Raw genomic sequence first — 115,343 nt, forward strand, 5'->3', positions numbered from 1 at the left:
AAGAAGAAATACAGGCGATGGGTTCTGAATATGCTCAAGGTCACTATACTAGCTTCAACTATTTCCAAAGCGTAGACACCCCAGAAAATAAAGCTTTCGTCGAACAGTTTAAAGCAAAATTTGGCGATAATCGAGTCACTAATGGGGTAATGGAAGCTGCATACATTCAAACCTTCTTCATGGCACAGGCTATGGCAGACGTACTCAAGAAAAAAGGAGAAATAAATACCCAAACTTTGAGAGAAGCTACTAGAACGCAGGAATTTAATGCACCTCAAGGTTTAGTTAAAGTCGATCCCGAAAACTTTCACACCTATCTCTATTCGCGGATTGGTAAGTGGAACGCCGAGGGACAAGCGGATATTGTCTTTTCTACACCCTCAGCAGTCAAACCAATTCCTTGGAGTCAAGTTCTTTATAAAGGTCGTGAGTGCGTTCATCCAACTCCTGACGATCGCAGTAACTCAACTAAAGAGACAGGAAAAGAGTTAGGAGTTAAGTATTTAGAAAAATCTTAGAACAGTATCGTAGGGTGGGCGTGGTCATCAACTACAGCAGAAAAAGATTCTTTAGATAATGCCCACCATCGCAATCAGTAATTAATAATTAGTAATCAGTAATTATGTATTCGCTTTATTATTTGGCGCAAGAAGCCGCAACTCAAGAACCGACTGGAGCATTCAGCTTGGTTGCTTTGGGCAATCAGCTAGTTAATGGGATTGGTATTGTCGGAATTCTATTGCTGACTGGATTGGGTTTGGCAATTACCTTTGGGGTGATGCGAATCATTAACCTCGCACACGGTGAATTTATCATGCTGGGGGCTTATGTCACTTTCATGATGCAGGATGCTTTTGGCATGGACTTACTGCTGACTATTCCCTTCTCTTTTCTAATTACTGGAGCAATTGGGGCGTTGGTAGAGCTTACTATTATCAGGCGATTATATGGTCGTCCTTTAGAAACTCTGCTGGCTACCTGGGGATTAAGTATTGTCTTGCAGGGGATAATTAAGCTGATTTTTACCGCCCAGCTAAAGTATGTAAAATCTCCACCCTATATCTCTGGTAATTTAACCTTGCTCAAAGATGCTCAAGGTTCTCCTGCGATCGCAATTTCCTATTATCGACTATTTATTGTGGTTGTAGCGATCGCCTTACTGGTTTTAACAGGCTATTTGCTCAATAAAACCGATTTGGGTCGGCAGGTAAGAGCAGTAACTCAAAACCGAGAAATGGCAAAGTGTTTGGGGGTAAATACTAGCTTGGTAGATATGATAACCTTTGCCTATGGTTGTGGTCTAGCGGGCGTGGCGGGAACGGTTATTTCTTCGCTTAAAAGTGTTTCTCCGCCTATGGGACAAGATTACTTAATCGATGCCTGGATGACGGTGGTAACGGGAGGAGTAGATAAGTTAGTTGGTGTTCTAGCTGGTGCTTTTGTGATCGGCGAATCTAGTTCAGGTATTGCTTATCTACTTAACGATCCTACAGCCAGGGTAATCGTCCTCGCAGCAGTGATCATTCTTATTCGCTATAAGCCTGAAGGTCTATTTACCATTCAAAAACGCGGGTGAATCAATTAACAATTAACAATTAACAATTAACAATTAATTAGTAATCAGTAATCATGGCAGAGTCAACTATTGGTATTGCAACGCGATCGCGAACTCCCACAAGGTTAGCTATTATTACAGCGATCTGCTTTTTGGTTATGGCAGTTTTGCCTTTAATTGTCGGTGATTTTCAGGTATCTTTGCTATCAAAACTATTGCTATATGGTGCATTAGCTATCTCTCTAGATTTAGTCTGGGGATTTACTGGGATTCTTAGTTTTGCTCATGGGGTATTTTTTACCCTGGGGGGTTATGCCATGGCGTATTACCTCAAGCTAAATCTTTCCGCCTCAGCTAATACCTACGGGGGAAATTTACCAGATTTTATGGTCTGGAATGGCTTAAAGGAATTACCCTGGTTTATCGCGCCTTTAAAGTATTTCCCTATAGCTGCCCTTGCTATGGTCTTAGTCCCTGCGGCGTTTGCTTATCTAATCGGCTGGTTTATCTTTCGCTCTAAGGTAAGCGGTGTTTATATCACAATTATTACTTTGGCTATATCCTCAGCCTTAACCACCTTTTTTATCAGTCAACAGGCATATACAGGCGGGACGAACGGCATTACTGATGTATCCAAACTTAGCGTTTTTGGCACAGATATTCCCCTGAGTGGCATTTATTGGATGATTTTGCTGTTTACTACCTTTGTGTTGGTGGGTAGCTGGTGGCTGACTCAATCTAACTTTGGTTTAATCTTGCGCTCAATTCAAGAGAACGAAAATCGTATCTCCTATTTGGGCTATGACGTAGCTAGCTTCAAGATCTTTATCTGGACACTTTCTGCTGGTATTGCTGGTATTGCAGGGGGTTTATTTGTTCCTCTCAATCGCTTTATTTCTCCTGTTTATCTGGCAGTGGCTTTTGGGACGCAGGTAGTTATCTGGGTAGCTATTGGTGGCAGGGGTACTTTAGTTGGACCTTTGATCGCTGCCATTCTTTTAGGTCAAATTCAAAATTCTGCCGAACAAGTTACTCAAGACTGGCAATTGTTTGTAGGGATATTGCTATTGATTGTCGTATTATTTATTCCTGATGGATTGGTAGGTTCTGTTACAAAATTGTTCAATAAGAAGAAGGTATAACGTAGGTAATTATTCATTAAATGTATTGGTCAATTATCTTCATGTTTGGACGAGTTAACCGCTAATAGTAAAAACTAATTATGGAACCCATCTTATCAGTCAAAAATTTGCAGGTAGTCTTTTCTGGTTTTAAAGCCTTGAAAGGAGTAAATTTAGAAGTAGGCGATCGCGAAATTGTGACGATCATTGGTCCTAACGGTGCAGGTAAAAGCACTCTTTTGGATGCGATCGTTTGCAAGTCTCCTGTAGCAGAAGGAAATGTTTATTTTCAAGGTAAAGACATCACCAATAAAAATCCCTATGAAATTGCCAAAATGGGTATCGGGCGAAAATTTCAAAACCCCAACGTTTATAATGAATTAACCGTATTTGAAAACATTTTATTGGCATTAAAAGGCAAGCGAGGAATTGTTAGTGCGATAACTGCCAAATTGACTTCGGGTAAGAAAGATAAAATTATCGATGTACTCGATCGCATCGGTTTATTGAATTACGCTAGCGAAACAGTCGGCTCATTATCTCACGGTCAAAAACAGTGGGTAGAAATTGGCATGGTAATCGCTCAAGAACCTAGTTTAGTATTATTAGATGAACCCACTGCCGGAATGACCCCCGAAGAAACCCACGCCACGGGAGAAATAATCAAAACTTTGGCACAAAATTATGCTGTAGTTGCGATCGAACATGATATGGAATTTGTTAAACAAATCGCTGAAAGAATTATCGTACTGCATCAAGGCGCAAAGTTAGCCGAAGGTACTGTACAAGAAATTCAAAACAATTCCCAAGTAATTGAAGTTTATTTAGGAAGGGAAAAAATCGATGTCGCTGCTTGAACTCAACAATCTTACCGCTGGCTATGGGCAAACTCCCGTGTTGTTCAATATTGACATGACTATCAATAAAGGAGATATGGTCGGTCTTTTAGGACGTAATGGTGTGGGCAAAACTACGCTCTTACGCAGCATTATTGGCTTAAATAAATTAACTAAAGGCAGCCTTTCTTTTGATAATAAAGATATTACCAAAGCACCTACCTATAAGCGATCGCGTTACGGTATTGCCTACATTCCCCAAGGAAGAGAAATTATTCCCTATCTTTCTGTACTAGATAATCTTAAGTTGGGCTTTAGTGCTAGTGGCAAAAGCAGCAAAAGAATCCCCTCCGAGATCTTTGAATTTTTCCCGATGCTTAAAGAACATTTACCCCGTCAAGGAGGATTACTTAGTGGTGGACAACAACAGCAGTTAGCCATTGCCAGAGGCTTAATGTGCAATCCTAAAATTATGCTTTTGGACGAACCCACCGAAGGAATTCAACCCTCTATTGTGCAGGAAATTGAGGATACCTTAAGAAGAATCAACCGTGAAAAAGGCATTACCGTAATTGTCGTCGAACAGAAGATTGACTTTATCCGCCAGTTAGCCCAAAGATTTTTTATTATGGACAAAGGCGCGATCGTTGCTAGAGGAACAACCCCTGAATTGTCGGATTCTTTAGTGCATCGATATCTTACTGTTTAATTATGAACATCATCATCGCGATGATGGCAAAATTACCATTTTTGCCGAAGAAAGTCAGGAGTTTTATCGGTTTTCAGTAGCAGATGATGGGATGGGAATTGCTGCTGAACATCAAGAGAAAGTCTTTACTATTTTTCACACTATCGCCTCAAAAACTACTTAGATTGGTACACAATAAGCAAACTGCAAACCGTCTTTTAAGAGGTACAATGTTGGGTCATGCCGATCGTCCTAACTGGTTGGCTGAAAAAGTTATCTATGATTTAGAACGCGATCGCTTGTAGTCAGGCGATCGCTTTGAATTACCAGAAAATACCTACATGAAGTTTAAAGTTGCAACTAAAACTAATAAATATTAATCGAAATCACGTATTTCTCTGTATAGCTTAAGGCAAATAGGCGGGAACGCTATCTATATCAGTTATTGGACTAGATATATGGTAGCCACACCCCAAAGTCTGAATGAGTTTGTTAATTATCGCTTGCAATACATTTCAGGTAAAGAACGAAGTCAAGCGCAGCTATTTTTAGATAGATTTTTTCAGGCTTTTGGACATCAGGGTGCGTTACAGGCTGGCGCAGAATACGAAGTTGCCATAAAAAAGGGAAGTAAGAAAGGTAAAACAGGCTTTGCCGATCTAGTTTGGAAACCTCGTGTCTTAATTGAGATGAAGACGCAAGGGGAAGACTTAGGTAAACATTATCGTCAGGCTTTTAATTATTGGACAAGAATTGTTCCTAATCGTCCACGCTACGTAATGCTGTGCAACTTTGATCAGTTTTGGATTTACGATTTCGATAATCAAGTTGATGAACCTGTTGATGTTATCGAACTTCTGAAATTACCAGAAAGAGCATCTGCTTTTGGCTTTATGGGGTTGGAAGAGAAAAATTCCATCTTCCAAAATAATCAGGTAGAGGTAACTAAAGAAACTGCCCGTAAAATGGGCGAACTGTGCGAAATCCTCAAGCAAAGAGGTAAAAGAGAAGGTTTTGATACTTTAGCTGCTCAAAGATTGGTTTTACAGTGTGTCTTAGCCATGTTCGCCGAAGATCGTGGCTTGCTTCCTCAAGATATGTTTATTAGCTGCATTCAAGATTGTCTTAAAGGCAAAAGTTCCTATGATGTTTTGGGTGGTTTATTTCAAGAAATGAATCGACCAGGAATTGCCCCTGCTGGTCAATACAAGGGAGTAGACTATTTTAATGGTGGTTTATTTGCCACAATTCACCCGATTGAATTAACTAAAGAAGAATTAAACTATCTCGATGCAGCAGCGCGAGAAGACTGGAAACAGATTCGCCCTGCCATCTTTGGCAATATTTTTGAAGGTACTGCTAATCAAAAAGAACGTCATGCTCATGGGATGCACTTCACTTCCGAAGCCGACATCATGAAAATTGTGAAGCCAACGATTAGCAATTATTGGGAAGCCAAGATAGAAGCTGCTAATACTATTGCCGAACTAAATTCTTTACAGTTAGAACTACAAAATTATCGCGTACTAGACCCTGCTTGTGGTTCAGGAAATTTTTTATATCTGGCGTATCAAGAGTTAAAAGAAATCGAAAAGTCCCTACTAGATAAAATATCTGACCGCCGTAGATCCGAAACTGGTAAACAACAAACACAAATAGGATTAGTTACCCCGTTGCAGTTTTACGGGATGGATATCAATCCCTTTGCGGTGGAGTTGGCGAAAGTGACTTTAACTATTGCTAAAAAAGTTGCGATCGATAAATTAAGTTTAACCGAAAGAGAATTACCCCTCGATACTTTGGATAATAATATTGTCTGCCAAGATGCTTTATTTACTTCTTGGGTAAAAGCGGATGCAATTATCGGCAATCCTCCATTTTTAGGCGGGAAAAATATAAGAAGAGATTTGGGAGATGAATATGTAGAGAAAGTTTTTAAACAGTTTCCTAATGTAAAAGATGTCGATTTTTGTAGTTATTGGTTTCGGTTGGCACACGATAATATCTGTAGGGGCGATTCGCGAATCGCCCTTACATCGGAAACCGCCCTTACCCCAGCAGGAAGAGTTGGTCTAGTCGGCACAAATTCCATCAGTCAGGGAAAAAGCCGTAAAGCAACATTAGATTATGTAACCAATGAAGGTGGACATATACACGAAGCAATTTCGACTCAACCTTGGTCGGGTGAAGCCAAAGTTCATGTCAGTATTGTTAACTGGAGTTTTGTACAACCTAAGCGATATTTTCTAGATGATCGAGAAGTTAATTTTATTAATTCTTCTTTGCAACCACACATTGATGTGTCTAGTGCAAAAACTTTACAAGCAAATAAAAATAAATGCTTCCAAGGTGTAATTCCTGTTGGCAAAGATTTTATTGTTACTGAAGAACAAGTTAAAGAATGGATTGCCAAGGATAGTAAAAATGAGCAGGTTTTGAAATTATTTTCAATGGGTTCTAATCTGGCTCAAAATGTTAATGGAAAGCCTGACAGATGGATTATTGATTTTAGCAATATGGATCTAGAAAACGCTAATGATTATAAATTGCCTTTAGAACATCTAAAAATTTATGTAAAACCAGAAAGGCAGAAAAATAGAGAAGCCGTAATGAGAGAAAAATGGTGGCGATACAAAAGAACAAATGAAGCAATGAGAAAAGCGATCGCACCGCTATCTTATTATTTTACAGTACCAAGAGTTTCTAAGTGGGCTGTCTTTCTTCCCGCACCTCTTAACTGGCTACCAGGAGATAAATCAGTAGTTGTTGCTTCTGAAGATTATTATGTTTTAGGTATTCTTTTATCCAATGTTCATCGTCTTTGGATGGAAGCAAAAAAATCAACTTTAAAAGCAGATATCGCTTATACGCATCAGACTTGTTTTGAAACCTTTCCTTTCCCACAAACTCCCTGTAAGGGCGAACGGCCGTTCGCCCCTACGGATAATATAATTCAACAAATCCGCGCTAAAACTCTTGAACTCCATGAATATAGAACGCAACAGATGGAAAAGAAACAATGGGGTATTACTAAACTTTATAATGAATACTTTCACGAACCAGCCAGCAAACTTTATCAGCTACATCAACAGTTAGATAAGTTAGTTATGCAGGCTTATAACTTTAAAGCTGACGATAACATCCTGGAAAAACTTTTAGAGTTAAATCTTGAATTAGCTGAAAAAGAAAAGCAAGGAAAAATAGTTATTGGTGCGGAGTCTCTTTTTGTAAACAAAATTGATTAAAGTCTGATTTTTATATTTAAATTCAATTTTTAATTAGTTTGACTATTTTTGTTCCAGCATACTTTTGCTGCGATCGCCGTCCGAATCTTTCAGATGAATTTATCAACGATTTTGCTCAACGTCTCAAGCTTGAATTTATTCCTGATGGCAAAGGAGATAGAGTTAAAACTTTTGCACCAGAAGATGTATTTGCTTATATGTATGCGGTTTTTCATTCTCCAACTTATCGCGATCGCTATAGTGAATTTCTAAAAACAGATTTTCCGCGTCTTCCCTTAACTAGCCAACCTAAATTATTTAAAAAGTTATGCGACTTGGGAGATAGGCTAATCGAATTGCACTTAATGGAAAAACATGGCGAAGAGATTACTAGCTATCCTGTAGAAGGCGATAATGTCGTGGATAAAGTTCGTTACGGTCTCCCCCAAGCCCCTTTTAAAAAGGGGGAGAAGAAAGCGGAGTTAGGCAAAGTTTGGATTAATAAAACCCAGTATTTTGATGGCGTATCGCCAGAAGTTTGGGATTTCTATATTGGAGGCTATCAAGTTTGTGATAAATGGCTCAAAGATCGTAAAGGCAGAACTTTAAGCTACGAGGATTTGATTCACTATCAAAATACTGTCTCGGCAATTTCTGAAACTATCAAGCTAATGGAGAGTATCAATCAAACTATTGAGCAATTTGGTGGCTTTCCTATAATATAAATCAGTTTAAAATTCTCCAAAATAATTATTTGTCATTATTGTTTGCAGATTGACTAAATTATCATCAGGAATAGGAAACTCTTGTTGCATTGCTTTGACTGATTTTTGATACCAATCTGAACAATATTGATGCACATTCTTCGATGCACCCTTACTAATGTCACTAGAGAACAATTCGGGCGGTCAACAGCGTGAATTTATTTCACGCTTACGCCCTCACAAAATTACTAATGCAGCCAGCGATCGCGAGTTAATTTTGATTTGGCTTGGGGGCAAATCGGATGGCGACCAATTTCAATCACTATAAAATCTATAAGTTGAAATTAAAAAGCGGTTTTTTTGGTAGTACATTTATAATTGATGCCTTGAAACTCTAATTACGCCCTAAGCTTAACTATCGCTTGCTCGCTAAGATAAAAGACAATACTCTAATCGTTTAGTCATCATAATGCTAACAACACAAGTCAACCCATATCTTGATGGTAATTTTGCACCAGTACATCAAGAAATCACTTCAGACACACTGGAAATAATTGGAGAACTACCGCCCTCTTTGTCAGGGATGTTCCTGCGTAATGGTCCTAACCCCCAATTCTCACCTATCGGTCAGTATCATTGGTTTGACGGGGATGGCATGATACATGGCGTTCGGATTCACAATGGACAAGCCAGCTATCAAAACCGTTATGTACGTACTAAAGGATGGCAGATTGAACATGAGGCAGGTAAAGCAATCTGGAGTGGTTTATTAGAACCTCCACAAATGGATAATCCTTATGGTCCTACTAAAAATGCGGCTAATACGGCCTTAGTCTGGCACGCTGGAACCATGTTGGCAACGTGGGAGGGAGGTGCGCCTCATGCTATAGATATTCCAACACTAGATACCTTTGGCGAGTATACCTATGATGGCAAGTTGGCATCTTCTTTTACTGCACATCCCAAGATAGACCCGATGACGGGAGAAATGATGTTTTTTGGTTACTCTTTTGCTCCACCTTACCTACAATATGGAGTGGTTTCTTCTACAGGGGAACTATTGCAAACAGTACCCATTGAGCTACCGATGGCAGTAATGATGCACGATTTTGCGATTACGGAAAACTATACTATTTTTATGGATCTACCCCTAACTTTTAGCCAATCAAGAATGCAACGGGGAGAACTACCATTAATGTTTGAAAGTGAGAAGCCCAGCCGCTTTGGGATCGTAAACCGCCACGGTGACAACAGCAATATTCGTTGGTTTGAAACTCCTGCTTGCTATGTTTTTCACACTTTAAATGCTTACGAAGAGGGAGATGAAGTAGTGTTGATAGCTTGTCGCATGGATTCTACTAACGTGTTGATGTCTCAAGATTCAGCATCCGCTCCATCGAATAGTATTCCAAGATTACATCAATGGCGTTTTAACCTTAATACTGGAACTACCAGTGAAACTATGCTCGATGATGTAGCCACAGATTTCCCCCGTGTAAATGAAAACTTTTTAGGAAGACAAACCCGATACGGCTATGCAGGTAGGATGGTAGAGGGTTCTATGCCTTTGTTTGATGGAATCGTCAAGTATGACTTGAAATCTAACAAGTCCCAGACTCATAAATTAGGAGCGGGACGTTACGGTGGCGAAGCGGTGTTTGCACCACGCCCAGATGGTCAAGATGAGGATGATGGTTGGTTGATTACTTTTGTCCGCGATCGCACTGAAGAAACCTCAGAACTAGTGGTTATAAATGCCCAAGATGTTACCTCCGAACCAGTAGCAAGGGTGTTAATTCCACAGCGTGTACCCTACGGTTTTCATGGTGCTTGGATTAGCGAAGCACAGCTCAACGCTTAAGAAGGGGAATTAAGAATTATTGACCTCTCATTTTGTTCGAGAGTCTTTACTCTTTCTTAATTAAATGAAACAGCTTCCGCACCGACTCGTTTTGCCTAATCTCAATCTCAGTTGACTGCTCAATAGTGCGATCGCGTTTATCTTCCATACCTAATATCTGATTTGTAGTACCCTGCCCAAACTTATAGCCAATCCTCATTACTTCTCTTTGCTATTCTAAAGTTTCTAAGTTTGATGTGAGTAGTTTGAGTTGGCGTTGGGCAGCTTGGTAATCGAAGAGAAGACTTAATACTTCATCTTTAATCTTTAGTTTCTCCTCTTCTTGCTGCCTTTCAAACTCTGCCTTAGCTGCCAACAAGTCTATAATTGTGATTTCCAGCTCGGCGATCGCTCGTCAAGAATATTGTTACATAACTTGACAAAGTATTAATACTTAGCTATATTGATTACATAGACAAAAGAGACACATTATTTTTTACCTCGTTTCTAAGTCTGGTTCTAGAAATAGAACACCAATATATATACACACGCAATCATAAAACAAATGACAACCACTCTACAACAAACCCAAACCCAGAATAGCTGGGAAAGGTTCTGTCAGTGGATCACCAGCACCAACAACCGCATTTATGTCGGTTGGTTCGGCGTCTTGATGATTCCTACACTACTTGCAGCAACAACCTGTTTCCTAATCGCCTTCGTCGCAGCACCACCAGTAGACATCGATGGTATCAGAGAGCCTGTAGCAGGTTCCTTGCTTTACGGAAACAACATAATTTCTGGTGCAGTAGTACCTAGTTCTAACGCCATTGGACTTCACTTCTACCCAATTTGGGAAGCAGCCTCACTTGACGAGTGGCTGTATAACGGTGGACCATACCAACTGATTGTCTTTCACTTCCTAATCGGCGTATTCTCATACCTCGGTCGTCAGTGGGAACTATCATTCCGTTTAGGAATGCGTCCTTGGATATGTGTAGCCTACTCAGCACCAGTATCAGCAGCCACAGCAGTATTTCTAATCTATCCACTAGGACAAGGAAGCTTCAGTGATGGAATGCCTCTTGGTATCTCTGGAACATTCAACTTCATGTTGGTATTCCAAGCAGAACACAATATTCTGATGCACCCCTTCCATATGTTAGGAGTAGCAGGAGTATTCGGTGGAGCATTATTCTCTGCCATGCACGGTTCACTAGTAACATCGTCCTTAGTACGTGAAACAACTGAAACCGAATCACAAAACTACGGATACAAATTCGGACAAGAAGAAGAAACATACAACATCGTCGCAGCCCACGGCTACTTCGGTCGTCTAATCTTCCAATACGCATCCTTTAACAACTCCAGAGCCTTGCACTTCTTCTTAGGAGCATGGCCAGTGATTGGAATCTGGTTAACAGCAATGGGAATATCCACCATGGCGTTCAACCTAAATGGATTCAACTTCAACCAGTCGGTAATGGATTCACAAGGACGTGTAGTCAACACTTGGGCAGACATCTTAAACCGAGCTAACCTGGGTTTTGAGGTAATGCACGAACGTAACGCTCACAACTTCCCGCTTGATTTAGCAAGTGGCGCTCGAGCTCCTGTAGCATTAACTGCACCTGCAATTAACGGGTAATAATAAAATAGAGTTAGATAACTCTCAAAGAATTTAGTAAAAAGCGTTCTCGCCTTGATAAAGTAACGAGAACGCTTTTTGCTTTCAAGAATACTCAGCTATAAATATAAAGTTCATCTCCTAGAATTATCATCATGTTTTTAATCTGTTTACTGTTAATCGGTTTGATCGCGAGCGCAACTGTTACCGATACTGAACTTTCTACTGTTGAGCTTGCAGAATTTATCCCTGTTCATGTTCGCCTAGACAAGGCAGACAGCTTGAGAAAGTTTGGCTAAGACTGTATTACCTCAATCTCAACTGTCCCTACTGCATACTGTTCTCTCACTTATGGCGATTGCACTATCCAAACTACAATAACTAAACTTCAAACTACTCCCACTCAAAACAGCAGTAGTTATCTGATTAGGTTCAATAGGTATCTTGACATCTTCTGGGAAATCTACCGTTAGTTCTCCGTTTGAATAGATGTCTGCATCTTTATCAGCCTGCTGTAGTTCTTGTAGAGGCTGTACGGCACTTTCATCATTGAAACTAAGATTTATTATTTTAGTCTTGGCAGCTTCGTCTACTTCAATAGTCACTTTTCTTGTAATTATCTGCTCGCCAGTCTTATAGAACCCATTTGAGATCTAATTGAAGGCAAGTCTTTTGAGTGAAAGTCGAATAAAACAAAGATTAATTTTAGCGTTAGCATGACTCAAGGTGCGTTCAAAATTCTTAACTAGACTTTTACATCTTTCCATCCAAGCATTAGATCTTTCTATGACCCATCGAGTTTTAACTGGTACAAACCCTGATTTTCCCTCTGCTTTCTTTTGGGACTTTGATGGCTTGGGAGATAACTCAAATTTGATCTTGGTCATTATGGCAGGATAAATCTTGATTAGCTCTGTGGTCAATTTATCTGGATGATATCCGTTGTCGAGAAGAATAGTTATTTTGGGAATGTTGACTGGTTTAGATTTGAAATAATCAATGTTGTTTTTCAACATCTCTAACAATCCAGCATCGTCAGATAAACTAGCACGAGTACAATGAGTAAAGAAGCGGATGCGACCCCGCGCCGCCGACAGGCGCAAGGGAAGGCGCACCAAGCGGGGAAATCCCAAAGTATCTACCGCCAGATGTCTTTTAATGCCCAAGCGTGGATTTATAAAAGCAAAATCCTTTACTCTCAATGCTTGCATTACAGGTATTTTGACGAGCGACCCCCGCGCATGGTTCAACAGTTTGCTCGCCCTCGACAACCAAGGGGTACTCCCCGCAGGTACCTCAACGGGGGTTCCCCCCGCAACGCAACTGTCTCACCGCGCCGCCGAAAGGCGCAAGGGAAGGCGCGAGTTTGACTGCCTGAGAGTCAATCATTATTAGAGTTGTCCATTTGGTTTTTTTTTGGCTTTTTCTCGCACTTTGCTGTGCAATATCATCATAATTTCCTCAATTACTCCTTGCTCTCGCCATTGTTTATAATGCCAAAAGACTGTTGAATATGGCGGTAAGTCTTTGGGTAAATCACACTCCTCTGCATCCATTTTTTAGCTGATAGAAAATCCCGTCTAGAATTTCTCTTTTACTCCATGTCGGCGGTTTGGTTTTCTTTTTCTTCGGTAGCAGGGGTTCGATAATTTCCCACTCCTTATCCGTTAAGCTGCTTGAATAAGTCATCCTATTTGATCTTCTTTTTTATAAAGATACCAAATGGGTTCTATAGTAGTGAAGCAAGACCTAATAAACAAAAAGCCATAGAATTTTTTACCAAAGCTATCAAGATTGAGCCAAAATCTGCGGAGGCTTATAAAAGTCGAGGTTCTGCCTATCAAGATCTCAAAAATTATTCAAAGGCGATCGCCGATCAGAATAAAGCAATTAAAATTGAGCCAAAACCTGGATATTATTTTGATCTTGCTTTACTTTACAGAGATGACTTAAAAGATTACCAATCTGCACTCTCGACTTTTACCAGAGCCATTGCTGTTTACCCCGATTCTGGTTTTTACGATCTTCGTGCTAGCGTATATGTAGCAATGAAGGATTATCAGAAAGCGATCGCTGACTACACTAAAGCCATCAAAAATAGCCCTGAATCGAACAGTTACTTAGGTCGGGGTCAAGCGTATTTTTTCTTGGAAAACTACAAATTAGCCATAGCTGATTTTACTAAAGCGATTAAACTCTTTCCCGAATATACTGATGCTTACTACAATCGAGGTCTTACTCATACTTTTTTAGAAGACTATCCAGCAGCAATTAAGGATCTCACCAAAGCCATTGAAATCTGCAATAAAGATGAATCTGAAAATTGCACTGAGTATCAACCTACATATACACAACTTTATTTTGAGCGTAGTGCTAATTACTTTAGTTTAGAACAATATCCTCAAGCACTTGCTGACTTGAATAAAGTTATTTCATTTGAGCCTAAAAATGCTGATGCATATACCCTGCGTGGTATGACTTACAAAAGTCTAAAAGGCGATCAACAAGCCCAAGAAAATTGGCAAACCGCAGCCAAACTTTATAAACAACAAGGAAAATTACAATCAATGCTCAAAACTGCTCAAACAGAAGCGCAAATAAGTAAAAAACAGGGAAGGATAGAAGATTATCAAATGATTCAACAAGTTATAGAAGTATTTAAGCAATTTTAATAAACTGCTATTTGTCTAACCGAGCGATTAGCGATACATACCAAGAGGAAAAAAGTAAATACTATGGTTTGCTTGAAACGTGATGTTAACCTTGTCCAAGAAATTTGGATGGTTTTAAGCTGACGACTATGCCCAAAACAACTCGACAATTGCTCCAGAACATCTAATGCTGGGAATTTTAGACTTAGGTAAAGATGTTGCTGTTGAATTATTATGAGATTTAGCAGTAGACACAGAAGCATTTCGTTCGCATCTAATCGAAGCACTATACGGAAAATGAACTCTGACTTATTCAACGAGTTTTAAGAAATGTCTATCACGTTTACACGTAACTATGATGTGGGAGAATTTAAAGAAAAGCGATGAGTCAGTACCTATACCCATCTCTACAAATGACACGATAATCAATTAAGCAAACGTAGGGTTGTGCCGAATCAAACTCATAAACTCCTGGCGGGTTTTGGCATCATCAGCGAATATACCTCTGACTGCAAAGAGTAGAAGTCCAAAGGTTAAATTAAACAGTAACGGAAGTAGCCAAACAGTTACTTAGCTGTTGGTGGAGTTTATCGGTATCTAAATGACGACCAATAAAGACTAACTGGTTAACAGGAGGAGTAGACCAAGGTTCGGACTTGATATCGTTGCGCTGTCCGCACAGTTGGAAGATGTGACGTAATTGGCTTCCTGCAAACCAAACAATTCCTTTAGCACGAAATACTTCTAGGGGAAGTCCATCGTTTAAAAACTTGTTAAATTTATAGACATCAAAGGGTTTATCGCTTTGAAAGGACATAGAAATAAAACCATCGGCTTCTAGGTGATGGGAATGATGGTGATGTTTGTGGTCTTCTTCTGCAATGTAATTATCTGTCAACACCTCGATTGGGTATGCCGAGGAAACCTCGGCACCCCTCTCGGTCACAGTTAAACCCACATCTAAGATTAACGGTAGGGGTACTTGAGCGTATTGAGTATAAATAATCCTGGGATTTTTTTTGATAGATGCAATGTAGGTTTCTAATGCGGTTAATTGTTTCTGGTTGACTAAATCGGTTTTATTTAATAGCAGGATATCTGCGTAGGTAATCTGCTTAAATGCCACCTCGCTCTCAAAATGTTCTGGGGTAAAGGTTTCGGCATCTACTAGGGTAATAACCGAGTCGAGGCGAGTAAAATCGCGAAAATCCGTACCAATAAAAGTCAAAATAATTGGTAACGGGTCAGCCACTCCAGTAGTTTCGATAATTAGACGCTCTACTTTTTCTTCCCTTGCTAGTATTTTTGTTACTGCTTCTACTAAGCCTTCGTTAATGGTGCAGCAAATACAACCGTTACTCAATTCCACCATGTCATCGTCATAAGAAACCAAGAGTTGAGCATCGATATTGATATCGCCAAACTCATTAACTAACACTGCAACTTTTGAGTTGTGATTATTTTGCAGAATTTGATTAAGCAAGGTGGTTTTACCACTACCGAGAAAGCCTGTAATTATGGTGACTGGTAATTCTGGCAGGGAAGTCTCTAGCATGGTAAAAAAAGTATGTTTTGTCTAATGTTTATTTATTATAATGATAATCATTATTGAAAAACAAGAGCGATCGCTCTTAGTGATTTTTCTTCGTTATTGGCTCAAGGAAGATTATTGATAAGCCTCGCTCTTTTTGATGTCTTATAAATTCTCAATTTTGACTTATATTCATGACTCAAATTCTTAACCGTTTGCCAGATAAATACGAGTTAAACATTCTTTGTCACTATCGAAACAACACTTCTACTGTACAAATCATTCGTATTACTAATATTATTAATTGGTATTTTGAACGAGTAATTTTCCCTGGAGAATTGCTTTTATTTAAAGCATTGCCTGAAGCCCTTTTAGAAATTTATAGCAGCGATAAAATTACCACAATGTTAAGAGATCGCCTTGTTTGCGCTCGCCTGAAGATAAAGTGAAGGTCTTCTTTGACAATCAAGATAAATATATAACTGTTGTATTTCAGCTACAGTTACCAGGGTAAGTTGGGCAGACCAAACTTATTTTTAATTATTAAACCAGCTAAACAGTCATTAAGCTGTTCTTTAATTAAAGACTCATCTAAATTACGCCCGATTAAAACAATTTCGTTTTTTGGTTGACTCGTCCAATCATCAGATTGAAGATCGTAACGTGGCCCACTGAGTTGAAAAATATTTCGCGTGGGACTTTCTATAAACCATAATATTCCTTTGGCTCGAAATACGTTATTTGGTAAATGTTCGGTTAAAAAATGGGTAAATTTTTCAAGTTCAAAAGGGCGATCGCTTTGGAAAGAAACAAAACTAAAACCATCATTTGCTAAATGATTATTAAAAGATGAGCGATCGCGTCGAAACTTGGAAATTTTATCCTGATAACGATCTTCTTGAGTTAAACCAATATCTAAAATTAGCGGTAAAGGTACTTTGCCATATTCGCTCTGTAAAATTCTAAATTCTGGCTTAATATCACCTATAAATGCTTCTAATTCGGTAATTTTTGCTTCACTGGCTAAATCAATTTTATTAATGATAACCAGATCGCCATATCTAATTTGACTAAAAGCAGCATCGCTCTCAAAATGTTTCCCATCAAAAGCTGCTGCATCGACCACTGTAATCACCGCATCAAGGCGAGTTAAGAACTTTAATTCTGTAGAGAGAAAAGTCAAAATAATTGGTAATGGATCGGCGATTCCTGTAGTTTCAATTACCAAATAGTCTATTGCTTCTCGTTCTAAAACCCGATAAACCGCATCTACTAAACTGTCATTAATCGTACAGCAGATACAACCATTATCAAGCTCTAGCATATTCGATTCTACCGATATTAGTAGTTGCTCATCGATATTAATATCGCCAAATTCATTGACTAAAACAGCTACTTTTAAATTATCTTTATTTTGTAAGATTCGATTGAGTAAGGTAGTTTTGCCACTACCTAAAAAACCAGTAATGATCGTTACAGGCATTCCCGTTTTAGGTAGGGATGGCAAGGCATCGGACAGGGTAAAGTTTGGACGAGTCATATTTTTTGGGTAATTCGTCTCTAATTTTATATGATAATGATTATCATTTTACCTCGTTCTAAAAAATCTGCGCGATTAATCTAGTGTTGATATGCGATCGCACTTTAGCTCAACACTTAGACTTGCCATAATCACAATCAACCAACACAAGCATTCAGTAAGTCCCTTAATCTCTCCTTTTCTAAATTCTGTCCAATAAAAACTAATTGATTTTTCGGTATACCTCTCTATCAATCGTCTTCAATTCCAAAGCGTTGACCACTAAGATGAAAGATATGACAAGCGGGGTTCTGTTTTGTTTTTTGCAACAGAACCAATTATTTCGCTGTCGCTGAGGCTCGGTGCGAATCCTCTACGTCTGATTTTTTGACCTTAAAATTAATAGCGCGATGCACCTAACAACAATTTATGGTACACCGCGCTTAATATTAACTAATTTAGAATTTAATTTATCCTAATCTTTGACTGGAATTAATCGATAGGAGATAGTTCAAAAACATCATGACTACCGCCTCGAAGTACTGATTCAGTATGTTTTCCACGATAGCGTTTACCTTGAATAGTTTTGATCGCACCCCAAACCGCACCCAAAGAATAGGTACATTTACGAGGGCTACCTTGTTCTTCTCCGGCAGAACAAACAGTCTCGTGAGCATATACTTTAATCATGTCTCCAGTATCTTCGATTTTATCGACTTTACAAAGACGAGTTCCATTTTCACCCAAAGCATGGTCTAGTTTGCTAGCAAGATCTTCTAAAGAAGGATTAGAATCTGCTAAACCCAATTCGGTAACTAGGTTTTTGCCTCTAGTACGTCCCGCCGAAACCAGAGCGATCGCCGTAGCTTTTTCGCCCAAGGCTTCTTCCATCCCCGTGATTACGCCTTTAAAACAAACAATACTGACAAAACCACCTAGCTTTTCTCTTACGTTTGGCATTGGTTATTCTCCTTAATTTTTAACTCTGATTAATTTCAATTTCTATCTACTGCAACTAGCTCATCATGGGAGCTAAATCTTTAACAATTCGCTTAATTTCCAAGAATAATAGTCCTTGTTTTACTTCCTTACTGGCTAAAACTAATAGAACTGCGTCTTCACCGCAAGAAACCATGACGCTATAGCCTTTTTCGCCTTCTACTACAATTCGATCTACTATTCCTCTAGACAATTCTTGTCCGATTCTTTCTCCTAAAGAAAGCATCGCAGCAGACATAGCAGCAGTTCTTTCTTCGTCCATGTTGCCAGGAAGAACAGCAGTCAGAGATAAACCATCTGGTGTTACCAAGGCAGCACCCTGAATATCTGGGGTGGCTGTAACAAATTTTTGCACCATTTCGGTCAGCATTGATACTTGAGCCATTGTGTTTCCTCTTTCTTGAATATTTAAATAATTACTAGTTTGTATTACAAAATAAAATAAGGTGGTAATAAAATACCACTTATTTTCTGGTATTCCTTAAATAAAGCGTTATGTTTATTCAAAAAAATGCTTATGCTTATAGTTCCCAATATTGTCAGTAGAATTAACAATTAGTAAAAAAACTGAAAATAAATAAGATACTTGTCGATCGCGATTTAAATTATTACCAAAATATTTAAAAGCCTTTAAATATAAAAGCCCTTTTCCAAAAAATATAGATTAATAAACCATGTAATTTGAGCAATAAAAATAGTTAGTTAAACTGCCGACACTAACATTAACTGCTCTAATAAAACAACCAGACACTGAGCTACGGAATTAGGCTGTTCTGCATTTACCTTAATCACTGTAGGAGCATTTTTCCTGTTATTAAAACCCAAAGCTAAAAGAATATCATCTTCTTGCCAAGCACCTTCGCAGTCTGTATGAGTCAAACCTATAATCATGGGAATTTGGACTCTTTGATTCATAAAGGTCAAAATTCGGCGCGCCCCACGAAAGTCCTTAGGACGATGAGCAGCAACCAACAGCACATATGCCTGAGCTTGTTTAATAACAATATCCCACATAAAGTCAAAGCGAGATTGTCCTGGTGTACCGTATAAATATAAAAGCTGTTCGGAATTTAAAGTTAATCGTCCAAAATCAAAAGCAACAGTAGTATTTTTTTTCAAAGAAGCTGTTTCGTCAGTAGCACGACGCTCTGTATCAACAACCTGAATTTCACTAATGGTACGAATAAAAGTTGTTTTACCCGCTCCGACATTTCCCGTAACTGCAATTTTAAAAACTTCCATTAAAAATTATTCCTTAAAAAACTTACTAAATTATTAATTCCAGTGGAATCGACAATTTGCAGCACAACAAATTCCCTATTTGCGATCGCCTGCGGTACATCATCCCGATCCCAACCCCCACCAGCTAAGAACCTTTATTGTTAAATCCAGTTTGGCGATTGAGTGATTTTTTTGTGGAAAAAGCGATCGCAGTATTCTCGTAGCTAAGTTGATACAGCAAGCCCGTCCCTATACTTTTCCTGAAGTTACAAGTAACCTTATTTCTGGAAAAAGCGATCGCAGTATTCTCGTAGCTAAGTTGATTCCCTATACTTTTCCTGAAGTTACAAGTAACCTTATTTCTGGTAGATTAGCAGGTCAAATTCAAATTAGTGATGATTTTAATGAATCGGGTGATCGCTCTTTCTATTGCGATCGCCTTCGATACTTCCTAAAACGTGCGTTTTAGCCATTCAATAATTAAATCCAGTACAGCGTCAGCAGATCTGTCTACTGCCCAAGCTAAGAGAGTTGAGAAAATCAGAATTAATAATTCTTCCATGAGTCTACGTTTAAATTAGGACTCTTATAGAATGCTGTAACTTATGTATTACTTGGGCTTTTAGAAGATATGACTTGCGTGTCATTTAGGTAAAACTTACGTATGCTTATGAGATCGCTACAATAATCAATAGTAATTGCTTTAAATTATGGGAAAAAAATCTCATCAAGTATTAGAGATACATATTGGGTAGTCCTAAAGATGTAAGGACGTGTTGTAATGATGGACAAAATACCAGATTGCCCCGATCTGATTTTCGATTTTCTTAGAGAACGATAGAGTCTTCCTGACTAATCGAGAAACTCTTTGTCGCATTGTGCAATTAAATCGTTCTATGTAATTGGTTTTTCTCTCTTTCCCCACCGCTTGATGGCGTTTTGAAGGAATTACCTGTTCATAGGCTTCCCAGAAGTCACTATAACAAACAGCACACTGTCGATAGACTGAGGGCAAAGATTGCCATAGCTTTCTCGCTCCATGACGACGGCGATCGCCGATATGAACCCCGACTATTTCTTTAGTTTTTGCAGCCAAAGCCAACCAAATCCATTGTTTATTGGCTTTATTACCGACAAATGACCACATTTCATCACACTGAATCGTTAATTTTCCTTTTTTTTTGTTCTCACTTTAACTTGCTGAGAAACTGATTCGTATTTAGCATTGACATAACTCTGTAACCAAGGTTCTGAAACTTCTGTAACTCGGGCAATTCCAGCTAAAGGAATCTTCTCTAAGAGTAATTTGTCAATCAAGTTTTTGGTTGGTTGGTCGATCATTTTATTCTGTGGATTTTCCACATATTGTCTACCACAGTCGCGACATTTATAATTTTGCTTGCCATTGTGAATGTGACCGTTTTTAACAATTTGTTCTGAATTACATGATGGACAAGATGGCAAATCTACTGGCATGGAAATCAAATGATCTACAATTTCCTATTTTATATCCTTACATCTTTAGGACTACCCCACTTAACCAACTTTTTGCGTGCCTCTTTGGCGTAGAATTTAGTTAAAGTACTAGTGTTTTTGCTTTCAGGTTTATTGACAGGCAAAAGAGGGGTTTTGATACTTAGCTTGTCTATCAGGTTGGGATACTTGGGAGGTATCTGTGGTCTAGCCAACCTGCTACCTGTTTTAACTGTAGTACCGATTGCTGTTTCTTCACCTATGTAGATTAGATTATCTGTGTTGCTAGCATCGTTGAGGGCAGGTATAGATAATACACCGTCTTTTGTGACATAAGGCTCGAATAGGTTTTTAATAGCAAAGACTTCGCTTATTCTGAGAGCATAAACTATTTGAGTAGAGAACACCCATAACCAAGCTTTCCGCACATCTATTCTAGAATTCTTATGCAAGGTAGATGTAATCCCTTCTGTCCTGTCTTTCCACTCAATGAATTGTTCGAGGTCAATAGTTTGTAACTCAGTGAAATCTGTTTGGACAGTATCTAGCTCCTCAAGGACCAAAAGAATGCTTTTTTGTTTGTTGAATCTCGTAAGCTTCCTCATAGCGGAGACAGCTTCACCATAAAGCTTAGTTCCTTTTTTCCACTTGCTGATAACTTTTTCTATTTTTTGTAGGCTAATAATTTCGTTCAAAGGAAGATGTCTGTAATAATTGCCGTAAGTCACTTTCCAACTTTGAATGTGACTCGGATTATTCCTGCTTCTTTTTTTCTTTCTTCTATCGGGTCTACTCCAAAAATCATCTTCTACTTTCTTGATAGCCTCTTCAAAAGTTAGTCTGTCGTTAGCTAATTGAGATTCCTGCTTAATTTCTTTTTCATACCACTGCCAAAATTCAGATTCAGATGACAAGTCTTTTAATGCCTCTGCTACTTTGTTTGACTTTTTAAGAGCATCTACCATGCCATCTAAGGTAAACGTACAATTACACGCATAAGGCTTTCTTGCTGCATTAGTGGTCTTGAATTGTAGGTAGATATTTTGTCCTTTACGAGTCATCCCTACGCCCCTAGGGGTTTGCTTTTGGTATCTGCCAAAATCTGCTAACAGGGATTCGTACCCTATTTCGCCTGTGTAATCCTTACTCATTTTTTACTCACTTTGCTTCTAAAGGTTAGTGAGTAAGCCTTGAAGCCGATGAGGCTTGGTAACTTCAGTAGGATGTCGAAGGTTCAAATCCTTTCATCCCGATATCGCTCTATTATTATCCAAAGTATTCAGCTATTCAACCGAACCCGATCTTACAAGTCGTGTCGTAAAATTGTGCCATATTCTCCAGTAATTGAAGCTGGAAGTTCTTCTAGAGAAATTAATTCCCAGGTTGTTGCATCATAAGTGCTATAAAAAAGTTGAGCTGTTTTTAGCTCTAGGTCAACCACCGTCAGAGTTTTACGAGGTGGTAAGTCACTATTGATTAATTGCCTTGCGCCCTGTCCTAATGCTCCTGCGTTGAGCAATTCTAATTTGCCTTTCTTTCCAGGATAATAAGCATGATGATGTCCGCTGATGTAAACTTGAACTTGATTTTGTTGCAGGAGCGATCGCAATTGCGAACCGTTAGCCAAATATTCTCCTGGCTTATTTTTAGCTGTAGCGACAGGATAAAGAGGTAAATGTCCAATAGCAACTCGTGCTGCTGCCTGTTTAGCTTTGGGACTAGCTAATGTTTTCTTGACCCAAGCTAGCTGCTGCTGGTCAATATTTTGGCTAGAGGCATCCCAGACTAAAAAGAATATATCATTTTGCTCGAAACTGTAGTGAAAAGGAAACTCGGCACGATCTACAAAATTCAAACCTAGTTGATGCTGATGTTGATGCCAATAAGCCTGAGCGAGATCTCTTTCCTGCTTAAAAATTAAAGTCTGCTCTTTGACTGCTCCAGAGCCATCATGATTACCAATAGTAAAGCCAAAAGGAACTTTATCCTGGCGCAGAGGTGCAGCAACACGATCGTCAAAAGCCTGCCACATTGCTTCAATTTGCGATCGCGTCAAAGAAGCTTTTTGTCCTGCAATCATGTCCCCACCACATAAAACTAGATCAGGTTGCCATTGGGGAATTAAAGCGATCGCTTTTTCTACTTCAGGTTCATATTCAGTTGAGCCATATTGACTATTAAGATCGCTAATAACTACAATCCGAAAGTCTTTGCGGGGTGGTAAATATAAGCTTTTAGTCAGACTTGCACCAGCAGGCTCTATGGCTAGGAAAAATTTAATTCGACTTTGATTATTTATAATACAGTTAAAGCACAGACTTAGGATCAAGCCCCAGATTAATAGCCAAATCAATCGTTTATAATTGCTCATTCTTAAAAGGCTCTAGTCTACAGGCTTGAATATTTAGCTAAAATCTTAGCCGTCTGCTCAATTAAAATCAATCAATACGAAATTAAATGGTATTTACTAGCCCCTAAATCTGGTGAAGGCGAAGGCTTAAGTCCTAAATGTTTATATTTGACAGATATTTTTTGGTCATCTGGGTAATTTAGGAGTAAATCACTCGTTTTTCTACCAATTTAAACCAACAAGCTTAGAATATGTCACAGCTTTGGATATCAACAGAAGGACAGCAGCCGATAGTTGCTGTAGCTCTTCACGACGGTCATTATGTGCGCTCACAAGTGGAGCAATTGTTAGCTATTAGCGCAGACGAGCGCCAGCGAGAAGAAGATCCCTTTACGGCTGCCTGGACAGAAATTGCCGAGACGCGTCTGGTTGTTTTGCGATCGCGTTTTGAAGTCGATCTTAATCGTCCTCGCCATCGGGCTATTTACCTCAAGCCTGAAGATTCTTGGGGATTGCAGGTTTGGAAAGAACAACCGCCTCAAGACTTGATTGAACAGACTTTAGCCGAATATGATGCTTTCTATGCCAAAGTTGGTCAAATCTGTCAGACATTAGAACAACGCTACGGACGCTTTGTGATTTACGATATCCATACCTATAATCACTACCGTCAAGGAATGCACGCTTCCCCTGCTGAGGAATTATATAACCCAGAGATTAATCTAGGCACGGGGACTCTTGACCGAGAATATTGGCAACCTGTGGTGGAGCGGTTTATCTATGACATGAGACACTTTGATTTTTTAGGCAGGCAGTTGGATGTTCGAGAAAACGTCAAGTTTGCAGGCGGGCATTTTGCTAAGTGGATTCATACGCATTTTCCTGATTCTGCCTGCGTATTATCTGTTGAAGTCAAAAAGTTTTTTATGAGCGAATGGACTCATCAGCTAGACTTAGCCAAAATGTCAGCCGTACATCAAGCGTTGAAAAGTTCTGTATCAGGAGTTTTAGAGGAATTACAGCACTTATCTAAAGTATCTGCTTAAACTTTTATTTACTCAATTTAAGCCAGTAGTTAAAAAATCTTTAGCTGATTGTCCAGATTCAAGCTGATTTACCTCTTCTTCCAGGCGATCGCAACAATAACGAACCAAAGCCAAACCGTCTGCTTGTGATATTGTACCTGTGGTAGTCGGGAACTTAGCTAATAATTGAGCCTCGGTAGTGGTATATTCTCCTATGGTTGTTTGGAATCGAGATAAATAATTACCAACTTCACTATCGTTTTGGCAGCTAAATTCTAAAATTGAATCGAGATAATCTTTAACCGCCGTGTTTTTAATTCCTTCTGTAACCGCAGCGTGTAGCAACTCATTATTTAAATAGTCAAATTCAGGTACATTCAACTCTTGACCCTGTAGCTGGAATATTTTGCATCCTGGCTTTGGTCTAACGGTTATGTTTTCTCGCCGAACTCGATTAGCAGCCTCAGAGATTAAAGCCACCAATGCTAATGTTACCTGGGGATAGTTGCTATCTGCGTTTCTTAGTTCTACTGTACCGATAGAATTGAGTCGAACTGGATTCCAGCCCGCAGTTAATAATTCACCGCCAGAATCTAAAAATAATGACCGTTCGACACCAGCAAGATCCATTGCCTGTAGCCAACTGTGATAGCGATTGAATAACTGTCGAGTCATATCTTGGACAGTTTCGGCATAGGGCATCAAACCACCTACAGACTGAAGATTAGTATATACTCCTTGCCAAGCAAAACGTTTACTGCCTCGATAGTGAATTGTTCGCATTGCTTTGCCTGCTACCTTACCTTCATAAAAAGGACAGGCGCGAGATAAAGCAATAATTGCGGCATCAAATGCAGTAGCCAAATTGTAAATACTAAGTACCCTTTCTCTAGCTTCGGGAGAAGAATTATATGCCATACCAATTTGGCGATCTACTACATCATCGGGTAAATCTAAATGAATATGCGTTCCCGTACATTTGGCAGCATTATCAAATCTCCCCGATCCTACTGTGCGCACCTGCAAATAATAATTGGGCTTATTCCTGATAATGGGCGTAGTATGCAGAGGATAGGTAGACAGGGGATATAGCCGCAGGTCTAATTTTTTTGCCACTTCTAGTAATATTTGCAGCAGGTCGAGATATTCGGCAGTTAATTCCTTGAAGTTATTAACGGGAACAGTATTAATTTCGATAATACTTTTGACAAATTCAGGCGCAAAACAATCACCAGAGCGGTTTTTTTGCTTGGCAAGGCGATTGCAACTTGCTAAAAATTCATCAGCGCGATGAGATAAAAAACCCTCTGAGTCTACTATAAAGAATTCTTGTTCCAGTCCAAGGCGAGAGTTGTTAAGCATCATACCACCAGTATAAATACCACCAGCATAATTTTTTGCTTTACTGTAATTTGTAGCAATTGCTTCACTCTCTAATTAATCAGGTAGATTATTGTCTATTGCCAAAAAGATTGCGGGCGATCGCTCCTAATTCATTAGCTTGTAATCCATCGCTTAGATCTATATTAGAAGCATAATTAGACGATACTTGAGTTGAGCCTGAAGATGATACTACTTTGTTAATTACATTTTCGGGATGGGTTTGAAGGATTACTATACCAGGACCAAAAAGTTTAGCTAAAACAAGTCCTTCACCTCCGAATATGGAAGTAAATATGCCTCCTGCCAACTTAATCTCGTATTTTACCGAGTCGGCAAAACCAACAATGCACCCAGTGTCAACATTTAAGCTTTCACCTCTTTCGAGGTTAATTGCTTTTAGATCGCCTCCTGCGGTGATAAATACCCTGCCACGTCCAGTAAACTTCTGAAAGATAATACCTTCTCCACCGAGAAAGCCACTCAAGCCCAAATTCATGGTAATATCCAGCTTAACAGTAGGGTCTGAAGCCAACCATGCACCTCTTTGAGCTATTAAACTATAGTCTGGAGATATTTCAACCTCTTCAATCGTGCTTAAATATGGACTGGCAAAGCCGATTCTTCCAGGCTTATTTCCTTTATTTTGCCAAAGGACTTGAAATAACTTTTCTTTGGTAACTAGCTTTTTAACGGCTGACATAATACCGCCAGTAGTTGTTTTAGCTTCAATGAATCCATCACTGTAGCAGAATGCGCTGGGTTCTGCCAAAATAGACTCTCCTGGTTCGAGAGTTACTTCTACGCCTTTGTTGTTGTCAGTATATGTAGTCACTTTGAATCCTAAAAACTGGTTGATAGTCTTTTCTATAAAGTAAGGCAAGCAAAAGTAGGAACTAAATTCGCCCACCTCACAAAGCATGAATCTATTTTAGGGCGTTGCTGAATCGAGGTATGATTCTATCATTTTCATGATTAAGCAGATTAAGATCAAAGGCTAAAAGCACACGCTGCGAAGCGCGAAAAACCGTTGGCGGGGTTCCCCCGCTTGAGGTTATTGAGCAAGAAGGCAGCGAAGTCGTGCGCTAGCGCGACGATCTGGGCGAATGCCCTGTAGCTAAGAGCTACGAATAGATTACTGTTCAGTTTCATACTTTAAATAAGCAACGCCTATTTTAGTAACTCCTCACCACGGCGAAATAGTTCCCGTGCATAGTCTGTCCAAGTGCCTTGTCCCCAATAGCGGAAACAGCTAGTTTCCACCAGCATCACATATAGTAATGCTTCTTGATATTCTTTGGTTTTAGTTGTCGCAGGATCTTGGGCGACTAAAGTATCATATTTCTGATGAAACATAGCACTTAGCTGATTCATTGGTTCGAGGACGTTTTCATAACCTTTGACCCAACTGAGATCGTCTGTCCAAGATGCACCATCCATGTGAAATTGATGATCTGTTGATTGTAGATGTGCGATCGCCTGTGCTACCTTTTCTGGTGTAGCATTATCAACATCGACTTGTTGCCAAATTTTGTGTTGTCCCACAGCCTGACAGATAGGATAGTCTTCTGGTTTAACTCCCGCAGCTTCGATTAACTCAATATATTCCGTACCGTTAAGCCCTACAACACCACTATTATCTTTTAGTTCATGCCAAACGGGTTGATAGTCACGGGCAAATTCATTCATCATCACCCCGCCGTTTTCTCCATCAGCAATTTGGCTAACGCAACTAGGTACAGATATATCTCCCAGTTGTTGTTTGCCTCTGCCTTTAGCCTCATGATATGGTTGCATTTGAGCCACAAGCTTGGTATCCGAACCCTGAGTTTTAATTAGTGCCGTGATGCTAATGGTTTCCCCTTTGGAGTTGCGTGCAACTAGGCGATTAGGCAGATATTTATGATCATGGTGTAAACTTGCACCGTCTAATCTGGCGACAGAATGTTCCTGTACCAATAGCCAACGATAGCCACACTCTTTAAGAGCCTTGATATATTCATAGAGAGTATCAGGGTTATTTGGCAGGTGCATTTCTGGAGGAGAAAAGCCTTTAACTCGCCCGAGTGCCTCAAAACCAAAAATAGCTGCAAAGTAATGTTGCCAAGCCTGAATCTGGAGTTTGATGTCGGGAATAGGCGTAGAGGGGACAACTGCATGACTCCACATAGTGCCTAGCCATTCAACGTAGGGCTGGTATTGTGAATCAGTAAGTTTCTTGAGGTTGTCGAGAATATCATTGCGTCCCATTTGCTGAAAACCCCAGAGAAGGTTTCCAGAATAGTCCAGCATAATGCGAGGATTGCAGCCATTAGCTACAAGTTCGGGTATCCAGTCTCCCATACGGCTATAGCACCAGGCAAATACTCCTGCGTTGTGATTATCTCCGTCATTGGGATGTTCAAACATATGTTGCAGGTTACATATTAGTTCGCCGTTTGCCCCTGCGGGAATTGTGGGTTGGTGCATATGAAGGGCGCAAGCAAAGCTGGCATTTACCTGCTCAAGATTGATGTTGCTGTGGGGTAAAAATATAGGCTGATTATGATTAACTACCGTGGCGATATCTGATTCCCAACCACAGATGTTGGGTAAACCATTAGTTGTTATTGATAAATCTTGGGACGCTGTGGCGATGGGCATTATTGTTCTCTTAGATTACAAGATGACAGTTTCATTTTATGGGTATTAACTGCCATTGGTATTAAGAAGTAACAAGTAATCAGAATAAGTAATTAAGTATTAATGTTTGAGGCAATAAGAGCGATCGCCAAATTCTATTGCACTAGCAAGAAAATCTGTCTTTAAACTTAGATGTTTTTACTTGCTTGCAAAGTAGAAACTGCGGGTCTAACACCGCTTTTCTTTAAGTCTTATGCTTTGTAACAATATTTATAACTTTATTCTGTAATAACTATGAAAAAAATTGTAATGGTCTTGCTCATTAATTTTCCAATTTCCAGATTTGTCAATATCCCATTCTTTATTTTTTATAAAGTAAATAAACTTTTCAATCAACTCTTCAAAAGAGTTAGCTAATAATCTTTTCTCATCTTCATCGCGACCAAATAGAATGACTTGTCCTTTAATGCCTCTAATATCAGGATCAAAATCTATGCCGACATGATTACCTTCTCTGTCATGAACTAAAGGAATCCATTTATTGTTAGCGTATAAATTTTTAATATGATCTGGTGGATATGAAGACATATCTTCTGCTAATTCTTGATTCATTTCTACTTGAATATCGCTCCATGTTTGCCAAATTTCAATAATTAATTCAATTGGCAAAAGCTCCCAGCCAAAAAATAAGCCTGAAGACGCTTGATTATTGTTTTTCCAAAAGGCTATTTCTCCGTCATGTACTTGATAAAAAGAGCGAACTGATTGAGGCAATTGCAATTGAGTTAACAACTCTAAACTTTCTATTTGCGAACTGCTTGCTCCATCATTTAGGTAAAAAAAATTCCATACATTTTTATATTTAAATATATTGCTAATTTCTTGCCAATATTTATTCATAGTTAAATTACTTATGCTTTAATTTTTACGTCGATAAATTAGAGGAATTACAGATAATAAAGCCAAGAAAGTAAGAGCAAGAAAGAATGAAAGGCGATCGCCTCCAGACATAGCTTTTTCTCCGCTAACTCCAATCCATGTATATGCAAAGCAACCAGGTATCACGCCGACAAAAGTAGCGAAAGTATAGTCAAGCCAATTAATAGAAGTTAAGCCAAATAAATAATTAATTAAGTTGTAAGGAGAAATAGGAATTAAGCGAGTAGTTAAAACAAAATAAAAAGGTTGTTTTAAAACTGCTTTTTGATATTTTGTTAGTCTTTTGCTTTTTTTAAACTTACGTTGAGCAAAATCTTGAAATAGATAGCGCGCAGTTAAAAAGGCAAATAAAGCTCCCAAAGTAGCACTAATAATTGAGATAAAAGTACCATACCACAAGCCAAAAAGAGCACCGCCAACAATAGTTAAAATTGTCCCAGGAACACCGATTACTGTTAGCCCAATATAAATAGCAATAAATATAATTTCTATATGCCCTTCATATTGGCTGATAAAGTTTTTAAATAACGTTGGATTGAGAAAAGTTTTCAAGGGCGTAAAAATGCAAAGTAGAAAAAATGCTAATAAAGCGATGCAGCGCGGTCTTGGGGGTTTCCCCCATGAGCGACTGCATCAAGAAGCGATCGCTATAACTATTATCTTTTTGGAAACTGCTATTCTTTTGAACCCAAGGCTAATCTTTTTGAGCATTATTTAATGTTTAAACTAGAGAACCGCCACAACTTGAGCCAGTTCCTGCTGTACACCCATAACAATAGTTTGCTGTCCTTATTTCTTTAATTACATCTAAGTTATCTAATTCTAAAAGTTTAGCAACGGTTAATTGTTCTCGATCGGGAGTAGTAGCTTTAACGTTTTCCATTTGATTAAAGTCACAATCATAAACGTTACCAAGATAGTCAATCGATAGCTCATTACGACACATAACATGGCTTAGGGTAGCAGCATTATAGTTACTTTCTAAAAATTGCAGATAGTCATTATGAATTTCTCTTCTTTGTAAAAATTGTTTGGTTCTACCAATAGGAATATTAGTAATAGTAAACAGGCTATTAAATTTTATCTTAAAGTGTTCAGCCAAATATTTTTTATAATCTTGTTCTAAATTTTGTTGCTCAGGTGTAAGAGAGAAATTAGTGTTAGAAGGCAGAGGAGGGTTGTATACCAAATCGATAATTAAATTAGGATCTTTTCCATAACCTAATTGATTTAACTTTTGAATTGCTCGAATCGAATCATTATATACTCCTGCACCTCTTTGTTTGTCTACATTTGATTCAAGATAGCAGGGAAGAGAAGCAGTGATGCGAAGTTGATTGTTCGCAAAATATTCGGGCAAATCTTCGTATCCAGGCTCGAAAAAGATAGTCAAATTAGAACGAACAATAACCACTTTACCTTTAGCTCTAGCTGCTTCAACTAGAGGACGAAAACCATAGTTCATTTCTGGCGCACCACCAGTCAAATCAACTGTTTCAATCTGAGGAAAACGATTAATTAATTTGATTAGCTGTTCACATATTTCAAGGGATAACTCCTCAGTACGTTTTGGACTTGCTTCAACATGACAATGAGTACAGGCAAGGTTACATTTTTTCCCAAGATTAATTTGTAAAACCGTAATTTTATCTTTGGTAAGAGATGATTCTATTTTTTTAGCAAAGGGAGTGATTGAAGTTTTAATTGTAGACATTATGATTACTGATTACTAATTATATGCAAAGCGATATCCTATATTCGGCTCATATCTTTGTCCGAAGGTGTCCCTAAAGGGATACACTTCGATATACTCTTTGGAGTTATTTGGTGGGCAATAAAATTAGTTTTTTATTGTACTTACAAATGACTTTTATTGCCCAACCTACAAGGCTCAATGTTTAATGTTTAATTCTGTTTTATAAATAATTTTCCATATCTACTTAATTATTGCTTATTACCTCTTTGCTAAACTGTTGTTCATAAAGAGTAAGTAAAATATTATAACTCTCAAAATCGGCATAGGAATCAATATACTTTTTTTCTAAGTCTGATAAAGTTCTTTCCTTCTTTTTCAACTTTAAAGCAGCTTGATTAATTTCATTTATACCTCTCTTTATATTTTGATTTTCTGAGTCAATTTTTAAATAATTAAATAGATGAATCATTTTTGTCTGTCGGCTAAAAAAATCTTCGTATTTAACTAAATAAACTTCATAAAAATGTCTTAATTGCTTAATTTCTTGTAGCCCCTCATTCCAATCCTCAACAGCTTTGGAAAAATCTCTATTCTTCGACCAACTCGTATCTTTTCCTAAAGAGGCATTATTAGCCCTGGTATTATAAGAGCAGGCAATATCATAAATATTCCGAAAAATATAGACTATTTTAGCTTGAGGCAAATTCAACCAAGTATTTTTCCATGATTGAATAAATCTAGGTCTTTTATCGCCGATATATCTCGCTTTCGCAAATTTATCTTTAATCTCTTCATAAAAATGAGGACGGACTAAATAATTTTCACTTTCAGAATCAAAAAAAGCTTCTTGCTCAAAAGAGGATGCCAGAATATTATCTTCTGTGGAGTATCTTTCTATGCCCAAGCATATTTCTGGACTAGAATTTAAAACTTGTCCTAAGGCAGTAGTTCCAGATCTAGCATTACCGATCGCAAATAAATAATTTTTCTGTTGTAAAATGCGATTAGCCATAAGCTTACGGCTATGATAAATCGATTTGATTTTGTTACCTAATACGCTGTTTCTCTGATGATTGATTTCTTGATAACTATAGCTTAATTTTATTATGCATAATTCAATTTTTTTATAGATAAATTTTTGATTATTGCTTAACCAGACTATTAGTTCAAAACTCTGTTTTTCTTGACTAGAAAAATTTAATGCACATCTCCACCGAGAATTTGAACTGTGTTTAATATTTGGCAGTCTTGCCTTTAAAGCAGGAGAGGCACAGCCGATTTCCCCTAAAATACAGCAATTATCTCCAACAAGATAAATCTCTTTGACGTGGTTTTCTTTACCGAGAGCAAGTCCGCTCAGAACAATTGATGGCTTATGATTAAAAAACAACTGATGGTAGTCTAAGCAAAGCTGATTATTTTGATGAGAATCCAAAGACAGTTCGTGAAAATATGGTTGCCAATCTTTTTTTTCTGGCGAATACAATTTTATTTGATAACATATCTTCAGTCTATCAATATCTTTTAAAATTTCTTCTTGCTCATTACCGATTTCCATGATTTAAAAGTCAAAATAAAAGCGATTTAACCATAAATTAGCAAATTTATCTCACAAATATTGCTTGATAAATGATTACTAATTACTAACTACTAATCGAAGAGGGTAAAGGAAATAATTTGCTACCTGCATAGTTCCTTATCCCTTATCCTCTAACTAACAGCATTCCCCAGGAGAACAACAGTCATCATTGCTGGTATTTGTTAGGTTATATTCTGAACCTTTGGTTTCTCTAGCGTGACGAATTGCTTTAGTTTTGCAGTTAAAATCTTGCGCGTCTTCTAAAGGAATATTATTATAGGGTGCAATACCGATAACATCATCTGCATAAGGACTACAGCAGCTAGTCATAATCTTATAGGTCTTATCGCAGACAGCCATTCTTTCTCCACGACAGAAAACATGACCATCATCATCTATAACCTGTTTCCAAGGGCCTTTGTAAACTATTGACTGCTTTCTTTCTAAGCAAACCCCTTCTTTGCCTTTATATGCCCGAACAGTCATAGAACGAAATTCTACGCCGTCGATAACCTGCCAGGGGCTTTCTTCACGCTTGAGGATTTCTACACCATAGAAACCTGCATCTTCAAACATCTTAAGAAAATTATCTTCTCTAAATGCCCCTGCAATGCAGCCACTCCAAAGTTCAGGATCGTTAAGAATCGTAGCAGTAGGATCTTCATCACAGACAATATCCGAAATTACTGCCCGTCCACCACGCTTGAGGACACGAAAGATTTCGCCAAATAGCTGTTCTTTATCTTGTGGACGAACAAGATTTAAGACACAGTTAGAAATTACCACGTCTACACTATTATCAGGGATAAGTGGCTCTTGTTGTCTTAGGCGATCGCATTCTGCTTCATATTCGGCAATCTTGGCTACTGAGGTAACAGGATTAGCCTGTAACCATGTTTGTAACTTATCCAAAGGCAATTTTAGATCTTGAATTTTACCTTTAACAAATTCAGTGTTGTGATAGCCTAACTTATCTGCCATCTCGCCCTGATATTTCCGCGCCAGATCGAGCATGACATCGTTAAAGTCTACGCCAATAATTTTGCCAGACTCTGCGACTTTTTGCGCCAAAATATAGCAATTTTTACCCGCACCCGAACCTAAATCAACTACAGTTTCTCCCTCATTGACGTAGCGAGTAGGATCGCCACAGCCATAATCTTTGGCAATAATTTCTTCGGGCAAGATTTCGGTATAGTTGCCCTCATACTCTGTGGGACAACATAAACTAGGCTGCTGTTGTCTTGCACCCTCTTGATATCTTTCTAGTACGGTAGATTCAATATCATAATCTAGGGTCGTTGATGGGGTTGGCTGTTGGTCAGTTGCAATCTCAGTCACAGATAGCTAATCCTTTTACTTAACTTTGGCTATATACAGGTTAATCATAGGGAGTATAGATTCAATCCTTCTTAGTAGATAAATTACTCCCTGATAATTTAATTTTTTAGGTTCTATTATTTAAGTTAACTAAGATTAAAGCTTCCTGAGAATATGCTTTGGTAAATCTAAACCTTTTTTCGTAATTTTGCCATCTTTAATTTGAAATTCTCTACCAAAGAATAATTGATGCTAAATATATTTTTGCCATATAGCTAAATCTTCAGGGCGATCCACATCTGATAAAGTTTTAAGATAATGGATGTTTAAATCTAATTGAGTAGCGATCGCTTTTGTTTGATTGAGGACTCGATCTGTTCCCCAATTTATATCTGCAAACAGTTCGGGTATAGTACAGTTTAAGCCAATTAAATAATATCCGCCATCGGTAGCCGAGCCTATTACTAAATCTCGATCTGACAATGAATTAAAAGCTGCTTCTAATATTGCTCGATCAATATCAGGACAGTCAGTACCAATAGTTACTACTCTTTTGCTTCCTAAACTAAAAGCTCGCTCAAACGCCGATCGCATTTTATAACCCAAATCTCCTATAACCTGGGGAATATATTCAAGATCTTTTCCTAACCATTCTGCCATTAGTTGTTTATTCCCGCCTGCAAAATGTAGTTCTATGGTAATGTCACGGTAAGACTTGAGATTTCTTGCAGTGTTGAGAGTATGTTCGCTCATCTGTCGCTGTAATTCTGCTGCACCTTTTGCATCCAAAGCTGGAATCATACGAGTTTTTGTTTTTCCCGCTTCAGGATAACGACTGAAGATAATTAAAGTTTCCCTCATGAAATAAGCGGTAAAAGGCAGTTGTATAAAAGTCAGTTAGGGGCGAACGGCCGTTCGCCCGTACAGAGGTCAGCAAGGTGTAACCACCGCAGCTAGTCAAAGATCTTATTGAGCTTCGTTTGACTACAGTTTCATATATTTAGATCGACAACATCACTTATGATTTATCTTTCCATTGACTATAAGGATATTTAGCCAAGCTGGAATTAAAATATTTTTTATCGTTGACCTCTTTATCGATCCAATGAGGTAAATCTATTTGCTGGTCTTCGCTTTCTAATTCTACTTCAGCGATAATTAACCCCGCATTATCTCCTAAAAATTCATCTATTTCCCAAGTAAAATCATTCTGATTAACTTTATATCTAATCTTTTCGATCAAGGGTTTAAGACACAAGGTACTTAGCATCTCCTCAGCATCCTCTAGCGGGATCGGATACTCAAATTCTGAGCGAGTATAGCCTGTCGTTTCACCTTTGATCGTTATATAGCCTTGCTTATCAATAGTTCTCAGTCTAACTGTCGTCGTGTTACCTGTAGGGATGTAACCCTGACAATATTTTGTTCCTGTAACTGATGAATATTGCTTATAAGACTGCCATTCGTCTTTTTTGATTAGATACTTTCTTTCGATTTCTTTGCCCATTTTTCTAGGGTAAAGTACAAATATTAGCTTACTAAAAAACGATCGCAGTTGAAGAAATGCGATCGCTCTAAGCTTTTAGTAGTCACTAATTTTAATAGCTGGAACGATAAATTATCTACTTCCAAACTCACTCCATAGTTGAGCTTGATGAGGAATTACAAGATCGGAGTTTGCAGGTGCTACATTTTGAGCCTGAGGTTGATTTAAATAAGCACGAGTAGCAGTGTATCCTACTACAAACATAGAAAAAGCTGCTAGAGAAAACCCTAAAGCTTTGTCTAAAGTAGAAGTATTATTGTTAGATGTTTGTAAATGCATTTATCGAAGCCTCAAAAGTTTTATTTTTCTGTATTAATTATCTCAGAAAAATGTAACAATGGCTACTTTTTACAAAAATTAATTTAATTAAAAGATTGTTGATTGTTGCCCTGTTACTGACTCAATAAGTTGATCTGATAAAGAGAAAGGCAGGTTTTGGTTGTGAGAAGTAATACCATGTCCGATGCCTGCGACTAATCCTAAAATTGAGGGAAGTATATATGCTGCTAAGTTTCTCATTACTACTTTTCTTTTTTTCTTTTCTGGCTTTAATCCCAGAGTGCCATCGCTTTGGGCTAAATTTTGTAGCAAAACTTACTAAAGCTAGACAATATTAAAGCAAATATGCTTTTTATACATCGTCACAATTCAAGTATTGCAATATAACCAAAAATTTGGCTGAAATTCAAGCTATCTAACTTGAGTAATTGACCAAGGAAGCTCTTGATTAGCAAACATGGGTACAACCTCGCCATACATAGCAGGAACTTTATAGGCTACAGGTTCTAAAGTGACAGACTTTTGGGGTGGGGTAATGTTGTAGATACGTTGAGCATTATCAGATACAAAACCCTGTAGATTTGCGATCGCATTATGCTGTTCAAACAATTCTACCAAAGCCTGTAGTGCGATCGGTGCCGTAAAAATCCCTGCTGCACAGCCACAAGCTTCTTTTTTATCAATAGGGTGGGGTGCGGAGTCACTACCAAACATTAGTTTAGGATGGGCATTGATAGCTGCATTGACTAAAGCTTCTCTGTCTTCAGGACGTTTGGCGATGGGTTTACAGAACAAATGAGGTCTAAGTAGTCCCCCTGCTAGGTCATCTAAAGTAATAATTAAATGGTGCAGGGTTACAGTTGCATAAAGATGCTCGTAATTATTTAGCAAAGATACGGCATCGGCAGTGGTGATATGCTCCATAATAATTTTAAGCTGAGGAAATTTTTGTGCCAGATGTTCAAAAATAGGCAAAAACAGTTTTTCTCTGTCCATCACAAAACCATGAGTTTCCCCGTGTATCATTAAGGGTATTTCCAACTCTTCTAAATGCTTGATTGTAGCTTCGGCTTTACTCAAGGCTGCTACTCCATCTTCGCTATTGGTAGTAACTCCCGCAGGATAAAGCTTAACTCCGAGAATATACGGCTTAAGTTGCTCAAGCTCTTGATAGCTGTATTCCTTAAAGAACAGCGTCATGTAGGGTTCAAATACGTCTTTGCCAATAATTGATTTAATTTCCTTTATATATCCTTGCAACCGCTCTAAATTATTTACCACAGGAACAAGATTAGGCATTACTACCCCGCCTGCAAACGAGTATGAACTAAGAGGAATAACTGTTTGTGCCATTACTCCCTCACGAAAATGAAGGTGCATATCTAAAGGCGAATTAAGGACTACTTGTTTTGTTTGATTCATTGGGAGTTCTACAATTAGCCAACAGGTGAGCTATATAATTAATCCATAAATACCATAGCAAGTGTTCGCTGTTCACTCTTGATAAATGTCAGCCCAAGTAATCACAATTTTATCTGCTGAAGAAATTCGCCGTACTCTAAATCGCTTGGCTTCGCAAATTATTGAAGAATCAGGGGATTTATCTAACGTAGTTTTATTAGGTATTCATACCAAAGGAGTGCCTTTAGCTCACTTATTAGCCAATCAGATTGAGATTTTAGAAAACACTTCCGTTGCTGTTGGTGCGATCGATGTTACCTTCTATCGTGATGATCTAGATAAGATTCGGACTCGTATTCCCGCTCAAACAAAAATCCCTCTTGACTTAACGAATAAAACTGTGGTGTTGATCGATGATGTAATTTATAAAGGTCGTACTATTCGTGCTGCATTGAATGCCGTTACTGAATATGGTAGACCTCAAGTAATTAGATTAGCGGTGTTGGTAGATCGAGGACATCGGGAATTACCCATCCATCCAGACTTTGTAGGCAAAATGCTGCCTACCGCCTCAGAAGAAAAAGTCAAGGTTTATGTCAATGAAATTGATGGCAGAGATGCAGTGGAATTAATTAAAGATTAGATGAGGAAGATTGAAGACTAGTATTTTGTAAGCTATAGTTATGCTACAAAAATATTAGCCGATTTAAAAATTTGTCATGACCTATAGCCTTAGAATTGCTGACTTACCTATTAGTGAGCGTCCCCGTGAAAGGTTAATGGCTGTAGGCGCAAAAAATCTAACTGAAGCAGAACTTTTGGCTATTTTGATTAGTACTGGACAGACAAAAGGTAATTTATCAGCAATTGGCTTAGGGCAACACATATTACAAGAATTAGGTAAATACCAGCGATCGCCTTTAGATATGCTGCGAGACGTTAATCCTCGCGAATTAATGAGTATTCCTGGCATTGGTCCGGCTAAAGCTGCTACTATTGTTGCTGCGGTGGAGTTAGGCAAACGCACCTTTAAATTTCGACCAAATGAAAGAGTCGCCGTCGATAGTCCCGCTTCGGCTGCTGCGGTTTTAAGCCATGATTTAATGTGGCAAGATCAAGAGCGATTTGCCATAGTGATGCTGGACGTAAAAAATCGTTTACTAGCGACGAAAATCTTAACTATTGGCACAGCTACAGAGACTTTGATTCATCCCCGTGAGGTTTTTCGAGAGACTATACGTCAGGGTGCAACTAAGCTGATTATTGCTCATAATCATCCATCAGGAAACTTAGAGCCTTCGAGTGAAGACATTTATTTGACTGAACAATTACTCCAAGGTTCGCAATGTTTGGATATCCCTTTGTTGGATCATTTGATCTTAGGTAATGGCGATCATCAAAGTCTTAGGCAAAAAACAGACTTATGGCAACGCTATCCGCAATCAGAATGAAGTTACAAAATGTTGAGGTGACGCACGGATATTCAAGACGGGAAGTAGGCGATTTTCTCTGCTATAAAATTTTGAATAGCTTTGATAAACCATTCAGTTAGCCATCCTAAAATTGAAATAAAGAGAATTAAGTGAGGGGTAATTATTTCTTTCGTGCCAACTAAAAAAGGTTATTCAACTGTTAACTGGAAGAGGGAATCCTGTCGCCAGCCAAGATTTGAGTATATAGCCAGAATAGCTAATTAATCCACAGAATTTGACTGTAGAAAGTGTTTTAGTGATTCTGTTCATGAGCCTACCTCCTGCTTGCCATAACTTCGGAATTGAATTTGACCATATAATTTGTAGAAGTGAGAGTACAAAACAAATCATTAGGACAATACATTCAGTCTCATCACGGAGTCGAACCGCTGGGGCTTCCCCAAAACCTTTAATTTTATTTGTGATAATAGTATATCAAAAGAAAAATACATGACCCAATGATTTCTGTAATAATCTCAGATTGCAGCCAGCATCAAGACTATGCTGGCATGACTATGACGTAACCAGTGAGACGAAGCTTTTTTCTTTACTCCAGCCCATTTACAGGCTCGTTTAATCATCCGATGCGCTGAGTATTCTTAATATTGGCGATCGCAAAATTTATGCTTGTCTACAAAAGTGTATAATTCTATTTTTTTCTCCCAATTAGTTTATAGCAATGCCAAAATGGTTTGAGATGAAATAATCATAAATTCTTTAGTAATTGCTGATTATTGATAGCTAAAGAATTCTGATTTATGTTGGTGTGAGTGAGGATCGTTTGCAATGTCTAGATTCTGGGTCAAAGCTAGGCTAATAGTGCCTATTTGTACTACTTACCTATCGTTATCTCCGAGTATCGAAGCTGCTGAATTACCAAAATTGCTCGGCGTTAACTTGAATCAGCATCAACAATTCATGCCACAGGTTTTGCACCGTCAAGCAGAAGATATTAGCAATTTTTACTCAGAAAAAAACAATAGGACACTATTGTTAACTCAAATTAATAGCGTCGATCAGCTACGAGATCTCAAATCTACAGATTGGGCTTACGCAGCATTAAAAAACTTGAGCGATCGCTATGGTTGCATTAGCGGATATAGCGATCGCACTTTTCGAGGAGAACAACCTATTTCTCGTTTTGAGTTTGCAGCAGGATTAAATAATTGTCTAAGCAAAATCGAAAGTTTAATTAGCAATTCTGATAGCGTTCCCCAAACAGATGTAGATCTTGTTTCACGGTTAATACAGGAATTTCAGTCAGATTTAGCCATTCTTAAGGGGAAAACAGACGGCTCTCAGGCAAGATTACAAGATTTAGAAGCTACGCAATTTTCTACTACCAGTAAACTTCAGGGTGAGGCAATTTTTGGACTAGGTAGCCTTTTAGCTGGCGATCGCGATAGTACGGTTTTAGGTAGTAGATTACGATTAAATATAGAAACTAGCTTTGGGGGAGACGATCTACTATTAACTAGATTGTCTAGTTTAAATTTTCCTGGCTTTTCCGAGGAAACTGGCACTTTCCAGGGTGAATTAGCTTTTGCCGACCCAGAACAAGATGATTTTCAATTAGAAGTCTTGCAGTACACTTTTGGCGTGGGTGATAAAGTTGACTTTATTTTAGGAGCAACAGGAACAGAGGCAGACGATATTGCCGATACAATAAACGTCTTAGATGGAGATGGAGGTTCGGGTGCAATTTCCAGATTCGGTACACGCAATCCTATTTACTATCAGACTGGGGATGCGGGGTTAGGAATTGTGGGTCGTCCTATCGAACAAATTGAAATTAGTGCGGGTTATTTGGCTTCTACTGCTAATGACTCAAATTCAGGCAGTGGCTTGTTTAATGGTTCATATAGCGCGCTGGGGCAAATTGCGATCGCCCCAATCGACAGTCTAAAATTGGCTGCCACCTATATTCATAGTTACGATCAAAGCGACACCGAGACAGGAACCAATCGAGCTAATTTGCAATCTCAAACTGCCAAGTTACTAGGAGAACAAGCACAAACTGTGAGCAATTCCTATGGGCTAGAGCTATCTTGGTCAATTAGCGATCGCCTGATCATTGGTGGTTGGGGAGGATTTAGTAAGGTTAATAGTCTTAGCAATCTCAATCAACAAATTGAGCGGGGAACCCAAAATATCTGGAACTGGGCTGCAACTTTGGCATTACCCGACTTAGGCAAGGAAGGTAACTTGGCAGGAATTGTAGTGGGTTCAGAACCTACGGTAACCAATTCAAGCATCAACAATGATAATTTTGGCGAAGATAGTCAACGCTCCCTACACCTAGAAGCTTTTTATCAATATCAGGTTAATGATAATATTGCTATCACTCCAGGAGTAGTTTGGATTACTAAACCCGATACCGATATCGACTCTAATGATTTGGTTGTTGGCACAATTAGGACTACCTTTAGTTTTTAGTTTTTATCTAATACAAATAATTAGAAGATGTTGACTTAGCCCCAGAAGCAAACGCCAGCCAAAGAGGAAACTTGAGAACAGATAAATTCAATATTTCTTCAGTCTCATCAATGATAATCATGGGTAATAATTTGTCTTGAATCAGACGCTCGGCTCTTTGAACCAAAACTTCAGGAGAATCAAACAAGACTACGCCTCGATTAGTACCAAAGCTATTTCGCGAGATACCTAAACAATCTTGTAATCCTTTGCGCCATTCACCTAAGTTTTCGGGCGTATCTGTCAACACAAGAATTCTACAGCTATCTCCATACAGACTATGGAGAATTGAAACTGCTGCTGAGGCTACCAGGATATTTTGCAGACGGCTTCCCATACTGTCAACTGTGCCTCTACCGCCTTGAGAGAAAAACCAATTCTGAACTCTTTTGGCGTGAGTAGCTTCAAATGTACGGCGTAATTGCCAAGGAGAGCCATAATAATCGGGGCTATTACGATATTTATCTAATAGCTGACGAATGCGTCTACTTTGATCGGTAAAAGTGGGTTCAGAAAACTGAGCTTGTGCAGAGGTTGCTTGGTCTGAGGTGTTTCTATTTCGGCGAAGTTCCCTCTCCCCTCGTCTACCTCTATCTCTTTCTGGCTCATCTCTGCGAGGATTTTCTCTGTCTCTAATTCTCCCACGGCTTTTAGGGGAAGAAACTTCTCTGGGTTCTAACTCTAGTTTTTCTGCTGCTGTGGCTAAATCTTGAAGACTACCGACCAAATAGTTTTTAAATCCCTGAACTCTAAGGGCTAACTCTTGGGATGAACCTGCAAAATTACGTCTCATCTCCTGATTAATTCTTTCTTTACGCCGTTCTAGTTTTTCAATCTCAATTTGCAGAGCCGTTTTGCGAGCTTGTAGTTCTTTTGTTCCCTCTTCAATCATCTGTCCAATGCTTTGTTGGATATCTTTTACCTGCTGTAACAGTAATTTTTCTTTTTGCTCTTGTAATGCTTTAATTTCACTTTGGAGATCAACTTTTTGCTCTTTTAAGCTAATTATCTCGCGATCATCTGAAGCCTGGTTTTTTTTAACAGAATTACCGTTGGCTGATATATTTGACTCAGGTTCATCTAACCAGCTATCTACAAATAATTCTGGTTCAGTTTTGAAGCTTTTTGCAGCAGTATCTAGTTCACTATCGACATTGCTGGGCTTAGTTGATATTTCGTTCTGATTTAATTCTGACTGCTCCAAAACATTTAAAGGTTCAACTTTACCCTGAGAATTATCCACTGGAAGAGAATCATCGGCTGAAAGTTCTGAGTCTATAGTCACATTAATCACATTATCTTGTTTAGACCAAGCATCAGTATAGCTTTGCGAAATTGATTCTTTTTGGTCTGGTTGTAGTTCAGTGTCTAGCTCAATAGATTCAGAATTGGTATTGTCTGATTCGGGAATGGAAGGGTTTTCAGAATTCATGAGAACGCCAAGAGTAAGTAGTACAGTTTATTTACAGTTGAAAACTATGAGTATAATTTTCTTTCACGAGGATAGTATTTATTCAAGCAATCTAATAAGGTTTTAGAATCAAAAATAATTGGCAAGAAATGAATGCTGTTAACTTCTCGAAAGTAAAACAAGATGGGAATAGGTGACCAAAAGATTTCCCAATTCAACCATTCACTATAGGGAAAGCTTAAAATAACCTTGCCTGAGCGCAGGACGTTTAGAGCTTCATCCGTAAATTGCAGTCTAATTAAAATTGTTTGTATTGTTAAAAATAGACCAAGTAAAGCGCAAACTCCAGCTAACCACAGAGAAACTAAAGCTAAAGCGCAAGCTCCCGCTATTAAAAATAGAGGAATTCTGTAGCTTGGTGAAAGTTCGACGACTTCGCTGGGATTGTTAGTTTTGATATTAGTAGCCATTTAAATTAGTTACTGATTAATAGTTTCTATTTTACAACGACCCGAATTTTAGCTGGGTTTGATTTAAGCCTTAATTACATTCAATTTAGAAACTAACGACTTAAACCTTGAAACATTAGCAAGGACATAAAAAAGTTAGAAATAAAAATTGCGCTCAATGCCATAACTACTGCCGTAGTGGTTGATTCTCCCACTCCTCTAGCTCCCCCTATGGTGGTTAATCCCCAATTGCAGCCAACAATAGCGATCAATGCTCCAAAAACAACTGCTTTGATTAAAGCACTAACTATATCCCATACCTGAATAAAACTTTGTATGGACTCGATAAAGATTACATAAGAAACATTATAAAAACCCGTTGCCACCAGAATGCCCCCAATCAAACCGACAACTAAAGAAAGCATGGTCAACATTGGTAGCATCAGGCAGCAAGCCAGCAGACGAGGAATCACCAGATAGTCAATGGGGTCACTTTTTAGCACATACAGAGCATCAATTTGTTCGGTGACCTTCATAGTACCAATCTCGGCTGCAAATGCTGAACCAACTCTAGCAGCTAGCACTACCGCTGTCAGTACGGGAGCTAGTTCTCTGCTTAACGCTAAAGCCAAAACACCTCCAATTGCCTGTACTGCGCCAAAATTTAAAAACTCGCGAGCGACTTGTATTGTAAATACCATGCCGACAAAAATTGATGTTGCCAGAGCAATTGTTAAAGAATCTGGTCCAACTATTACCATTTGTTCTATGGTGTTGCGGCGATTTATTTTTCCTTTGAGCAAATGAACAACAACCTGTCCTGTAAGAAATAATGCGGCTAATGAACGTTGTAGCCAAATTTGAAATTCATTATTGGAGGTGCTACTCATTAAGTGATTTTTAAAAGGATGAGGGATGAGGGAATGCTGACCAAGACAAGGAACAAATTTACAAAAATTTGCATCTAATTATAGTCTTATAGTCCCAACCCTCAAATCCCTAAAATTCGATTCCAGGCTGGGCTTTAACTCCTTGTTCACGAAATGGATGTTTAACTAACGTCATTTCTGTTGCTAAATCAGCGATCGCAATTAATTCTTCAGGTGCGCCTCTGCCTGTCAAAATTACGTGAGAATCTGCTGGCTTTTGTTTTAAACCTGCAATTACAGTATTAACGTCTAAATATCCTAGCTTTAAGGCGATATTGACCTCATCTAGCAGCACTAATCTATATTTGGGGTCAATAATATAGCTCAATCCCTTTGCCCAAGCAGCAGTTGCCATTTCTATGTCTCGATCTCGATCTTGGGTATCCCAGGTAAATCCTTCGCCCATGGCGTGAAATTTTAGCTGATCTGACCATTTCTCTAGTACCGCTTTTTCGGCAGGTTCCCATGCTCCTTTAATAAACTGTACAATTGCCACGTTGTAACCATGACCAAGCGATCGTATTACCATTCCCAAAGCAGCAGTGGTTTTGCCTTTACCATTGCCCGTATTAACGACAATTAGACCCTTTTCTTGGGTTTTCTCGGCTAAACGTTTCGACTGCACCTCCTGGCGACGTTGCATCTTCTGCTTGTGCTGTTCACTGCTAACTGTAGTTCCGCTCATGATTATTGTACGAACGAACGACCGTTCGCCCCTAACTGATTATATGAGTAGTTTAGCAATAGGGAGTAAATCACAAGCGATCGATAATTAGGTAGTTTAAACTTGGAATAATATTTTTACTACACTAAATCAATGGATTTTTTAAATTCACAACTATATTTTCTGTCTAAAACATTAACTCCTTCGGGAGCTATCTTATTAGATGTAGAAAACTTTCCCTTCCAGTTAGACTTGACACAATATCTCAAAGCATATTGTCAATATCCAATAACTATTAAGTTTGCAGTCGCCAATTGGCTGAACAATAGTATTTCCAAACTAGATAAATATTTATATCAACAAGGATATCAATTAATTCATGTACCCCAGGGAAAAAATTCTGCTGATGCTCAAATTTTGACTTTAGGTAGTTCTTTGTTATTACAATTTCCTCAAGTAAAAGAAGTAGTAATAGTTTCTCACGACTCTATTTTTGATTGTTTACATCAAAATTTACCAAGGCAAGGATGCAGCACGTACAAAGTGTATCAGCATTCACGAAATATTTATCTACACAATTTTATTGATAATCGCACTTCGGTAATATCTACAGTTTCTCATCTTGGTGATAAATCACGACCCACTAAAGAGCCAAATATAGAACAGTCAATTCAAAGCAAAATCGCCTTAACTTTAAATAAACTTACACAAATATCAAGCGAACCAGTTACCTTATCACAGCTTTCTCAGCAATTTAAGCATGACTATCAACAGTCAATATCAGAAGTTCTTAAAAGCAATAAAATTGGCAAATCTGCTTTGAATTTTATTAAACAAAGCTGTGTCAATCAAATTAAAATTAAGCAAGAAAATAAAACTCATTATCTTTTGCTAAAAGAATAAAACTCATCATTTGCAGTTAAGGTATATCCACTGAACATTGCACCTAGATTATAGAGCTTTGCCGTCTGTAAGTTATAAAAGCGATCGCATTATTTTAAAACTATATTTCAAAACTAATGACCCAATCAACAGACCAAGAAATACTGAATAAAGGCAAACACTAAGAGTAGCCATCCGATTGCCTTGGAGTCTGATACGATGATCTCTTAGTCTGATACTTTTCTGCACAACTATTTAGATAATTGTATAAATTATAACTACTGTGACAATTTCTACCGATAAATTAAAACCAGATTGGGCAGGAGAAGATCTACTTTCCCGCTTTGTTAACCTGCTAATTCAAACCAAGCCAATATACAGAGTGATGCAGCATCAAGCGCGACAGGTATTGATCAAAACTGCTGAAAAAAACGGTATTCCCTGGCGCAAGAATTATCAGGAATTAGAACAGTCTGGGGCAAAGGAATTATTAGACTCCCTGACCAATAAAGATTTAGTTTATCCCGACTACTATCAAGTACCTTTTCATGCCTACGATGAAGGCAATTTGTGTTGGCAAGCAGCTTTTGAGGCTCCTTCTGCAACTTACTCTATGGGGTTAAGAGTCTGGAAAGATGAAGATATCACTTGGCAAACAGCACAGCAAAGATTGCGCCATAGTTTTTATCAAGTATTAGAACAATATACACCAGAAACAATTACAGATATTTTAGATTTAGGTTGTTCTGTAGGTATCTCCACTCTAGAATTGCATCGCTATTTTTCCGAGAAACAAAAGAATGCAATCAACACCATTGGTTTAGATTTATCTCCCTATATGTTGGCAGTAGCAAAAACTACTGATGCTCAACAAGAAATCGCTCAATGGCTGCATGGCAGGGGAGAATCTACAAAATTAGCGGATAATTCTCTGGATTTAGTTACCCTACAATTTGTCATTCATGAGTTACCCAACCAAGCAACTCAAAAAATCTTTAAGGAAGTATTACGCATTCTCAAACCAGGGGGTGTAATGGGAATTGTGGATAATAATCCCGCCTCTGCTGTAATTCAAAGTTTACCCCCAGTACTGTTTACCCTCATGAAAAGCACTGAACCTTGGAGTGATGACTATTATACTTTTGATGTAGAAGCGGCAGTCACTAAAGCGGGTTTTGATTATCAAACTACCGTGGCTAGCGATCCTCGCCATCGGACAATTATTGGTACTAAACCAAGCTGAGATATTTTTTGAGTTAAATAAAGGGTTGAATAAAAGTGCGATTGGCGAAGCTTAGTACCGCCACGCGTAAGCGATAAGTACTAAGGTACTATGTTTATAGGCTTTGACAGCTTATTAAAAAGGTTACTTTATTTACGCCTCTTCCATTAGGCGCAAGCATCGCTTTTATCTCTTGAATAAATAAAGTTATTTTTTACTGTATATTAATTCCTTAAACTAAAGAATATTTTAGAGCGGAAACAATTTAATAGATTATGGGAGCATCCCACTTTTTAACTAAGTACAAATACTTAGGGTAATATCTTGGTTTAAATAGGCACATCGAAGCCTCAACATTTGAGATACGTTTTTTGGATTCCATTGTGCGCCAACAATCTTAACTCTCGAACCACAAAACTTTGTTTTGTCCAGAATCAAAGATTCTGGGAACATCGTAGATGTTCGTTTAATCCAAGACTCAACTGAACCCGAACCAATACAAATACCAAGCTCTCGGGTTAGCTGATAATCAGGGATTCTAAATCGGTGTTGGCGAAGGTAATTCTGAAAATTTCTCGCTTGTTTTTTGGGCAAATCATTAAATACGGCGATCTCGTCGTTAACGAAACCCTGCCAAAGATAGTTTTTGGCTTGTCTAAGTCTTTGATTACTACCACCTACTTTGTGGAGGTTTTCCATCAAATGATACCAGTCTAAAATCTCTCTTCTTCGATGCTTTGATCCAATCTGCTTAATGATGTTCCAGACTCCATCATGTCCGTCTCCCAAGCAGTTTACTATTTTATTCAATGGTTGTTGATTAATCCAACTAAGTAGACTTTTGTTATCTTAAAAAAATGCCATTCCAATTCGGTTGTGAACTTTAACTGCCTTGTAATTTTTCCATTCGCTTTGTTGTCCTAATGGTGTTCTTAGTCTTACTGTTCCACCATCTATACTCAAAGATTTTGCCCTTTTTGTAATCTTTGCTTCTGGTAACTGATAGCTGTTAACTAGCCGATGTTGTTTGCTGTGAGCAACTTTGACCCCTGTTAGAATCTCCAGATCTTTTTCGGCGTTGACAAATGATTCATTCCCTACAAGTAACAAACAGCATTTCTCTATTTGAGGACTTAAGCGGTTTCCCTTTTTTAACTTCAATCTTGTTGCTTGTTTACTGGAAATAGTTATTCTACCGATGCAGGTTTTTATTTTTCGCTTTCTTCCTGCTTTATTTCCCCCTGCTTCATTGAAAAAGCGGTGCGACCCCGCTGATTTTTAATCAGCAAGACAAAGGGCTTACCCGCATGTACGCGCACCAAGACAAACTCTCCTATTTTGGGCGCGACTTTTCCTAGTAAGTGTTTTCTGACGCTCAATTCTATGGTTTCAAATGTAGCTAACTCTTCGCTCTTGGGTATTGTTGTAAAGTATTTCTGCTACTTCTCTCAACTTTTGGTCAATAGTTGATTGCTCTTCTGGTGTCATGCTTTGTTTAAAAGAGTTTTTTCTTGATGTTATTCTACTCTAAGCATTTTTACTTACTGCAAAAGTGGGATGCTCCCATAGATTATTACGTCTACAATTAATTTTCAAGGTATACAAAAAGTTAAAAACAACTAAATAATATTTAATTGCTTTACCAACTTTTTTATCTTAATTCTTTAACTTTTTAAGTATGCAAGTATTTATCAATTTATAAATACTTCTAGAAAAAGTTTTTACATTAATACAAGCGAGAAAATAATCAAGATGGCTACATATATTGGTAATTCAGAAAGCGAAGATTTCCGATTCATTTTTCCCTTAAGTGCCGAAAATGATGAAATGGATGGTCGTGAGGGAGACGATACTATAGATGGTTACTTGGGTAATGATACTCTTCTAGGCTTTGATGGAAACGATAATATTAATGGTGGAGAAGGTGATGATTATGTAGCTGGAGAAGATGGTGACGACACTTTACTTGGCTACAATGGTCTAGATACTCTCTCAGGGGGGGAAGGTGATGATTTACTTTCTGGAGAATTAGATGGAGATATTCTCTTTGGCTTCAATGGAGACGATACTTTAGATGGTGGAGATGGTGACGATCAACTCTTTGGGGAAGCTGATAATGATACTTTATTAGGGAGTTCGGGTAATGATATTTTGGTCGGTGGCGATGGGAACGATATCTTAGAAGGAGAGGCAGGAGATGATCTTCTTAATGGAGGTTTAGGGGCAGATACTTTTGTCTTTGCCACTATTTTAGGTACGGGAGTTGACACTATTCAGGACTTTTACTTTCAAGAAGATGACAAGATTGAAGTAGTTGCCGAAGGATTTGGTATAAATACCGATGAGATAGATCGCTTTACCTACGATCAAGGTTCAGGAGAAGTATCATTTGATGGCGAAGCTTTTGCCATTATCGAAGGGAACGTTAATTTTGTTCCTTTTGAAGATATTAATATTGTTTAGATTAAGATCGATTTGATTGCTATCTTTCCAAAATAAAATTGTGCAGGCATTAATTAAAATGTCTGTTTTCTGTATATCTTAAACAAAAAAATCTTATGTTAGAAATAATTTGTGCTGGTTCATTGGCTTTGTCGCTCAATATTTGTCAGAGAAAAAACTCAATTGAGTTAAATCCTATTCAGCAAAACATCGCCTTAGATAAAAAAGGTTATTTAGCTAAAGGTCAACCTAACGAATCAAGGTACAGACAAGAAACAGATCGGGATTTGGGAAAAGATGAAATTGAATATAGAGATGGCAGAGGCAGCAGAGATTACCAAGAGGCCGAACAACGTCGAAGAGAAATAGAATATGGAAGCGATCGCGAAAATGAAAATGATATTTATTGGAATCGAGATAGACCTAGTAGAGAAGAAGATAAATACTATAGAGACAACAGATCTAGACAAGAATATCCCAGCAGAAGCGAATATTATCGGCATTAATATGTAAAGTTAATTAAATTAAATGCCATGACTTTTGCCAATTACCCAGTGGCGACGAAAAAAGCGCGAGAGGCTAGATTCTTCAAGGGAAAGATAAATCGGTCTACCGTGAGGACAGGTGCGAGGATTGCGAGTAGCTTGCCATAAATCCAATAGATTTTGCATTTCTTTGATACTTAAAGTTGTACCGTTACGAATTGCGCTACGACAGGCACTAGCTACTTGAGCCGATCGCAAGTCTCCTCCCCAGCTTAACTCAATTAAAGCATCAGCACAGTCATCTCGATCAGCAAGTATTTTGGGTGCATTGCGAATTGCCCAAATGTTCTCGCCAAAAGGTTCGACGTTAATTTCTAGTTTCTGTAATTGCTCAAGCTGAGATTGTCTTAAATACTCTAAAGTAATGGGGGTTGTTAAAGGTACTAATTCCCAGCAGCTTTGTAACTGCTCGTATAATACTCTTTCATGGGCAATATGTTGTTCAACTAGCCATACTCCAGAAGAATGTTCTGCCACAATATAGGTTTTGTTGACTTGTGCTACTGCCTTTAGCTTTAGAGAATTAAGTTGAGAAGGTGTGTTTGCTTCAAGTTTTTCGGTGAGATGGCGATCTACTTGATATTTGCCTGAAGCTTCGGCTACCTTCAACATTTTACCGATTCGGCGATCGCCCACCGCAGCAGGAAGATTAACTATATTTAACTTTAAGGCTTGCGAAATTGCCTTGCTAGTTTCTGTCTGCCAATAAGCAAGAGAGTGAAGATAAATTTCGGTCTTAGCGGGGTGACGATTCCAATCAATTTGGCTAGGACAGGTATGAAGATGTAATAAACATACAGGAAAGCGATCGCGTGGCAGAGTTTTTGCCATACCGTTAAGAATAGTCTGCTCTAATTCAGGCGATCGCACATAGCGATTATTGACTGAAACTTTTACCCAGTCTGCCTTATGGCGATGGCAGCGATCTGGTAAACCCATGATTAATTCAATTTGGGAATTGAACTGCTGTTCGTTAACTATAAAAGAGGCTGAATTATCCTTTTTAAAAGGAGTAGGAATTTCTATTTTGAGATGGTGTAAGTCACTACTGCTGACTCTTCTAAGAAATTGAGGCAGGACATCTTTAGCGGTTGCACCAGGACTAACATAAAACCAAGGACTATTATTTTGCTTAATTTGCCAAGTGATTTGTGGATGACACAGGGCAATTTGCTGAATTAGTTTTTGAACTGCCTTTAACTGCTGATTCAATGCTGGCAAACCTCGACGACGTACAGGAAGCTTGGCAAACAAGTTAGAAACGGTAATAATTGTGCCTGTGGCGATCGCTACTGCCGATTCAGGCTGAGATTTACCCTCAGAATAATTAACCTTCCAGCCAACAGGATCTAATTGATGCTTAGTACGGCTACAAATGTTTAAATCTGCTACTTGAGCAATACTATGGAGAGCTTCACCCCTAAATCCCAAACTAGTAATGTACCAAAGATCTTTACGACTACGAATTTTACTAGTGCTGTGAGGTTGAGCGCAGATTCTTAAATCATCTAAAGACATTCCCTTGCCATTGTCTATTACCTGAACTTGCCATAGTTCAGGATGCAGAGAAATCGTAATTCTATTTGCCCCTGCATCAAGGGAATTTTCTACCAATTCTCTTACCACTGCTGCCAAAGAATCAATGACCTCTCCCGCAGCGATGAGATCGATCACCTCATCTGGTAAAGTTTGAATCTCACAAGGCATACACTTCTGAATTTAGTTGGGAAACTACGTAAACAAAGGCTTTTAGAACTTAAATATCAGGGCGTGTCATCAAATTTAAGCGTACCTTATGCTCATTTATCCTACCCTGTTATTGGTTAAGTAATTAACGTCTGGTGTGAATCAAAAACGTCTAATTTTCTCGCATTATATTTGAAATTTATCTGTGAAAACCGTATTTATTCCTGGGGTAACTTTCCCCCAGACCCCGCTCTCGCGCACAGTTGCGGCTAAAGCCTTACTCTTGCGCCTGACGGCGACGCGGGGTCGCTCGCCTGTTGGGGACGTTACGACCCTCCCCAAACCCCTTCCGTAAAACTCAAAATCTGGCTTTCTCTTGCTCAAATAATTTCTAGGGGTTTTAGTCCAAAATTTAATTTTTTTAAGCTGAGTTTGTAAAAAATATCTTTTTATCATATAACCGATGACCGCGGAAGAACATAATTAGTAATTTTAAAGACTTTTAACAGTCCCCTTTGATGTAGAGTCCTCCACAAAGTTTTGGGAAATAGCCCAAGCTGTATTGATTAGCTGCATCGCTTTTTCTGAGCCATCCAAATCTGGATGATATTTAAAGCTCATTTTAAGATACGAAGAACGTCCAAAAAGCGCAAAGGCTACTGCATACCAAATTAGATCTAAACCATCGACAATATAATTTTGATAGGTTTTATATTCTTCTAGGTTACGAGCTACTAGCTGCTGATACATCTTTTCGGCATTAGGTAATGCTTGCCTAATTTCATCAATGGAAATTGAGTAATTGGCGTAGCTGTTGGGATTAGTTTCGGGAATTTCTGGAGTTTCTGAAACAACCGCGTATGTATCTAAACTAATGATAGGTTGATTGAGAGCCGTTTGCTGGTCGTCCTCTACTGAGATATTAGAAACAGAAGAATATAAAGTATTTAATAAATCTTGATTATCTTGACATTCGGCGTGTAGTTCTAAAAACTCTTGGGATAAATTAGCAATACGCTTTAATTTACTTAGTTTAGGTCTTAATTCCTCAGCTTGGGTATACAGCCTTAAAGCCTCTTCATCAAGCTGATTACGAAGCTGTTGTTTCTCCTGTAGCTTTGTTTCCAACTCGACTATACGTTGATTAACCTTTGCTTGTTCTTGCTGATTAACTTTTTCCTGTCGCTCAATCTGCTCTAGCTGAGACTTTATTTGGGCAATAGTCTCCATTATGTTCATATTTTTATAATCAATTATGTTTAGATACGGTCGATCAATAATTATTAATTTTAGTTAGCTGAAAATTGCTTTAGCCTGCATTAGTTACTGACGTTACGCATTTAATCTAACTGCGGTGAAGGGGTGACGAGGAGCGTAGTCTAGCTGAACCGTCCCCAAGTCTCCAAGTCCCCAAGTCCCCAAGCTTTACAGATCGATGAGTGCGTAACATCAGTTAGTTAGTTATAGCTATAGGTTTTTAAATTATGACATTAGATTTAGGTAAGGGAGAATGGCGATTCACTGTTCTTTTAGAGTAGCAATAGAGTTTTTAGGCGATCGCAATTTGGGCATCTAAAATTGCTTGTCTTGCCCAGCGATCGGCAGCTAAAATATCATCTAAGTTAGGTTGAGCAGTGTTTTGAGTACCAAAGCGATCGCAAACTTGCTCAATTAAACGAGGAATATTTAAAAAGTCAATTTTCTCGCTCAAAAATAACGCCACCGCCTGTTCATTAGCTGCATTCAAAACCGCAGGCATCAATCCCCCTGCTCTTCCCGCAGCATAAGCAAGCTGCATACAGGGATATTTTTTGTGGTCAGGCTCACGAAAAGTCAAGTCCCCTGCTTTAACTAAATCTAACTGTTCCCATTCGGTAAAGATTCTTTCTGGCCAAGATAGGGCATAAAGTAAAGGTAAACGCATATCAGCCCAGCCCAACTGTGCTAAGACAGAAGTATCCTGAACTTCAATGAGCGAATGGATAATACTCTGGGGATGAATAACAATATCAATGCGATCGTAATCAACGTCAAATAAATAATGTGCCTCGATTACCTCCAAGCCTTTGTTCATCAGCGTTGCTGAATCAATCGTAATTTTTTGTCCCATTGACCAGTTAGGGTGCTTGAGGGCATCTTTAACCGTCACCGAGGCTAATTTCTCGATGGGCAAATCCCGAAAAGACCCCCCTGAAGCGGTCAAAATAATACGTCGTAACCCTCCTTCGGGAATACCCTGAAGACATTGAAAAATTGCCGAATGTTCTGAATCAGCAGGAAGTAGCTTAACCTGATGTTTTTTGACCAGGGGTAAGACTACAGGCGCACCTGCAATCAAAGTTTCTTTGTTAGCTAAAGCAATATCTTTCCCAGCTTCGATAGCTGCAATGGTGGGCAATAAACCCGCACAGCCGACAATTCCTGTAACTACGCTTTGGGCATCGCCGTAACGAGCGACTTCACAAATGCCTTCTTGACCAACCAATATCTGAGGCTTATTGGGCAAAAAAGCGATCGCCTCTTTTAATTGTGCCAACTTTTTTTCATTGCCTAAAGCAACTATTTCTGGCTGAAACTTATCAATTTGTTTAGCTAAAAGAGCAACATTACTCCCTGCGGCTAAACCCACCACCCGAAATTTATCAGGATTATCAGTAACAATATCCAGGGTTTGTGTGCCAATAGAACCAGTAGACCCCAAAATAGTAATTGCTTTCATGTTTTTTATATAGCGACTAATATCTCTCATCACTATATGTTCTTGAGTGGGCTGAAGTTAAGATTTTTTTAGATAAGTCCTCATAACAATGTTTCAGATCTAACCGCCCCAACTGCTCTACAAATAGCTTTTCAAAGCTGATAAATCTAATAATTCAAAGCCTTGCAAAAACTCTAGTAGTCTAGCTGCTATTTTACTTATACCCTGGGCAGCGTTGGACTCAATATTTAAGGGAATAACAGGATCGTGAAGAGATAAGCGCAATAAAAACCAGCCAGCTTCGTCCTCAGATTTGCAAGCTATTCTTACTCCTTCATAGTTGTTGGGTACAGTCTCCCAATCTGCTTGAGTATTGGCAAACTCTTTTAACTGCTCGATTACATTATTACCGTAAGTCTGAAAATCAGCAGTCTTTATCTTTAAGCGAAATTCTTCGCTGGCTGCTGGCTCTTGTAAACTGCTAGTCAGATCTGTAATTAGTTTTCCCTGCAATTTAGTTCTGGCTAATTCAACTAACAGTTTTGTGGCTAGATATGCCCCATCATCAAGAAAATAATTTTCCTTCATTGCCCCATGTCCAGAGGTTTCAATTGCCAGCCAAGATTCCTCTCCAGAATTATCTAGCCTAATCGATTCATTAATCACGTTTTTATATCCTCGTCTAAAACGATGATGTTTCCCCCCTAGCTGCTGTTCAATAAATTGAGTTAAGCCGTCTGAGGTTATTGAATCGGTGACTATAGTTGAGCCTGGATGTTCTCGTAAGACAATTGCTGCAATTAAGGCAATCATGCGGTTTCGATTTAGCTCATTTCCCTGGCGGTCTACGGCTGCTGCGCGATCTACATCCGTATCAAATATAATTCCTAAATCGGCTTGATGATCGACAACAGCCTTACAAATTGCCTCCATTGCTTCTTTGTTTTCTGGATTGGGAACATGATTGGGAAACGTACCATCAGGATCGAGAAACTGGCTACCTGTCGTATCTGCCCCTAGAGGTTTTAGGACTCGATCTACATAAAATCCTCCTGCACCATTCCCCGCATCTACCACTATTTTTAAGCCTGTCAAGGGTTGCTCAAAGTTATCAAGGTTATTTACTCCCTGACGAACAGTCTCGACTAACCTGGCTGCATAAATAGTCATAAAATCTCGCTTGGTAGCTTCTCCTTTGGCTGCACCGATAGTTAGTTCTTCGGCTTCGGCGATCGCCAAAATAGCGGTAATATCTGGTTTTCCTAAACCACCTTGGGGAGTAAAAAACTTCAGCCCATTACGGTTAAAGGGTAAATGACTAGCGGTGAGCATAATTGCCCCATCACAGTTAAATCCATCTGTGACGGTACTCATAAACATAGCGGGAGTAGAGGCAATATCGAAGTCATAAACTTTACATCCTGCGAGCGCAATTCCCTCGATCGCGGACTGACTCAGGGCGTTTCCAGATAAACGGCTATCTCGCCCCACTGCAATTGTTATCTCCTCCTCTGGTTTATTAGCCTGTCCCTTTAGCCACTGGACAAAAGCATTACCAAGAGTTTTAGCTACATCAGAAGTTAAATTAACCGCCTCATCAGCAACGCCCTCTAGGGCAACTCCACGAATATCAGAGCCATTTTGCAGCTTTTTCCAGTCGATGTTATTCATTGTTTTAATAGCTAAAGTTATCTTTGAGCGGGAAAATGAAACTGCTTGTCCCAAGTCCAATAATAGCTATAGCCTCAAATTCTGCAAAATCTTGGTTATTCAGGCAAAAAAATAGCCCACCGCCACGCCGTTTTACCTTAGTTTATGACCTGGAATACCAGGGTGGGAATTGGCTGCTCCAGTTTCTGTTTCCGAGTACTGGCTCGGTATACTGCCACCAGAGCTATTGCTATTCCCGACATAAATCAAGCATAGATCAATAAACTTGAGAGGTAGTCACCAACGTGGTAGTGGTACTTTATCCATCATAATCAGTTTTGAGAATTTAGCAAGAGGCATTGATAAGGGATAAAGATAATTGTTCATTGATAATTGATAGACGATAGTATGAGATGAAGCTAATTAAGTTACTCTCAAAAAGACAGTGGAATTAAAACGCGCAATTATTGCCTACAAAGCAGGAGACAAGAATAGCAGACAGTGGGCAGAAAAATGTGCCAGAGAGCTAGAAACTCGTAACTGTCAGGTTTTAATCGGACCAAGCGGTATCAAAGATAATCCCTATCCTGTCTTTTTGGCTTCTTCAGTGGTCAAAATTGACCTGGCAATAATTTTGGGCGGAGATGGGACGGTTTTGGCTGCTGCCAGACAACTAGCTCCTGAGAGGATACCTATTTTGGCGGTAAATGTGGGAGGACATTTGGGTTTTTTGACCGAACCCTTTGAATTATTTCAAGATAGTGAACAGATATGGGATCGTTTGCAGTCAGATCTTTATGCCGTGCATAAACGCATGATGCTACAGGCGCAGCTATATGAGGGAGGAACACAATTAACCTCCGTCAGCGAAATATTTTATTGCCTTAATGAGATGTGCATTAAACCTGCTAGTATCGATCGGATGCCTACTTCGGTTTTGGAACTGGAGGCAGATGGACAGGTAGTAGATCAATATAGCGGTGATGGTCTATTAGTTTCAACTCCTACAGGCTCTACGGGCTATACTGTCTCAGCTAATGGTCCTATTTTACATCCAGATCTGTGGGCGATCGCCGTTACGCCGATATGTCCTCTTAGTCTGTCTGGTCGTCCATTGGTTTTGCCCCCTGGTAGCGTAGTTAGCGTCTGTCCAATTAGAGACTATGAGGTTAATACTAAGCTGTGGACAGATGGTGCTTTGGGGACAACGGTTTGGCCTGGTCAAAGAGTAGTGATTAAAATGGCAAATTGTCACGCGCATTTTATTATTTTGCGAGAAAGCTATTCTTTTTATGACACCCTTAGAGAAAAACTACAGTGGGCAGGTACTAGGGTGCATTATAAAGATAAAAAAAGCTTTTACCAAAAATGAATACCAATATAATTAATGCTCTCAAAAGTTAAGATAAATATTATTTTAAATAAGTAAGTAGGCAGAACTAAATATAAAACCGAATAAGCAAGATTTTATTCCCTACTTTCTACTTCTTACTTCTTACTTTTTACCTACTACCCACTACCTTCTACCTCTCAATTAATGTGGTCAACAAAACTATCTAAAGCTGCCTTAATAGTAATTACTACCGTTACGATTTTAGTTATTAATCTTAGTCCAGGATTAACTCAGACAAATTATAATTTCTTACCCTACGATCTGAGAATTGAAAATCTACAGCTAAATCAAGATGGTGGTATTTCCAAAGCACCTGTAGAAATTGACGGGAGAGTTATATTAAGGGTTGGTAAACTTGATAGTGATTCGGCAGAAGAAAGAGCTTCTGTTATCCGTAAAGAGATGGTTCGAGCAATTAAAGATGATAACTTTACTGGGGTAAAGATTGAAGAAAAAGATAGGCTGCCAGTATTGTACTTGGTATTTGATAAACCACCAGAACCTGAGTTTAGAAAAAAAATAGATGGTGCTTCTAATCAAGAGCAACGGTACTTATTTACAGTCACTAGAGAAGATACTATCGCTAAAAAGTCTATTCTAGAAACGGCAATAGATTTAAAGGAGGAAATAGCGCAGGCGATCGCTCAAGCCAAGAAAGAAAGAACTGCTGCTTTTACACGTCGTCAAGGAGTTATTGCCCTAGTTTTATTATTAGTAGCTCTATTCATTTCCAGGTTAATAGAACAGCTACAAACTTATCCACTGAGAAAAGCAATTCAAAGAGTTATTCCTGGATTTCCTAGCAACACTACTTCTAGTCCTTCTAACCTAACAACTCTGTTCCGTCTGAAATTGGGTTTTGCTCAGTTTCTGCTTTGGACAGTCACAATTTTTGCTATTGCTTGTCTTTTTCCTCTTACCCGCCATTGGTTATATGCACTAATTAACATTTTAATTGGCACATTTAATACATCTGTATTTAGCTGGAACGGCAAAGATTTTTCCATCATCAAGCTACTGTTTTTGATTGGTTTATTAATTGGTTCGATTGTCGTTAGTGGACACCTTGCCAATTTGCTGCGTAGCAATGTTCTCCAAGCTACCAGGATGAGCAGAGGTTCTCAAGAAATCATTTATATAATTACTAAATATGGTTTAGTTTTATTGGCTTCAGTGGTTTTACTTCAGGCTTATGGTCTGGATTTAAGTTCTTTAACTTTAATCGGTAGTGCTTTGGGCGTAGGTATCGGTTTTGGTTTTCAAGATATTGCCCGCAACTTCGCCAGCGGTATTGTGCTGCTATTTGAACGCTCAATCCAGGTGGGAGATTTTATTCAGGTTGGGGATCATTTAGGAGTAGTTGAAGAGGTTAGAACTCGCAGCATCGTGCTGAAAACCTTAGATCGTGTATCTATTATTGTGCCTAACTCCCGTGTTCTTAGCGAAGAGGTGATCAACTGGAATCATCGTAAAAGCGTGACTCGCTTACATCTACCAATTGGAGTTGCTTATGAATCTGACGTAGCAAAGGTTAAATCAGCTTTATTACAGGCAGCGGAAGAACATCTAGAAGTGCTCCGCAATCCTTCTCCCCAAGTCTTTTTTACTGAGTTTGCCGATAGTTCTCTTAACTTTGAACTATTGGTTTGGACATCCGATCCTAGTCGCCAAGCACCCTTAAAAAGCGATCTTTATTTTCGGATCAAAGAACTGTTTGAGGAACAACAAATTGATATTCCTTTTCCTCAAAGAGATATTAATTTGAAGATGGGAGATCTACCTATTAGGCTATCCGAACAATTGGAAAGCCATTTATTGTATTGGTTGAGAAATTTGATCTCTCAGAAACACCACAATGATAAATGATCTTAAATCCTGTTCTTATAGGTTACTTTTCTACCGCTCCCTAGATCCCCAAACTTGGCGAACTATTTCCCTTCCGAGGCTTTGATAAAAAAATTTATGATGGAGCGCAAACAGGAGTACCAACTTTTGCTGGTGGGAAGATATTTTAGGGGACTTTAAACGTCCGCGTCACATCGATGACACTATGACACCAGAATTTACCCAACTCAGTTGTCAAGTATTTGAAGTTATTCGCGAAGAAACTCTAAAAAGTATAGAATAATCACAACAGCGATTGCCCTGGGTTGCTATTAAAAACTTCCTGAGCGATAGCTACCTCAAGGGTTTAATTGTCTTGTCTAAAAGTAGCGTTAATTAATATCAACTAGAGACATTTTATTTAATGCTGTCTACAATTGATCAGGTCTTTTTAAAGAATTATTATAGTTGCGATCGCAATTACCTCAAATAGTTTTCTGAATCTTTATAATTTGTGGGCATCATTTGCTATAGGTTACAGTTATCTGGTCATTTCGCCTATGTTTTTTAAATTCCTATCTAGAGAAGAATCGAACTTAGTCGTAGTTAATCCTCTTAGTAAAATCAGAAAGCTGTTGTTTTTGTCTATAGTTTCTGCCTCTCTGTGCGTTGGATTTAAACCAATTAATCATTCAGTCGCCACCACCCCAGAAGCTTTACTAGTTTTGGGTGGACATGAGGAGCGAGAACGTTTTGCTGCCAAACTAGCTCAACAATATCCCCAACTGCCAATCTGGATTTCTTCAGGTAGCCCTCAGCAATATGCCCAAGAAATTTTTGCTCATGCGGGAATCAAGCGCGATCGCCTACACTTTGATTATCGTGCTAGCGATACCGTTACTAACTTTACTACTTTAGTTGACGAACTTAAAGCACAAGGAATAGATAATGTTTATTTGATTACTTCGGAAAACCACATGAACAGAGCTAAGATAATTGGCGATATTGTTTTTGGCAGTCGAGGTATAGATTTTGAGCCTATTGCCGTCCCTTCGAGCAATCCCCCCGAACCTTTGGAAAAATGCTTGCGGGATGGTGCTAGGTCAATTTTCTGGCTGATAACGGGGCATACAGGAACTTTACTAGTTAAACATGGGAGCAAAAGTTTTAAGCTTCTTCTTTAGAATGTCATGGCGTAGGTTTTGATCCTCTGTAATGACTTATTTAGCGAAGTTCGTTAGCTATAAAAACATAAAGAAAACAGCCAACAAAAAAGGTGAGCTTATCACCCACCTTCATAGTTAATTTGTTTCAGTTTTATTTAACGAGTTGCTTCTACCAAGACTTGCTCTTGTACAGCAGAGACAGTAGTATTGCCATCTTCATCAATATCAACCAAGGCATTATCGCCATCATTGACGCGACCAGTAAGAATTGCTTCGGCTAAACTATCTTCTAATAGACGCATAATTGCTCTACGTAGAGGTCTTGCACCATAGCTAGGATCGAAGCCTTGTTCAATTACCTTATCTTCAAAAGCGGAAGTTACACCAATGGTAATTTGTCGTTGTTCTTCTAGTCTGCTAGATATCTCGTCGAGCAAGATACTGGCAATTTGTCTGACTTCGGGTTTGGTTAACTGACGGAAGACAATAATTTCATCAAGACGGTTAATAAATTCAGGACGGAAGTAGTTTTTCAATTCCTGATTAACTAAATCTTTGATGCGGTTGTATTGTGCGTCATCTTTATCGCCAGAGAAATCGAAACCTAAACCAGTACCACCTTTCTCGATTACTTTAGAACCGATATTGGAGGTCATGATAATTACAGTATTCTTAAAGCTAACGGTGCGTCCTTGAGCATCGGTCAGACGACCATCATCAAGTAGCTGTAGCATTAAGTTAAAGACATCAGGATGAGCCTTTTCAATCTCGTCAAATAAGACAATCGTGTAAGGTTGACGACGTACTGCTTCAGTTAGCTGTCCACCTTCGTCATAACCGACAAATCCTGGAGGAGAACCAATTAGCTTTGATACAGTATGGGATTCCATGTACTCGGACATATCTACCCGTACTATTGCCTCATCAGAACCAAACATTTGAACAGCTAGAGCTTTTGCAAGTTCGGTTTTACCTACCCCCGTAGGGCCAGAGAAGAACAGACTGGCAATCGGACGATTGCGATCGCCTAATCCAGAACGAGAACGACGTAAGGCACGGGAAACGGCTCGTACAGCCTCATCCTGACCAATTACTCTCTCGTGTAAATTGTCTTCTAGATACATCAAGGCTTCGGATTCTGTTTCCGTCATTTTAGTGACGGGTACGCCAGTCCAAGCAGCGACAATTTTTGCGATCGCTTCTTCATCAACCACAGGAGTCAACGCCTGGGGATTAATGGTAGGCACATCGGATTTTTCTTCATCCTGCTTTAAACAGTGATTTAAATGAGTCCGAGAACCAGCTTCGTCAATTAAGTCAATTGCTTTGTCGGGTAAAAAGCGATCGCTGATATATCTTTCTGAGAAAGTTACCGCAGCTTTGATAGCTGCATCGGTATATTTGACCTTATGAAAATCTTCGTAAGTTTTGCGTAAACCCTGAAGAATAGCGATCGCGTCTTCTACTGAAGGCTCTCCGATCATTACTTTTTGGAAGCGACGTTCTAAAGCAGCATCTCGCTCGATATACTGACGAAACTCATCTAAAGTAGTGCTACCAAGACATTGAATTTCGCCTCTGGCTAAGGCTGGCTTTAGCATATTAGCAGCGTCCATTGCCCCACCCATTGCTCCTGCACCAACAATAGTATGGATTTCGTCAATTACCAGAATTATATTACCCGCAACGCGAACTTCTTCCACAATCGATTTAAGGCGTTCTTCAAATTCACCTCTAAACTTAGTTCCTGCTAGCAGCGAACCCATGTCCAGACTGATAACTTCTTTGCCTTCTAAAAGAGAAGAAACATCACCATTAACAATGCGTTGAGCAAGTCCTTCGGCGATCGCAGTTTTGCCTACTCCTGGTTCTCCAACTAGAATCGGGTTGTTTTTAGTGCGTCTGCCCAATATTTGAACCGCGCGTTCGATTTCTGGGTATCTGCCGATCACAGGGTCTAGTTTCCCTTCTCTTGCAAGTTCAGTCAGGTTGATACTAAACTCTTTAAGCTTGGTAGCTTTTTCTCTACCTCCACCAAAACCGAAAGGATTTTCTTTAGTAGCTGTCGCTGCGACTGTCTCGGCTTCACCTAACTTTTTGATAATGTCTGTGCGTAGCTGTCTTAGATCGACACCTTGTTTAGTCAACAGCTTGGCAGCCATATTATCAGGATGCTTAACAATTGCCAGTAAAATATGTTCTGGACTGATAAAATTACTTTTTAACTGACGTGCTTCATTAAAAGCTTGCTCAAGAATTCTTTTGGCTTTTGGTGTGAAGGGAATATTAGCAGGGATAAACCCAGAACCTTTGCCCACAAACTCAATGGCTAGTTCTCTAGTTCTTGCCGAATTAACGCCAAAATTTGCCAGTAATTCTGCTGCCTTAGATGTTCCCTCGCCAATTACCCCCAACAAAATATGTTCTGTCCCTACAAGATTGTGTCCAGTATTTCTGGCTTCTTCTTGGGCGAGTACAACGTTTTTAATAGCCTTCTCATTGAAGTATTCAAACATCGTTTAAAAGACTCCTCTTAGTTAGTGTTAACATTTCTTTATCTTCTCTATTTAATTTATCTTTTTTAGTTATTAATATGTAGTGGTAAAAGCCGTAACCTTTATTCTAAATTTTGCTTAATTAATCGTAATATCTTTAAGTATTATAGACTACCAAACCCCATCCTATGTATGACGAAGGATATATCAAATATCAATGCCACTGGCAAAATCAACCATCGGTTAATGAAGAAGAAATTGTCGAGTTAAATCAATGGCGAAACCAGCTACATCAGCTAGGTCTAATCGGCGAATACGATAACGGAATAGGTTTTGGTAATCTGAGTGTTCGTGTGACTCAATCTCAAAATCTCATCATTTCAGGCACCCAAACGGGGGGAATTGCCGAACTCACCGCGCAACACTATACCAAAGTTACTGATTTTAACTGGCACAAAAATTATGTCACCTGTGAAGGACTAATTAAAGCCTCTTCTGAGACTTTGACCCATGCTGCAATTTACGTTGCCCAACCTCAAATAAGTGCCGTAGTTCATGTTCATCATGCAGACTTATGGCGTAAATTAATCAATCATGTCCCCACTACTAATCCTAATTGCGCCTATGGCACACCAGAAATGGCAGAGGAAATTATTAGGCTGTGTCAGCAAAAAGCAACTCAATTACAAAAAATTATCGTTATGAGTGGTCATGAAGAAGGCATTCTTACCTTTGGCAAAAGCCTTAGCGAAGCAGGTAATGTGCTGTTGAACTTCTTTGGTGTGCAAGATTTTTAAAAGATTAACCTAAATTTGGCTAGAATAAGCGAGGAGCAATATTTCAATATTACTAAATACTACAAATTGATTAATAAATTTTATCGACGAAAATATCAGCTAGGGATATTTTCTTGTTTAATGGCGATTGCCTTAAGTTCAAGTCTTGTATTTAGTCCTGTAGCTACAGCTAAACTATTTGATGGACCAGTGGATCGATTACCTCTAGAACAAAGGGTTTCTTTGCGAGACGGCGAAGTTGTTTTTTTGGGAACAGATGGCAAGTACACCTGTCGTATACTCGTAAAATCATCAGTAGATACTGCTTGGAAAGTCATCACTGATTACGGTCACTATGCCGAATTTCTGCCAGGAGTTATAAGTAGCCGAGTGGTGAAAAAAACAGGCGATCGCCAAGTGTTTGAACAGATTAATAAAATCAAGACTTTTGTTTTTAGTATTGAGTCGCGGGTGAAAATTGCCACCAAAGAGTATTACCCCAAGCAAATTACTTTTCAGGCAGTAGGTGGAGATTTAAAAACCTTAAATGGAGAATGGATTTTAGAGCCAGTAGCTATTTCCTCTAGCTTTCCTCCCGACAAAGTTCTAATGACCTATAAGGTAATGGTAAAATCTGCTAAAGCACCTAGCGATATATTTTATAACATCTATGAGAGCCGTTTGCAAGAAACCATAATGGCAATTAAACAAGAAGCAGAAAAACGTTCAGGCAAAAAGAAAGACTTAATCAGCTTAACCAAAAGTTGACTCATTCCAGCCCCACATATAGCCTTTGGCATCAGCAAATTCGATATAGATGCGGTTAGCCTGAACGCCTAATTTTTCACTAATTTGATGACAAAAATCTTGGCTCATGGTTTTAGTTTGAGACGAACTCATATTGCCAACGCTTTTGATCTCTACATAGCAAACAGGATCGAATGTACCTGCAAAAGTCATCGGTACATCGGCTTCAAAAGCTGTCATTACATAAGATTCTGGCTTGCCAAGGTGTTCAGCCAGTTTAGCAGATAGTCCCGTTAACAAGCTGGCAACTGCTGCACTTTCAGGCTGAGAGATAGAGGACTGAACTTTTATTAAAGGCATAATTATTTTTTAACTTCGATTTTAAATTTTAGTTTAGCCAAAGTTTGTTTTGTTCGATCGCTTTGACTAGTTTCTAGAATAATTCCGCACAGGGGTTTAAATTCTTTTTCTTCCAGATGTTTTATTTGTTCGTAGGTCATGAGTCTTCTTGGTTCTTTTCTTTAGTTTTCTCATTTTTTCCCTATTCGTGCAAGAGGTTTATTGCTTTTAGATTTACCCTTAACTATTAACTATTTCCCCGCGATCGAATACTTTCCCATCCTTGCCAATGCCTTGAATTTTTAGACGTTCTGGATAAACATCGATAGTAGCGAAGCTCAATCTAGCTGCTGATTTTGCAGTCCAATCAGAACTGCCTACTGGACGGGTTTTTGCCCCTGCACCACAGGTTAAATAGGTTGTTCCTTCAATTGCTTTGGTGCGCTCATAGTTATGATCGTGACCGTTAATGTATAGATGAACTCCGTAGTGAGCAAACAACGGCGATAGTTTGGCAATTAGTTCAGGATCGCTACCGTGAACTCCAGAGGAATATAAAGGATGATGTCCATAAACAATTTTCCAAGTGGCGGTAGATTTAGCGAGGTTCTTGTCTAACCAATTAAGCTGTTTTGACCAGTTGGCATTGCTATTGGTATCGAGGGCGAAATACTGCACAATACCTTGAGTAAAAGTGTAATATCGTCGTCCCTGCATATTAAATGCTGAGTAGTTAACCTGATCGACACCGTTATTAGTTCGTATGTCGTGATTGCCTAGAACAGCATAGAATGGAACTTTTTGTTTTCTGAGGAAACGATAAGGTCTGCCAAATGTTGCCCCAGCTCTTTCTATTGCGCCATCCTCATAAATATTGTCTCCAGCCATCAAAACCAGCTTAAAAGGATCTTGTCTAAAGTAGTCGTCCATCACATCGGCGATCGCCAATTGTCCGATATTTCCTGTTCCTACATCTGCTAAAGCGACAAAGCGAAACAAAGGAGAAGATTTATTAGAAGCAGTAGCTCTAGAAATCAGATTGTGACTCCCTAAAGCTAGCCCAATTCCGCTTGCTATTCCCCGATATAGTATTTGACGGCGTTTCAACAGTTTAATCTCTCCTAATTAGCAATTTGAAAATCAAATAATATGCTTCTTTGGCTGTTATGCTATACCTACCTCAAAATCATTATAGATATTAAATTGATTAAAATCAGTCAAACATCAACCAGTAATATACCAACAAATGTTTGATCGTGTTTTACTATGCAAACTCTTCTACAAAAATTAGTTAAATTTTGGCAGAATAACATTCATCAGCGGCTAACCTCTCTAATTGCCGCGATCGGCACTGTTGGGATACTTAGCTGTTTAATCATTATCTATGTTGTGGCTCAAATTTCTGATGAAGTATTAGATCGAGAAGCTTTTATCTTAGATAAAATCATTTTGCTCTGGATTCACTCTTTTGCTAATCCAACTCTTGATGCGATCATGCACACTTTCACCCGCTTGAACAATCCTAATACGGTTACTGCGATCGCTATTTTTACTCTAGCATTACTTTGGTGGCGACGGTATTATGCAGAAGCCAAAATATTTGCGATCGACTGTCTAGGTGGCGTGGTTCTCAGTTATGGTCTTAAATCAGTATTTGGCAAAGTTAGACCTGCTCTTTGGCAGTCTGCCATTGAAGAAACCTCATTTAGTTATCCTAGCGGTCATGCTCTAGGTTCCACGGTTTTATATGGATTTCTTGCTTATCTTTTGGCAACACGCTACCCGCAATTTGCCCTATTAATTTATACAGTGGCAATATTTATCATTGGGACAATTGGCTTAAGTAGACTGTATTTAGGAGTACATTGGCCTACCGACATTATCGGTGGCTATGGTATTGGTTTTTTGTGGCTAACCTTTTGTATCACGATGCTAAAACTGCAAAAAATGAAAGCGTCTGAGCTTCAATCTTAATTGGTTTATACCCTGATATTAGATTACGAACTGCGAGTTAATTTAATATCAGCAATCTTAGGCAAAGATGGATTGGGAGGCGGTTGCTTCGACCTAGAACTTCGAGGTTATGGGCAATAAATTGAGTATGCCTTAAATTATCTTTCGCAACTAAAATTTGGTATAGAGAAGATTATGAGGTAACCAGTACCTCTGCTAGTTGGTAAATGTAAAGTAGAAATGCAATTTGTAACTTTAAAGTAGGAAGTAATAATTTAATCAAACGTCAAACACGTTCGTTCGTAATGCTATAGCTTGAAAATTTAGTCATTGTACGGTGGTCAGTACTTGCAACAATTATTCATAAGCTTTAAAACATATAGTAGACATTAAATTTATTACAAATTAGTTGTAAGGAGAGTACTTGCTCTGTGCTGCAACGTTTAAAGCAAGATTTAAAAAGCGATTTAATTGCTGGATTATTAGTAGTAATTCCTTTAGCTACAACTATCTGGCTGTCCATTTCATTAGCAAAATGGGCGATCGATTTATTTACCCGTATACCCAAACAGATCAATCCCTTTGATGGATTGGATCCGATTTTAACCAATTTTCTCAATTTTATTGTCGGCTTGGCGGTGCCATTACTGACTATTCTCATTATTGGTTTAATGGCGAGAAATATAGTAGGTCGCTGGCTACTAGATTTTGGGGAACAGTTTCTTCAGGCTATCCCCTTAGCAGGTTCGGTATATAAAACTCTTAAGCAGATTTTAGAAACGCTTTTAGGAGATTCTAAAACTAAATTCAGACGAGTAGTGATGGTGGAATATCCTCGCAAAGGAGTATGGACAATTGGCTTTGTAACAGGAAAAGTCAGTCCTACTCTGCAAACTCATTTGGCAGAGGAGATGATTAGCGTCTTTATTCCTACTACCCCTAATCCAACTTCGGGATGGTATGCTGTAGTTCCCAAAAAGGAGGCGATCGATATTGACATCTCTATTGAAGACGCTTTTAAAGTGCTTATATCGGGTGGAATTGTTAGTCCTGAAACTCCAACCCCAAAAACCCCCACGTCTACTCCTGATGCACACAAAGAAGTTATTGCAGACAACACTTTGGTTACTAAGACATCAAGATTAATTTCTGTAGAAGAAGATGGTTAAAGAATACTAAGCTAGATCTTGTTGCTAGTATCGCTATGCTTGAGTAGCACCCTCGACAGTTCTTACGAAAGTTGCTCAACAGGGAAACTCTAGCAACGCAAGTGTCTCGCAATTTATTGGCTGCGTATCTAAACATTGGTAATTCACATTAGACAGAGAATATGGCTCTCCGCAAACAACCCCGAAGTATTGCTCGCGAATTGGCATTGTTGAGCATTAGTCAAGTTAAAAGCAAAAAAAATAAACTTACAGAAGAAGATTTAGACTACTTGATGTTAGCTGCCATACGTACATTGACTATGGAAGTTCAGGATAATCTTGAGGTTGCTTCAGCAGAGATTAAACAAGGCGAAGATCGTCTGCTCAATAGTGAAACCCGTGCCAGTGATTTAGATGGTGCGAGGGTCATGATTAAAGAGGCTTTGGAAGTTTCGCAAACCGCAGTCAATCGGTTGGGGATGGCGCTCGAGTTTCCTGAGTTTTTGCAGCTTACTAATCAAGATCAGGTTAGACAGTATGCCATAGAGTTGATTACAGTAATTAATGATAATCGCTATGAAATTGAGCAGTCTATTGAAAACGTCTTGGTAGCTTGGCAATTAAGTCGTTTACCAAGAATTGACCGAGATATTTTGCGAATTGCTGTAGCTGAAATAATTTATCTAGAAATTCCTGAAAAGGTGGCTATTAATGAGTCGGTAGAATTAGCTAAACGCTATTCTGATGAAGAAGGATTTAGATTTATTAATGGCGTGCTGAGAAGATTGAGCGATCGCCTTAACGACCCCCTAAAAGATCGCTCAGTAGAAGACACTGAGGAATTAGAAGAAGATAGCAAAGAGTCTTTACCAGCCATAACGCAGGTTTTTGAAGATAACTAGGCTTACTAAAAAAGTCTAAAATTATCTACGTCAGCAAAGCTAAAAATACTAACAGTTTTATCGCTTAATGTTTTCCCAGCCCACAATTTTACTACCAATACGAAAAATAACCGAATTAGCTAAACCTAGTCGAGCGATCGCCTTAGTTAGTAAACGAGCTTGTTCTTGATCTAAACTAGATAAATGAGGACAATTTGCAAAGTCAATACACACGACTGTGGAGCGCCCCCAAGGTTCACGAAAAATTTTGCTATCCTTGGGTAAAAAAGACACTAAAGAACGGAACTTAGTTAAAGCAGCCTGCTCGAAGTTTGTACTTGTACAGTTAAGCGGGAAATCCATAGTTTCGACTCTTATGATCTGTAAGAAAAACCCCAGTGGAGCCAAGGAAAAAACTGATGTTGATAAAAAATTAGGAGAAATGAAACATTGTCCCGTAACTCCTCGCTTGGTAGGACAATAAGCCCTATTCACACTATTTAGATTAACACCGACTATTTTTTAAATGCTATCTCTCAACCTTTATTTAATAAAAATTTTCAGTTCTCAAAACTTTAAAACATTTGTCAAGCAAATCGATATTCTGTAGATTTGGCGTGTCAATAGCTTAATTTACTGATTGTATTAGTTAATCTAAATATACTTTTTTAAAAATTGTTAAACAAGGACAGGTCTTAGCTAGGCTTGATAATCGAAGTATTTTGGCACAGAAAGCAGAAGCAGAAGGTTCAGTTGCTCAAGTTCAAGCTCGCTTAGATGAGTTACAGGCAGGAACACGTACCGAAGAAATAGCTCAAGCAGAAGCTAAGGTAGATAATTCAAGATCGGCGATCGCCAAAGCTGAATCCGAGCTAAAATTAGTCCAGAAAAGAGTTGAACGTAACCGAAATCTTCAGACAGAGGGAGCAATTACTCGCGATAGCTTTGATGAAGTTCTCAATCAAGAACAGGTTACAAAATCGGATTTAGCTGGAGCTAAAGCCAATTTTCAAGAGGCAAAACAGGCTTTGGTACAGTTAAAGGCTGGCTCTCGTCCCCAAACTATTGCTCAAGCACAAGCAGAACTAGTTCAAGCAAAAGGACGGTTAGAGGGAATTGAAGCCCAGCTTGCAGATACGACTGTTGTTGCTCCTACTAGCGGTATTATTGCCTCAAGAGATGCTAAGGTCGGACAAATCACCTCTGCTTCCCAAATGCTGTTTTCCATTATTGAAAATGGACGTTTGGAGTTGGGACTACAAATACCTGAAACCTTAATTGGCAAAATAAAACCAGGACAACTGGTACAAATTAGCTCCAATGCCAATCGAGATTTAGACCTGACTGGAAAAGTAAGAGAGATCGATCCCCTAATCGATGATAGCTCTCGTCAGGCAACTGTAGAGGTAGATTTGCCTAGTGGGACAAATCTCAAGCCAGGAATGTTTCTTAATGCAGCAGTTAGCACTAATACAAGCAAGGGGCAAGCTGTCCCCATTAAGGCATTGTTACCCCAGTCTGATAACCAAGCAATTGCCTTTGTCTTGCAGTCTGATAATACAGTGAAAGCTCAGACAGTCAAAATGGGAGAGATTCTTTCTGGTGAAAAAGTAGAGGTAATTGAAGGTCTACAATCAGGCGATCGCATTGTGATCGAGGGTGCAGCTTATCTCAAAGACGGCGATCGCGTTAAAGTGAGCAATGGCATTTAGCCACTAACAGCACTTTTCTATTGTCAATTGATTGCTTATTGAGCGTTTAATAGCTAGATTTTCCAACCTAATTTGGTTGGCTGCTGATAAATCTTTTTGAGGGTGTTGATATCCCGTGAAGAAATTGCAGGAGGATAGCTTACTTGTGAAAAATACAGCGCATCATTCTTATTTGAACTATGTCCCCAAATTCCTAAAGCATGACCTAATTCATGGCGTGCGGTAGCTAAAAGACTTTCTCCTGTATAGCTAGGGCTAATCTCTATAGTCATTTTATGAGCGATCAACCGAGGTTTTTGTCCTAAATAAAATTTGTAGTTGGTTTCGGCTGTAACTGCTCTAGGGATATCAAAAAGTCCTGTATCAGGATTTAATTTGGCTTCTCTTTCAGGTTGCGATCGCCAGATAACTATATCGGCTTTTTCTGAGTCGGCTATTTCTTTGAGGGGTAAATAGACATTCCATCCGGCGATCGCTTTACGCACCGCTATCACCCACTCTTGAAAACGCCGCTCGGCTGCGGTATCGGCGATACTTGCCTTAAGAGGCTTCTCTACAAAGACCGTAACTGGAAACTTAGACCAAACTAAATAGCCCAAGGGAGTTGACTTAGTCTGGCGAAAATAGTCACCGCTTTTTGCTCGATCCTGCCAATTAGCTAAAGATTTGGGAAGAGAATGGACTTTAGCAGGGGGTAAATCAGCAGATAAAGAAATTTGAGAATCGAGCCAGCTACTGCCAAAAATCAAAATGACCAAAGTTGCGATCGCCAAAACAGCCAGCTTGGGTAAAAGCGATCGCCAATGATTTATCAACTTTTATTCCTCGAAGATACTAGCCTAACCAACCTGCGCTCAAGACAACAGTTAGAGCTATAAAGGCAATACCCAAACCCCAAGTAATACGATTTAAAGCATTTTCAGCACTTTTAGTACTGGTAAACATTTGAGATTGTCCACCAATTCCCCCTAAACCATCTCCTTTAGGACTGTGTAACAAAATTAAGACAACCGTTAAAAAGGCACAAGCTGCCCAAATAATCTGAACTATTTGATAGGTATTCATTAATTTAAGTTTTTATTTTTTATCTAAGGCTGGTAGACTCTCATTGTAAGCTGCCAACAGAGCTATATTCAACTAGATTTCTTTAAGATAATTTTTCGAGAGTAGCTTATAGCAAGCGAGCTTATGGCTTATAGCTTTAATCACATTGATATCTGAATTGGAGTACGCTCTTTTCTGGCTTCGTAAACTGCTGACTCAATCAAAGATCTGCCAGTCATTTCTGCTGGTTGAGTTAGCTGCAATATTTCTAAAATGGTTGGGGCAATATCTGCTAGACAACCACCTTCTCTCAGTGGCACCTCAGTCCCATGTCCCACTATTTTTCTGGCTTCACCTTCAACTAAGATAAAGGGGACAGGATTGGTGGTATGGGCTGTCCAAGGATTACCAGCTTGATCTTTCATGTATTCAGCATTACCATGATCGGCAGTAATTAAGAGTGTTCCACCAGCTTGATTGACAGTTTCAACTAATTTTCCTAAACATTTATCTACAGTTTCGACCGCCTTAACTGCTGCTTCTAAGTTACCTGTATGTCCCACCATATCAGGGTTAGCATAGTTAACCACAATTAAAGAGTAAATCTGCTTTTTGACTGCCTTACAAACTACATCCGTTACTGCTACTGCCGACATCTCTGGCGCACGGTCATAGGTTGCAACCATAGGGCTTTGAACCATTTCTCTGTCTTCTCCTTCTAGAGGCTGTTCTAAACCGCCATTAAAGAAATAAGTAACGTGGGGATATTTTTCGGTTTCTGAGGTGCGAAACTGACGTAAGCCATGATCGGCAATTACTTCACCTAAAATATTAGTCAGGTTTTGGGGTTTAAAAGCCACTTCTACAGGGGCATTAGCATCGTACTGAGTAAAAGTAACAAAATGTAGAGGTTCTATTTTTTCTCTAGTAAAGCCATCAAAACTATCATTTACAAAGGCATAGGTTAGCTGTCTTGCCCTATCTGGGCGAAAATTATAGAATATAATTGAATCACTAGGTTTAATTGCGCCTGAAGCTATTCTGGTAGGTGTAATAAACTCATCGGTAATTTCTTGGGCATAAAAGCCTTCTAGAATCTCTGACACAGAACGATTGTCGGTAATGTTGTCCCTAGTCATAATTTCGTAGGCTTGCTGAACCCGATCCCAACGGCGATCGCGATCCATGGCAAAATAACGACCACTAATAGTAACTATGCGTCCTATGCCAACCTGATCGATAAAGTCTTGAATCTTGCTTAATGCTTTAATTCCTTCTGTAGTGTAGGTATCTCTACCATCAGTAATAGCGTGAATACAGACATCTTTGACATTGTTAGACTTGGCTAATTTTAGTAACCCCAAAATATGCTTAAGATGAGAATGAACCCCACCTTCAGAACAAAGACCAATTAGATGTAGTTTTCCTCCCGCAGCGTTGGCTTTGGTACAGGCAGCAATTAATTCTTGATTTTCTAGAATTGAACCATCTTCAACGGCATCAGATATTCTAACCAATTCTTGAGGAACAACTCTTCCCGCACCCAAATTTAAGTGTCCCACCTCCGAATTACCCATTTGACCATTGGGCAAACCAACATCTTTACCAGATGTATTAATTAGCGTGTGGGGATATGCAGTCTGCAAGCTATCGAATATTGGTGTCTGGGCAGTGACAATAGCGTTAGCCTCTGCTGATTCACGATGACCCCAACCATCTAAGATAGCTAGCACCACTGGAGATATAGGTGCTTGATCCATAATTGTTACTTTAAAATAATCACTGGCACATTGATAATAACATTACGAACTAACCTAGTTCGACTGTTTTTTATGAATAGTAATGGTTATTTATTTAAATTACTAGTCATTAATTTACCTTACATCTGCCTGAGTTTGACTTTAATTTTAGTTTTTCTTGCCTTTGGGCAATTACAGCATCAATATTTGGTCTACCTGTAAGCTTTAGTCGCCAGTCTGCCCAAATACCATAAAGCCAGTTGGCGATCGCACCTAAAATTGGTAATTTGGTTATAGCATAAATCCACCCCATACCTAACTCTTCATAAACTCGTCGAAATACCTCGACATTTTGGATTACAGTGCCATCAGGCAAAATTGCGTGGATTCTGCCCATAGCCGTGGCAAAGTCTATTCCTGCATTGTCTTGAGGACTGTAATTGAGATCGGCAATATCGACAAAGCGGACAATTCCTCTGCCTCTATCTTTTTTGGTTAGAAAGTTTACTTCCCGCACACATAAGGGGCATTCGCCGTCATATAGCAACTTTATTTTCCAAGCTGGTTTTGATTGATTGTTAGTAGATTGTGTTGAAGTTGAAGTCATTATTTTAGGTTAATTTAATCTCTAAGTCTTAGATTGATTGATGTTTTAACTCTTAGGTTTCTATTAAATTTTACCAACAATATCACTTTCAAGATTGATAAAGGATGCGATCGCTTTTGAGCAATAACCGATATCCCTCTGCTTTTCTTACCTGATAAGTAATCTCATCGTTAAAAGAGTGTTTGTTTTCTTATCTCCTATGGCAATCTATTAAAACTATACTGTCATTTGCATTTATTAAAATAGTTTAGACGCTATATATATCAGTAGTTTTAAACATTGTTGCTTTCACAGAACAGCTCTAACGCTGCAATTATCTTGTGAGATCTGCTTAAGTCGTCGCCTATTTTCTTTATTCGGTCGAGATTTGGTTTATCTAACTTGTCTACTAGCTTCTGAGGACATAAAAAATTAATTTTCTTGTCTGATGAGGTAGATTTAAGCTTTGGATCTGATCTTTTCTTAAAGCTTAACTTTAGGTATTGTTCAAAAGCTTTTATATATCTGTCTTTTAGCTTGATGCCAGGAGTAAGCTTAATCCGATCGAGTAAAATCTCAGGACAATAGAATGATAGTTGTTTGGTTTTATCATTCTTAGATTTACTTTTGGTTGCTGTATTGCGTCGATCCTTAGTTAATCTATTGCCCGATCTTGGATCTTCATATTTAGGATGATATCTAATATGAGTTTTGATAGTGTTAATCGATCTGCCAAAATGTCTAGCTATATCTGTCAAAGTAAAACCATTTTTGTACATCTCATAGTAGATAAAGGTTTTGTTTGTTGAATCATCCTTAGTTTCTTTATTCATTACAGTAATACTATACTATCAGTCATAACAAAATAACCTGTAAGGAAAGTTTTTGCAATAGCGATCCGTGTCACACACAGGTAATAAAAATGTGGATAATCTGAGAAAATAAATCTTATCCCAAGTTATCCCATGTATAAAAAACTGATATTGTCTATTGCTATAGCTACATCTATGGTTGCTCCTGCTTATGCTGACTGGAATGATATGACTGATAAAGAACTAAAAACCTGTACAGAAGCAATATTTGGATTTGAGGCATCCAAAGTAAAAGCTGAAAATAGCTATTATGACAACTTTCCTCCAGGATCTAGAGGATTTGGTACAGATTTAACGGTTATGTATCTCGAACATAAAATATCTTTAGAGTTTGATGAAACTCAAAAACAATGCGCTAGTTATCAAAAAATGCAAAGAGTAGCCAGTCTTCTTCACGAGCAACAAAGACTAAAGACTTGGTTCGTTACCGATCGTCTAGACCTCCCATCTGTTAGATATTGAAATTCCTGTCTAGAAACATAGCCGATTTATTAACAGCGATCGCTTGCTGTTCAAATCCTGGAAATGTGCTTTAGGACAAATTTTGGTTTATGGGGATTACTATCCTTCACATCAAAAGCGAATACATTTGTTTGGGGAAAGTCAAGAGCTTTTTCTTGAAATGATTAAATCTCATTGTGAAAAAAGAGACGTAGTAGTAACTTGGCAGATTTAATCGCTCGAACAGGATTTCAGGTTTTCGCAGCCTCTGGGCTTTGGGGCTGTTTTCCCTTGGATGCCGTTGAAATCCAAGGATTGATGGAACGTTTGTATTGTATAGCTAATGAGTTTGTTGTTAAAAGTAGAACTCGGCACAACTAATCAAGCCTGCGTTGCCTTCGATCCTTCAAGATGTAGTCTTAAAAGTAAATAATAATCCTGTAGCCACAGTAATTTATCCTGACTAATATTTAGCCTTTACATATTCTTTGGCAGTGATGCGATCGCCTATCTTACCATCAAGAGTAGCTGCTAAAACATCATCTAAAATCTGTTTATATAATGGCCCTGGTTTGAAACCTAGGATTTTTAAATCTTGACCATTTAACAATGGTTTTACTTGAGATAAATTAGTGATATATTGCCAAACCAAACGACGAATATGCTTCTTACTTTTAGCAGCAAATAAAATTAATCCTAAAGTTTTATAAGAATACAATGTCTGATATATTTGACTGGGAGAACTGCAATTATTCAACTTAGTAGTAACTTCTGTTTCTAAGGTTTCCAACTGCTGTAATCGCTGTAAACTATCTTTTGGTAGCTGAAGATTATTTGCTACTGTTATTCTGTCATTTGGTTTCAAGTGAGCAATCAAAGCTTCTAACCTGATTAACCAGTGTTGGGATACAGATTGAGATTCAAAATAAGTTAACCACTTGGAAACGCAGTGTATTTCCCATTCCAAAGCTGGAGTTAAGCTTAAATCTGGATGCAAACAACTCAAAGCATTTAACTTGGACAACAGCTTTAAAGCAGGTTTCCAGTAGTTAGCTTGCAGGATATATTTTAATTCGGCTCGTAGTCTTGTGGTTAAAGCAGGAGCTTGGCGATCGCCAATTCTCAATTTTTCATACACGCCACTTTTAAGCGCATAGTCGATATACTCTTGGGTTTGAGGCTCAATAGTAAAACCCAAACGTACCGCAAACCTAACAGCGCGATAAATACGGGTAGGATCTTCAATAAAACTGTTTGCATGAAGGACGCGGATTTGACGCGCTCGCAAATCTAATAAACCGCCAAAAAAGTCCAACAAGTCCCCTTTACGAGAAAATTCGCCCCGTTTGGGAGGCGTGAGCCTGACAGCTAGGGCATTAATCGTAAAATCTCGGCGATATAAGTCTTGACGAATTGAGCTAGCTTCTACTTGGGGGTTGGCTGCGGGATAAGGATAAAACTCGGTGCGCGCAGTAGCAATATCAATTAAAAGATTACCCAACGCAGGATCTTGATGCCAAGACAAAGCTGCTGTCTGAAACTCTCCATGTATAGATGCGCTGACGTTCGGATACATAGCCTGAATAGTCTCAGCCAATTCTACCCCAGCGCGATCGTCGGCAGATCGATGATAGCCATCAACTACCAAATCAATATCCTGTAACAACAAAGGTTCACTATCGCTGGTCAACAAAACGTCCCTGACTCCTCCGCCAACTAGATAGAGATTCCAACCTCTTGACTGTGCTGCGCTGGTTACTTTCTGTAGTAGTTGCCAAATAGCAGGCTTTAATCGTTTTTGCAGGGTGGGTAATAAACGAGAAGTTAAATTCTGGCGATCGTTTTGATCTGCTTGGCTATCATGACGCTGATCGTGTAGCTGGCGTAGAACATCGGTACGAGTCACAATGCCAATTAATTCACCAACTTCTAATACAGGTAATCTACCCACGTCGTAAGTCACCATCAAAGACTCTATCTCAGGCAGTGGGGTATCAGGAGTAATAGTCTTAAGATTACGGCTCATATAGCCTTTGACAGGGGCATGATCGAAACCGTGATGAATGGCTAAATCTAAATCTCGGCGGGATATTATCCCTACTAAACTATCCTTTTCATCCACTACCGATAGTCCAGAATGACCATAGCGAAACAGTATTCTTTGTGCCTGTTCAATAGTTACATCAGGGCGAATAGTCCGTACAGGGGAAGACATGATGTCTCTAGCGGTTGGCGGCTGGGGAATTTGCTGCTGTAGCTCGTTTAACAACTGCTCAAATAATTGCTTAGGCTCATCTGTTTGCGTAGACATAGAGGCTGCTTGACTATGACCACCACCACCGAAAGGCGTAAAAAGCTGATTGAGATTGGTTTCTGGTATACGCGATCGCCCAATTACGACTAGTTTTTGACTTGTGCTTCTTTGGTACTGATGACCCAACAATAAGATATCGCTTTCGGTTAGATCGATTAATCTTGCTGTTAAAGTAGCCAAACCGCTGACAAACTTTTCAGTCTGCAATAGTACGGTCGCTACAGTGTATCCATGCACAGATGTTTGCTTGAGGTTATTGAGCGCGTATTTAAATAAGTCCTGTAGCTCATTGGATAAACCTGGCTCATTATATTCAGCGATTATAGACACATTTGCCCCTTGTTCCAGCAACCAAGCGATCGCTCTAGCATCACGGGGAGTAGTTTGTTCAAAGGTTAAACTTCCCGTGTCTACATGAATTCCCAACGCCATCGCCGTTGCTTCAAAAGGTGTTAAAGTAACATTCTGCTCCTGCAATAATTCAGTAATGTAGGTGGTAATTGCCCCTACGGCTTCAGTATGAATCTCGGTTGCCCGAATATCGGAATTAGTATCTAGATGATGGTCAAAAACTTCAATTCCCTTAAGGCTAGGCAAGTTTAACCAGTCTGCTGCTGCACCCAGGCGATCGCTCTTTTGGGTATCGACAATATAAATAATGGCGATCGCCTTACTATTTATACTTCGCATTTCGGCAAAATCAAATTCATCTCGATATAGTGCCAGAAAGTTTTTCACCGTCGGATGTGCGCCTCCAGTTAGGACAATTTTTGCTCCTAATTTGAGCCGAGATAAGCCAATTGCCGAACCTAAAGCGTCAAAATCTACAGTTTGATGGCACAGAATTATATCCATTTTTTTTAGCTGATAGCTTTTTTAGCTACTCTATAGGTATTGCGATCGCCTTAATTTTGAGATTATCTATTGATGAACGAAAATGAATTTGCTCCTGGTAAAAGTTCAATAAGAATTGAAACTGTAGTGTATCAAGACGCAATAGAAGCAATCAAAAATATCAGAACCAGAGTATTTCAGGAAGAACAAGGAGTTTCATCTGAATTAGAGTTTGATGGATTAGATAAAGATGCAACCCATTTTCTAGCATACTGGAATAACAAAGCGGTAGGAACAACTAGAATTAGAGAAGTTGACCATAATACAGCCAAAATTGAAAGGCTAGCAGTTTTACCAGAAGCAAGAAAGCAGGGTATTGGTAAAAAGCTGATGATAACAGCTTTAGAAACTATCTCGCTGCAAAACAAGTCCCAAGCAATTGTTCATGCTCAAGCCTATATCGCCCAGCTATATCAACAGCTAGGATTTGAAATAGTAGGCAAAGAGTTTGATGAAGCTAATATCCCCCATGTAAAAATGGTTAAGCAGTTAAGTAGGACTTACTGAAAAACTAAGGAGGATGAAACACTTTAAAAGCTTTTAACTCTTAGCTTGATAAAATTGGATTCTTGGATTGTTATGTCCTTGTGGTGTTTCTAACTTCCAAAACAGTTTAAATAATCAATTATTTATTTCGACTTCGATATAAATTACTCAGCTTATCAGGAGAGATGCCCAAATAATACCCCGCAATTACTAGCTGATTAATTAAAGTTGTTTGCCAAACTCCTAACTTTTGCCAACGTCTACCAGAAGTAATTACTTGTGCAGGAGCGATCGCAATTTTTCCCTGACGCTTAAGTCGCTGTACTAGCTCAAAGTCTTCCATGATTGGTAAATCAGCAAATCCCCCCACCTCCTCAAACGTCTGCTTTTTCAGAAAAATTGCCTGATCTCCATAGGGTAAAGACAACAGACGCGATCGCATTTTGACCATGATTTCAATCCAGCGGAGGGATTTATCTGTCCCTGCGATCGCCAATTCAAACGCTCCTGCGATCGCTCCAGGTTGTTTTAGGGTGTGGACAGCTAAATATTTAAAATTTAAAGGTAGTTGAGTGTCTGCATGGAGAAATAGTACAATATCGCCTTGGGCAATAGCTGCGCCTGCATTCATTTGCGCTGCTCGTCCTTTACCTGCTACCGTAAGCACTGTAGACCCTGTTTGCTGTGCTATAGCTACGGTATTGTCCTGACTTCCCCCATCAATCACAATTATCTCGACACCATAATTTTTTTGAAGTCGCCCTACAGTTTGTTTAATAACTCTTGCTTCGTTAAGAACTGGGATAATAATGCTAATAGTATATTGAGCCATGTTTTATCAACAGTTAGAGCAGTTAGGACAGTTAGGACAGTTTAAAGTTGTAGAACTATTGTTTGTAGGATGAGGGATAAAGTAACTCATGCCTCTTGCCTCTTAGTAAGGTACTTAACAATGATTTGTACAAAAAGTCTATTAAAGATTCTGCTGATTTTCAGCATACTATTTAGTTTTGCTGACTCAGTATCGGCAGCACCAATTGCAGAGCGTCTGCAACAATTTCCTCAGTGGCACAATAAACCACCAGTACAGCTTGCCAAAGGAGATTTAGAATACCCTGAGTGGATGGCTGGAACATGGAACGTAGAAAGCACATTAGTCGAAAAAATAGCTCCCCTCGCCCCCGAAATTGTCACTCCTGGCTTTGAAGATAACGATAATTATCTCAATCAGGCGATCGCTTTTCAGGTTAGATTTGGTACGGAATACTATTCTCCCCCCACAGGGCTATTTTCAAAGTTTAATTCTTCTCAACCATTTGTAGTGGCAGATCGAGCCTTTAACGGTAAAAAAATTGCCCAGGCATATTTAGGAGATGACAATGTTTATCAGGTAAAAATCGATCCTGATAATCCTAATCAGCAGATTACTTTTTTGCGGGGGGAAAGGAAGCTCATCTCTAAAATAACAGGACGGACGAAAGAAATTCCCAGTCAAGAGCAATTTATTGCCACCGAAGTCACTCAGCAGCTATTTAGATCTCCTCAAAGACTCTACCTAAATGAGGTAGAAACTACCTCTGACTATCACTTATTAGACTCAGGAAACGTCAGTGCCGAACAAATTACGGCTATTTATCTTTCTCCTCAAGATCCTGATTATTTCACGGCAGGCGATCGCCCTGTGGCACTATATCGCTATCATTTAGATTTATTTAAACAGTCTTAACAATTATCAGTGCATTCAGTGGCTTAATATTCACCGTCCCAGATCGTGTAAAGAATTGATCGCAGTAGCGCATTGATCTGTCACGGCTTGCAAATCTTCTTTGTTTGAGGTTGTTGACGGTGCGATCGCATCACCAATACGTACAGTTATCGGTACAGGCTTGGGGAAAGATGAACCTTTTGTTAATATTTTTTCTGTTCCCCAGAGGCTAACAGGCAATAGAGGAACTTGAGCCTTACAAGCAATCCAAGCTGCTCCTCTTTTAGGGTCGGTAATTCTGGCATCAGCAGCGCGAGTTCCCTGTAAGAAAATCGCCGCTATCCAGCCTGATTCCATAGCTTTTAGGGCTGCCCGCAGTGCCGTGCGATCGCCTGAACTGCGTTTGACGGGATATGCTCCATAAAGCTCAATTCCCTGCTTAAATACAGGAATTTTGAATAATTCTTCCTTTGCCATAAAAGCCACGGGGCGACCAATACAGTTAGAAAGAATTGGCGGATCAAAATAGCTAGCGTGATTGCTAACAGATATTAACCCTCCTGAGCGGGGGACTTTTTCTGCCCCATAGATCTTAATCCGAAAATAGGTATGTAATAAAGGGCTAACCACCGACCATTTCAGCAGATGATATAAGGTTAAACTAGCAAACGGCTCTCTATTTTTCCCTTCCACAAACTTATCTCAACTAAACTCTTCAATCTTTAAATATAAGTGAATTTGATAAATAAACCAGATTCTGATGAATGAAGATAAAGATTAATATCATGATCTGATCTGGGATATAGAAAATTATTGAAATTAGAAATTGATATAATTACAACGCTCGATAATCATCACTCTAGACATAGCTTATGTACCGTTTCTTAGATTTATTTGCTGGATGTGGAGGTATGTCTCTTGGTTTTACATATGCTGGATTTGATTTGCGCGGAGGAATTGAAGTAGACTCCACAGCTATTAAAACTCATGCAAACAATTTTTTTCGTCATTCAGATGAATCAACTTTGAAACGTCATTCAGTTTCCCAGGACATAACCAAGCTTTCTCCTGAGAAATTTATGAAAGAAATTTTGTGCGAAACGAATCCATTTGGACTAATTGATGTAATTGTCGGTGGTCCTCCATGCCAAGCTTTTGCCAGAATTGGTAGAGCTAAATTACGAGAGATAATGGATCATCCTGAAGCATTTTTAACTGATGAACGTGCTTCAATGTATCTTCATTACCTTAGATACGTAGAGTTTTTTCGACCACTGGCTATTGTAATAGAAAATGTTCCTGACATAATGAATTATGGTGGTACAAACATCGCCGAAGGAATAGCTTTTTCCCTTGAAAAAATTGGGTATGAAAGTCGCTACACTATAATGAATTCTGCTCATTATGGCGTTCCTCAAATGAGACAGCGTTTCTTTTTAATGGCTACACGCAAGGATCTTGAGATTATACCTGAGTTTCCTATGTGTACTCACTATGTAAAACTTCCTCAAGGTTATTGCAATGCTCACATGGTGGCATTGGGTGGAATAGAAATGCCAACTTTATTTAACAGTGAAAGTATAAAACACCATTACATTACACCTCCAAAACTAGATCCTAACTTGCCAGAAGCCGTAAGTGTTCAACAAGCATTACATGATATTCCTCCAATAAATGTTGGTTCAATTACCAAAGGAGCAAGAAAATTTAATAAGCTTGCTAAATATAGTGATCACGGACAAATATCTGATTATGCAAAACTAATGCGTCAGTGGCCAAAATTTGAATCGAAGGAAGGAATATTTGACCATGTAACAAGATATCTACCTAGAGATTACAAAATATTTCGCAAAATGAATCCAGGCGACCAATATCCTGAAGCTTATAAAATAGCGGAACAGATATTCGAGAAGGCATTAACCGAATACGAATTAATTACAGGTATATCTCTTCAAAAACATTCATCACAATTTGAAGAGTTACGAGCTAAGTTTGTTCCTCCTTACGATCCTGGCAAATTTCCGAATAAATGGCGAAAAATGGAGGCAGATGCGCCATCTCGCACTCTTACTGCTCATATTGGCAAAGATACATACTCACATATTCACTATGATTCAGAACAATCTCGTGTTATTTCGGTGAGAGAAGCAGCAAGACTTCAATCTTTTCCTGATGGATTTAAATTCGAGGGAGCAATGAACGCCGCCTTTAAGCAAATAGGAAATGCTGTTCCTCCTTTACAAGCTTTTGCAATTGCCGTAAAACTTAAACAACTTCTGGACAAAGCATTTTTAACAAAAAAGCAAAATCACGAATCTGAAAAGCTTGAATACATAGTTACAAAATCTTAGTCTTACCATAGTTCTTAAAAACAGAGCCAGACTCGGTGGAAAACTTGTTTATCAAAATTTTTACATATGTCACAAAAACTTGCACTTAAAAAGTTAACTGCATCTGATTTAACGTTTTTTAAATGGCATTTGGAACATGGTTCAGCAGGAAAACAAAAAGCCATAAATCTAAATGCCGATATTTTTATAAAAAAGCTTTATCCAAATGTACCCGCAATTATAGAAGAAAAACAAGGAACTATACCTTTGGATTTATACATATACGGGCCTGGATTGTCTTTTGAGTATAATATTCAAAGAAAAATCCAAAAAAGGGGATCGTACAAAAATTATCGATTGAATGGAGAATTTACACCCGATCCAGAAGAAGATTCTAATAGATTTCATTCTCTGCAAGCTGGAGATTTTGTAATTTTTGATTTTGTGGGAGAATTTGAACCTACTTCAGCAAGAGCCATTTTCATCGCACAATCTCTGAAAATCGATAAAAATATTCATGTAGCGTTAGATAAATTAATTACTACTAAAAGCATGATTGAGCTTTCAATTCGCAATTTAGAAAATTTAATTTCGATTCTTAATTTACCTGAAACACATCCCATAAATTTACTAAAGCTAGCAACAAATTTGGAAGATGCAGCACTAGGGGGTATTGAAGGCATCAAGCAGTTAAGAATTGGTCCATACAAAGGTAAAATATCTCGTCAAAATTTAGAACAAGCCAAAAAAAATGCTGATAGAACAGGGCGTTTAGGAGAAAAGTTCATATGTGTTTATCTGGAGCAGAAATTACATGAAGGACTAATACAAGAATTTATTTGGGAAGCAGATAGCAATGCAATCGCACCATACGATTTTGAAATAACAGATTTAGATGGATCAAAAGAGTTGATAGACGTGAAGTCTACGAAGGGGAACTTTAATAACACAATTCATATTTCATTCAATGAATTACTTCAAATGAATGAAAATAATTCTTACAAAATATACAGAGTCTTCAATATAGATGATAATGATCTAAGCGCAAATTTGAGAATAACCGACTCAATTAATGAATTTTCTAGAAATATTGTAGAAATATTAGAGCAGCTACCCAAAAAAATTCGCTCTGATGGAATTTCTTTACCACCGTCATTATTAGATTTTGGTGAGACAATAAACCTAGAATTTCCAGATAATATTTAGAATATAAAAATAAAAACAAAACGACTTAAAAGTTTTTGAATATGCTATTAGGGTTAATTGACCGTGAAGCAAAAAGATTTTCGAAAAAGCCTAATTAAAAATGGGAGACAATTAATTATTAGTTATTGCCAAGTAATTCGGTCAAAATAACATAAGTTTAATTGTCTCCCTATCTACCCGATCTCAAATTTTCAGTAAAGAATTAAAGTTTGAGATTTTCAGCTTGTTTAATACCCTTAACCAACTGTTCCATTTCATCGCCAATTTGATCTTTATATTGCTCTGGTGCAGCAATGTAGGCTTTTTCCAGAATTGGTTTTGCTGCTATTAAATCGCCTTGTTTTTTCAAAACTAGAGCTTTTGCCAAAATTGGGCGAAAATCGTCTTGGTTTGCTGTGGCTAGCTCGTCGTAAAGAGCGATCGCCTCAGCGTATCTTTCTTGATTGCTATAAAGCTCTCCCAGGAGTAGTTCCACTGAATCTCGATCGATAGAGTCAGCATTAGGGCTATCTTCATTGCTTGCCACCGCGATAGTTTTCTTTAATAGAGCGATCGCTCTTTCAGGCAAGTCTTGAACTAGATATAAATTCGTTATTCCCCCCAGGGCATATATATCTCCTGGATGTTCGCCTAAAATTTGGCTATATGCCGCTGCTGCTCCTTCATAGTCTTCGGTCTGTTGCTTGGCTTGAGCTAAGAGGACTCCATATTCAGTTTGCTCTGGGTTAAGTTTCGCTAATTTTTCTAAAGGAGCGATCGCCCCAGGAATATCTTTTTGCTGTAATTTAATTTTTAACAAGCCACTTAAAGCAGTGTTGTTATCAGGTTCTCTTTCCAAGACTTTTTGATAGCCAGAAGCTTCGGCTTCTAGCTTGGCTAATTCTTGCTGAGAAAGTACAACCACCTCACTGTTAGGGTTTTTAGCAAACTGTGTACCTTCGACAACGCTTCCTACCAAAGGAAGAGCCGAAACAGTGATCAGGGAAAACAACATTACCCCCAAAACTAAATAAATCCAGCTACTACGCTTTTTTTTCATGCTCTTATCATTAAATTAAGATCGGCAGATTACACTTGACTTTTTACTATAGTCACCGTGTCGCTTCTAGTATGGTTTATCCTCAACCAGAAAGCCAATAGTATAGGCTGTATTTAGCTGATAAAAACTGCGAGTTATTCTAGCTTCCATGAGAGTATAAAATATGATCTCTCTTACTATTGAATAATATTTCTGCTATTTATTCTCTTGATGAATTTGGCTAAAAATAATTCTCTTAAAATATCAGATCCACTTTTTACTGCTGCCAATCAATCTGCCGAGTCAATCATGTTTAATCAATCTCAAGATTCTGCCTCACCTACTCCCTCCGCTCAATCTAGTCCCGAAAGACATCAACCAATTCCACCTCCTTCCCATCCTCGACAGTATCGGGCTATTGGCTTGATTCAAGCTAAGTATCAGCAAAGTGCAGAACAAATGACTCAAGGTACTTTGATCACCACAGACGGAGCCCAAATCGAGGCTGTTCTATTAGGTCGGCTAATTAGCCTGATTAAAAATCATCTTGATTTAGAAAAAGAGCATTTGTGGGTGGTTTATCCACGGACAAAGACAAATGAAGATCGCCTCCACGTGCAAATTGTCGGCGTTTGGGAACCAGAAACCCTTAGCCAAGATGGACAGGCAGTAATAGCTGGTGAAGAAGCCGAACATGGTTATTTTTCGATTAGGGGCGAGGTAATTTTTTACTCAACTGAAGAAAACCACGTAATTGTGAAGATTAAGCAGTTTCCTCGCAAGGAAGGAGAAAAGCCTAAGTTCTTTAAACTCAAATTACAGGGTATTCCAGGAGACAGACCCTTAAAGCGTTTTTGGGATTTAAAAGTTCGTTTGGAACAAGAAAATTTAATTATTGAATCAGGAACAGATTTAGGCTTTGCTCAAAAACGCAAACCACAATTCAAAAAAGACCCCAAAAAGATTCAACTCAAGTCCTCTAGAGTAAGTAAGCCTAATCCTACCGCCCGTCCTAAACCAAAGAAAAGAGATGAAGGGTAATCAATAAACAATTTGACAAACTGGCGCGTTCGTTTCCTTGCGCCTGGCATTGACGCGAAATCGCTCGTCAATTAATAGATTACTCCAAGGAGATAATCGATCTATTGGTGTCTTGAGGTACAAAAGTGCGATCGCTTGGCAAAGCAGCAACAGGCTCGGTTAAGGTGAACTTGCCTGTTTCGATCCACTGCTTTAATTCTAAGGCTACTTGGCGCGATCGATATTTGCTAGCTAGCGGGGCAGTTCTAACTAATTTGCCCTCAATAGTCAGATGCCCTTTTTGTAGTTGCTCATAGCTAACTAACCCAAAGGTGGGTCGAACTCGGCGGGGAATAGAGAAATCAATTACTGGGGCAACAACGTCTTGCTCACCCACGGCGCAGTTTTGAATCACTTCTTCTTTGATTACTGGTAATGCTACTCCTACTCCTAACATCAAAGAGGGACCATAGTTTTTAAAATAGCAGCCCCTTACCCAGTTAGCATTCATTTGTTTGGCATCGCCAATTAACGCTACAGTCGCAGCAGGACCGATAGGAGTACGGTTGGCAAGACGTTTTTGTAAAGGGAAATGTTGCGTACCCTCCCAGGCTATATAGCCAATACCACCCCCCAGAAAGATTTTGCTACCGATACCGACTAAATTTAGATCTGGATCGTTTAGTAAGGGAGAAATTGCTCCAGGGTTGGAATATACCGCATTACCTAATCTGGGTTGCAATTGTCCTAAATAAGTATATAAAGTGCGATCGCCACCGTTTACGCCCACAATAAAGTTTTGATAGAGATTGCGGGGATTAAATAGATAAAATTGATTAATGCTGTCTTTGGTAATCGTATTTTCCCAAACTGCCCTGGGATAACAGTCAGTCTTTTGCCCGATCGCCTTTAGCTGAATTGATTTACCTGCAATCAGATCCTCAATTACATGACCTCCGCCTCTTTCCCAGCCTACTCCTTCTCGAAGATTAGGGTCAGTCTCACTGAGATTATAATCAGCCATGGCAGTAGCCCCTAAATAGAGATCTACCGCCCCAAAGCCAGCATAAGCAGCTATATTATCTAGCCAACACTGACGGATTTTGATTGGCGGATCGGTATGCCCCAGATTAATAATTGCCCCAGAAGACTCCATCGGCTCAAATGTCCCTGTGGTGACAACATCAACTTGTTGAAAAACTTTAGTGACCCCAAGCTTGGCTACTTTCGCTTTAACTTCTTCTACTGTCCAAGCAACAACTTGACCACGGCTAATTTTGTCGTTAATTTCAGCGATCGTCCGCATTGTTATTCAATTATCAATTACTAATGTACGGGCGAACGGTGAGGTAGCACGGTCTTGTTGATTTCCAACAAAGAGCGACTACCGAACCCTAAGGGCCGTTCGCCCCTAACTAATTATTCTTCCTCATTTACTTTAACTACTTCGATTTTTGGTTGCTCTTTTATTCTTCTATGTCCTGGAAATGGATAATTCCAATTATCTAATACATCTTTGATGATTATTTCTTTAAACCAGATTTGACCAACAACCGTTAGAGGTAATGAGAGAAATAAGCCTAAAAAGCCGAAGAAGGTGGCAAAAAATACTTGAGATACTAAAGTAACAGCAGGTAAAAGAGATACCTGTTGTGCCATGACAATCGGGGTCAAAACATTGCTTTCAAGCTGTTGGATAATTATATAAAGAATTAAAACTGCTAAAGATTTCCAGGGTGCTTCAATTAAGGCGATCGCCATCGGTGACATTACGCTCAAAGTAGGACCAATATTAGGTATAAAGGTCATCACCCCAGCCAACATTGCTTGGGATAAAGCCAAGGGAATGCCTAGCACTAACAAGCCGATAAAACTCAGGACAGCAATGACCACCATATTAAAGAGAATTCCCACCAGCCAACCTTCTAAACCTTTGGTACAAAGATCCAAAATCTCCCCAACCCGCCGACGATAAAAAGACGGAAAAAGCCTAATAAATCCTTGACGATAGGAATTTGGATCTGCCAGCAGCATTAGAGTAATTGCTAGCAACAGTAAAATACCTAGCAAAACTCCCAAGGAACTATAAAAAACCGTCAATCCACCACCCAAAAATTGCCGAATCAGAGGCTGTATTTGTTTATTTAATTCGTCTGTATTTGGTAAAAAATCAATTATTCTGGGGTCAAGTCGCTCTGATAGTAGATTGATCCAGGTATCTAATTTTCCTATTCCCTTGGGTATTAAGTTTCCTAAAGCCTGAAACTGATCGATAAAAGGAGGAACAACAATCCAGATACAGCCAGCAGCCACAAAAATCAAAGCCAGCACAGAAATCAAAACTGCATTACTTCTCTTGATGCCTCGCTTTTGAATGCTTTTGACCAGAATATTAAGCGAGGTAGCCAAAACAATCGCGGTAAATAGCAATAGTAATAGCTGCTTAATCTGCCATAAAACATACAAAGAAATGAAAAAAACAATTAGACCGATCCAAGTGCCAAAATTCACCTTGAAAATCTCCTTAGAGAAAGATGCTGGATATAAATTTGGTCTATAGGCTAACCTGCTTTCCGAATTTTGCGATTTTATTTTATTGAATATTAATTTACCAAAGTAATTTTTTCTTTTGGTATACAAGCAAAGCTAATCTGCATTAGACATGAATTTTCGGTAATATTGCCGACCTAAAATTAAGCCGATGACCACTGAAGGTAGCAAAACAATAATGATAGCAGTGAGGTTTGTCCCCTGGATAGGTAGCTGCTGACCTCCATACTTAATCAAGAAAGATAGTCCAGCCGAGAGCAATAATATTTTAAAAATAAAGCCTATTTGAGTATTCATGTAGCTTTAAGAGTATGAGAATGAAAGCTGCTGCCACGGAATAATCATATATCTTTAGGGCTTGTTACGGATCAGTCCGTTTAGAAGTCTGCGTCGCCTGAGCGAGAGGAATGCGCGAGTTGGCATTCCTTTACGGGAAGCTCGCGCGTTCCCTTGCTAAGTCAGCGTTCCCGTAAAGGAGAGCTGTCCTGAGACAGTACATGCGGACAAGTCCTTTGTGCAAGACTGAGATGCGGACGAAGCGTCCTTTCTTGCTGTTCCACGCCCGTCGGTCAGAGGTCAGAAGAGTTATAGCTATTTCCAGAAAAAAGCACTTTGACGGTGAGGGACGCGGACAAAGGGCTTGCCCGCATGTTTTCCGACCCTTGCCCAATCACCGTGTTATTAATCAAATTTAGTATCAAATAGCTTAGACTAAAAAAGCTATCAGCTAAAAAAAATAGATATAATTCTGTGTCATCAGACTGTAGATTTTGACGCTTTAGGTTCGGCAATTGGCTTGTCTCGGCTCAAATTAGGAGCAATAATTGTCCTGACTGGAGGCGCACATTCTACGGTAAAAAACTTTCTGGCACTATGCACTACATCGAGATGAATTTGACTTTGCCGAAATGCGAAGTATAAATAGTAAGGCGATCGCCAATAAAGAAGAAGACAATGCCTGCTCCATACAGTTACGATTTGAGAGAAAAAGCGATAAATGCAGTTAAAAGAGGTGAAAAGAAAATAGTTGTTTGTCGATTAATGAAAATTAGCCGCAATACTTTAGACCTCTGGTTGCGAAGAGAACGAGAAACAGGAGACTTCCAAGCGATTATTCAGCTTTTGAGTAGAGACAATCGGAAAATTCAAGATTTAAATAGATTTAGACAATTTGTGAAGCAACATCAAGATAAAACCCAACAGAAAATAGCAGAACTATGGGGAGAGAAACTGACACAGCAAAATGTAAGTGATGGAATAAAAAAATTGAGTATAACCAGAAAAAAGTGGTCATACCCCCTTCGGGTTCGTGCCTTTGCTCAAGTCGGGGAAGCCTTTCGGCACTTTGACGGGCGGTATAAACGTCGCAGCAAAGCTACGACGACACGCCCTCCTCAACGGGTCACAGACCCGCAACGCAAGTGCCTCACCAACGCAACTGCTTCACCGCGTCGCCGCTACTGCGCAAGGGAACGCTGACCAAGACAAACTAGATGCGGACAAGCGCGAAAAGAGGAAAGACCCCCGCTCCAGGGAATGTTCACCAAGACAAGCTGCTTCGCAAGCAGCATTTCCGTGCAGCAAAGACCACACTTCATCGCTTTTTTCCTGGCAGCATAGGCGCGACGTTTAGCATTAACTTTGCTCTTGTTTCTCAGACGACCGCGTTTTAATCCGACAGTTATGACCAACATAGCATTCAGGGTGCTTTTCCTTTGCCTCATCCTCAGTGCGATAATTTTTGGCACAGTAAACACATTTAAGATTAGCTTTTCTTCTCATCAATCAGACTCAATAATGTCTTTTAAGTCAAGGGGAAATTGACCCTTATTAACCATTTTGGCAGTGGGTGTCGCGGAATTTATTTCCGCTTGACCAACCACTGCGTTGGCGAATACACGATAACAATCTTTCTTATCCCCCTTTTCCTCGCGCAAGGAAATGCTTTTTGATGTTGAACCATGCGCGGGGATCGCTCTTCTTTCCTGGGAAATCCTAGCCAAAGAATAATTATTACCTGTTGCTGGGGAAATACTTTAAAGAAGAGTCGGTAACGACTAGGCAGTCCCATTTTTTTAAGACGACTATACTTATCTAAGGGTTTTTTCAAAGCAAAGTATGAAGCCAGAGGGTCAGTCGGTATTTTTTCTTTAATCCCAACAGTAAAAGCTTTAAACAATTTAACCTGGGGATGCCGAACAAAATCTGATTGAGACAGACGTGAGCGTAGAGACTTTACCGAATTGAGTAATTGCTGCCACTGCCGATTGAATACAGGATGAAACAAGATAGTCCACCCATTAATCTTCATCGATAATCTCCCCAACTAATAATTCATTTGCCGACTGGCTCATTTTGGAAGTATAGGCAATAAGAGACTCAGGTTCTTCAACGGCAGACTTCATTAAAAAGTCTAGAAACAAACTCATTATCACATCATCACTTTCTTTCTCTGTTTTCTCAACAGGATTCAGACGAACCAATTAAGGTATTCTCATCTAAAACTTCAACATGACCGCTAGCACCAACTAATTCAGGATGATCTCTGGAGAAAGCGCGAGGTAAGCGATATCCATCTTGATTGCCAATCTTGGCAGGAGAGACTGGGTAATTGTTGTTTTAATCCTTAGACATTGAATAAAAGTGGCTTTGACGATGTTATTATGATGTTGTTAGTTGACTCATAAATTGAAAATTTACGAACTGATCGATCCACAAGTTGAAAAAATTTAACGATTCAATTAATTATGCTTGAACCCTGTATTTTAATTGATTCTGGCTACGAACTCTTTATCTTGTGCGGTGCAATATAAAGAATCTGTCAGTTATTTTTGCGATACACTTCAAGCTACTGGATTATTTATTTAGCAAAGAGAAAACTGCATGAGTACAGGTACTGTAAAGTTCTTTAATGACGAGAAAGGCTTTGGTTTTATACTTCAAGATGACGGAGGCAAAGATCTTTTTGTTCATGCCACCGAAATTCAAGGCGATCGCAATACTACTCTCAATGAGGGACAGAAAGTGGAATATGAAGTTGGACAAGGCAAGAAAGGACCTTGTGCGGTAAACGTTATTCCAAATTGATCTTATTTGCCAAGAGTGATATTTCGAGTCTGTTTGATAGAAACTAACATCAAACAGGCTTGACTATTTAGAGCGACTGCTTAGAAAAGCGATCGCTCTCCTAATGCAGTCGCTTTTCTGAGCAAAATGTCTTAATTTGATTTAAGCAAAAGCAAAATTATCTTCATTAGCCAGAAAGTCAGCAGGGGTATTACTAACTATTGCCAAATCATTACCTTTAGCAGAAATTAACGCTCCAGCATCAGTTTGGGTAATACTCAGGTCGTCGTAGCCAATACCTAAGCCAGAAATACCGATGACATCCTCGCCACTAGTAAAGTCAGTAATAGTGTTAGGAGATTCAGGATATTGACTATTGGCAATCCAGAATTGATCTGAGCCTAAGTTACCAGTAATAGTATTGTCGCCACCAGAGAGAACAAATAACTGGTCATCATCTCCATCAGCAAAAATGCGATCGCTTTCACCTAAGATAAAGACATCTTGACCATTGCCACCATAGGCGCGGTTATTTCCCTCACCAGGAGAAAGATCGATTAGATCATCACCTTCACCAGTAAAGATCAGGTTGTTGCTAGTATCAAAATCAAGACCCGCTTCTAAGATATCGTCTTTTAAAGTACCAAATACAGATGTGGGAGTGTCTTCACCCATATCCGAAATATCTTCAGGCGCATCAGTAGTCAAGAAACTTAATTGACCACCCTCAACTAAATCAGCTTTGGCAATTATGCCATCTTCAACACTATGAGCCTGAACATCGAAGATAAAGCGCGTTCCAGGTTCTTCATCAAATAGCTCAGAAACATCGAGAATCCCTGAAGACTCCCAGTTGCCAATATCATCTGGTTCGGGGTCAGTTTGACCCTCTGGTAAAGCAGAACGATCCATTTGAGCTACGCGAGTTAGTTCACCAGAATTAGGATTTAGCTTCCAAATTGAAGCTTCTTCGCCAGAAGTTCCGCCAAAATCCTCATCTTCAACCGTAGCTCGATCTTCTTGAATATAGATATAACCATCATCCGACCAATCTGTATTATCAGGACTACGGACACCGAAATCAGAACCCTTAAATTGACCATTTCCTGCATCATCCCCATCATAGAGAATGTCAATTTGTCCAGTCAAAGGAGCGCCAGATTCGCCAAACTCCGTACTTATTTTGTAAGTTGTACCATAGTTATCCTCTGCAAAACGTCCACCACGACCAGTAGAATTTAGCACCGCTTGAGTGCCATCTTCTGGGTTGGTCGCTACATCTTCAGGACGAGAGAATTGGAAACCACCCGCATCAATAGACATTTGATCTTGCTGTGCTTGAGTTGCAAACCCTTGTTCATCATAACCAAGCTCATCTTGGATCTCGCCATCATCATTAGTATCTACTGCCGAACCTGACTTGTCAGGGCGATAGTAATCAAGCTCTAGCCAGCTACCAGCTTGACTGTTTCCAGTACCATTAAAACCAGCAGGATCGGGTGCATTATCATCGTCTACTTCTTCCCCATCTTCATCTGTGAAAGTAGGAGTGTCAGCAAGATCGCCCTCAGGAACCCAAGTATAAAGTTTTCCGCCTGCTAAACCATTGCGTTCGAGTAACCCTGCGCCTTCAGTAGTATCTTTTTCCCCAACATACATGGTTAAGGGCGCGCCTTCGCGATCATCTCCTACCAAGAAAGCAACCTGATCGGTAGTGCCAGTATCCAATTCAGTAACATTTTCCCAAGCAGCACGACCCATCCAAGGCACAGCCTGAAGAGTATTAGTAGCGGGATCGAGAACAAATTCTGTACCACCAGCAGTTTCTTCGCCAGTGAAGAACAAACTGTCTGTTAAACCGCGACCTTCACCAAATTGATTTGCTTCGATATAGTGTGCCGAACAAAGACGATTAAGACCTTCGTATTCTAAGTCTGTAATTTCGTTTACCTTTTCACCATTGCGGTTAATAATCTTGTCATAAGCCAAGCCTGAATCTTCAAGTTCCAGGGTTTCTTTATTGAGATCGAAAAAGCTAACCCGTCCGCCAGTTAATTCTGTACCATTCGCTAAAGTATAAGCATAGCCTTCATCTGTAAGTTCGTGGTTTGCCAATATTCTTACGGTATCGTCATCTAGGGCAAATGCACCCAAGCCATCAATATCTCCTGGAGGTGCATAATCATTAAATTCTTCACCAACGGTAAAAATGGGATCTACTTCGTAACCATTTAACCCTTTCATTTGTGCGGGTTGTTCTGTATCGCCAGTGTTGTTAATAAATGTGGGGTTCATAATATTTCCTCCAAGTTTTGGGTCTAAATTTAATGGGGTTTCTAAATTGATGGCGATTACTTCGTTGTTGTCGATATCTCCTTCTCTTCCCTGGGAAAAAGGATAGTTATTATCGTTAGCAACTAAAATGGTGTCTTTGTCAGCGACTACTATGTTTTCAATAGTTTCAAAGGGAAAATCGAAGGTAGTCTTGCGATCGCCGTTTAAATCATTCGGGTCGTCAATATTTAATAAGTCAACGACTTCTTCTTTGGCGACAAAACCGTTCTCATCTACCTGAGAAACATCAATTTTGAAGATCTTTTTAAATTTGGCTTCTTCTCCCTGGTTGCTATCTCGTTCGATAACGAGAAACTCATGATCGTTAATGGGCGTAAAGTCACCAATAGGATTGCCGTCAGTGGTTGGGTAGTAACCAACTAAGCCGTTATAGTCAGCAGACTCCACATCAAATTCATAGATGCGTAGGGCATTTTCAGGATCGCCATCTACTGTTCCTTCTAAAAAAGGATAAAGAGTTTTGCGATCTGGACTAAATGCCATGCCTTCAAAACCTTTGGAACTAGCTAGGTTAGGTAAGTCAGACCCTAACTCTGGATTTTGAGGAGACTGGACAAATTCACCCGTCACTGAATCTACTACCGCTACTCCAGTAGCAGGAAAGTCAGTAAAGAAGCCATCCACGCCTACATCTATTAATTGTTTAAACTCTTCTTCAGGAGTTTGAGGATTACCCTCAGCATCCAGAGTTAGAAATCGTTCTTCATTCCGCAGGGTGTAAGGATGTACCTGTAAACCTGCATCGTGGGCATAATCAACCAGAGGAAAAACTTCTCCCGTTAGCTGGGTGGTAATTTCGGCGTTGCCATCGCCATCACCATCTACGGGTTTGTCTAAATCCTCTCGCAACAAGATATTGTTTTTCCAAGGACCTAAACCACTAGCGTAGCTACTGATGATTTCAATCACTTCTGGATTAGCAAAATCGCCATAGGTAATTGATTGAGCGACTTCAGGTTTATAGCTACCGTCTTCGCCAATGATGCCTAAAGCGGTGAGTAATTCCTCGCCATAAGCAGCCACAGCATCTTCTTGAGTAAATTCCTCTTGACTAAAGTTAGCGACAAAATCATAGGGGACAGAAAAACCTCCACCGCCTTCGTTAATGTCGTCGTCTTCGGTGTTACCAAATAGCTGTACCAAGGGAATATCCCCTAGACCAAGCTCTTCTAAAGTTGCGTTAAGCTCAATTAAATTACTAACTTCAAAAGACTGAATAAAAATACGGTCTGGATCGGTAAAGCCAGTATCCTGTAAAGTCTTAACTAAAGGTTCTTCTAGAGATAAACCCTGCTCATCAAAAAAGGAAGGATGTTTGGTTTCAGGATAAATTCCCACCTTTACCCCTGTTTCTGCCTCCGTCTCTTGAACTAGTTGAATGACTTCTTCAAAAGTGGGGATTTCAAAAGCATCATTAAAACTTTGATCGCGAAAATCTTGGGGTTGAACGGCTCGTATCTGCTTAATTTCTTCTAAGGTAAAGTCTTCAGCAAAGTATGCCGTCACCTCTTCACCATCCAGGATTTTAGTAGACATCCTATCTTTACCAAACACTTCGGCGACGTTGGTAGTGTCGTCTAATATTGGTTCATGACGATCTATTAAAACACCATCTTTAGTAGATACTAGGTCTGGTTCAATAAAGTCTGCTCCTTGAGCGATCGCCACACGGTAAGCTTCCAAGGTATGCTCTGGTAATACCCCGCTTGCACCACGATGTCCAATAACTAATGGATCTTGACCGTTTAAGGTATTTAAATTAGTTTCGTTTGGGGTGGAAACAGGTGCTTCGAGTAACTTGCCATCCGAGTTAAAGTGCAGCAGATAAGGACCAAATTCATCTCCTACCCATATATCCCCGTTATCATCGATGACAAAGGACTCAATATCGAAGTCTCCGCCTGTAAGTAAACGCTCTTTACTATCTTGATTAACAATATCAAAATCAATAAGCTTGTCTGGATCTGATAGTTGAATAAAGTCTTCTATTTCAATACTTCCGTCACCATTTTCTAATCCTATAAAATTTGGATCTGCCTGATAGATGCGTAATAGATAATCTTTGCTGTTTTCTTGTTTGCCAAAGCCATTGTCAGATAAAAACCAAAATGCCCCCGTATTTCCTGGAGCAAACTGTACGCCACTAAAACCTTGTATAGGTTGTCCTTCAAAAGCGCCAGTACGTCCATTGGCATCTATAGGATTACCTTCGCCATCATTGCCCCCCGCGGGACTGCCCTCAGCGAAAGTATCTGCTGGCAAAGTGGCAAAACCAGCTAGTTTATTAGCCATGTTGTATTTTCTAGTTAAGTGAAATGTAAATTCCTAAAATTTGCAAACAAAAACATGGAAATAACACGATCATTATTTCCATGTTTTTGCTCTTTCACCTATTAGAATTGCACAGTTAAATTAAGAACAAGCAATTGGTTATTTAACAATTAATCAAGCTTATTTAACAACTGTTTAACTTAAGTTTAAGTGTAAACATTTATCAAAATACTATCTATTGTAGTGTTTTTTGTGATGGACAGTATATCTTAGTACCAATTTTAACTAAGGCTTTAAAACTTACAAATTATTAACCTTAATATCATTTTAACCCTTAATTTAACTAATGTTTACCTAATTATTGATTCGTAATTTTACCCAAATAAATTCGCTTTGAATTATCGTTTTTTATAATCCAACCTAAAGATTTCAGGCGATAAAGAAGATTAGATATTGTTACTCCAAATTTATTGGCGATCGCATTTTGGGTAAAAAAGTTGTATACTGTTGATCGCCAATTTTTACAGAAGGGTAATAATTTAACTGAATGCCTGCTTAAACAGCCTTAGTTTTTTCAGCTACTTCATTTGCTGGATAATTTTCATTGTCTCTACGCTGACTGTACAAACACGCTGAAGCAGATCGATTACTTGTTCTTTGTAATCAGCAAAACGATAGGTATTAAACTTCTCGGCAATAGTTTTATCTTTGGGTTTCTTTTCTTTATATTGATCTAAAATCCATTCAAGCGCGCTACGGTTGCCGAGTTTGTATTCCCAAGCTTCAGAAGGAATACTATGTAAACTTGTATCCGCATCAAGAGTAATAATTCCCTTGTCTCGATCTGCCTTCAGCTTTACTTTGGGCGATTTTTTACTTACTGAAGGAATATCAATACGCTTTAGTGGATAAGGTTCAATAGTTTCGTAGTTGATATGTAAATCCATTAGCTGTCTTCCCCAACCTACCCATTGACGAAAGTTATCGTAAAAAGGAATACGAGGAAATTCTCGTTTTAGATTAAGTTCGTATTTTTCTCTATACGCAGGGTTGTGTAAAATAGCGTATGTGTAATGGAATATTTCTAGTTTGGTTATTGCTTCATCTTTGTAATAGTTTTGAAATTGTTTTAATCCCCAGTCAGTAATGTTATCAATGCGATTTCCTGATTTATCGTAGCTATAGAGAGAAATACACTGACAACCTGCTGGAAGACAGTTTAAATCAATTACATATTTTGAAGCTATATTGAAAAAGTCTTTTGGGGAACTTAGCCCAGGTATAATTATATACTTATTTTCTGGATCATTGCGATCGCAAATATTAAACCACTGATAAGTCATTCCATTAAAATGCTTATCAAAATACAAATACTTCTTAGCAAATGGACGATAGGAACTTTTAATTATTTTATTGCCGTCAAACTTCTTTTCTATCTGCTTTGATAAATACTTAGTTAATTCTCTATCCCATTTTATTTTGTTCTTATTTTTATAATCTAGCTTTGCTAAAGTATGCTGATAAACATCTATAGCAAACTGCATCTTATCTTGTAGATTATCTTTAGAAAAATCATAAACCCATTCATCCCTTTGAGTTTTAATGCCAGATGAAAATAACTGAAATACTGCTTGTTCCGATTTACCAGCTTTAACATTTTTATCAATCAACGGTAATAGTGTATCGAAATCATTATCAGTTTGATTGAGCCAATTATTTTGTTTGTCAGGGAGTATATTATTAAAAGTAAATCCTCTAAATTTATTATTAACTAAGTAACTAATTTTAGTTTCTCGCAAATCATGCACATGAAACGGATTGAAATAAGATATTTGAGCTTTATTATATATTTTTTCTTTGACTAAAAATAAAATAGTAATACCAGTCATTGCACTTTTACCGAAAATAGTATGCTTCTCAGATATAAAAATACCATTCTTCCCAGATATAGCTCTAACATTTCCACCTAAATCAATTAAATAGGCATACGTAAATTCATCTTGTATACATTTTCTAACTCCATCAAATGCTTTTCCATCTATAAAAGATGAGTTGATAACAAAACAAATAATACCTTCAGTTATCCTATCGGAAGCCCAACGAATAAAACGAGTGTAGCTATCATAGACTGCATTCTGATTTTGTGCTGTTCCATGTTTGATATATGTATCTTTTATTCTCTTGTCTATACCGTCTTTGTAGCTGCGGTTAGCATTATTATCATTAAAGTTTTCTTGTTTAGCATTATATGGCGGATTGCCAAGTATTACGGATATAGAGTTGCTATTTTGACGACTAATTCTTTCGGTATTCTCAACGCTTAAATGAAATAAATTACCCTGTTTACCTTCAAAATAAGTATGCTCAAGAGTATCAACTAAACAGATATTGTTAAACTCCTCATACTCACCCATTTTTTGTTTATAGGTGTATTCAATATTGAGATTGGCAATATAGTAAGGAAGAATTGAAATTTCATTACAGTGAATCTCATTTTGATATTTATGCTTAAGTTTATGTTTGGGAATATGCTCAATTAATTCTGTAATGAAAGTACCTGTGCCGACTGCTGGCTCAATTATGTGAACATCTTTGTCTTCAAGTAGTTTTCCAAAGTGTTTATGAGTTAAATAATCGACACTTTGTACCATGAAACGAACAATTTCATTGGGAGTATAAACGATACCTAATCTATCCGCAGCTTTTGGATTATAAGCCTGATAAAAATTTTCGTATATAGCTTTTAAGAACTTTTGTTTTTCGTGATGATTGGCAATATTAGCAGCGGTACGTTTAATTACTTCGTAGTAGCTATTAATTTTAGAGAAAGTATTTCTTTTAATATTGCCAGTGAAAAAGGTATTGACTACTAAATGTAGTTCTCTTGCTATATTATTTTCTCTATGAAATTGCGTTTCATTAAAAATACTAATAAAAATATCTTCAGTCAGAATGTGCTGAATAATCATTTCTCGCACATCAAGAAAACTAACTTCAGGATTAATCGACTGTCGGCAAATAGCTAAGAATTTATCTTTAGAATCGCTAAACTGTTTGTTTGTTTCTGTTTGCTTTTCAATTAAATCTCGTAATTCAATTAAAATCTTAGGTATATCTTCTCTAAAAGACTTAATCGCTTGGCGAAAATTAGTTACTTCTGGAGGAACATAATTAACAAATTCACTGATCAAACCATCCAAACCAGTCGTATCTTTCATGTCAATACGTCCAGTTTCATCGCCATGCTGAATTAAAACAGCAGTTAGTGAATCTTCAAAAAGAATATTTCGATCTGGATATCCTTTGGCAAACTTTTTTTCTATCTCTTCATCAAGATTGTCATATTTATCTTTTGCTTCCCAATAACCATAATCAAGCCTAATTGCATCTTTTACAGTGCCATCGGGACGAACCGTTTTACCTGCTTTAGTTTTATAATCTAATTCGGGAATCAATAAATAGTCTTTAGGCTTACAATATTCATTGAGTAAATTTTGAAAAGCCGACCTAATTGCAGTTTCTTTGATTGTTCCACCATACTGAATTAGTTTTTCTACTTCTTGATGATATTGGGCTACTAAAAACTTAGACATAATAAATAAAGAAAGAATATAAAACAGTTTTAATAAACTTATTCTTCCCTTTATATTCTTGATAAGTTTCTAGTTGTTGTCCGCAATTTTATGAAGAATTGATGAAGAAAAATTATAAGTAGTATAAAAGTCTATAATCGCCATCGATCTACACTATATGTAGAGTAGATTGTTAAAATTGGTTGTTTGATATTGACTCAAATTTATATTCGTCTTTAATAATTAGATATATATAAGCGCGTAAAAATAACTAGATCGGCTAATTCAACCGAGAAATTAACGACGTAGATTTATTTAAATCTTTTACTAACTAAGTAAAATTATCGCTTTTCTCAAATATCTCGATCGCTAAATATCTATTCATAATGATGACCCATGTTGCACTTTTCTTTGCTCGTAATCGTAATTGCGGTTGATGGTTTTTGGCTATTTCTTAATTAAACGATAAAGGTTATCTCTCGCTTCTTTAGCAGTAAATGGTTTCATTCCTTACACCGTACCATTACAAACTAGATCGAAAAGCGATCGCGATAAATATTTAAACTGTCGGTTTTACTCTCTTATTTGACTAGTCAAGATATCACATGGTTTCTATATGGTAAGCAAGGAGAATTTATTCGGTATTAGATAGCTAGTGATTCAGCAACCGAAGAAGAAGTTAGCTAAAATTGATTCGCAACTATATAACTTAGATTGAATTAAGGGGTCTTAGTCTTGCTATAATCAGCTTTAAACTGACCTTTAACTAATGAGAAATAATGGTGGACTGGCAGGTAGTCAACGGTGGAATCACTGCACCCAAAGGATTTAGGGCAGCAGGAGTTGTTGCGGGATTGAAATCTAGTGGAGCAAAAGACCTAGCTTTGATTTTATCGGAGACAGATGCGATCGCCGCCGGAGTATTTACCACTTCGCAAGTACGGGCTGCCTGTGTTGATTATTGTCGCCAGAGACTTCAAGCCAAGGCAAGTGCTAGAGCTATTCTATGTAATGCAGGACAAGCTAACGCTGCTACAGGAGAGCCTGGTTGGAATGACGCAATTGAGACTGCCAAGTTGCTAGGCGAAGCACTAAATATTTCTGGCGATGCTGTACTGCTTGCCTCTACAGGAGTAATCGGACAAAGAATAAAAATGGATGCGCTGCGCCGAGGAATTCCCCAGGTAGTTAGTGCAGCTACCGTTGAAGGTGGTGCTGATGCTGCCAAGGCGATCGTTACCACTGATTTAGTTATCAAAGAAATTGCCCTAGAAGCCACTATTGAGGGTCGTCCTGTACGCATTGGCGGAATTGCTAAAGGTTCAGGCATGATTGCACCCAATATGGCAACTATGCTGGGGTTTATTACCTGCGATGCTGCTGTGTCTACTGGTTTGTGGCACGAAATGCTAAAACGAGCCGTAGATAAAAGCTTTAATCAGATTACCGTAGATGGCGACACTAGTACTAATGATTGCGTGCTTGCTTTAGCTAATGGGCAGTCTCGCACTACCGCCATTACTAGCGATAGTGCTAACGCCCAAAAGTTAGAGGCAATGCTCACTGAAGTCTGTCAATATTTAGCAAAGGCAGTGGCTCGTGATGGCGAAGGAGCAACCTGCCTGATTGAAGTACAGGTATCAGGAGCGGCAGACGATCGCGCTGCTTCCCAAGTAGCCAAAACTATTGCTGGCTCATCTTTAGTCAAGTCAGCAGTTTTTGGGCGCGATCCTAACTGGGGCAGAATTGCAGCAGCAGCAGGTAGAGCAGGGGTCAAGTTTCATCAAGACGAGTTGAATATTAAGCTAGGAGACATCGTGTTGATGAAAAATGGTCAACCCCAAGACTTTGACCGCAGTGGGGCAAGTGACTATCTCAAGCAAGCAGCAGCAGGAGAATATTTAAAAACAGATACGGTATTGATTTCAGTAAATATCGGCGTAGGTACAGGCAAAAGCACCGCTTGGGGCTGCGACTTAACCTATAAATATGTCGAAATTAACGCTGAGTACACTACTTAAATCTTGCTTTAATTTTCAATCATCAATTTTTTCGCTCACCAAACCACTCATAGCGATGGTCGCGTATTTGCTCATAACTGCGATCGCCCAGCCATTTCATGCCTGGAATAGCCCGATAGGCAGCAATAAATAACTCGCCTAAGGGTAGCAAGCGGGTAATCTCTTCTGCTGCCTCACTACCCTGCCATCTTTTAGCTGGTTGATTACCGTCAATTAAAATCATACCTGCTTCGCAATCTGTAGGCACAATGCCGAATTTTGCCAAAGCCGATTCATCCTGCATGGGAATATAGTCAAAAAGCTGACCGCGATCGTATTGCTGCAAAAGCTCGGTAAAAGTGCTACAGAGGTTGCATTTGCCATCGTAAATAACCTGATATTTCATGGAGAAAGAAGAAAAAATAGTTCTTTAATCTGAATCCTTTGACTTGAGGCAAAGGCATTACTTGTTACTTACTACTTATTACTTATTACTTCTAAAAAGAGGTAGGGTAATCCGCATAGTTACAGGTAGGGTATCCTGGAACATTTTAGCTAAGGCGATCGGACAATATTAATATTGAAGGAAATCTACGCTTGAGACTGTAATTACAAATATGGCTGTACTTGAAAAAGGCAACATTACGATTCATACCGAGAACATCTTCCCGATTATTAAGAAGTCTCTCTATACCGATCACGAAATCTTCTTAAGGGAACTGATCTCCAACTCCGTTGATGCGATCTCAAAACTAAAGATGGCATCTTTGGCGGGGGAAATGCAGGGAGAAATTGCTGAACCGCAGATCAAACTGGCAGTTGATAAAACTAAGAAAACTCTTTCCATCGCCGATAACGGTATTGGTATGACTGCCGATGAAATCAAAAAATATATTAATCAAGTCGCTTTTTCTAGTGCTGAAGACTTTATCAAAAAATATGAGAAAAATTCTAATGAGCTAATTGGTCATTTTGGTTTAGGTTTCTACTCTGCTTTTATGGTGGCGGCGAAAGTAGAAATCGATACTTTATCTTATCAAGAAGGCGCAACTGCGGTACATTGGTCTTGTGATGGTTCACCAGAGTTTGAACTGACTCAAAGCGATCGCACCACTGTCGGTACAACTATTACTCTTACTTTGCAAGACGAAGAGCTAGAATATGCCGAACCTCAAAGAGTCAAACAGTTAGTCAAAACCTACTGTGACTTTATGCCTGTCAAGATTGTTCTAGATAATGAACAAGTTAATAAGCAGCAAGCACTATGGAAAAAATCCCCCCAAGAATTAACTGACGTAGATTATTTAGAGTTTTATCGTTATCTTTATCCTTTCCAAGAAGATCCCCTGTTATGGGTGCATCTAAATACAGACTATCCTTTTCTACTCAACGGAATTCTCTATTTTCCTAAACTAAAGCCCGATGTAGACTTTTCTAAAGGACAAATTCAGCTTTTCTGTAACCAGGTATTTGTTAGTAAACACTGTGAGGAGATTATCCCCGAATTTTTAATGCCGTTGCAGGGTTTAATTGATAGTCCTGACATTCCCCTCAACGTTTCTCGTAGTGCTTTAACCAACGATCGCACCGTCCGCCGTATTGCTGACTTTATTAGCAAAAAAATTGGTAATCGTCTGAAATCTCTTTATAACGAAGATCGTAACAAATACGTTAGTTCTTGGTCAGATGTGGGAACTTTCGTAAAATACGGCGCAATTAGAGACGAGAAATTTAAAAAACAGGTAGAGGATCTAATTATTTACCGCACTACCTATCAAGCAGATACATCAAATCCTGCACCAGAAGAAGCACCAAAAGTTGAGATACAATCTGCTGGTGATGATGCTTGGTCAAGTGTTGATAACGACAAGAACACCGCACCAACAGAACCCTACACTACTTTACAAGAATATCTAGAGCGCAATAAAGAAAAGCAAGAAAACCGCGTTATCTACTGTAGCGATCCTGGTACCCAAAACACCTACGTCGAACTATACAAGAATCAAGGCTTAGAAGTTCTCTTCCTCGATTCATTTATCGATACCAACTACTTTATTCCTTTCCTTGAGCGAGAATATTCTGAGGTTAAGTTTGCCCGTGTTGATTCAGAACTAGACGACACTTTAGTAGAAGACGACAAAGCACAAGAAATTGTCGATCCTACTACTAATAAGACTCGTAGCGAGTTGATTAAAGAGTTGTTTGAAAAAGCAATCAATAAGCCAAGAGTCAACATCAAAACTCAAGCTATCAAATCTGACGATCCTCAAGGTACACCTCCGGCAATGGTTTTGCTGCCTGAAGCGATGCGACGGATGCAGGAAATGGCGGCATTGATGCAGGAAAAAATGATGGCATTCCCTGAAGACCACATTTTAATGATCAATACTGCTCATCCTTTAATTCAAAACCTCTTGGATCTAAATAAAGGCACAATTATTCAAGGTGGAGAAGATTCCAATCCTATGATTAAGCTAATGTGCAATCATATTTATGATTTGGCTTTAATGTCCCAAAAAGCCTTTGATGCTGAGAAAATGAAAGCCTTTGTCGAACGTTCAAATGAAGTACTTACCAACTTGACGAAGAAGTAAGATGAGAACGAGCAACAATTAGGCAAATTCTTGAGGACGCAGTTGACTCCAAGGTTGAGCTTGTTCTAGCTGAGATGCCAAAGCAATAATTGTTGCTTCTGAAGTAGGTTTGCCAATTAGCTGCACACCTAAAGGCACGCCATTGCTATCAAAACCCGCAGGTATATTAACTACAGGTTGACCCGTAACGTTAAAAGGTGGGCTGGGAAAAATCCAGTTGATAATCTTTTCTAAGGTATCTTCAGGGCTTAGATCTGCCCACTCTCCGACTCTAATTGTCGGGTGCATATAAGTAGGAGCGACTAAAACATCAATTTGAGCAAACAGACTGACTAACTGTCTGGCAAATAGCTGCATTTGCGTCACCGCCTGTAAATATTCTCCTGCCGTACCAGACTGAGTAAGCACCCATTGGTTCATCGGGCTTAATGCCTCTGGAGGGATTCCTGAAGCAGCAACAGCCGAAGCCCAAACAGTTTTAAATGGTTCAATTAAAGCCGAGCAGTCGATCGCCTGGGGGATAGCTGTATGTCCCATTGTAGTTAACTGCCCAACTACTGTAGCTACGCTTTGCTGACATTCTGGGGCTGGTTCACCAAGTGGTAAAAAAGAGGTAGCAAAACCAATCTTTAACGGTGATAATGTTTGTTTAGTCGTCGCTAGAAAGGGAATCTTTGGCTTGGCTAGCCAATAGGGATCTCCTACCATATATCCAGAAGCAATGTCTAAAAAGGCAGCAGCATCGGCAACGGTGCGGGTTAAGATCCCGTGAGTTCCTAGTCCACTCAGGCGATCGCCCACGGGCGCAAAAGAGATTCTACCACGACTGGGCTTAATACCTACTAACCCACAAGAGGCAGCAGGACCTCTGATAGAGCCTCCTGCATCTCCTCCCAGGGCAATAGAACATAACCCCGCAGCCACCGCAGCAGCAGAGCCACCACTAGAGCCACCAGGGGTATAGTCGAGATTCCAAGGGTTACGAGTTGGTTCAAAGCCTTCTGGCTCGGTATAGGGAAAAGAGCCTAATTGAGACGTGGCGGTTTTACCCAAAATAATAAATCCTGCTTCTTTAATTTTAGTTACTACACCTTCGTCATATTTTGCTATTTGATCTGCTAAAGCAGCAATACCGTAGGTAATAGGCATATTGGCTACAAATTTAAGATCTTTAATGCCAATGGGAACACCAAAAAAAGGAGGAAGATAATTAGTATCTAAAGTTTGAGCTATTTGTTCAGTTTTCTGTTGGGCATCGGCGATCGCACTTTCTGTTGCCACATAATAAAAACAGCCCAGAGCGGGATTATACTTGGCTATTCTGGCTAAATATAGCTCCGTTAACTCTAAAGGCGTAACCTGACGCTCTTTGATTAAGCGAGCCTGTTCTAGAGTAGAAGTAAAAGCTAAATCCGTGAGGTTATTTAAAGACATATTTATTTAGTAACAGTTAGAGTGGGTGGAAACGCTACATGCGGCAAAGCGCCTTTGTGTTTAAGAAGCTGTCTTGAGACAGTACATGCGGACAAGTCCTTTGTCTGCGGAGGGAAACCCTTCTGCAAGACTGTCTCGCTGTTCCACACCCGCTTCGGCAGTGAAGGGACTTGGATTGCAGACTCCGTATATCTTAACTGTTGATTTAGAGTTAACAATCGGTTATGTGTTATTGGTTTTTTACTCAATAGTTTTACCGTTATCTGGCTCAAAGATAAATAATTGTTCCAGGTCAAATTTTACCCAGATGGGATCGCCTTTTTTTCCTTGCCACGCAGCACCAGCTAACAAATTAAGTCTGTTACTATCTGGAGCGATCGCTTTGATTAAAGTTTCTCTCCCTAAAGGTTCAATTAAATCAACCTGTAATATAAGGCAATTATCGTTATTGTCTAGTTCTGAATTGGCAAGAGTAATATGTTCAGGACGAATACCAATGTCGAATTTTTGTCTATTAGATGGTAATCGCTGTCTAAGAGAAGCATCTATTGCTATTGATTGATTATTAAAAACAATCAGGCGATCGTTTTCATATACTGCGGGCAAAATATTCATCGGTGGATTACCTAAAAACCCCGCCACCATACTATTAACTGGATGGGCATAAACTTCTTGCGGACTGCCTATCTGCTGAACTTTGCCATCTTTTAAAACTACTATTTGATCTGCTAGGGTCATTGCCTCGACCTGATCGTGAGTGACATAAATAGTGGTGATGCCGACTCTTTGATGTAGCTGTTTTAATTCTGCTCTTGTATCATCCCGCAATTGAGTATCTAAATTGGATAAAGGTTCATCTAAAAGAAATACCTGGGGCTGACGAGCGATCGCTCTACCTAATGCTACTCGCTGCTGTTGTCCTCCCGATAGCTGTTTGGGCTTACGCTTGAGTAAATGTTCGATATCCAAAGAGCGGGCTACTTCCTGAACTCTTCTGGCGATCGCCTTGGGTTTTTCTTGGCGCATTTTTAAACCAAAGGCTAAATTTTCAGCCACGCTCATATGAGGATAAAGGGCATAATTTTGAAATACCATTGCCACGTCTCTTTGTCTGGCGGGAATATCGTTAACCAACCTGTCGCCAATATAAAGCTTGCCCCTAGTGATAGATTCTAATCCAGCGATCGTCCTTAAAATAGTCGATTTTCCACAGCCAGAGGGACCAACTAACACCCAAAAAGCGCGATCGGCAATTTCAAAAGTAATATTTTCAATTGCCGTAACATTGCCAAATTGACGAGTGATTTCTTGCAGACTAACTTGAGCCATTTGAATTAATTCTTTGCTATCTATGAAATCTTAACTAGCTCTCAGCTTTTAGCTCTAAGCTCTAAGCTTTAATTAATAAAGCTCATATTTTTAAGATTTAGCATTTATCATTTAGTTTTTTTCAGTACCTGGAGTATAAATCTTCATTTGAAAGAGTCATTGTTCAATGTTTAATGCTCAATGTTTATCTTGTTGATTTTTTAAAACCGTTGCTACAATAGCCTTGTTTTCTGGGAAAATAAAAAAGCTACTAATGTCTAGAACTTCTGCTACTTTGCGGGATGGAGTTATCCTTAACAATCGTTACCGAATTGTTAAGCAGATAGGTCGAGGTGGTTTTGGTAGAGCCTACTTAGCCGAAGATACCCACCGTTACCGAGAATTATGCGTCCTCAAAGAGTTTGCTCCCCAAGTAAAAAGCGATCGCGAATTGAATAAAGCTGAAGAACTATTTGAACGGGAAGCAGGAATACTCTATAAACTGAAGCATAAACAAATTCCTAAGTTTGAAGCACTGTTGCAGACTCGCGTTGATGGCAAGCGATCGCTATTTTTAGTGCAAGAATATATCGAAGGGGAAGATTATTGGGAACTGTTGACCAGAAAGGGACGATTGAGCGAAGCTGAAGTCACTAATATGATGTGGGACTTGCTGCCAGTTTTAGACTATATTCATGCTTCTAAGCTAGTTCATCGTGATATCTCTCCTGATAACTTGATTCGTCGAGAGAGTGATGGCAAAACTGTCTTGATTGACTTTGGCTGCGTCAAAATTGCTGCGAATGCAATTTCTCGCTCAACAGGACAGTCGGTTACCTTAATCGGTAAAAAAGGCTATTCTCCTAACGAACAAACCCTCCTTGGTCATGCTTTTCCCTGTAGCGATCTTTATTCTTTAGCAGCTACGGCGGTGGTTCTTTTAACTGGAAAACAGCCTAGTCAGCTATACAATAGCTATCAAGGAAAATGGCAGTGGGAATCTAAGGCGAAAGTTAGTCCTAACTTGAAAAAAGTACTCAATAAAATGCTGGCAGATAAACCTGGCGATCGCTACGGGTCAGCAGATCGAGTCTTACAAGTTTTAACTAAAGAGAATGATTCGCCAGTTAGCAGCTTTATTTCTAGGGTTCGTACCTTGATAGTTGCTCCAGGAAATTCTGATGATTTTAATTCTAATTCATCTGGCAGCTTTAGATCTAGAACCTACAGCAATATTTCTCGGCTTAATACCAAAGCTATAGCTATTTCTCGTCACTTTTCTCGTATTCCCTTCACGGTTGATTTGAAACGGATTAAACCATGGCATTGGGGAATGATTAGTGCAGGAGTATTTTTGATTCCAGGTTTACTTAGCTTTGCGACAATTAAAGCTAAAATGTCTCAAACAATTGCCTTTAGCTCTAATAATGTAGAACATTCTGTTCTTAGCCAAAATGAACGGGATTTGCAACAGGAGATTTATCAACGGATTGAGTCTTTGAATCTTGATGCCAGTGCTTTTTATAAAGAGGTGGATAGTGTTTTTCACGCTCAACATCCTGAACTAAAAAGGCTACAGCTTACTGAAGGCTCAAAAGATCGGGCTTATCGTCAAATGTGGTACGAAATTGCTAGTAATTTATTAAACAAAAAAGAAAGAAGTAGACAGTAAACTTTGCAGACAATTAAGGATTTACTAGCTTAAAAAGAATAGTAATTATTATGCTCAACAAAATTAAAATTGCACTGAGTAGTCCACCAAACAGCCATTTAATCCAATTGACATCAACTTTAATTCCTGCTATTTCTTGACCTAGCCTGGATTCTACTTTGGTCATCTCTTGACCTAGTTTAGATTCAACTCTATTTATCTCTTGACCCAACCTAGATTCAAGTTTATTTATCTCTATTTTAATTTCATTGATTTGATTCTCTAGTTTTCTATCTATTTGGTCAAAGCGATCGACTATCAATCTTTCAATTTCTGTCTCTTTTTCAGTAGCCATAAAATTATTGTAGCGGTTTTGGCTTTAAATTTTGGCGATCGCGCAATCAGAAAATTATTGTTTTTCACCTTTCTAATGACTTATTTGGGATCTTTTATAGCTATCTAAATAATTTAGCAAAATTGCCTTTACCCAAAAACAATAAAAAAACGCCCAAGTTAGCCTAGACGTTAAATAAACAACAAAAGATGAGTTAATTAAGCTTAGAGCTTTAAAAAATTACTAAGCATTTGCACCTGCAACTACCTCAGAAAGTTCTTGGGTAATTGCTGCCTGTCTGGCTTTGTTGTAGGACAAGGTTAAATTATCCATTAATTCGCTAGCGTTTTCACTAGCGTTGTTCATAGCAGTCATTCTGGCTGCAAGTTCGCTAGCTGCTGCTTCTTGTAAAGAACGCAAAATTTGATTGTTGAGATACAAAGGAAGCAAAGCATCCAATATCTGCACAGGATCTTGTTCAAAAATTGTGTCTTGAGGATATTCTTGAACTTCTGAAGTTACGCTTTCTCTTTCTACGCCAAACTGTCCGCCTTTTGTGGTTAGACGGAAAATCTCATCATCCTTTACTGCTAACCCCTTAGTTGTCAAAGGGAGTAAAGTTTGAATAACGGGCTTGGAAGCAATTAGAGAAACAAACTTGGTATAAATAAGCTCCACTTTATCTACTTCTTCAGCTAAGAAAAGAGACAATAGCTCGTCACCAATTTCTGCTGCTTCAGGAGCGGTAGGAATCTGCTCTAAACCAATAAAGGTTTTTTCAGTAGGAACATTGCGATTACCGAAATATTGCTTGGCTTTACGTCCAATTAAAACATAGGTATATTCAACGCCCTGCGCCTGTAGTTCTTTAGCTCTAATCTCGGCACGACGTATGATGTTAGTGTTATAGCCACCGCACAAACCGCGATCGCCACTAACTACCAAAAGAGCTACTTTTTTGATTTCTCTTTGCTCCAACAGAGGTAGATCGACATCTTCAAACTGAAGTTTACTCTGAATGTTGTAAAGAACCTGTGCCAAGCTATCGGCAAAAGGACGGGTAGAGTTTACCTGTTCTTGGGCGCGACGAACTTTAGCAGCAGCCACTAGGCGCATTGCCTCTGTGATTTTTTTAGTATTTGTTACCGACGCGATGCGATCGCGAATCGCTTTTAAATTAGCCATGATTTTAAAGGATAAATTATAAGGGATGAAGGATCAGGATGAGAATTATAGGAAAAAGGGCAAGTAATTAATCAAATCCTTTACCCTTTAACCTTTACCCATTTCCCTAAAAGTTATGCTGTTGCCATGAAGGATTGTTTGAATTCGTTAATTCCTTCTTTCAAGAGGTTTTCTGCTTCGTCGGTTAATTTTTTCTCAGAAGCGATGATTTCATTATATTTAGGCTTGCTAGTATTTATATAATCACGCAATCCTTGAGCAAATTCACTAGCTCTTTCTACAGGAACGTCATCTAGATAGCCATTTAAACCTGCATATACCCCTGCTACCTGTTCGGCTACAGAAAGAGGTGAGTTTTGAGGCTGCTTCAAGATCTGGCGTAAACGTTGTCCCCGCGCTAGCTGGTTTTGAGTTGTTGCGTCGAGATCCGAAGCAAACTGAGCAAATGCTTCAAGCTCAGCAAACTGAGCCAATTCTAACTTCAGCTTACCTGCCACTTGCTTCATGGCTTTGGTTTGAGCAGCAGAACCAACACGGGATACGGAAATACCAGCGTTGATTGCAGGACGGAAACCAGAGTTAAATAGGTCAGAAGATAAGAAGATCTGACCGTCGGTAATAGAAATTACGTTGGTAGGAATATAGGCAGATACGTCACCCGCTTGAGTTTCAATGATTGGCAAAGCGGTCATACTACCACCGCCTAAGGCATCGCTAAGTTTGGCTGCACGCTCCAAAAGGCGGGAGTGCAGATAGAATACGTCTCCAGGATATGCTTCACGACCTGGTGGACGACGCAGTAACAAGGACATTTGACGATATGCCTGAGCTTGTTTGGTCAGGTCATCATAGATGATCAAGGTTGCTTTACCTTGATACATAAAGTATTCGGCGATCGCAGCACCCGTGTAGGGAGCAAGATACTGAAGTGTTGCAGGGTCATTGGCGTTAGCTGCGACTACTACTGTGTAGTCCATTGCGCCTTTTGACTCTAGGGTGTTAACTACCTGTGCCACTGTAGAAGCTTTTTGTCCTATCGCTACGTATACACAGATTACATCTTCACCCTGCTGGTTAATGATTGTATCCACCGCTACAGCAGTTTTGCCTGTTTGGCGATCGCCAATAATCAATTCCCGCTGACCACGACCGACGGGAATCATCGCGTCAATTGCCGTAATACCTGTTTGCATTGGCTCACATACGGATTTACGGGCAATAATCCCTGGTGCCATTGATTCAATCAAACGGGTTTCACTGGTGTTAATATCGCCTTTGCCATCAAGAGGACGAGCAAGAGAATCAACTACTCTACCAACAATTGCATCTCCTACAGGAATAGAGGCAATTTTACTAGTTGCTTTAACTGTACTGCCTTCTTGAATACCAAAACCGTCACCCATAAGTACGGCACCGACGTTATCTTCTTCTAGGTTAAGAGCAATACCTACTGTACCGTCTTCAAACTCTAGCAGTTCTCCTGCCATTGCCTGTTCTAAACCGTAGATCCTGGCGATGCCGTCTCCTACCTGGAGAACTGTACCCACATTGGATACCTGAACATCCTGCTCATAGGATTCAATCTGCTGGCGAATAATGCTGCTAATTTCGTCTGGTCTAATGCTAACCATAGCTTTTTTTGTATGTAAGAGTTAGTTTTAGTTTATCTCAGTCTAAAGACGCAATCACTCTAAGATCCTGCGCCTAGTTTGTAGTTTATTGATTTAAGCTGATGCTAATACGACGGAGTTGACCACTAATGCTGGCATCAATTACTTTTGAGCCAACTTTGATGATGACTCCGCCAATTAAATCTGGGTCAACGCTAGTTTTTAGCTCTACATCGTGAGCTTCAGTAAGCGACTTTACTTTCTCAACTACGTTCTGCTTTTGTTCTTCATTTAGCTCTGTGGCAGAAGTAACTTCGGCTAAAACGGTCTGATTTAACTTACGTAATAAGCTAAGGTATTGCTCCACAATCGGTTCTAGAAAGACAATTCGTCTTTTATCAACCAGCAGCATCATAAAATTTACTAAGTAAGGGTTTGCGTCGTTACCCAATACCTGCTTTAGCACTGCTTTTTTGTCTTCTCCTTTTACCACTGGATTAAGAACAAAGTCTTTGAATTCTTTCGACTCTGATAGGAGAGAACTTAGAGAACGAAAGGTATCGCCAAACTGGTTAGTTAAGTCGTTTTGCTGTGCTAAAGACATTAATGCCTGAGCATAGGGTTCGCCAACTTCGCTATTAATTAAAGTTCCACTCATTATTAACCTCCTAATTTAGCGATGCTGCTATCGATTAGCTTGCTTTGTGCTTCGGATTCGTTTCTGAGTGCATCCCCCGCACGGGATTTGGCACTTTCTAGAGCTAAAGCTACAACACGCTCTCTTAATTGTGCGATCGCTCTTTCCTGTTCGGAGCTTAGATCTTTACCTGCTGCTTCTTTGAGGCGTTCGACCTCTTTTTCTCCTTGAGCCAGAATGGTTTCTCTGGCTTTTTGAGCATTAGTTTTGGCTTCGGAGCGAATCTTGGCTGCTGTTTCCTTGGCTGACTCTAGCTTCTTCTGTTCTTGAGCTAGGGTTACTTCGGCTTGCTTTTGTTTTTGCTCTACTGCCTTGATTTGCTCGGCAATTTTTGAACGTCTCTCGCTCAGAATCTTGGTTAGTAGGGGTTTACCAAAATAAATTAGTATTCCTACTAAAAGTATAAGGTTGATTAGGTTTGTTTCAAAAATGTTTAAATTTAAACCAAAACCGCCTTCAACCTCTGAGTGCGCTTCTGCTAGAAATAATAAAGTCTCTATCATACCCAGATCTTGAGTTTTGTTATTTTTTTCATTTATGCCAGCTATTAATCAGCTTTACTTAATTAATTCTGGGTCGAGTATTTTTTCTAAGATTTGACGAGACAAAGAATCTACTTGCTGCTCTAGAGTTTCAAAAGCTGTCGCTTTTTGCTGCTCTATTTCTTGAGTTGCTGTTTCTCTTTGGGCTTGAACTTCTTGCTGTGCCGCTGCTATTTTACTTGCAGTAATCTCTTTAGCTTCAGCTTGGGCTTTTTGTACCAGATTTTGAGATTCTCGGCGCGCATCGGCTATCTGTTTCTCATATTCTTGGACTATGCTTTCTGCTTTAGCTAACTTTTCTTTAGAACCAGTATCGCCACCACGAAGATATTCTTCTCGTTCATCCAGCACCTTCATTAATGGCTTGTAAAATACTACGTTTAACAGTGCTGTTAAAAGCAAAAACTGCACTGCCATTAAAGGTAAAGTCGCATCAAAATCAAACATTTTTTATAGGGCAAATTGGATTGAACAATCAAAGTCTGTGGAAACGCTAGCATTTCCACAGACCTTAGAAAAGCTTATACAAAGGGGTTGGCGAACAATAATACTAGAGCAACCACTAGACCATAGATGGTCAAAGATTCCATAAACGCCAAAGTCAACAGAAGAGTACCGCGGATTTTGCCTTCAGCTTCAGGCTGACGGGCAATACCTGATACTGCTTGACCAGAGGCGTTACCTTGTCCAATACCAGGACCAATTGCAGCCAAACCAATAGCTAATGCAGCAGCGATAACGGAAGCAGCTTGAACATCCATAAAATTTTCCTACTTTAAATTTACTGAAAGAACTTAAAAATGAAGTGAAGCGATAAAAATAATCTGCTTTAACACTTCAATAAAATCTAGAAGCTAAATTACTTCTAAAATAAACCTCTTAATCGTGATCTACTAAAGCCTCATGTATATATGCTCCTGCAAGGGTAGCAAATACTAAAGCCTGAATCGCACTAGTAAATAAACCTAGTGCCATCACTGGTAATGGGATAAATAACGGAACTAAAAGCACTAATACAGCAACTACTAGTTCGTCAGCTAAAATATTACCAAAAAGACGAAAACTTAGAGAAAGAGGTTTGGTGAAATCTTCTAGAATTGCGATCGGCAGAAGAATAGGAGTTGGTTCAATATAATGCTTGAAGTACCCTAGTCCTTTCTTTTTCAACCCAGCGTAGAAATACGCCAAGGAAGTGAGCAATGCTAGAGCCACCGTTGTATTAATGTCATTTGTGGGAGCAGCTAATTCACCAGACGGTAACTCAATGAGTTTCCATGGCACTAGCGCACCTGACCAATTTGACACAAAAATGAACAAAAACAAAGTGCCGACAAAAGGCACCCAGTCACGATATTCTTTTTCCCCGATCTGATTTCTCACCAAATCTCGAATAAATTCTAGGACATATTCCATGAAATTTTGGATGCCGCTAGGGATTTTTTGCAAGTTTCTAGTAGCAGCTAAAGAAGCTATTACCAAAAGACCTATTACAATCCAAGAGTTGAGAAAAACCTGTCCGTGAACTGTAAAATTGCCGATTTTCCAAAGAAAATGCTCGCCAACTTCCAATTCTGCCAGGGTATAAATATTTAGAAAAGTCAAAGCACCTAGAATTTCCATATGCCTAGATTGAACAAAACATTAAATTAAAACTGTTCTTGTAGTTTCTTTAAAAATCTCTTAATTTTAAGCGTCACTTTCTAATTTTTCTGTGGAGAAAAAGATTGACTTCACAGTGTAGATAACGATCGCTGGCTTATAAGTTAGAAATCCAAGAAAGACAGGAAGAATGTGCAACTGTTGCCATTTGCTGGCGACCAGTATCAGGATGACAAAAAGTCCTAATCCCTTAGCACCGAGGCGTTGTTGACCTAGGCGTTCAACGTCTTTAGCTAACATTCTCAAATATACAAGTCCGACAACTGCACCAACCAAATAGTTGAAAGCAGTGTTAAGAGAGAAAAAATACCACACAGGAACAAAGATTATTCCTGTCAATGTCAGAGTATTCAACAATAGCGATCGCTGTAGTTGATAGAAATCTGCCATTGAATCATGAGCTTCTAAAAACTTAGAATCTTCAAGGGTAATTTGCTCTTGAACTTGGGATGGTTCGGGAGATTGATTAGACAAAGTTACCTTACTCGAATGCTGACCCATTCTTTATTTTGATTACTGCAACTAAATTTGGCTACATAAATAAAATGTAGCTTAATTTAAGCAACCGCTGATCCAGATGGATTATGCAGTTTACCTTAGCCAAACAATTGTTTACTAGGGTGTTACCTGACATTACTACGAACCTAGTAGCAATGCTTCTACGTCGCAGTCCCCAGCGATCATATCATGGTATTGTAACCAATTATTAAAAATTTCTAAATGCTCGATTAAAAGAGATTTAGTTGAACTTAATAGGTTACATGGTAAAAACTTA

General features: G+C 39.0%; 112 protein-coding genes, 1 other RNA gene and 6 pseudogenes (1 of these 119 running past the window's edge). 46 read left to right on the plus strand and 73 right to left on the minus strand.

Going from position 1 to position 115,343, the window contains the following annotated elements:
* From SLP02_RS01530 to SLP02_RS01575, 11 genes and pseudogenes are all read left to right on the plus strand, one after another.
* A protein-coding gene (locus SLP02_RS01530) for an ABC transporter substrate-binding protein (protein WP_319418889.1) crosses the window boundary here: on the plus strand, positions 1 to 518 show its end. The gene continues 856 nt to the left of window position 1, outside the view; only the last 518 of its 1,374 coding nucleotides appear in the window; its start codon lies off the left edge, out of view; its stop codon occupies positions 516 to 518.
* Between the two features lie 104 nt (positions 519 to 622).
* Positions 623 to 1,576, plus strand: coding sequence for an urea ABC transporter permease subunit UrtB (gene urtB / locus SLP02_RS01535; RefSeq protein WP_319418890.1), 954 nt, complete (start codon positions 623 to 625; stop codon positions 1,574 to 1,576).
* Positions 1,577 to 1,629: 53 nt separating this feature from the next.
* Entirely contained in the window at positions 1,630 to 2,697 is a 1,068-nt protein-coding gene (gene urtC / locus SLP02_RS01540; protein ID WP_319418891.1) for an urea ABC transporter permease subunit UrtC, read from the plus strand.
* Between the two features lie 80 nt (positions 2,698 to 2,777).
* Positions 2,778 to 3,533: an urea ABC transporter ATP-binding protein UrtD gene (gene urtD / locus SLP02_RS01545; protein ID WP_319418892.1), complete on the plus strand. Its 756-nt coding sequence runs from the start codon at positions 2,778 to 2,780 to the stop codon at positions 3,531 to 3,533.
* Positions 3,520 to 4,221 (plus strand): urea ABC transporter ATP-binding subunit UrtE, encoded by a 702-nt coding sequence (gene urtE / locus SLP02_RS01550; RefSeq protein ID WP_319418893.1) that lies wholly within the window; start codon positions 3,520 to 3,522, stop codon positions 4,219 to 4,221. Before urtD ends, urtE begins: the two co-directional genes overlap by 14 nt.
* Entirely contained in the window at positions 4,214 to 4,384 is a 171-nt protein-coding gene (locus SLP02_RS26395; RefSeq protein ID WP_413467306.1) for a hypothetical protein, read from the plus strand. Before urtE ends, SLP02_RS26395 begins: the two co-directional genes overlap by 8 nt.
* Positions 4,305 to 4,505 carry a hypothetical protein gene (locus SLP02_RS01555; protein WP_319418894.1) on the plus strand — a complete coding sequence of 67 codons (201 nt, stop codon included), beginning with the start codon at positions 4,305 to 4,307 and terminating at the stop codon, positions 4,503 to 4,505. Before SLP02_RS26395 ends, SLP02_RS01555 begins: the two co-directional genes overlap by 80 nt.
* A 153-nt stretch (positions 4,506 to 4,658) precedes the next feature.
* The gene (locus tag SLP02_RS01560) at positions 4,659 to 7,445 is read left to right on the plus strand and encodes a DNA methyltransferase (RefSeq protein ID WP_319418895.1); all 2,787 of its coding nucleotides are present in this window, start codon (positions 4,659 to 4,661) and stop codon (positions 7,443 to 7,445) included.
* A 74-nt stretch (positions 7,446 to 7,519) separates the two neighbouring features.
* Positions 7,520 to 8,149 (plus strand): annotated as a pseudogene (locus SLP02_RS01565) (type ISP restriction/modification enzyme); the annotation flags it as partial.
* Between the two features lie 157 nt (positions 8,150 to 8,306).
* Positions 8,307 to 8,456: a hypothetical protein gene (locus tag SLP02_RS01570; protein WP_319418897.1), complete on the plus strand. Its 150-nt coding sequence runs from the start codon at positions 8,307 to 8,309 to the stop codon at positions 8,454 to 8,456.
* Positions 8,457 to 8,597: 141 nt separating this feature from the next.
* Positions 8,598 to 9,989 carry a carotenoid oxygenase family protein gene (locus SLP02_RS01575; protein ID WP_319418898.1) on the plus strand — a complete coding sequence of 464 codons (1,392 nt, stop codon included), beginning with the start codon at positions 8,598 to 8,600 and terminating at the stop codon, positions 9,987 to 9,989.
* Positions 9,990 to 10,035: 46 nt separating this feature from the next.
* Here the strand turns inward: SLP02_RS01575 and SLP02_RS01580 are convergent, their stop codons facing one another.
* Positions 10,036 to 10,188, minus strand: a complete 153-nt coding sequence (locus SLP02_RS01580) for a hypothetical protein (RefSeq protein ID WP_319418899.1) — start codon at positions 10,186 to 10,188, stop codon at positions 10,036 to 10,038.
* Positions 10,189 to 10,200: 12 nt separating this feature from the next.
* Positions 10,201 to 10,347, minus strand: coding sequence for a hypothetical protein (locus SLP02_RS01585; RefSeq protein ID WP_319418900.1), 147 nt, complete (start codon positions 10,345 to 10,347; stop codon positions 10,201 to 10,203).
* A gap of 186 nt (positions 10,348 to 10,533) precedes the next feature.
* On the opposite strand from SLP02_RS01585, the gene psbA reads away from it, so the two are divergent.
* Both psbA and SLP02_RS01595 read left to right on the plus strand, forming a co-directional pair.
* Positions 10,534 to 11,616 (plus strand): photosystem II q(b) protein, encoded by a 1,083-nt coding sequence (gene psbA, locus SLP02_RS01590; protein ID WP_319418901.1) that lies wholly within the window; start codon positions 10,534 to 10,536, stop codon positions 11,614 to 11,616.
* A 134-nt stretch (positions 11,617 to 11,750) separates the two neighbouring features.
* Positions 11,751 to 11,894, plus strand: a complete 144-nt coding sequence (locus tag SLP02_RS01595; RefSeq protein ID WP_319418902.1) for a hypothetical protein — start codon at positions 11,751 to 11,753, stop codon at positions 11,892 to 11,894.
* 18 nt (positions 11,895 to 11,912) lie between these two features.
* On the opposite strand, the gene SLP02_RS01600 is transcribed toward SLP02_RS01595, so the two are convergent.
* The 4 genes and pseudogenes from SLP02_RS01600 to SLP02_RS01615 form a co-directional block, all read right to left on the minus strand.
* Complete coding sequence (locus SLP02_RS01600; RefSeq protein WP_319418903.1) at positions 11,913 to 12,200, minus strand: hypothetical protein; 288 nt, start codon at positions 12,198 to 12,200, stop codon at positions 11,913 to 11,915.
* Positions 12,201 to 12,248: 48 nt separating this feature from the next.
* Positions 12,249 to 12,798 (minus strand): annotated as a pseudogene (locus SLP02_RS01605) (IS5/IS1182 family transposase).
* Between the two features lie 188 nt (positions 12,799 to 12,986).
* On the minus strand, positions 12,987 to 13,151 hold the full coding sequence (locus SLP02_RS01610) for a transposase (RefSeq protein WP_319418905.1): 165 nt from the start codon (positions 13,149 to 13,151) through the stop codon (positions 12,987 to 12,989).
* The gene (locus SLP02_RS01615; RefSeq protein ID WP_319418906.1) at positions 13,132 to 13,284 is read right to left on the minus strand and encodes a transposase; all 153 of its coding nucleotides are present in this window, start codon (positions 13,282 to 13,284) and stop codon (positions 13,132 to 13,134) included. Before SLP02_RS01615 ends, SLP02_RS01610 begins: the two co-directional genes overlap by 20 nt.
* A 5-nt stretch (positions 13,285 to 13,289) precedes the next feature.
* Between SLP02_RS01615 and SLP02_RS01620 the strand changes: the two genes are divergently transcribed.
* On the plus strand, positions 13,290 to 14,267 hold the full coding sequence (locus SLP02_RS01620) for a tetratricopeptide repeat protein (protein WP_319418907.1): 978 nt from the start codon (positions 13,290 to 13,292) through the stop codon (positions 14,265 to 14,267).
* A gap of 408 nt (positions 14,268 to 14,675) precedes the next feature.
* Here the strand turns inward: SLP02_RS01620 and SLP02_RS26400 are convergent.
* Together SLP02_RS26400 and SLP02_RS01625 are read right to left on the minus strand one after the other, a co-directional pair.
* Positions 14,676 to 14,759 (minus strand): annotated as a pseudogene (locus tag SLP02_RS26400) (GTP cyclohydrolase I FolE); the annotation flags it as partial.
* A gap of 25 nt (positions 14,760 to 14,784) precedes the next feature.
* Positions 14,785 to 15,801 (minus strand): CobW family GTP-binding protein, encoded by a 1,017-nt coding sequence (locus tag SLP02_RS01625; protein ID WP_319418908.1) that lies wholly within the window; start codon positions 15,799 to 15,801, stop codon positions 14,785 to 14,787.
* Positions 15,802 to 15,971: 170 nt separating this feature from the next.
* Here SLP02_RS01625 and SLP02_RS01630 point away from each other — a divergent pair, with 170 nt between their 5' ends.
* Entirely contained in the window at positions 15,972 to 16,226 is a 255-nt protein-coding gene (locus tag SLP02_RS01630) for a DUF1830 domain-containing protein (protein WP_319418909.1), read from the plus strand.
* A gap of 53 nt (positions 16,227 to 16,279) precedes the next feature.
* Here the strand turns inward: SLP02_RS01630 and SLP02_RS01635 are convergent, their stop codons facing one another.
* The 5 genes from SLP02_RS01635 to SLP02_RS01650 all read right to left on the minus strand — a co-directional run bounded on the left by SLP02_RS01635 (position 16,280) and on the right by SLP02_RS01650 (position 19,537).
* On the minus strand, positions 16,280 to 17,317 hold the full coding sequence (locus tag SLP02_RS01635) for a CobW family GTP-binding protein (RefSeq protein WP_319418910.1): 1,038 nt from the start codon (positions 17,315 to 17,317) through the stop codon (positions 16,280 to 16,282).
* A 137-nt stretch (positions 17,318 to 17,454) separates the two neighbouring features.
* Entirely contained in the window at positions 17,455 to 17,538 is an 84-nt protein-coding gene (locus SLP02_RS26405; RefSeq protein ID WP_413467307.1) for a CobW C-terminal domain-containing protein, read from the minus strand.
* A gap of 250 nt (positions 17,539 to 17,788) precedes the next feature.
* Positions 17,789 to 18,256, minus strand: coding sequence for a hydrocarbon-binding protein (locus SLP02_RS01640; RefSeq protein WP_319418911.1), 468 nt, complete (start codon positions 18,254 to 18,256; stop codon positions 17,789 to 17,791).
* A 55-nt stretch (positions 18,257 to 18,311) separates the two neighbouring features.
* Positions 18,312 to 18,680 (minus strand): roadblock/LC7 domain-containing protein, encoded by a 369-nt coding sequence (locus SLP02_RS01645; protein ID WP_319418912.1) that lies wholly within the window; start codon positions 18,678 to 18,680, stop codon positions 18,312 to 18,314.
* A gap of 317 nt (positions 18,681 to 18,997) precedes the next feature.
* Positions 18,998 to 19,537 (minus strand): GTP-binding protein, encoded by a 540-nt coding sequence (locus tag SLP02_RS01650; protein WP_319418913.1) that lies wholly within the window; start codon positions 19,535 to 19,537, stop codon positions 18,998 to 19,000.
* Positions 19,538 to 19,745: 208 nt separating this feature from the next.
* Between SLP02_RS01650 and SLP02_RS01655 the strand changes: the two genes are divergently transcribed.
* Positions 19,746 to 19,985: a hypothetical protein gene (locus SLP02_RS01655; protein WP_319418914.1), complete on the plus strand. Its 240-nt coding sequence runs from the start codon at positions 19,746 to 19,748 to the stop codon at positions 19,983 to 19,985.
* Between the two features lie 288 nt (positions 19,986 to 20,273).
* Here SLP02_RS01655 and SLP02_RS01660 read toward each other — a convergent pair.
* The 3 genes from SLP02_RS01660 to SLP02_RS01670 all read right to left on the minus strand — a co-directional run bounded on the left by SLP02_RS01660 (position 20,274) and on the right by SLP02_RS01670 (position 23,360).
* Positions 20,274 to 20,992, minus strand: a protein-coding gene (locus tag SLP02_RS01660) for an IS1 family transposase (RefSeq protein WP_319418853.1) whose coding sequence is annotated in 2 segments (ribosomal slippage) — positions 20,274 to 20,704 and positions 20,704 to 20,992 — 720 coding nt in all. Because the reading frame shifts where the segments join, the coding sequence is not laid out codon by codon here.
* A gap of 29 nt (positions 20,993 to 21,021) precedes the next feature.
* The gene (locus SLP02_RS01665; RefSeq protein WP_319418915.1) at positions 21,022 to 22,140 is read right to left on the minus strand and encodes a hypothetical protein; all 1,119 of its coding nucleotides are present in this window, start codon (positions 22,138 to 22,140) and stop codon (positions 21,022 to 21,024) included.
* 152 nt (positions 22,141 to 22,292) lie between these two features.
* The gene (locus SLP02_RS01670; protein WP_319418916.1) at positions 22,293 to 23,360 is read right to left on the minus strand and encodes a metallophosphoesterase family protein; all 1,068 of its coding nucleotides are present in this window, start codon (positions 23,358 to 23,360) and stop codon (positions 22,293 to 22,295) included.
* Between the two features lie 230 nt (positions 23,361 to 23,590).
* Here SLP02_RS01670 and SLP02_RS01675 point away from each other — a divergent pair, with 230 nt between their 5' ends.
* The gene (locus SLP02_RS01675) at positions 23,591 to 24,385 is read left to right on the plus strand and encodes an N-formylglutamate amidohydrolase (RefSeq protein WP_319418917.1); all 795 of its coding nucleotides are present in this window, start codon (positions 23,591 to 23,593) and stop codon (positions 24,383 to 24,385) included.
* Between the two features lie 12 nt (positions 24,386 to 24,397).
* Here SLP02_RS01675 and SLP02_RS01680 read toward each other — a convergent pair whose 3' ends face one another.
* The 5 genes from SLP02_RS01680 to SLP02_RS01700 form a co-directional block, all read right to left on the minus strand.
* On the minus strand, positions 24,398 to 25,729 hold the full coding sequence (locus SLP02_RS01680) for a glutamate-cysteine ligase family protein (protein WP_319418918.1): 1,332 nt from the start codon (positions 25,727 to 25,729) through the stop codon (positions 24,398 to 24,400).
* 85 nt (positions 25,730 to 25,814) lie between these two features.
* Positions 25,815 to 26,579 (minus strand): TIGR00266 family protein, encoded by a 765-nt coding sequence (locus SLP02_RS01685; RefSeq protein ID WP_319418919.1) that lies wholly within the window; start codon positions 26,577 to 26,579, stop codon positions 25,815 to 25,817.
* Between the two features lie 335 nt (positions 26,580 to 26,914).
* Positions 26,915 to 28,387: a glycosyl hydrolase family 57 gene (locus SLP02_RS01690; RefSeq protein WP_319418920.1), complete on the minus strand. Its 1,473-nt coding sequence runs from the start codon at positions 28,385 to 28,387 to the stop codon at positions 26,915 to 26,917.
* 249 nt (positions 28,388 to 28,636) lie between these two features.
* Entirely contained in the window at positions 28,637 to 29,266 is a 630-nt protein-coding gene (locus SLP02_RS01695) for an SMI1/KNR4 family protein (protein WP_319418921.1), read from the minus strand.
* Positions 29,267 to 29,284: 18 nt separating this feature from the next.
* Entirely contained in the window at positions 29,285 to 29,857 is a 573-nt protein-coding gene (locus SLP02_RS01700; protein ID WP_319418922.1) for a TVP38/TMEM64 family protein, read from the minus strand.
* Between the two features lie 10 nt (positions 29,858 to 29,867).
* Between SLP02_RS01700 and SLP02_RS01705 the strand changes: the two genes are divergently transcribed.
* Positions 29,868 to 30,023: a hypothetical protein gene (locus SLP02_RS01705; protein ID WP_319418923.1), complete on the plus strand. Its 156-nt coding sequence runs from the start codon at positions 29,868 to 29,870 to the stop codon at positions 30,021 to 30,023.
* Positions 30,024 to 30,026: 3 nt separating this feature from the next.
* On the opposite strand, the gene arsS is transcribed toward SLP02_RS01705, so the two are convergent.
* From arsS to pyrC, 8 genes are all read right to left on the minus strand, one after another.
* Complete coding sequence (gene arsS, locus SLP02_RS01710; RefSeq protein ID WP_319418924.1) at positions 30,027 to 31,019, minus strand: arsenosugar biosynthesis radical SAM (seleno)protein ArsS; 993 nt, start codon at positions 31,017 to 31,019, stop codon at positions 30,027 to 30,029.
* 226 nt (positions 31,020 to 31,245) lie between these two features.
* Positions 31,246 to 32,559, minus strand: a complete 1,314-nt coding sequence (locus SLP02_RS01715; RefSeq protein ID WP_319418925.1) for a sulfotransferase family protein — start codon at positions 32,557 to 32,559, stop codon at positions 31,246 to 31,248.
* A gap of 156 nt (positions 32,560 to 32,715) precedes the next feature.
* Positions 32,716 to 33,921: a methyltransferase domain-containing protein gene (locus SLP02_RS01720; protein ID WP_319418926.1), complete on the minus strand. Its 1,206-nt coding sequence runs from the start codon at positions 33,919 to 33,921 to the stop codon at positions 32,716 to 32,718.
* 231 nt (positions 33,922 to 34,152) lie between these two features.
* Positions 34,153 to 34,761 carry a TIGR04282 family arsenosugar biosynthesis glycosyltransferase gene (locus tag SLP02_RS01725; protein WP_319418927.1) on the minus strand — a complete coding sequence of 203 codons (609 nt, stop codon included), beginning with the start codon at positions 34,759 to 34,761 and terminating at the stop codon, positions 34,153 to 34,155.
* A 157-nt stretch (positions 34,762 to 34,918) separates the two neighbouring features.
* Positions 34,919 to 35,407, minus strand: a complete 489-nt coding sequence (locus SLP02_RS01730; RefSeq protein ID WP_319418928.1) for a CYTH domain-containing protein — start codon at positions 35,405 to 35,407, stop codon at positions 34,919 to 34,921.
* A gap of 111 nt (positions 35,408 to 35,518) precedes the next feature.
* Positions 35,519 to 35,725, minus strand: coding sequence for a hypothetical protein (locus tag SLP02_RS01735; protein ID WP_319418929.1), 207 nt, complete (start codon positions 35,723 to 35,725; stop codon positions 35,519 to 35,521).
* 87 nt (positions 35,726 to 35,812) lie between these two features.
* Positions 35,813 to 36,037: a hypothetical protein gene (locus SLP02_RS01740; protein ID WP_319418930.1), complete on the minus strand. Its 225-nt coding sequence runs from the start codon at positions 36,035 to 36,037 to the stop codon at positions 35,813 to 35,815.
* A gap of 99 nt (positions 36,038 to 36,136) precedes the next feature.
* Positions 36,137 to 37,147 (minus strand): dihydroorotase, encoded by a 1,011-nt coding sequence (pyrC, locus tag SLP02_RS01745; protein WP_319418931.1) that lies wholly within the window; start codon positions 37,145 to 37,147, stop codon positions 36,137 to 36,139.
* Between the two features lie 85 nt (positions 37,148 to 37,232).
* Here pyrC and pyrR point away from each other — a divergent pair, with 85 nt between their 5' ends.
* The 3 genes from pyrR (at position 37,233) to SLP02_RS01760 (ending at position 41,034) form a co-directional block, all read left to right on the plus strand.
* Entirely contained in the window at positions 37,233 to 37,769 is a 537-nt protein-coding gene (gene pyrR / locus SLP02_RS01750; protein WP_319418932.1) for a bifunctional pyr operon transcriptional regulator/uracil phosphoribosyltransferase PyrR, read from the plus strand.
* A gap of 76 nt (positions 37,770 to 37,845) precedes the next feature.
* Positions 37,846 to 38,577, plus strand: coding sequence for a RadC family protein (gene radC / locus SLP02_RS01755; protein ID WP_319418933.1), 732 nt, complete (start codon positions 37,846 to 37,848; stop codon positions 38,575 to 38,577).
* An 807-nt stretch (positions 38,578 to 39,384) separates the two neighbouring features.
* Entirely contained in the window at positions 39,385 to 41,034 is a 1,650-nt protein-coding gene (locus tag SLP02_RS01760; RefSeq protein ID WP_319418934.1) for an iron uptake porin, read from the plus strand.
* A gap of 7 nt (positions 41,035 to 41,041) precedes the next feature.
* Here SLP02_RS01760 and SLP02_RS01765 read toward each other — a convergent pair whose 3' ends face one another.
* The 4 genes from SLP02_RS01765 to cobO form a co-directional block, all read right to left on the minus strand.
* Positions 41,042 to 42,505 carry a DUF3086 domain-containing protein gene (locus SLP02_RS01765; protein ID WP_319418935.1) on the minus strand — a complete coding sequence of 488 codons (1,464 nt, stop codon included), beginning with the start codon at positions 42,503 to 42,505 and terminating at the stop codon, positions 41,042 to 41,044.
* 44 nt (positions 42,506 to 42,549) lie between these two features.
* Positions 42,550 to 42,942, minus strand: a complete 393-nt coding sequence (locus SLP02_RS01770; protein ID WP_413467308.1) for a DUF3119 family protein — start codon at positions 42,940 to 42,942, stop codon at positions 42,550 to 42,552.
* A 104-nt stretch (positions 42,943 to 43,046) separates the two neighbouring features.
* Positions 43,047 to 43,823, minus strand: a complete 777-nt coding sequence (locus SLP02_RS01775) for an MlaE family lipid ABC transporter permease subunit (protein WP_319418937.1) — start codon at positions 43,821 to 43,823, stop codon at positions 43,047 to 43,049.
* A 109-nt stretch (positions 43,824 to 43,932) separates the two neighbouring features.
* Positions 43,933 to 44,547 carry a cob(I)yrinic acid a,c-diamide adenosyltransferase gene (gene cobO / locus SLP02_RS01780; protein ID WP_319418938.1) on the minus strand — a complete coding sequence of 205 codons (615 nt, stop codon included), beginning with the start codon at positions 44,545 to 44,547 and terminating at the stop codon, positions 43,933 to 43,935.
* A 132-nt stretch (positions 44,548 to 44,679) separates the two neighbouring features.
* On the opposite strand from cobO, the gene SLP02_RS01785 reads away from it, so the two are divergent.
* Positions 44,680 to 45,429, plus strand: coding sequence for an NYN domain-containing protein (locus tag SLP02_RS01785; RefSeq protein ID WP_319418939.1), 750 nt, complete (start codon positions 44,680 to 44,682; stop codon positions 45,427 to 45,429).
* A gap of 262 nt (positions 45,430 to 45,691) precedes the next feature.
* Entirely contained in the window at positions 45,692 to 46,651 is a 960-nt protein-coding gene (locus SLP02_RS01790) for a class I SAM-dependent methyltransferase (protein WP_319418940.1), read from the plus strand.
* A gap of 276 nt (positions 46,652 to 46,927) precedes the next feature.
* Here SLP02_RS01790 and SLP02_RS01795 read toward each other — a convergent pair.
* Positions 46,928 to 48,118 (minus strand): annotated as a pseudogene (locus SLP02_RS01795) (ISKra4 family transposase).
* Between the two features lie 264 nt (positions 48,119 to 48,382).
* On the opposite strand from SLP02_RS01795, the gene SLP02_RS01800 reads away from it, so the two are divergent.
* Both SLP02_RS01800 and SLP02_RS01805 read left to right on the plus strand, forming a co-directional pair.
* Positions 48,383 to 49,093 (plus strand): calcium-binding protein, encoded by a 711-nt coding sequence (locus SLP02_RS01800; protein WP_319418941.1) that lies wholly within the window; start codon positions 48,383 to 48,385, stop codon positions 49,091 to 49,093.
* Between the two features lie 95 nt (positions 49,094 to 49,188).
* Positions 49,189 to 49,578, plus strand: a complete 390-nt coding sequence (locus tag SLP02_RS01805) for a hypothetical protein (protein WP_319418942.1) — start codon at positions 49,189 to 49,191, stop codon at positions 49,576 to 49,578.
* A gap of 18 nt (positions 49,579 to 49,596) precedes the next feature.
* On the opposite strand, the gene mutL is transcribed toward SLP02_RS01805, so the two are convergent.
* The 5 genes from mutL to ssrS form a co-directional block, all read right to left on the minus strand.
* Positions 49,597 to 51,324: a DNA mismatch repair endonuclease MutL gene (mutL, locus tag SLP02_RS01810; RefSeq protein ID WP_319418943.1), complete on the minus strand. Its 1,728-nt coding sequence runs from the start codon at positions 51,322 to 51,324 to the stop codon at positions 49,597 to 49,599.
* A 471-nt stretch (positions 51,325 to 51,795) separates the two neighbouring features.
* The gene (locus SLP02_RS01815; protein WP_319418944.1) at positions 51,796 to 52,533 is read right to left on the minus strand and encodes a molecular chaperone DnaJ; all 738 of its coding nucleotides are present in this window, start codon (positions 52,531 to 52,533) and stop codon (positions 51,796 to 51,798) included.
* Between the two features lie 319 nt (positions 52,534 to 52,852).
* A complete protein-coding gene (dxr, locus tag SLP02_RS01820; RefSeq protein WP_319418945.1) occupies positions 52,853 to 54,022 on the minus strand; it encodes a 1-deoxy-D-xylulose-5-phosphate reductoisomerase in 1,170 nt (389 codons plus the stop codon).
* A 117-nt stretch (positions 54,023 to 54,139) separates the two neighbouring features.
* A complete protein-coding gene (locus tag SLP02_RS01825) occupies positions 54,140 to 55,672 on the minus strand; it encodes a phosphomannomutase/phosphoglucomutase (protein ID WP_319418946.1) in 1,533 nt (510 codons plus the stop codon).
* Positions 55,673 to 55,784: 112 nt separating this feature from the next.
* A non-coding RNA gene (ssrS, locus tag SLP02_RS01830) (6S RNA) lies at positions 55,785 to 55,969 on the minus strand.
* 127 nt (positions 55,970 to 56,096) lie between these two features.
* Here ssrS and SLP02_RS01835 point away from each other — a divergent pair.
* From SLP02_RS01835 to SLP02_RS01845, 3 genes are all read left to right on the plus strand, one after another.
* Complete coding sequence (locus SLP02_RS01835; RefSeq protein ID WP_319418947.1) at positions 56,097 to 57,023, plus strand: NAD(+) kinase; 927 nt, start codon at positions 56,097 to 56,099, stop codon at positions 57,021 to 57,023.
* Between the two features lie 165 nt (positions 57,024 to 57,188).
* Positions 57,189 to 58,910, plus strand: coding sequence for a mechanosensitive ion channel family protein (locus tag SLP02_RS01840; protein ID WP_319418948.1), 1,722 nt, complete (start codon positions 57,189 to 57,191; stop codon positions 58,908 to 58,910).
* 518 nt (positions 58,911 to 59,428) lie between these two features.
* Positions 59,429 to 60,052, plus strand: coding sequence for a YdcF family protein (locus SLP02_RS01845; RefSeq protein ID WP_319418949.1), 624 nt, complete (start codon positions 59,429 to 59,431; stop codon positions 60,050 to 60,052).
* Positions 60,053 to 60,189: 137 nt separating this feature from the next.
* Here SLP02_RS01845 and SLP02_RS01850 read toward each other — a convergent pair whose 3' ends face one another.
* Positions 60,190 to 62,550, minus strand: a complete 2,361-nt coding sequence (locus SLP02_RS01850; RefSeq protein ID WP_319418950.1) for an ATP-dependent Clp protease ATP-binding subunit — start codon at positions 62,548 to 62,550, stop codon at positions 60,190 to 60,192.
* A 167-nt stretch (positions 62,551 to 62,717) separates the two neighbouring features.
* Here SLP02_RS01850 and SLP02_RS01855 point away from each other — a divergent pair, with 167 nt between their 5' ends.
* Positions 62,718 to 63,326, plus strand: a complete 609-nt coding sequence (locus SLP02_RS01855) for a class II aldolase/adducin family protein (RefSeq protein ID WP_319418951.1) — start codon at positions 62,718 to 62,720, stop codon at positions 63,324 to 63,326.
* 66 nt (positions 63,327 to 63,392) lie between these two features.
* Positions 63,393 to 64,073 (plus strand): SRPBCC family protein, encoded by a 681-nt coding sequence (locus SLP02_RS01860; protein WP_319418952.1) that lies wholly within the window; start codon positions 63,393 to 63,395, stop codon positions 64,071 to 64,073.
* On the opposite strand, the gene SLP02_RS01865 is transcribed toward SLP02_RS01860, so the two are convergent.
* The 3 genes from SLP02_RS01865 to SLP02_RS01875 form a co-directional block, all read right to left on the minus strand.
* Positions 64,059 to 64,412 (minus strand): phenylpyruvate tautomerase MIF-related protein, encoded by a 354-nt coding sequence (locus SLP02_RS01865; RefSeq protein WP_319418953.1) that lies wholly within the window; start codon positions 64,410 to 64,412, stop codon positions 64,059 to 64,061. The genes SLP02_RS01860 and SLP02_RS01865 overlap by 15 nt on opposite strands.
* 2 nt (positions 64,413 to 64,414) lie before the next feature.
* On the minus strand, positions 64,415 to 64,552 hold the full coding sequence (locus tag SLP02_RS01870) for a hypothetical protein (protein WP_319418954.1): 138 nt from the start codon (positions 64,550 to 64,552) through the stop codon (positions 64,415 to 64,417).
* Positions 64,553 to 64,631: 79 nt separating this feature from the next.
* The gene (locus tag SLP02_RS01875; RefSeq protein WP_319418955.1) at positions 64,632 to 65,498 is read right to left on the minus strand and encodes a metallophosphoesterase; all 867 of its coding nucleotides are present in this window, start codon (positions 65,496 to 65,498) and stop codon (positions 64,632 to 64,634) included.
* 159 nt (positions 65,499 to 65,657) lie between these two features.
* On the opposite strand from SLP02_RS01875, the gene SLP02_RS01880 reads away from it, so the two are divergent.
* The 3 genes and pseudogenes from SLP02_RS01880 to nusB all read left to right on the plus strand — a co-directional run.
* On the plus strand, positions 65,658 to 66,365 hold the full coding sequence (locus SLP02_RS01880; RefSeq protein WP_319418956.1) for a phosphatase PAP2 family protein: 708 nt from the start codon (positions 65,658 to 65,660) through the stop codon (positions 66,363 to 66,365).
* Between the two features lie 410 nt (positions 66,366 to 66,775).
* Positions 66,776 to 67,513 carry a DUF502 domain-containing protein gene (locus tag SLP02_RS01885; RefSeq protein WP_319418957.1) on the plus strand — a complete coding sequence of 246 codons (738 nt, stop codon included), beginning with the start codon at positions 66,776 to 66,778 and terminating at the stop codon, positions 67,511 to 67,513.
* A 161-nt stretch (positions 67,514 to 67,674) separates the two neighbouring features.
* Positions 67,675 to 68,292, plus strand: a pseudogene (gene nusB, locus SLP02_RS01890) (transcription antitermination factor NusB); the annotation flags it as partial.
* Between the two features lie 159 nt (positions 68,293 to 68,451).
* Here the strand turns inward: nusB and SLP02_RS01895 are convergent.
* On the minus strand, positions 68,452 to 68,736 hold the full coding sequence (locus tag SLP02_RS01895) for a hypothetical protein (protein ID WP_319418959.1): 285 nt from the start codon (positions 68,734 to 68,736) through the stop codon (positions 68,452 to 68,454).
* 359 nt (positions 68,737 to 69,095) lie between these two features.
* On the opposite strand from SLP02_RS01895, the gene SLP02_RS01900 reads away from it, so the two are divergent.
* Positions 69,096 to 70,085 carry an efflux RND transporter periplasmic adaptor subunit gene (locus tag SLP02_RS01900; protein ID WP_319418960.1) on the plus strand — a complete coding sequence of 330 codons (990 nt, stop codon included), beginning with the start codon at positions 69,096 to 69,098 and terminating at the stop codon, positions 70,083 to 70,085.
* Between the two features lie 53 nt (positions 70,086 to 70,138).
* On the opposite strand, the gene SLP02_RS01905 is transcribed toward SLP02_RS01900, so the two are convergent.
* The 5 genes from SLP02_RS01905 to SLP02_RS01925 form a co-directional block, all read right to left on the minus strand.
* A complete protein-coding gene (locus tag SLP02_RS01905; RefSeq protein WP_319418961.1) occupies positions 70,139 to 70,900 on the minus strand; it encodes a matrixin family metalloprotease in 762 nt (253 codons plus the stop codon).
* Positions 70,901 to 70,919: 19 nt separating this feature from the next.
* Positions 70,920 to 71,150 (minus strand): preprotein translocase subunit SecG, encoded by a 231-nt coding sequence (secG, locus tag SLP02_RS01910; protein ID WP_319418962.1) that lies wholly within the window; start codon positions 71,148 to 71,150, stop codon positions 70,920 to 70,922.
* A 140-nt stretch (positions 71,151 to 71,290) separates the two neighbouring features.
* Positions 71,291 to 72,889 (minus strand): 2,3-bisphosphoglycerate-independent phosphoglycerate mutase, encoded by a 1,599-nt coding sequence (gpmI, locus tag SLP02_RS01915; RefSeq protein ID WP_319418963.1) that lies wholly within the window; start codon positions 72,887 to 72,889, stop codon positions 71,291 to 71,293.
* Between the two features lie 109 nt (positions 72,890 to 72,998).
* Complete coding sequence (locus SLP02_RS01920) at positions 72,999 to 73,475, minus strand: thiol-disulfide oxidoreductase DCC family protein (protein ID WP_319418964.1); 477 nt, start codon at positions 73,473 to 73,475, stop codon at positions 72,999 to 73,001.
* A gap of 272 nt (positions 73,476 to 73,747) precedes the next feature.
* Complete coding sequence (locus SLP02_RS01925; RefSeq protein WP_319418965.1) at positions 73,748 to 74,287, minus strand: hypothetical protein; 540 nt, start codon at positions 74,285 to 74,287, stop codon at positions 73,748 to 73,750.
* A gap of 150 nt (positions 74,288 to 74,437) precedes the next feature.
* Here SLP02_RS01925 and SLP02_RS01930 point away from each other — a divergent pair, with 150 nt between their 5' ends.
* Positions 74,438 to 74,788 (plus strand): hypothetical protein, encoded by a 351-nt coding sequence (locus tag SLP02_RS01930; RefSeq protein ID WP_319418966.1) that lies wholly within the window; start codon positions 74,438 to 74,440, stop codon positions 74,786 to 74,788.
* A gap of 442 nt (positions 74,789 to 75,230) precedes the next feature.
* Here the strand turns inward: SLP02_RS01930 and SLP02_RS01935 are convergent, their stop codons facing one another.
* Complete coding sequence (locus SLP02_RS01935) at positions 75,231 to 77,936, minus strand: CBS domain-containing protein (protein ID WP_319418967.1); 2,706 nt, start codon at positions 77,934 to 77,936, stop codon at positions 75,231 to 75,233.
* 72 nt (positions 77,937 to 78,008) lie between these two features.
* On the opposite strand from SLP02_RS01935, the gene SLP02_RS01940 reads away from it, so the two are divergent.
* Positions 78,009 to 78,482, plus strand: a complete 474-nt coding sequence (locus SLP02_RS01940) for a GNAT family N-acetyltransferase (RefSeq protein WP_319418968.1) — start codon at positions 78,009 to 78,011, stop codon at positions 78,480 to 78,482.
* 118 nt (positions 78,483 to 78,600) lie between these two features.
* Here the strand turns inward: SLP02_RS01940 and SLP02_RS01945 are convergent, their stop codons facing one another.
* The gene (locus SLP02_RS01945; RefSeq protein ID WP_319418969.1) at positions 78,601 to 79,293 is read right to left on the minus strand and encodes a TIGR04283 family arsenosugar biosynthesis glycosyltransferase; all 693 of its coding nucleotides are present in this window, start codon (positions 79,291 to 79,293) and stop codon (positions 78,601 to 78,603) included.
* Positions 79,294 to 79,413: 120 nt separating this feature from the next.
* On the opposite strand from SLP02_RS01945, the gene SLP02_RS01950 reads away from it, so the two are divergent.
* Entirely contained in the window at positions 79,414 to 80,187 is a 774-nt protein-coding gene (locus tag SLP02_RS01950; protein ID WP_319418970.1) for a DUF6816 family protein, read from the plus strand.
* 30 nt (positions 80,188 to 80,217) lie between these two features.
* Here SLP02_RS01950 and SLP02_RS01955 read toward each other — a convergent pair whose 3' ends face one another.
* Positions 80,218 to 80,859 carry a lysophospholipid acyltransferase family protein gene (locus SLP02_RS01955; RefSeq protein ID WP_319418971.1) on the minus strand — a complete coding sequence of 214 codons (642 nt, stop codon included), beginning with the start codon at positions 80,857 to 80,859 and terminating at the stop codon, positions 80,218 to 80,220.
* A 179-nt stretch (positions 80,860 to 81,038) separates the two neighbouring features.
* On the opposite strand from SLP02_RS01955, the gene SLP02_RS01960 reads away from it, so the two are divergent.
* Positions 81,039 to 82,517 (plus strand): DNA cytosine methyltransferase, encoded by a 1,479-nt coding sequence (locus SLP02_RS01960; protein WP_319418972.1) that lies wholly within the window; start codon positions 81,039 to 81,041, stop codon positions 82,515 to 82,517.
* Between the two features lie 66 nt (positions 82,518 to 82,583).
* Complete coding sequence (locus SLP02_RS01965; protein ID WP_319418973.1) at positions 82,584 to 83,702, plus strand: DUF3883 domain-containing protein; 1,119 nt, start codon at positions 82,584 to 82,586, stop codon at positions 83,700 to 83,702.
* Positions 83,703 to 83,904: 202 nt separating this feature from the next.
* Here the strand turns inward: SLP02_RS01965 and SLP02_RS01970 are convergent, their stop codons facing one another.
* Positions 83,905 to 84,741, minus strand: coding sequence for a tetratricopeptide repeat protein (locus tag SLP02_RS01970; RefSeq protein ID WP_319418974.1), 837 nt, complete (start codon positions 84,739 to 84,741; stop codon positions 83,905 to 83,907).
* A 210-nt stretch (positions 84,742 to 84,951) separates the two neighbouring features.
* Between SLP02_RS01970 and SLP02_RS01975 the strand changes: the two genes are divergently transcribed.
* Entirely contained in the window at positions 84,952 to 85,761 is an 810-nt protein-coding gene (locus SLP02_RS01975) for a hypothetical protein (RefSeq protein ID WP_319418975.1), read from the plus strand.
* A 79-nt stretch (positions 85,762 to 85,840) separates the two neighbouring features.
* Here the strand turns inward: SLP02_RS01975 and SLP02_RS01980 are convergent, their stop codons facing one another.
* From SLP02_RS01980 to SLP02_RS01990, 3 genes are all read right to left on the minus strand, one after another.
* Complete coding sequence (locus SLP02_RS01980) at positions 85,841 to 87,046, minus strand: homocysteine biosynthesis protein (protein WP_319418976.1); 1,206 nt, start codon at positions 87,044 to 87,046, stop codon at positions 85,841 to 85,843.
* Positions 87,047 to 87,159: 113 nt separating this feature from the next.
* A complete protein-coding gene (locus tag SLP02_RS01985; RefSeq protein WP_319418977.1) occupies positions 87,160 to 88,251 on the minus strand; it encodes an AI-2E family transporter in 1,092 nt (363 codons plus the stop codon).
* Positions 88,252 to 88,386: 135 nt separating this feature from the next.
* A complete protein-coding gene (locus SLP02_RS01990) occupies positions 88,387 to 88,587 on the minus strand; it encodes a hypothetical protein (RefSeq protein ID WP_319418978.1) in 201 nt (66 codons plus the stop codon).
* Between the two features lie 439 nt (positions 88,588 to 89,026).
* Here SLP02_RS01990 and SLP02_RS26410 point away from each other — a divergent pair.
* Positions 89,027 to 89,225, plus strand: a pseudogene (locus tag SLP02_RS26410) (hypothetical protein); the annotation flags it as partial.
* A gap of 19 nt (positions 89,226 to 89,244) precedes the next feature.
* A complete protein-coding gene (locus SLP02_RS02000) occupies positions 89,245 to 89,769 on the plus strand; it encodes an IS630 transposase-related protein (protein WP_319418980.1) in 525 nt (174 codons plus the stop codon).
* 156 nt (positions 89,770 to 89,925) lie between these two features.
* On the opposite strand, the gene SLP02_RS02005 is transcribed toward SLP02_RS02000, so the two are convergent.
* From SLP02_RS02005 to SLP02_RS02015, 3 genes are all read right to left on the minus strand, one after another.
* The gene (locus SLP02_RS02005) at positions 89,926 to 90,072 is read right to left on the minus strand and encodes a hypothetical protein (RefSeq protein ID WP_319418981.1); all 147 of its coding nucleotides are present in this window, start codon (positions 90,070 to 90,072) and stop codon (positions 89,926 to 89,928) included.
* A 79-nt stretch (positions 90,073 to 90,151) separates the two neighbouring features.
* On the minus strand, positions 90,152 to 90,601 hold the full coding sequence (locus SLP02_RS02010) for a type II toxin-antitoxin system YhaV family toxin (protein ID WP_319418982.1): 450 nt from the start codon (positions 90,599 to 90,601) through the stop codon (positions 90,152 to 90,154).
* Positions 90,591 to 90,773: a hypothetical protein gene (locus SLP02_RS02015; protein WP_319418983.1), complete on the minus strand. Its 183-nt coding sequence runs from the start codon at positions 90,771 to 90,773 to the stop codon at positions 90,591 to 90,593. Before SLP02_RS02015 ends, SLP02_RS02010 begins: the two co-directional genes overlap by 11 nt.
* Positions 90,774 to 91,173: 400 nt before the next feature.
* On the opposite strand from SLP02_RS02015, the gene SLP02_RS02020 reads away from it, so the two are divergent.
* On the plus strand, positions 91,174 to 91,377 hold the full coding sequence (locus SLP02_RS02020; RefSeq protein WP_319418984.1) for a cold-shock protein: 204 nt from the start codon (positions 91,174 to 91,176) through the stop codon (positions 91,375 to 91,377).
* 141 nt (positions 91,378 to 91,518) lie between these two features.
* Here SLP02_RS02020 and SLP02_RS02025 read toward each other — a convergent pair whose 3' ends face one another.
* Positions 91,519 to 96,003, minus strand: coding sequence for an esterase-like activity of phytase family protein (locus SLP02_RS02025; RefSeq protein ID WP_319418985.1), 4,485 nt, complete (start codon positions 96,001 to 96,003; stop codon positions 91,519 to 91,521).
* Positions 96,004 to 96,560: 557 nt separating this feature from the next.
* On the minus strand, positions 96,561 to 99,575 hold the full coding sequence (locus SLP02_RS02030) for a type ISP restriction/modification enzyme (protein WP_413467081.1): 3,015 nt from the start codon (positions 99,573 to 99,575) through the stop codon (positions 96,561 to 96,563).
* A 758-nt stretch (positions 99,576 to 100,333) separates the two neighbouring features.
* Here SLP02_RS02030 and argJ point away from each other — a divergent pair.
* Entirely contained in the window at positions 100,334 to 101,575 is a 1,242-nt protein-coding gene (gene argJ / locus SLP02_RS02035; RefSeq protein ID WP_319418987.1) for a bifunctional ornithine acetyltransferase/N-acetylglutamate synthase, read from the plus strand.
* Positions 101,576 to 101,597: 22 nt separating this feature from the next.
* Here the strand turns inward: argJ and SLP02_RS02040 are convergent, their stop codons facing one another.
* On the minus strand, positions 101,598 to 101,960 hold the full coding sequence (locus tag SLP02_RS02040; RefSeq protein WP_319418988.1) for a thiol-disulfide oxidoreductase DCC family protein: 363 nt from the start codon (positions 101,958 to 101,960) through the stop codon (positions 101,598 to 101,600).
* Positions 101,961 to 102,171: 211 nt separating this feature from the next.
* On the opposite strand from SLP02_RS02040, the gene htpG reads away from it, so the two are divergent.
* A complete protein-coding gene (gene htpG, locus SLP02_RS02045; RefSeq protein ID WP_319418989.1) occupies positions 102,172 to 104,148 on the plus strand; it encodes a molecular chaperone HtpG in 1,977 nt (658 codons plus the stop codon).
* An 18-nt stretch (positions 104,149 to 104,166) separates the two neighbouring features.
* Here htpG and SLP02_RS02050 read toward each other — a convergent pair whose 3' ends face one another.
* Both SLP02_RS02050 and SLP02_RS02055 read right to left on the minus strand, forming a co-directional pair.
* The gene (locus SLP02_RS02050) at positions 104,167 to 105,582 is read right to left on the minus strand and encodes an amidase (RefSeq protein ID WP_319418990.1); all 1,416 of its coding nucleotides are present in this window, start codon (positions 105,580 to 105,582) and stop codon (positions 104,167 to 104,169) included.
* 240 nt (positions 105,583 to 105,822) lie between these two features.
* Positions 105,823 to 106,911 carry an ABC transporter ATP-binding protein gene (locus tag SLP02_RS02055; RefSeq protein WP_319418991.1) on the minus strand — a complete coding sequence of 363 codons (1,089 nt, stop codon included), beginning with the start codon at positions 106,909 to 106,911 and terminating at the stop codon, positions 105,823 to 105,825.
* 253 nt (positions 106,912 to 107,164) lie between these two features.
* On the opposite strand from SLP02_RS02055, the gene SLP02_RS02060 reads away from it, so the two are divergent.
* On the plus strand, positions 107,165 to 108,562 hold the full coding sequence (locus tag SLP02_RS02060; protein ID WP_319418992.1) for a serine/threonine-protein kinase: 1,398 nt from the start codon (positions 107,165 to 107,167) through the stop codon (positions 108,560 to 108,562).
* A 13-nt stretch (positions 108,563 to 108,575) separates the two neighbouring features.
* Here SLP02_RS02060 and SLP02_RS02065 read toward each other — a convergent pair whose 3' ends face one another.
* The 9 genes from SLP02_RS02065 to SLP02_RS02105 all read right to left on the minus strand — a co-directional run bounded on the left by SLP02_RS02065 (position 108,576) and on the right by SLP02_RS02105 (position 114,958).
* Positions 108,576 to 108,896, minus strand: coding sequence for a hypothetical protein (locus SLP02_RS02065; protein WP_319418993.1), 321 nt, complete (start codon positions 108,894 to 108,896; stop codon positions 108,576 to 108,578).
* Between the two features lie 222 nt (positions 108,897 to 109,118).
* Entirely contained in the window at positions 109,119 to 110,060 is a 942-nt protein-coding gene (locus SLP02_RS02070; protein WP_319418994.1) for a F0F1 ATP synthase subunit gamma, read from the minus strand.
* A 113-nt stretch (positions 110,061 to 110,173) separates the two neighbouring features.
* Complete coding sequence (atpA, locus tag SLP02_RS02075) at positions 110,174 to 111,691, minus strand: F0F1 ATP synthase subunit alpha (protein WP_319418995.1); 1,518 nt, start codon at positions 111,689 to 111,691, stop codon at positions 110,174 to 110,176.
* 85 nt (positions 111,692 to 111,776) lie between these two features.
* Entirely contained in the window at positions 111,777 to 112,328 is a 552-nt protein-coding gene (atpH, locus tag SLP02_RS02080) for an ATP synthase F1 subunit delta (protein ID WP_319418996.1), read from the minus strand.
* A gap of 2 nt (positions 112,329 to 112,330) precedes the next feature.
* Complete coding sequence (locus SLP02_RS02085) at positions 112,331 to 112,870, minus strand: F0F1 ATP synthase subunit B (RefSeq protein ID WP_319418997.1); 540 nt, start codon at positions 112,868 to 112,870, stop codon at positions 112,331 to 112,333.
* Positions 112,871 to 112,924: 54 nt separating this feature from the next.
* Positions 112,925 to 113,356: a F0F1 ATP synthase subunit B' gene (locus SLP02_RS02090; RefSeq protein WP_319418998.1), complete on the minus strand. Its 432-nt coding sequence runs from the start codon at positions 113,354 to 113,356 to the stop codon at positions 112,925 to 112,927.
* Between the two features lie 74 nt (positions 113,357 to 113,430).
* Positions 113,431 to 113,670: an ATP synthase F0 subunit C gene (atpE, locus tag SLP02_RS02095; protein ID WP_319418999.1), complete on the minus strand. Its 240-nt coding sequence runs from the start codon at positions 113,668 to 113,670 to the stop codon at positions 113,431 to 113,433.
* 118 nt (positions 113,671 to 113,788) lie between these two features.
* On the minus strand, positions 113,789 to 114,529 hold the full coding sequence (gene atpB, locus SLP02_RS02100) for a F0F1 ATP synthase subunit A (protein ID WP_319419000.1): 741 nt from the start codon (positions 114,527 to 114,529) through the stop codon (positions 113,789 to 113,791).
* A gap of 66 nt (positions 114,530 to 114,595) precedes the next feature.
* Positions 114,596 to 114,958 (minus strand): ATP synthase subunit I, encoded by a 363-nt coding sequence (locus SLP02_RS02105; protein WP_413467309.1) that lies wholly within the window; start codon positions 114,956 to 114,958, stop codon positions 114,596 to 114,598.
* Positions 114,959 to 115,343 lie beyond the last annotated feature (385 nt).

The sequence above is a fragment of the Pleurocapsa sp. FMAR1 genome, assembly GCF_963665995.1.
Lineage (GTDB): Bacteria > Cyanobacteriota > Cyanobacteriia > Cyanobacteriales > Xenococcaceae > Waterburya.

What these genes read in the sequence shown, in the direction of transcription:
- SLP02_RS01645 (WP_319418912.1), bottom strand. Translation starts at nt 18,680, where the DNA reads ATGGCTCAAGTATCAATGCTGACCGAAATGGTGCAAAAATTTGTTACA.
- urtC (WP_319418891.1), top strand. Translation starts at nt 1,630, where the DNA reads ATGGCAGAGTCAACTATTGGTATTGCAACGCGATCGCGAACTCCCACA.
- SLP02_RS01990 (WP_319418978.1), bottom strand. Translation starts at nt 88,587, where the DNA reads ATGAATACTCAAATAGGCTTTATTTTTAAAATATTATTGCTCTCGGCT.
- SLP02_RS01575 (WP_319418898.1), top strand. Translation starts at nt 8,598, where the DNA reads ATGCTAACAACACAAGTCAACCCATATCTTGATGGTAATTTTGCACCA.
- SLP02_RS02065 (WP_319418993.1), bottom strand. Translation starts at nt 108,896, where the DNA reads ATGGCTACTGAAAAAGAGACAGAAATTGAAAGATTGATAGTCGATCGC.
- SLP02_RS01825 (WP_319418946.1), bottom strand. Translation starts at nt 55,672, where the DNA reads ATGAATAACATCGACTGGAAAAAGCTGCAAAATGGCTCTGATATTCGT.
- SLP02_RS01705 (WP_319418923.1), top strand. Translation starts at nt 29,868, where the DNA reads ATGCAAAGTAGAAAAAATGCTAATAAAGCGATGCAGCGCGGTCTTGGG.
- SLP02_RS01945 (WP_319418969.1), bottom strand. Translation starts at nt 79,293, where the DNA reads ATGGCTCAATATACTATTAGCATTATTATCCCAGTTCTTAACGAAGCA.
- gpmI (WP_319418963.1), bottom strand. Translation starts at nt 72,889, where the DNA reads ATGGATCAAGCACCTATATCTCCAGTGGTGCTAGCTATCTTAGATGGT.
- SLP02_RS01775 (WP_319418937.1), bottom strand. Translation starts at nt 43,823, where the DNA reads ATGAGTAGCACCTCCAATAATGAATTTCAAATTTGGCTACAACGTTCA.
- SLP02_RS01630 (WP_319418909.1), top strand. Translation starts at nt 15,972, where the DNA reads ATGACTCAAATTCTTAACCGTTTGCCAGATAAATACGAGTTAAACATT.
- arsS (WP_319418924.1), bottom strand. Translation starts at nt 31,019, where the DNA reads ATGTCTACAATTAAAACTTCAATCACTCCCTTTGCTAAAAAAATAGAA.
- SLP02_RS01970 (WP_319418974.1), bottom strand. Translation starts at nt 84,741, where the DNA reads ATGAAAAAAAAGCGTAGTAGCTGGATTTATTTAGTTTTGGGGGTAATG.
- SLP02_RS01595 (WP_319418902.1), top strand. Translation starts at nt 11,751, where the DNA reads ATGTTTTTAATCTGTTTACTGTTAATCGGTTTGATCGCGAGCGCAACT.
- SLP02_RS01680 (WP_319418918.1), bottom strand. Translation starts at nt 25,729, where the DNA reads ATGATGCTTAACAACTCTCGCCTTGGACTGGAACAAGAATTCTTTATA.
- SLP02_RS01635 (WP_319418910.1), bottom strand. Translation starts at nt 17,317, where the DNA reads ATGACTCGTCCAAACTTTACCCTGTCCGATGCCTTGCCATCCCTACCT.
- SLP02_RS01560 (WP_319418895.1), top strand. Translation starts at nt 4,659, where the DNA reads ATGGTAGCCACACCCCAAAGTCTGAATGAGTTTGTTAATTATCGCTTG.
- SLP02_RS01555 (WP_319418894.1), top strand. Translation starts at nt 4,305, where the DNA reads ATGATGGGATGGGAATTGCTGCTGAACATCAAGAGAAAGTCTTTACTA.
- atpH (WP_319418996.1), bottom strand. Translation starts at nt 112,328, where the DNA reads ATGAGTGGAACTTTAATTAATAGCGAAGTTGGCGAACCCTATGCTCAG.
- radC (WP_319418933.1), top strand. Translation starts at nt 37,846, where the DNA reads ATGACCTATAGCCTTAGAATTGCTGACTTACCTATTAGTGAGCGTCCC.
- SLP02_RS01975 (WP_319418975.1), top strand. Translation starts at nt 84,952, where the DNA reads ATGAATTTGGCTAAAAATAATTCTCTTAAAATATCAGATCCACTTTTT.
- urtB (WP_319418890.1), top strand. Translation starts at nt 623, where the DNA reads ATGTATTCGCTTTATTATTTGGCGCAAGAAGCCGCAACTCAAGAACCG.
- SLP02_RS01960 (WP_319418972.1), top strand. Translation starts at nt 81,039, where the DNA reads ATGTACCGTTTCTTAGATTTATTTGCTGGATGTGGAGGTATGTCTCTT.
- SLP02_RS01950 (WP_319418970.1), top strand. Translation starts at nt 79,414, where the DNA reads ATGATTTGTACAAAAAGTCTATTAAAGATTCTGCTGATTTTCAGCATA.
- SLP02_RS01925 (WP_319418965.1), bottom strand. Translation starts at nt 74,287, where the DNA reads ATGAATAAAGAAACTAAGGATGATTCAACAAACAAAACCTTTATCTAC.
- SLP02_RS02025 (WP_319418985.1), bottom strand. Translation starts at nt 96,003, where the DNA reads ATGGCTAATAAACTAGCTGGTTTTGCCACTTTGCCAGCAGATACTTTC.
- SLP02_RS02105 (WP_413467309.1), bottom strand. Translation starts at nt 114,958, where the DNA reads ATGGCAGATTTCTATCAACTACAGCGATCGCTATTGTTGAATACTCTG.
- atpA (WP_319418995.1), bottom strand. Translation starts at nt 111,691, where the DNA reads ATGGTTAGCATTAGACCAGACGAAATTAGCAGCATTATTCGCCAGCAG.
- SLP02_RS01935 (WP_319418967.1), bottom strand. Translation starts at nt 77,936, where the DNA reads ATGGATATAATTCTGTGCCATCAAACTGTAGATTTTGACGCTTTAGGT.
- SLP02_RS01570 (WP_319418897.1), top strand. Translation starts at nt 8,307, where the DNA reads ATGTCACTAGAGAACAATTCGGGCGGTCAACAGCGTGAATTTATTTCA.
- SLP02_RS01615 (WP_319418906.1), bottom strand. Translation starts at nt 13,284, where the DNA reads ATGACTTATTCAAGCAGCTTAACGGATAAGGAGTGGGAAATTATCGAA.
- SLP02_RS02085 (WP_319418997.1), bottom strand. Translation starts at nt 112,870, where the DNA reads ATGATAGAGACTTTATTATTTCTAGCAGAAGCGCACTCAGAGGTTGAA.
- atpE (WP_319418999.1), bottom strand. Translation starts at nt 113,670, where the DNA reads ATGGATGTTCAAGCTGCTTCCGTTATCGCTGCTGCATTAGCTATTGGT.
- SLP02_RS01675 (WP_319418917.1), top strand. Translation starts at nt 23,591, where the DNA reads ATGTCACAGCTTTGGATATCAACAGAAGGACAGCAGCCGATAGTTGCT.
- psbA (WP_319418901.1), top strand. Translation starts at nt 10,534, where the DNA reads ATGACAACCACTCTACAACAAACCCAAACCCAGAATAGCTGGGAAAGG.
- SLP02_RS01870 (WP_319418954.1), bottom strand. Translation starts at nt 64,552, where the DNA reads ATGACCTACGAACAAATAAAACATCTGGAAGAAAAAGAATTTAAACCC.
- SLP02_RS01865 (WP_319418953.1), bottom strand. Translation starts at nt 64,412, where the DNA reads ATGCCTTTAATAAAAGTTCAGTCCTCTATCTCTCAGCCTGAAAGTGCA.
- SLP02_RS02020 (WP_319418984.1), top strand. Translation starts at nt 91,174, where the DNA reads ATGAGTACAGGTACTGTAAAGTTCTTTAATGACGAGAAAGGCTTTGGT.
- SLP02_RS01625 (WP_319418908.1), bottom strand. Translation starts at nt 15,801, where the DNA reads ATGCTAGAGACTTCCCTGCCAGAATTACCAGTCACCATAATTACAGGC.
- SLP02_RS01855 (WP_319418951.1), top strand. Translation starts at nt 62,718, where the DNA reads ATGTATGACGAAGGATATATCAAATATCAATGCCACTGGCAAAATCAA.
- SLP02_RS01735 (WP_319418929.1), bottom strand. Translation starts at nt 35,725, where the DNA reads ATGCATTTACAAACATCTAACAATAATACTTCTACTTTAGACAAAGCT.
- SLP02_RS02060 (WP_319418992.1), top strand. Translation starts at nt 107,165, where the DNA reads ATGTCTAGAACTTCTGCTACTTTGCGGGATGGAGTTATCCTTAACAAT.
- SLP02_RS01845 (WP_319418949.1), top strand. Translation starts at nt 59,429, where the DNA reads ATGTTTTTTAAATTCCTATCTAGAGAAGAATCGAACTTAGTCGTAGTT.
- SLP02_RS01940 (WP_319418968.1), top strand. Translation starts at nt 78,009, where the DNA reads ATGAACGAAAATGAATTTGCTCCTGGTAAAAGTTCAATAAGAATTGAA.
- SLP02_RS02000 (WP_319418980.1), top strand. Translation starts at nt 89,245, where the DNA reads ATGCCTGCTCCATACAGTTACGATTTGAGAGAAAAAGCGATAAATGCA.
- SLP02_RS02030 (WP_413467081.1), bottom strand. Translation starts at nt 99,575, where the DNA reads ATGTCTAAGTTTTTAGTAGCCCAATATCATCAAGAAGTAGAAAAACTA.
- secG (WP_319418962.1), bottom strand. Translation starts at nt 71,150, where the DNA reads ATGAATACCTATCAAATAGTTCAGATTATTTGGGCAGCTTGTGCCTTT.
- SLP02_RS01815 (WP_319418944.1), bottom strand. Translation starts at nt 52,533, where the DNA reads ATGGAGACTATTGCCCAAATAAAGTCTCAGCTAGAGCAGATTGAGCGA.
- SLP02_RS01650 (WP_319418913.1), bottom strand. Translation starts at nt 19,537, where the DNA reads ATGGAAGTTTTTAAAATTGCAGTTACGGGAAATGTCGGAGCGGGTAAA.
- cobO (WP_319418938.1), bottom strand. Translation starts at nt 44,547, where the DNA reads ATGAGCGGAACTACAGTTAGCAGTGAACAGCACAAGCAGAAGATGCAA.
- SLP02_RS01670 (WP_319418916.1), bottom strand. Translation starts at nt 23,360, where the DNA reads ATGAGCAATTATAAACGATTGATTTGGCTATTAATCTGGGGCTTGATC.
- SLP02_RS01610 (WP_319418905.1), bottom strand. Translation starts at nt 13,151, where the DNA reads ATGGATGCAGAGGAGTGTGATTTACCCAAAGACTTACCGCCATATTCA.
- SLP02_RS01715 (WP_319418925.1), bottom strand. Translation starts at nt 32,559, where the DNA reads ATGGAAATCGGTAATGAGCAAGAAGAAATTTTAAAAGATATTGATAGA.
- urtE (WP_319418893.1), top strand. Translation starts at nt 3,520, where the DNA reads ATGTCGCTGCTTGAACTCAACAATCTTACCGCTGGCTATGGGCAAACT.
- htpG (WP_319418989.1), top strand. Translation starts at nt 102,172, where the DNA reads ATGGCTGTACTTGAAAAAGGCAACATTACGATTCATACCGAGAACATC.
- SLP02_RS01920 (WP_319418964.1), bottom strand. Translation starts at nt 73,475, where the DNA reads ATGACTTCAACTTCAACACAATCTACTAACAATCAATCAAAACCAGCT.
- SLP02_RS01965 (WP_319418973.1), top strand. Translation starts at nt 82,584, where the DNA reads ATGTCACAAAAACTTGCACTTAAAAAGTTAACTGCATCTGATTTAACG.
- SLP02_RS01800 (WP_319418941.1), top strand. Translation starts at nt 48,383, where the DNA reads ATGGCTACATATATTGGTAATTCAGAAAGCGAAGATTTCCGATTCATT.
- SLP02_RS02055 (WP_319418991.1), bottom strand. Translation starts at nt 106,911, where the DNA reads ATGGCTCAAGTTAGTCTGCAAGAAATCACTCGTCAATTTGGCAATGTT.
- SLP02_RS01760 (WP_319418934.1), top strand. Translation starts at nt 39,385, where the DNA reads ATGTCTAGATTCTGGGTCAAAGCTAGGCTAATAGTGCCTATTTGTACT.
- mutL (WP_319418943.1), bottom strand. Translation starts at nt 51,324, where the DNA reads ATGCCTTGTGAGATTCAAACTTTACCAGATGAGGTGATCGATCTCATC.
- SLP02_RS02090 (WP_319418998.1), bottom strand. Translation starts at nt 113,356, where the DNA reads ATGTTTGATTTTGATGCGACTTTACCTTTAATGGCAGTGCAGTTTTTG.
- SLP02_RS01690 (WP_319418920.1), bottom strand. Translation starts at nt 28,387, where the DNA reads ATGCCCATCGCCACAGCGTCCCAAGATTTATCAATAACAACTAATGGT.
- SLP02_RS01580 (WP_319418899.1), bottom strand. Translation starts at nt 10,188, where the DNA reads ATGAGGATTGGCTATAAGTTTGGGCAGGGTACTACAAATCAGATATTA.
- SLP02_RS01850 (WP_319418950.1), bottom strand. Translation starts at nt 62,550, where the DNA reads ATGTTTGAATACTTCAATGAGAAGGCTATTAAAAACGTTGTACTCGCC.
- SLP02_RS02010 (WP_319418982.1), bottom strand. Translation starts at nt 90,601, where the DNA reads ATGAAGATTAATGGGTGGACTATCTTGTTTCATCCTGTATTCAATCGG.
- SLP02_RS01805 (WP_319418942.1), top strand. Translation starts at nt 49,189, where the DNA reads ATGTTAGAAATAATTTGTGCTGGTTCATTGGCTTTGTCGCTCAATATT.
- SLP02_RS01840 (WP_319418948.1), top strand. Translation starts at nt 57,189, where the DNA reads ATGTGGTCAACAAAACTATCTAAAGCTGCCTTAATAGTAATTACTACC.
- SLP02_RS01765 (WP_319418935.1), bottom strand. Translation starts at nt 42,505, where the DNA reads ATGAATTCTGAAAACCCTTCCATTCCCGAATCAGACAATACCAATTCT.
- argJ (WP_319418987.1), top strand. Translation starts at nt 100,334, where the DNA reads ATGGTGGACTGGCAGGTAGTCAACGGTGGAATCACTGCACCCAAAGGA.
- SLP02_RS01895 (WP_319418959.1), bottom strand. Translation starts at nt 68,736, where the DNA reads ATGGATTTCCCGCTTAACTGTACAAGTACAAACTTCGAGCAGGCTGCT.
- SLP02_RS01725 (WP_319418927.1), bottom strand. Translation starts at nt 34,761, where the DNA reads ATGAGGGAAACTTTAATTATCTTCAGTCGTTATCCTGAAGCGGGAAAA.
- urtD (WP_319418892.1), top strand. Translation starts at nt 2,778, where the DNA reads ATGGAACCCATCTTATCAGTCAAAAATTTGCAGGTAGTCTTTTCTGGT.
- SLP02_RS01695 (WP_319418921.1), bottom strand. Translation starts at nt 29,266, where the DNA reads ATGAATAAATATTGGCAAGAAATTAGCAATATATTTAAATATAAAAAT.
- SLP02_RS01880 (WP_319418956.1), top strand. Translation starts at nt 65,658, where the DNA reads ATGCAAACTCTTCTACAAAAATTAGTTAAATTTTGGCAGAATAACATT.
- dxr (WP_319418945.1), bottom strand. Translation starts at nt 54,022, where the DNA reads ATGAAAGCAATTACTATTTTGGGGTCTACTGGTTCTATTGGCACACAA.
- SLP02_RS01980 (WP_319418976.1), bottom strand. Translation starts at nt 87,046, where the DNA reads ATGCGGACGATCGCTGAAATTAACGACAAAATTAGCCGTGGTCAAGTT.
- SLP02_RS01730 (WP_319418928.1), bottom strand. Translation starts at nt 35,407, where the DNA reads ATGGGCAAAGAAATCGAAAGAAAGTATCTAATCAAAAAAGACGAATGG.
- SLP02_RS02040 (WP_319418988.1), bottom strand. Translation starts at nt 101,960, where the DNA reads ATGAAATATCAGGTTATTTACGATGGCAAATGCAACCTCTGTAGCACT.
- pyrC (WP_319418931.1), bottom strand. Translation starts at nt 37,147, where the DNA reads ATGAATCAAACAAAACAAGTAGTCCTTAATTCGCCTTTAGATATGCAC.
- SLP02_RS02070 (WP_319418994.1), bottom strand. Translation starts at nt 110,060, where the DNA reads ATGGCTAATTTAAAAGCGATTCGCGATCGCATCGCGTCGGTAACAAAT.
- SLP02_RS01785 (WP_319418939.1), top strand. Translation starts at nt 44,680, where the DNA reads ATGGATTTTTTAAATTCACAACTATATTTTCTGTCTAAAACATTAACT.
- SLP02_RS01665 (WP_319418915.1), bottom strand. Translation starts at nt 22,140, where the DNA reads ATGAGTAAGGATTACACAGGCGAAATAGGGTACGAATCCCTGTTAGCA.
- SLP02_RS02050 (WP_319418990.1), bottom strand. Translation starts at nt 105,582, where the DNA reads ATGTCTTTAAATAACCTCACGGATTTAGCTTTTACTTCTACTCTAGAA.
- pyrR (WP_319418932.1), top strand. Translation starts at nt 37,233, where the DNA reads ATGTCAGCCCAAGTAATCACAATTTTATCTGCTGAAGAAATTCGCCGT.
- SLP02_RS01640 (WP_319418911.1), bottom strand. Translation starts at nt 18,256, where the DNA reads ATGCCAAACGTAAGAGAAAAGCTAGGTGGTTTTGTCAGTATTGTTTGT.
- SLP02_RS02005 (WP_319418981.1), bottom strand. Translation starts at nt 90,072, where the DNA reads ATGAGAAGAAAAGCTAATCTTAAATGTGTTTACTGTGCCAAAAATTAT.
- atpB (WP_319419000.1), bottom strand. Translation starts at nt 114,529, where the DNA reads ATGGAAATTCTAGGTGCTTTGACTTTTCTAAATATTTATACCCTGGCA.